Source organism: Kistimonas asteriae, from assembly GCF_018263925.1.
GTDB lineage: Bacteria > Pseudomonadota > Gammaproteobacteria > Pseudomonadales > Endozoicomonadaceae > Kistimonas > Kistimonas asteriae.
The window spans coordinates 170,484-285,826 of record NZ_JAEVHF010000003.1 but is presented as its reverse complement, the minus strand read 5'-3'; the positions used below and the strand labels follow the sequence as shown (position 1 = coordinate 285,826).

The window sequence follows — 115,343 nt, the reverse complement described above, 5'->3', positions numbered from 1 at the left end:
ATCACGGGGATGGATCATGTTACTGGCGGGGCTGGATCACCATTTCGACCCGCTTGCCCTGATTCGCGCTATCAGCCTTGGCGTTGACTATCTGGGCCTGCTTGTCGTACTCGATCATGTCGCCGGTAAAGGTGTCGCCTTTCTGTTCCAGGCGGGCTTGCTTGATCAGCTCGACCTTCTCATTATCCAGGTAATACTTGATGGTCTTGCCCCAGGCTTTAAGGAGACCTTTCTCGCTGCTCTGCTCTTCCTCAAAATAGGCCTGTTTCTTCTTGCCTTGAGAAACAATCTTCTGAATCTGACGATCTTTGGAGTAGATGGTCACAATATCCCCAGTCAGCTTGGTGGTGCCCTGGTTCATAATGACATTACCACGGTAGATGGAAATGCCATTTTTGTCGTCGATGTCGGCAGAATCTGAAGAAATATGGATCGGTTTTTCCCGATCACTGGGTAATGCCAGTGCAGATGTTGCACTGAACAGTGCCATGGCGGCAACAAATGTAAGTGTGAATTTAGCGTGATTCATGTACGCCCCTGACCCTGGACTTCAGCTGGATAAAATCCCGTTTATAAAACGCTTTCATGCCGTTGGCTTTCATCACCCCGCTGGGGCTGATGATGGTGACCGGCCGGTTGGTATCGGCAAAATCCTGACCAGAGTATATGGTCAGAAAGTCTGTGTCCATGCGCAGCTTCTGGGTGTCGCCTTCGACCTGGGTCATGACCACATTCTGTTTCAGCTCCACGGTTTCCCCGTCAGGCAGAATGCGGCCTGTGTCGGCAACAGTGTGCCAGGGAGTGGCGTTTTCGCTGTAACTCCAAAGGTCAGGGCTGGCCAGTAGTGTGATGTCATTGTGTGGAAAGTGACTGATGCTGTCTGCAGTCAGGTCGGATTTCAGCTGTCCATGCTCATTGAATTCGCGGATATGTGCATTGTAGGAAAAGAAATCCGGCACCTTGATCTCGGTGGTTGTCCCGGCAGGCTGGCGGGAGACCTTGAGGTCGGTTTCGTAGGCCCAGTAGCCCATGCCGACCGCAAGGACGACAATGGCGGCTATCAATAAAATCTGGCGTAATGGCATAAAATGTCCTTAACCCGCTCGGCGTATCCCTGAGTCTCAGAGATATGCCGCCTGTGCAGCTTCGAGGGTGCCCTGGGCCGTCATGATCAGTTCACAGAATTCCCGTGCAGCGCCGCGACCGCCTTTCAATTGAGTGACACCGTCAGCGTGCTGTTTGACGAAGTCATGCGCATTGGCAACCGCCATGCCCAGGCCGGCGCGGCGGATCGCAGCCAGGTCTGGTAGGTCGTCGCCCAGGTAGGCGACCTGCTCAAAGGTCAGCCCGAGTTCTTCGAGCATGCCGGTGAGGACGGTCAATTTGTCTTCCCGGCCCTGTACCAGGTGAGCAATGCCGAGGTCGCGAGCGCGCTTTTCAACCAGTGGTGAGTTGCGGCCAGTAATGATAGCAGTCTCGACACCGCTGTTTTGCAGCAGTTTGATGCCCAAGCCATCCAGTATGTTGAATGCCTTGATTTCCTTACCGTCAGACGTGAAATAGAGGCGTCCATCGGACAAAACACCGTCCACATCAAAAACGGCCAGTTTCACATTACGTGCTTTTTCGTGCAGTGCAGCATTCATTCAGACAACTCCAGCCTTAAGCAGGTCATGCATATTGATGGCGCCGATGGCGTGATTGTCTTCGTTTACACAGATCAGGGCGTTGATCTTGTATTCATCCATGATATGCAGGGCTTCAGCGGCCAGAATGTTGTCCCGGACGGTTTTGCAGTGACGGGTCATCACGTCATCGATCAGGCTGTTGCGCGGGTCGATGTTCTGGTCCAGTGTCCGGCGCAGGTCGCCATCGGTGAAGACACCCAGGACGTGTTGTTTGTCATCGCAGATGGCAGTGATGCCCAGTCCCTTACCGGTGATCTCCAGCAGTGCCTGGCCGAGGGGTGTGCCTTCCCTGACCATGGGGATGCGGTTGCCGGTATGCATGATGTCAGAGACTTTCAGTAGCAGGCGCCGTCCGAGACTGCCACCGGGGTGGGAGAAGGCAAAGTCTTCCGCAGTAAAGCCGCGTGCTTCCAGCAGGGAAATCGCCAGTGCATCGCCCATGACCAGTGTTACGGTCGTACTTGATGTGGGTGCAAGGTCCAGAGGGCAAGCCTCTTTTTCGACACTGACATTCAAGTGGACGTCAGAAGCGCGCGCCAGTGTGGAATCGTTGTTGCCTGTCATGCTGATCAGGGGAATGCCCAGTCGTTTCAACAGCGGAATCAGGGTAACCACTTCGCTGGTATTGCCGGAATTGGACAGGGCCAGCACCATATCATTGCTGGTGATCATGCCCATGTCGCCGTGGCTGGCTTCTGCCGGGTGTACAAAGAATGAGGGGGTTCCGGTGCTGGCCAGGGTGGCGGCAATCTTGCGGCCAATATGGCCTGACTTGCCCATGCCAACCACGATGACGCGGCCGGTACAGGCCAGTGTCAGCTGGCAGGCATCCGCAAAGTGGTTGTCGATACGATTATGCAGGGCATCAACGGCCTTGCGTTCAAGGTCTACAGTGCGTCGGCCTGACGCGATAAAAGCTTCCGGATTGGTCATTGCAGCTCGGTCAGATAGTGATTCAGTGGTCGCAGTGATGTCTGGGTGCGTGTCCATAAAGTATCAGCTTTGCAGGTATAGCAGCAGGGTATAGCCCAAATAGCTGGCTGCCAGTAGTACGCCGGCGCCCCGTCCTATTATCTGGCGTTTGCGACCGGCCAGCGCCAGGATCAATAGCAGCGCCGTGATGGCGGTCATGGCCGGAACGTCACGCTGGAATGCGGCCGGATCGATGGAGGCCGGTGCGACGATGCCGGGCACTGCCATAACGGCCAGCAGGTTAAAGATGTTGGAGCCTACAATATTTCCCAGCGCAATGTCATGGTGTTTTTTCAGGGCGCTGACCACGGAGGCGGCCAGTTCCGGCAGGCTGGTGCCGATGGCGACAATGGTCAGGCCGATGACCAGTTCACTGATGCCCAGTGACCTGGCTATTTCCGTCGCACCCCAGACCAGCAGGCGTGAGCTGGCCACCATCACCAGAAGTCCAATGATCAGAAGAACAGTGGCTTTTGCCTGGCTGATGTCCGGCAGTTCTTCTTCGGTTTCCTCACCAGCGCTGGTTTGTTGTTTGCTGCTGGGCTGGCTTTGCCAGCGGTAGATCAGGTACAGGGTGAAGATCAGGCCGCTGATCAGCAGAATACCGTCCAGCTGCCCCAATTGGTTGTCTATTAATAGCAGGCCGGCCAGCACGGTGATAATCATCAGCAGCGGAATTTCCCGGCGAACGATCTCGCTTTTTACCGGCAGTGGCGCAACGATAGCGGTAATGCCCAGTACCAGGCCTATATTGGCAATGTTGGAGCCGACGGCGTTTCCGACAGCGAGGTTGCCGTAGCCGGAAAGTGCGGCCATCAGGGAAACAAGAATTTCAGGGGCAGACGTGCCGATGGAGACAATCGTCAGTCCGATCAGCATGGGTGACATGCCGAAGTTTCGAGCGGTAGCGGCTGCGCCGTTGACAAATTTGTCGGCGCTCCACATCAGGGCGATAAATCCGGCAAGGATGGCGCCAGTAGCGAGAAGCATGGTGATTACGTAAACCTGTCTGCTTAAAGCGAGGATTGTATCTGTAAAGTGGCAGTCTGGCACTCTGAAGTGACGAAAAAACCGTAACCTTGCTACTTGTTCAGGTTCTGTTAAGGGTCTGTTGATTACAGTAGGCCGCTGGAAATATTCAGATAATCAGCATCGTTCACGGTGAGGCTTATGTCATAATGTGAACGGTGTTACACTTTTATCGGCAGGATAATGGTGTCAGTGTGCTATTGCCTTGGTAGCGCGTCGCTATTGCCTGTTGTGTAATCTTGTAGCCTTACTGGCTGAATCCCTGGTTGTATTGAATCACCGTGAGCGCCTGTATCGCCTGCGGTTGGGTATGGATTGTTTCGCGTTAACCGATTCCTGGATGGAAGGCGCTTTTACTCAATGAGTGCACTATCGGACAATTTTGTTGAAATCCGGGGGCTAACCTTTCTACGTGGCGAACGAGTGATCTTCGACAACGTGGATATGGATATTCCCCGGGGTAAGGTCACCGCTGTGATGGGGCCAAGTGGTACCGGTAAAACGACGCTGCTGCGTCTTATCGGTGCCCAGTTGAAGCCTGATGCCGGTACGATCCGGGTCGATGGCCATGATCTGTTTGCGCAGGATCGGGAGCACCTGTTCCAGCTGCGTCGTCGCATGGGGATGTTGTTCCAGAGCGGTGCGCTGTTCACAGATCTGAGCGTCTTTGAAAATGTCGCCTTTCCGCTTCGGGTGCATACCAACCTGCCAGACCGCATGATTCGGGATATTGTCCTGATGAAATTGCAGGCAGTCGGTTTGCGTGGCGCGTCCCAGCTGATGCCCAGCGAACTCTCCGGTGGCATGGCGCGTCGTGTGGCGCTGGCCCGTGCCATTTCGCTGGATCCCGGCATGATGATGTACGACGAACCTTTCGTCGGGCAGGATCCTATTGCCATGGGGGTACTGGTCAAGTTGGTCAGGATGCTCAATGATTCCCTGAATATGACGACAATCGTCGTGTCTCATGATCTGACGGAAACCGCCAGTATTGCAGATTTTCTCTATCTGTTTGCCGATGGCCATGTGATTGGCAAGGGCACACCGGAAGAAATGATGAATTCGAATGACCCGGATATCCGGCAGTTTATGAATGGCCTGCCGGATGGTCCGGTACCGTTCCATTATTCTGGTGAGGATTACCTCACAGAATTGCTGGAGGAGGGGTAATGACAGGGCTTGTCGATAATCTGGTAAGACTCGGGCGTATAGGCCTTGAGCGCATCCAGGCGATTGGCCGCGCCGGGATGATCCTGTTTCATGCCATCCTGGGGCGCTCCCACCACGGTTCCATGTTCCCGTTGCTGATCAAACAGCTGTATTCAGTGGGTGTGCTGTCACTGGTCATTATCATCGTATCCGGCTTTTTCATCGGTATGGTGCTGGGGCTGCAGGGGTACAACATCCTGGTCCGTTATGGTTCAGAGCAGGCGGTCGGTCAGCTGGTGGCGCTGAGCCTGGTGCGTGAGCTGGGGCCGGTGGTGACTGGACTGCTGTTTGCTGGCCGGGCGGGTTCCGCACTGACGGCGGAAATCGGACTGATGAAAGCCACGGAACAGTTGTCGAGCATGGAGATGATCGGTGTTGATCCGCTTAAGCGGATCATCGCGCCGCGATTCTGGGCCGGTTTTATCAGCATGCCGCTGCTGGCCGCCATCTTTTCCATGGTGGGCATCCTGGGGGGCGCCATGGTGGGGGTTGACTGGCTCGGTATTGATGCAGGCTCATTCTGGGCCAACATGCACCAAGCCGTTGATTTTCGCAATGATGTGATTGACGGAATGATAAAAAGTCTGGTGTTTGGTGTGGTTGTGACCTGGATTGCCGTATTCCAGGGCTATGACACTGTGCCGACATCAGAAGGTATCAGTCGGGCAACGACCCGCACGGTGGTCTACGCCTCCCTGGCTGTTCTGGGGCTTGACTTTATATTGACTGCCGTAATGTTTGGAGACCTGTAAGCGATGCGAATGCGAACGATAGAAATTGGTGTCGGCGCCTTTATTCTGGCGGGCGTGTTTGCGCTTGTCCTGCTGGCGCTGAAAGTCAGCGGCCTGTCACTGAGTGGTAACTCACAGACGTATGAGCTGTATGCGGAATTCGATAATGTCGGTTCCCTTACGCATCGGGCCAAGGTGGCCATGGCCGGGGTGACGATTGGCCGAGTGGTGGGTATCGAGCTGAACAAGAAAACTTATATGGCGCGGGTTACTATGGCGATCGACAGTGATGTCGACAATATTCCCATTGATAGTACGGCGGCTATCGAGACGGCAGGTCTTTTGGGTGAGAAGTATGTAGGGATCAGTATTGGCGGTGCGGCAGAGTTCCTGCGGCCGGGTGAGCTGTTTGATGATACCCAGTCCGCAATTGTACTCGAGGACCTGATCGGTAAATTCATGCTGGGTGCTGTCGGCAAGGACGACACGGCCAGTGATGATGCGTTTTGACCCAACGGCGATAGACTTTAATTAACGTGTGATCTCGGCGGTTGCCAACCATGAAAATGACACAGAAACTGACTCGTATGCTGGCACTGCTGGCGGTTGTTGCACAGGTTTCCCTGCCCGTCGCGGCGGCTGAACAGAAGCCGGAAACCGTGGCCAGCGAGGCCACCAACCGGGTGCTGACGGTGTTGCGTGAAAACCGAACGGTTTTCGAAAAAGAACCGCAGAAATACTACGTGGCCGTTGAAGAGGTGCTGGATCCGGTCATTGCCTTTGACCAGGTGGCCCGTGGTGTGATGGGTAAGTATGCGCACCGGGCGACACCTGAACAGCTGCAGGCGTTTACCCAGACGTTTCGGGACAGCCTGATTGAGTTTTATGGTAAGGCGGTCATGACGCTGGATCCTTCCCGTCTGAAATTGTCTCGGGTTGATCCTGTGGCTGAAGAGCAGTTGACTGATTACCGTAACCGGAAGATTCGTTCGATTCCGGTCAATCTGAAAGTCAGCTCTGACAACCAGGAATACAGCTTGTCTTATTCTATGATACAGGATGGCGGCCAGTGGAAAGCGCGGAATATCATCGTTGAAGGGATCAACATCGGCGTGCAGTTCCGCAACCAGTTCACTTCTGCCATGCAGCAGTACAAGGATGTGGGCAAGGTGATTGCTAACTGGTCGGCCATCATGAAGAACCAGGCGGAGGCAGCCCAGGGGTCCTGATGAATACAGTTGAGGTGACGGCACCGGGTAAGATGGCATTGAAGGGCGCTGTTGATGTCGACACGGCGGCTGAGCTGGAGGTCGCCAGTATGGCGCTGATTGATTGTCAGGTTGCGCCAGGGTGGGAAGTTGACTTGTCTGCTGTGACCCGTGCGGATAGTGCAGCACTGGCGTTGCTGCTCTCCCTGATGCGGGATGCGGCGAATAAACAGGTCAGCCTGACGTTTACCGGGTTACCGGATGAATTAATGGCCCTGGCAGGGGTCTGCGGCGTGGATAGTTTGTTGCCAATGGCCTGAAATTCCAGAAAAACTGAAAAAAACGTGTAAGAAACGGGCGGAACACTGGTGTTCCGCCCGTTTCTTTTATTATTATTGCTCGTTTTGTATCCGGGTTGGGATGAGCGCTATGCAAGCTGTTGAAATCAAGACGCTACTGGAAGAACGACTGGATGACGCCGAGGTCATCGTTTCTGGTGAGGGCTGTGATTTCCAATTGACCGTGATTTCTGATCAGTTTAGCGGCGCCTTGCCTGTAAAACGCCAGCAAATGGTGTATGCCCACCTGAATGACCTGATTGCTGACGGCACGATTCACGCGGTGACTATGCGTACCTTCACCCGTGACGAATGGGCTGCCCAGCAGTAACTCTTTTGCCGGTCAGTCCCTGAGTGGTGCCGCGTTGTTGTGGGTCAGTCAGGGCTGATAATGGTTCCGTATTACCTGTGTTATTTCCAGGAGGGTGAACGCGATGTTGCTTCCCGGAAATAATGCTTATCCTCTCAACAGGGGTTTCAATGGATAAGCTGATAATTACTGGCGGTGTGCAACTCAATGGCGAGATCCGGATCTCCGGCGCCAAGAATTCCGCCCTGCCGATCCTGGCTGCCACGCTGCTGGCCGACGAGCCGGTGACAGTCTGTAACCTGCCGCACCTCAATGACATCACGACCATGATCGAGCTGTTTGGCTGCATGGGGGTTGATCTGCTCATTGATGAGAAGATGAATGTCGAAGTGCATGCCAGCACCATCAAGCATCTCAGCGCACCCTATGAACTGGTCAAGACCATGCGTGCGTCCATTCTCGTGCTGGGGCCGCTGCTGAGTCGCTTTGGTGAAGCTGAAGTGGCGCTGCCGGGTGGGTGTGCCATTGGCAGCCGGCCGGTTGACCTGCATATCCGTGGTCTCGAGGCCATGGGGGCAGAGGTCAAGGTTGAGGAAGGGTATATCCGCGCCAAGGCCAAGCGTTTGAAAGGTGCCCGTATTTTCATGGACACCGTCACGGTGACAGGCACCGAAAACCTGCTGATGGCCGCCGTGCTTGCAGAAGGTGAAACCCTGATTGAAAACGCAGCCCGTGAACCGGAAGTGGTTGATCTGGCCGAGTGCCTGTTGCGTATGGGGGCCAAAATTGAAGGCCACGGCACTGATACCATCCGTATTCAGGGTGTTGATCGCTTGCACGGTTGTGTTTATTCCGTGTTGCCGGACCGGATTGAAACCAGTACCTACCTGATCGCTGCGGCGGCTACCGGTGGGCGCATCAAGGTCAAGGATACGGAGCCCAAGATTCTGGATTCCGTCCTGACAAAGTTGCAGGAAGCCGGCGCCAATGTGCAATGGGGGGATGATTGGATTTCCCTGGACATGGAAGGCCGTCGTCCGAAAGCGATCAATCTGAAAACCGCCCCTTACCCTGCATTGCCCACCGATGTTCAGGCCCAGTTCACGGCGTTGAACGCTGTTGCGGAAGGCACCGGTTCCATTACAGAAACCGTGTTTGAGAACCGCTTCATGCATGTTCAGGAAATGAAGCGCATGGGTGCGACGATCGACGTGGAAGGCAATACTGCCATTGTGACAGGGGTTTCAGAGTTAAAGGGAGCTCCGGTAATGGCAACCGATCTTCGTGCTTCTGCCAGTCTTGTGATTGCGGGGCTGGTCGCGGATGGCGATACCATGGTTGACCGTATTTACCACATTGACCGTGGTTATGAATGTATTGAAGAAAAACTTCAGCAGCTGGGCGCGAAGATAAAACGTATCCCGGGTTAATCAAACGTCGCTATACTATCCAGACGCCTTTATTAGTAAGGTGTCTGGGATTAAGTCGAATGTCTATTTATTGGTTGAGGAGATGCAAAAAATTAAAACGAAAATTGTAAAAAAGGATTGCAATACGAAGAATTATATTTGCATGGATAATGACTATGAGCCAATAAGCGGCATGAAATTTTAGCGTGTAAATACTGCCTTCATGAATGGAGGAAATGTTTATGTCTTTAGCTTTTAATTATCAGGTTCCCTATATTCAACAGCAAAGACAGATGAGTTGTTGGCTAACAGCTATGCAAATGGTTGATCACTGGCTATTTATACAAGAAATGGGTAAAGCATCCATAGATCCTGATTGGCTGAATGTTTCGGTTCGAACTTGCGAAGATTTCCAGAGGCGAGGGCGCGCTGCGAAATCCATGCGGATGCAGCTTCTCAATAGTGCTCCTTTATCTGAACCTGATGCAAATAATTACCCTAATCGTGGGGTAACTAGGCAGGAAATGATTGATATTGGTATAGCTGCAGGGTTGCAAATGATTGATTGGGAGAATACGGAGCAAACACTGAATGCCTTATATGATCTTCTGAAGCGTTATGGCCCGCTTTTGTCTGCAGGGCTTTTCATGAATGGACAACCTCATGCAATCGTTATCACCGGTGTGCTGGAATCCAGTTTGCCCTATCCTGATTACGATCTTGAAGTGGCAGATGAATGGGTGATATATAGTGATCCTATCCGTGGGCCGGGATCAAGGATTAGTATGGTTGATTTTACATGTTGTTATAATTTGTTAGGTGAGTCGGGTGTATTGATGGGGAAAGTGTAGTTTGTTGGATAAGTAATGTTGTGGTAATTGAATATAGATATTATTTTTTGAAATAGTGTCGATCTGATTTTATCTGGTAGACGGTTTTTATTTGCTCTATATGTGTTTGCAAGTTCTGTAAATTTTTTATTTGCTAAGTAGTAGATATAGATTGATGCAATCAGTTGTTAATGGATGGAGGACGAATGTTAGTATTTGGATAGGTTATCCTGCTACTACTTTTATATTGATTTTCTAAGAAGGTGTTTGTATGTGATGTCAATAAATTAACAATTATCCTGAGTGATCGAGTGCATGTATTTATCTGTCCTTAATGTATGCTGATATTGTCGTGTTTTTATAATTAGCTTGGCAGAGTTATTTTCTTGTTTATCTATAATTTTTATTCAATAGAGTTGTTTCTTTTGCGCTTTTTGGCTGATGATACTAACCATTAAGATGGTAATTGTAGCCGCATGATCTAGATGACTAATCTTGGGTATGACTGTTTGTTACAGTTACATCAATTGATCCAAATTGAACAGCAGGATTTTCATGGTCATCTCTGATTTTGTAACCTATATTGATTTTCAAAGTTATTTCCTTTCCATACGTTTTGTAAACGCAGGCTCACAAATGTGAATCACGCAGCAGTCGCATGGCTTGAGGGGGCGCATGTTGCTCCTCAGCATTTTCAGCAACAGGAGCGTTATTTTGCTGATCTCGCAATGCAGTACTTTCGTACGCTGGGAGGTGATGATTTTGGCTTCATCGAACTTCAACTGGCCAGGGAGTTAATGCCCGCAGGTAAAGTGGGGCTGAGATTCGCAAAAGGCGTCTTTCCTGATGCAACGCCGTTTCATATCTCCCGTGAAATGGTGATTGATATCCCCGATGGAAGTACGGATCTTATCGTCTATTTGACGATTCCGTTACGAAGTTTCGGAGATCAGGAGGTCGGTAGCAAAGAGGAGATCAATTTTCGTTACCTGCTGTCCAGTGATGAAATCACTGACAATACGAACAAGGACAATCCGGCAGTCAATATCTCACTAGCGGAATATAACTTTCAGCTTCAGCTGGGTGGAAGGGATTTAAGTAACTATTCGACCCTGGCACTGGCAAAGGTCAAGGAGCTGGACAGTGGCGGCGGGGTGGTATTGGATCCCTCGTTTATTCCGCCCGTGCTGTGTGCCAAGGCCAGTACTGTTTTGAGCAGCCGCTTGAAAGAGTTCTATGCTCAGCTGAGTCACCGTGCCAAGCTCATTGAAAATCGTATCCACAGCGGTAAAAGCTATAAAAGTCTGCAGGCGCTTTACCATGACCAACTCTGGCAAATTCTCCTCAGACAATGGGAAGCCCGTCTCGGGAGTCTCAGGATGCATCGGCGTATTGATACGGCACAGCTTTACGATGAACTGATCACGTTGTGTGGTGCGCTGAGTACAATCAGCCAGCGTCCTTTTCCTGAACCTAAGGGGTTGACGTTCAACTGCCTTGAGCAGGCTTTTACGCCATTGTTTGGTTGTCTGGAGGAATTTATCCAGGCAGCCAGTTATGAATATGTGTGGGAATTACTGCCAAAAGAAGCGAAGCCGGCCGACCGACGCTGGGAGTATGCGTTGACCGGTGATATTGATGACAAAAGCCGTTTCATTATGGCAATCCCAGAAAAAAGGGTTCGAGAAAATCCCGGTGACATCCTTAACCTGATTACCCTGGGGCCTAAAAATCGGATCGATCAACTGGTTTCGACAGCGATCAAGGGCATTACGCTTTCCCGGTTATCGATTCCGCCGTTTGAACTCAATCTTCCAGATCATTGCTTCTATGAAATTGATACCGCGTCAGACCTGATCAAGGAGGCTATTAACAACAGTATGCCTCTGGTCATTCATGCGTTTCAGCAACTGGGTAGCTTCAATATACGTTTGTTCATTGTACGGCGCTGAAGGGTATTCATATGCCTGATATCAAAGCACACGGGAATCCTGAACTGGGCCATACGGCAACGGATAAGGAACACCGTCAGGATGTGCCGTTGATTCTGGACTGGGTAGACCTGAAAGATCCGCTGGTTAACCGGTTATACCCATTTCTCGCTGTTCTCAGTCACATCAATCGTCTCGGTGATCAGGACGCTGTTCCTGACAGTCTTTTTGGGCAGCTAATCGAAACAGCGATAAAGTTGCAGAAGTCTTACCCTGATGATGTGACGTCGATAGGCTGTATGTGGGTCTCTGCTGCCATTGATGAAAAAATTATGATGAGTCGCTGGGGGGCGGCCTGGAGACAGGAAACACTCTGCAGTCGATTGTTCTTTCGGGGCGATGCCGGCGTACACTGTTTTGAGTTGCTGGAGCAGTGGCTGCAGCACCCAACGCCCAATCCTTCGTTGTTACTGATTGCCTACCTCTGTATGAAGATGGGATTCAGGGGGCAATTCAGGCACGGTGGCAAGGAACGTATCAGTGAACTCTATTCGCAACTCAAAAAGCAATTGGGCCGAAATCGCTATTTACGCGAGCAACCGTTTGTTTTTATCGATATCAATGACCGGAGTACCCGGTTTAAAACCCGCTGGCACATAAAAAAATGGCCGATGACCATTGTGGCCTGCGCCTGTGTTGTCACCATGGTTATTGGTGCAAGTTTATGGTCTGTTTCGATGCAATACCGTTTGCGTGCAGAAATACAGGATGAGACACAGCGTATTAACCAGCTGTTTGATGATTATAAGGCGGTAAGCCCCACGGACATTCGTCATGCTCTTTTCCCTAAGAAATAAAGTGCTTGTCTTTATCATACTGGCGTTTCTGATACTCGGAATCATCGCTACGGCATTAGGCATGGCTGTGATGATGTCGGGGTATTCCGTTTATGGAGCATGGATAACCGGTGCCGGTGTCATTGTTTTCCTGGTGGCCTTTCTCTGTCTGTTGTTCCTGGTTATCACCCGGTACCGACAACTGTCAGAACCGGCAAAGCTGGTCTCAGAATACATGAGCCAGTTGATGGCCTATCAGGCCAGTATTCGTGAAAAAACGACTTTCTTTCCATGGTTCTACGTGATTCATGCAGAGCCTAAAGAATCGAATGCGATGATGGCGGCGCTGCGTTTTCGATTGCTACCCCCTGATAATGACCAGGTACTCAACTGGATTGAGATATGGACAGAAGGTCGTACAGTCTTCATATGCCCGTCCAATAAATTACTGTCCCTGGACAAGAGGGATCCGTTATTGAGTGAGCTGCTGGGCAGGATTCACCATTATCGAAAAAGCAGGACGTTCAGTGGTGTTCTGATTGATACATCGCCATCGGTGTTACAGGAGAATGCGGTTTTTGGTAAAGAGCTACCGCAGCATATTATTCGATTGTGCGAGCGGATTGGTCAGTCACTCCCCATACTTTTCATGACAGCGGGCATTGATACGATCTTTTCCAAGACGGTCCTGAATCGTAATTTCAGTCGTGAGGAACGGTCTAAGGCGTGGGGGGCGTGGCGTGATGAATTACAGAAGCCTGCCAGTGAATGGTTTACAGAAAGCTGGCAATCACAAATGCAGCAGCTCTTTTGTAAGCAGATTCATGCCATCAGCAATGATTATGATGATGCCCTGTGTAATGACAGCATTGCGCTGGTTTTTGAGTTCATACAACTGGGTGCCTGGCTTGGAAAACTTGTTAAATATTTTGACCATGCGTTTGAGAAACAGCGGCCGCAACTGCGGGGTTACCTGCTCGTTGCATCCGGAGAGACAGATACGGTAACCAGCCTTCTGGCGAAGTGGTGCCACCAGTATTTTGGGTTGTCTACAGCGTTAGCGCATCCATGTGCGGCAGACACTGCTTTTGCCAGTGGTTTGTTCCACCAGGTGTTTTTGCCCATGTCCCAATATGCCGGGGCTAATCGTACGGCACAGTTTTTTCATCGCATGTGGGGAGGTGCCTTTGTGGCAGGTGCGTTCCTGTTGGTAGGCGGAGTGGCTTGGTGGTGTTATCTCAATCTTGATCGATTAGAACAGTTGAACACGGAAACCAGTCGCGTCGTGGATACGTATGTCACGGAGAGGATCAGGGCGCGTGGCAGTAGCGAGGAGACGCTTGAATCTACCCTCGAACAGCTGCAAATATTGCAGACATTGAATAAAACGTATGAACAGCTGCCGATGCGGTTTCTCATTGCGCATTGGGCTGTCAGGAGTTCTTCCAATACATTTCATCACTTCTATGACGAGCAGTTGAAAAACCGGTTATACCCATACCTCGTCAAGAGTGCTGCACAAGTGTTGGAGGCGCAGCTTGTAAACGCTGAAATCCAATCTGTTTTTGATCGACTTCGCTTGTATCAGATGTTGTATGATCCTGGTCTACTCCATAAAAGAGAATTGATTCAGGGGCTCTTGCCGGTAGTCAGTGAAGAATACGGCTTATCCGTTATCAATGAATACCGACTTTCAGATCAGGTCGGTGATCTGCTTTCTCTGTCAGACTATGCGGTACAGTTACCGGATGTCTCCCTGCTGAATCAGGCGAGGGACAGTCTTTCCGGATTGAGTGATAGTCAATTGGCTTACCGTCGGTTGAAATCAGATCCGGAATTAATGCGCCCAGTGCCATTGGCGAAGTTGTTAGGCAGTAATTTTAGTAAAGTTTTCCAGTTGGGGGGCGCGAAACAAAAGGACTGCCCAAGTGAAATTCCAGTACTCTTCACGCTGGAATCCTGGCATGAAAACCTGATGTCCCCTGATTCCAGGCTATTTAAGAAGATTTACAGTGATATTGATAATATCAAGGGGATTGAGACCCGGGCGGCCTCTGACTATATGGTTGGATCGGGTGGAGAACTCCATCACAGGTATGTGCTTGAGTATATTTCGCAGTGGAATCACATCATGAGCTGCATCCATGTAAAACCCTTGCGTAATTTTTCGACTATTCGCGAAGCGTCATCCAATCTGGCGCAGTGGGAATTTTCGTCCCTGGCAGGGATACTTGAGATGCTTGACCGGAATACGCGATTGTTGGCAGAGCCCTTGCCTACCGCTGATGCGTCGAAGACCAGTGTTGATATGACGCTGGATATGTCTGGGCGGCAAGAGGTGGTAAAAGCGTTTGAACCTTATCATCGTCTGATCCAGGGGGATTCAGTTATTGAATTCTCGGGAAGATGTCAGGGCATCATTAATGATTTGTATCAGAAAATAATGCAGATCGAGCAGTGCGACGATAAGCAGAAATGTGCGTATAACCAATTAGTGGATATTGTAGAGTCCCGACACCCTTTAAATGCGCTTGTGAGTTTTGCTGATCCGCAGCCTGAGCAAATTAAACGATGGCTGGTGGAGCTCAGTCATGAACTGGTGAGGTACTACGTTGAAACTGGCGGTCAGTATCTACAGAGGCAATGGGATGAAAGTGTTGTTTTACCCTATACCCGTTATTTGAAAAATCACTACCCATTGGTTCGATCGTCATCCAAAGACGCTAACTTTAAACAGTTTTCAGCATTTTTTCAGACGGGCGGACAACTGGATGGGTTTGTTAAAACCTATCTGGCGCCTTTTATTGATGATCAGACGCTCAAAGTCTTGATACCCGGAAAGGTATTGCCCGTTAGGCGACAACTTCTTGAAACGATCCGGGTAGGGAAACAGATCAACCAAAGCTTTTTCTTAAGTGACGGCTCGTCCCTGGATACGTTTCAGGTCAGGATTATATCCATGTCACCAACCGCGACACATTTCGCTGTGCAGGATAAGAATAATTTGATCCGTTACGATCATGGCCCGAATATCTGGCAAGATATTGTTTTTTCAAACGAGGGAGGTTTTGTTGAGGCAACATTCTTTTCTCAGGAAGCGCCATTGTCTCATGCCAGTTTTACAGGGGATTGGAGCTGGTTTAGATTTTTCAGTGAGAATTTCCGTTATTCGGATAGGGGGGCATCGATAGGGAGTACCTATTTCTCTCTAGGAGATCAGACGATTTCTTTTGAAATCATGGATAGGAATAGTAGAAAGCGACTGCCTTTTGATCCGACACTGATGACGCAGTTTAATTTTATAGAGCGTATATTTTAAGTGGTGACAATTTTATGAATTGTTTTTTGTATCGGTGTCAAAATCAATGAAAATCTCAAGTCATCTTTATTGCAAAATAAAATCCAGTGGCTGTCAGCTGGAGCATTGTCCTTATGATGGACAGTTTGTGGCTAGAATTACGTATACATTGGCGATGCTGGACTGTCCCTTTGTTGATGCAATTAATCTTGTTCTAAGTCAAATTTATGATATGCAAAAATGTTTTAACGCTCTACCAAGTGATGATAAGAGTGGAATTCTTCTCATGACATCATTGGAAAATAGAAAGTTGGAAGGGATGGTGTATTTTGGGGCTCACATAGAGAATAAAAAAAACCAATTCTATCCTACGCCGACAGGACCCGGAAGCATACTAGAAGTGAAGCTTTTAGCTGTTGATCCGCAAGCGAAAGGTAAAGGGCTTGGGACTAAATTATTAGCCTGTGTTGTTGATGTAGCAAGGATTAATAATATCCATAGTGTGATTCTGAATAGTGCCGGCGAATCAAAGAGTTTTTATGAGAGGAATAATTTAATGATGATGGGGGATAGTGATTTTTATTATCCAGGAAGAACGTTGTTTGTTGATAGACCGTATTCTCGATTATTAGAACTTATAGGGGTAGGTGGTGATTTTATTGATGTACCTGTGTTTGGGAGTGGAAGTGCGTATATTTAATGTTTTATTACGGCTAGTCAATGCTTAAGTGAAGTGAGGCGTTCCCAATGAGCTATAAGAGGTTTGCATCAATCATTAATGGATACGGTGGTAGTGTATCTTGTCAATTCTGCCAAAATGATTATTTGGCAGAATTTTCTGGAATCAGAGCCAAAAGATTAAGCTCACTTAGGTCGACAGTCGTTAATAGTAATTTTACAGGCATGGATGGTATGTGTCTGGGGTTTTCATTATTTATGATAGAGAAACACTTTAATTTCCCATCTTTTGTGTCGGCACTTTCTACAGGAGAGGGGAAAGGGAAGGTGAGGGGGTATATGTTCGTGCAGCATCTTACATCTATAACAACGACAGGAAAAGCTACTGATGACGAGTCGATCTATGCGAATCTTGATGGGGAGGATATGAGTCTGGCCAAAAATATTGCCGAAGCGGCTGCAATGGCGCTTGCCAATAAGTTTGATAAAACGGGTGAGCAGAGTTCTAGCAAGTGGGGGGTTTATGGGTCTGCGCTTTTTATTCGTGATAAACCGAATCATTATTTTCACGTTGGCATATACGGTCATGATGGTGGTCATGCTATAGCATTGGTTCATACAGAAAATCGCTATGGTATATTTGATCCTAATTATGGTCTTGGAATGCTTCCTAAAGAGGGGAGAGGTAGTACAAGGAATTTTTGTAGATGTATGGATGATTATATAAAAACATTATACTACGGAGGTCTTTCAGGTTCGCATCATATTACATCATACAAATCAAAGTTACGGCCAATAACAACTATGCGGTTTTGATCAATATTTATTTCCATGAAATGCGCATGTATTGTTTTTTGTTTTTATAATACGTCGTATGGTAAGCAAGGCGATAAACTTTTCTTTTGGCAGATAAAATCATGGCAGTGGATTCTGTAGCAGGTATTTCAATAAAGTAGCGTATAAAATGAAAGGGGAGTATAGAACGAGAGATGTTAACGACTTTTTCTGTGAATCGAGGTGTATAACGCAGTTGTTTTTGCCATTGAATATTGTTTTTATAGTGCAGGATAATATTTACTGTTTCACCAAGTAGCCAGGCATGGCGACCGATGACGGTATTCCGTCCAAGTTTGAATTCGTTTGATCGACTAGAACTGCTTATTTTCCAACAGGCATCGTGGTCAATTGGCCAGCGTTTACCCTTGTCACGCTCGATGGTGACAGTCGATTTCAAATAATTGGACAGTAGTTTTTCAGCCCCAGCCAATGAATTGGTGTTCATGCACAGGCTGATCGCATAAGGATGATACTCGAGGTTGTCTATGTTATTAAAAACATTGCCTGAAAAGTTAAAGCCTGGTGTTTCTTCAAAGGAAGACTGTCGAACCTTGCTTTCAAGGTAGAGTGCTAAATAACGTGCAGCATCGGTATGGTATTGGGACCACAGTAATCGGTTATTAAATACGTTGATGAAATCTTCAAGGCTATAGCTGCTATTTTCATAAATGACTTTTCTAACGAGATCCCTCAAACTGTGGGGTAGTACACCATGAGTTCCCGTGAGTGCAGGTTTTGATACTGTCAGCTTGTAAGCATTATGTGCGTGACTCAAATCACCGATTTCGGCGTGTGTGTATTCGCCTGAACAATAGGGTGCTAGCGATAGCTTATCTTGGAACACGGGTGAGTCAGACAGTATGCGTATAGCCTGAATAAACTCAAAATCCTTGGGTGAATTTCGCAGGCGGAATAACCAGAAGTCATTCAGTGGTGGTTTGCTGTTGGCTGAGCTCATGTTTTATGCATCCACTCGTCGCCCAAAATCCCAACGCCAACCGCGTTCATTGTGTAAGCCAGCGATAAAATGGCTATGATTGCCAAACGGTCGCCAGTATGCCAGTAACTGTTCAATAAAGCGCAGGAACAGCAAGGTCGGCAGGTTGTTAAAGGTTGCGGTTTTCAACCTGATTTCAAAGCGGCATCCCAAGCTCACCATATGGCGCTGGGTATTATGACTGATAGGACAGACTTCCTGCTCGCAGACAATGGATTTGATCGCATTGATAATCGCTGATTCCAGACCGCTGTCTTGGCGAAAAAAGAGTGCCATGATATTGCTCAGGCGTTCTTCAATGTTATCACCGCAAAATAAATTACGTGGATTCAGTAATAGCGAACCCAGCAAAAGCCACCCGGGCCGACGGTCTTCCAGCCCACGCACAGACCAGCTACGCACAAGCACCTGTGCTGTTGACCCGGGAAGGCAGTCAAACAGCGGTTTTATCGGTGTGTAGGGCGGCAGTTCGTGCGTCGACATGTCATAACACAGGCAGCGCGATGAAATGATGCGCCCGTGTTGTGATGCTCTGAATGATCGGGTATCCATGAATATCAAAGAATCATCCGATGACTTTCGCAAAAAATTCCAATATAGCTCCGGACTTTGATCACCTCGGGCACAATCTGATATCGGCGTTAAAGCACGTATATTGGACGGATCGGTAACATCCTCAACGGTCTGCACCTGATACACACGGCTGTTAGGGTAACGAGGGTTATTTTTCAATGGATACTGTACGTGCTCATCGTTCAAATTGATCGGTTCCATGAGCTGCTCATAAAGGTTGATGATCGGCAGGCATCGCAGCTTGATATGATCTTCTGTTACGCGTTTGAGTAGTGGCTCAGGACAGTCTTCAAAGAGTAACCAGATTACCAGGTGACTGGAGGCCAATCGCTCACTCACACTGTGCAGTGGAAGCCGAAGAAACCGGAAAAAGTCAGGGTAGGCAAAGAATTCACGGAGCAGTTGTAAGGCAGGAAATAGCCGCTCATCCCTGGTGAGCAGTCTTCGTTGATCTGAAAATGCTGGCAGTAGGAGTTGTTTGCAGTCAACAACGCTATAGGTGTCGCCATCCCCTATCAGTATTTGCTCTACAGGGCCTGCCATGAGATCAAAGAGCAAGTTGGATAAGGGTGCTTGTGGATTAATATAGAAATCCAGCTGTTGCTGTTCGATGGCGGGAATGGCCAGACCGCTCAGTTCAGTTGAGCACACGATCTGGAGGCCGACGCGGGCGCCTTCTGTCATGGTGGTTGGCAGCGGAAAGGGGCCGCGACTCAGGTTGGCAGACTCTACCTGCCACGGCGGGATGCTGATAGTGTATGGGGTTCTGAAATCCTGTTGGCCTTCATGCTCGGAATTAACGATGAATTGACTGTCTGCATCCAAATTGACATGGGTTCGGTTTTTCAGTTGCAGAAGCTCTATGATTGCAGCGGCTGGCAAGGGGGCAGTGACCTCTTGCGCCATGATATTTAATAATTGTTCGGCAATAGCGTCGTAATTGCTGTCCAGACGTTGCTGAAGTCTTGCCATGAGTAGTGCAATCCCTTCAAGCATTAGCGTCATATCAGGGTCTTTTGGGCGTCCTCCCAGTAACTGTAATTTTTTAGCGATGTCAGGATGACGTTGCTCGAATTGAGCAAGTTCACGATGTAAGGCGTTAACTTCCTGCTCAATGTAATTCCTGAGCTTGTGGTCATCTGCCTGCGCCTGCCAGAAATTGTGATTAGCCATTATTTGAGGACGTACCTGATTGGTGTTGCTTGTTGATCAATCGTCAGCCAGCCTTCAATCGAGATAGACAATGCTTTGTCAGGCTGCCTGTCAACAGTGATACTGACTTTTTCAAGGCGTGGTTCGAAGTACAGAATTGCGGCTTTGAGATCACTGCAGACACTGTCAATATCACAGATCGGAGTGAAGAGGCTGGGCATGCCATAGCGAAACAAGGGCAGGCATTCCGCCAGACCTGGCGGTGTAAGAGGCGCTCGGCTCGATAGCAGATTGGATAATGATGTCATAACACCATACTGCGTTTGGTCACGGTTGGCGCTGGTATCCGTAAATTGTTCAAACACGTTCAACTCCTATCTGCCGCCCTTTTTATGCATCACCTTCAGGGCTAACGGTTCTGCGATCATGCCGGGCGGCAGATTCGGTGATAGATCCAGACTGACCGTCATGTGTGAATCATCAACGGGAGAGTAGGCCACGCGAACCTTGGCTTTATTGAAAGGGAATTTGGCAAATGACTCATGGGTCATGGTTTTAGAGGTCAGGCAGTACTTCTGAATCCACTTGTCCAATATCTGACGACAGTCTTCAGGTAAAAGAACCTGACCAATATTTTCACGCAAAATAACTTTCAGGTAATGTGCAGCCCTGCATGCAATCAGGAGCCACGGCAGCGGCTCTTCCGATTTTGTCGCTTGCTGCCCGGGTTTTTCATAGTCTGGGAAACGGTGAAGCAGGGTCTGTGTGAATAGTCCGGGTAAACCTTCGAGCCAGGTTGAGGATAACAGCATGATACCCAGCCTGGAGTAAAGCTGGTCGAGAGATTCGGAGAACTGCAGTGTCGCCTGCACTGTTGTGCCTTCGGGGGCTGGGAGGATGGCCCCGCCTTCCTCTTCAGCCCCCCAACACTGCAAGCCTGAGAACCAACTGTATAGATCAAACTCTTTGATGACACAGGCTGCCAGACAGATGGCGCCAGAGATTTTATATCGTCGCGATGGGGAATCTTTATGAATCAGGTAGGCGCCAGGCCATACAAGACCCAAGTAGAGGCTATGTGGCTGTTTGCGTAGTGCACGGTAATCTGCCAGAGGCAGGCTGTTGTAGATGCGAAGTATACGTTCTTCCAGAAAGGCGATTCGATCAGTCTCCGGGGCAAGCCACTGTTCATCCAGCGGAAATATGACAGGGCATAATGCATCTTGCCCAATGTGTGCCATAGCGGATAACAGGTACAGGTGTGTTTTTGTCCGTTTTCCCAGTAGATTGATTGGAAAGTCAATGACCAGCAGCCCAAAGGGGGTACCACCCTGGGTATCAAACTCTCTGTGATAGACCAGGTTATAAATAACCGTATATTGTAAGGCTGCTGACTGTTTAATATCGTCTACCAGCTCTTGCATTGTCAGATCCAGCAGCCGGATAAAGCAGTTTCTTCCAGGGCTGATGATCGACGTGAGGTAATAGAGATTGCACCAGGCCGTGTGCAGTTCTGAGAAGGCTTGATCCTGGCGAACGCGCACTATTTGTCTATCTATTGCCTGACCGGCCGCTACGACCAGCTGATGTATCTGGGCTCTCAAATAGTGGATGTTTTTCATGATGCGATGCTTAACTTGGAATACTGGCGACGAGCCTGAGTGAGGCAGTCAGCTCTTCCAGTTGCAGCCAGGGGCGGAGATAGGCGACGGCAGAGTAGCAACCCGGACGGCCGCGCTGCTCGACAACCCTGACGGATGACTCTTTCAGTGGGAACTTTGCGCGGGCATCATTACTCACTGCAGCCGCATTGGTATACTTTCCAATCCACGTGCTGAGCTCTTGCTGGAGTTCAGCGCCTTCAATGTTGGAACCAATTCGATCGCGGCCGATGACTTTGAGATAATGCGCGATCCGTCCTGCTGCCATCATGTAGGGAAGTCGTGCAGATATGGCTGCGTTGGCTGTTGCATCCGGATTTTCATAGACTTTCGGCTTCTGTGTGGTCTGTGCGCCGATGAAGGTTGCATGACAGGTGGTCTTGTAATGAATCAACGGCAGAAAACCCAGGTCGCTGAGTTCTTTCTCACGTTCATCCGTGATGTTGACCTCAGTGGGGCATTGCTGAATAAGATCGCCAGTAGGGGCTTTATAGACGTAGTTGGGAAGATCTTCGACCTTGCCACCATTCTCCATACCGCGTATTGCGGTGCACCAGCCAAAGCGGGAAAATGACTCAGAGATTTTGAGCCCGAGCGCGAAGCAGGCGTTGCACCAGACGAAATCCGTATTGGGTTCGAAAATGGGCGTTCCATTCGCGTCAACCTCAAACTCCTCGAAATCAAACGTGTCAACGGGTTTTGCGTCTTTCCCGTAAGGTTCACGAGCCATCACTCGCGGCAGCGTGAGCACAAGATAGCGGGAGTCTTCAGTCGCTCTAAAATTATTCCATTTGTTATAGGTGGGTGAATTGAAACCGGGAGCCACCGGCCGACCTTCGGAAAACGCTGGAAAATCGGGTATACCGAACATAGCCGGTGAGGCTGCGGCGATGACAGGCATATGACTCGCGGCCCCAACTTCGGCGAGAGCCCGCATCAGTGCTGCGTCCTGCCCTTTGTATCCGAAGGTATAATCTGTAAGCAGAACGCCATAGGGTTCGCCTCCGGCGGTTCCGTATTCATGGTGGTAAATAATATTGAAAAGAGGGCTTCTATCAATGGTGGGTGATTCCTGAAACTGCTTAAAACAATCGTTTTTATTGATGTTGAAGACTTTAATCTTTAAATCGGAGCCTAGCTCAGAATTTTTAACAAGAGACTGCAAACCACGCCAGCGACCCTCCACGTCATGAAGCTCGGGGGCTTTCATGACTTTTCGCATTTGCTGGCTGATGCTTTTATCGATTTGGGCAACGGCGGTATTGATGGTTTTCAACAGACTTTCGGTCCATTGGATTTGCCCATCCGCGTATTGTTTGCACATACGAACCAGTAAGCCTTTCAATTCTTCGACTGAACATTGTCCACGAGCCAGTACCAGCTGTTTCAGTACGCTTTCCTCACTGGCTTCCAGTATTTCGTCCAGCAGTGAAGCCTCTCGCCTTGCTTCTGCTTCTTCAGAGGCTGATTCGGTGGATTCGTCTATCACTGTGTATTGATCTCAACGTTATACAAGAAACTTTTCTTAGTGCCTCGCGCCCAGAGGGGCATTAAGACTCAATGCCTAGTTCAGTACTGAGTTTTTCCATCAAATCGCTGTTTTGCAGTACATCCTTGAGACCCCGCTCAAGATCGCGTGAACGATCAGCCTTGCTGAGTAAGACTAACAGTTGATTACGCGCGTCTATCATTTCCTTGATATCGGGTATCTGCTTTGCCAGTTCGTCAGGTTCAAAATCTTTCATTCTTCTAAATGAGAGATCACAGGATAGCGTTTCATCTTCAGGATCACTGGATAATGTGTTGTCAACCTTGATCGATATTTGTGGTTTCAGGCGTGCCATTACGGTGTCAAAATTGTCCTGGTCAATCTGGATGAATTGCCGTTCATGAAGGGGGATTTGCTGATCAGCTGGAAGCATGCCCGAAAAGTTACCCATCACTCCGATGATAAAAGGTAGTTCCCGTGCTTCGATAGAGCCATAGGTTTCAACATCGTAAGTGATGGATACCCGGTTTTTACGTATACGCTTATGTTGTGAATCAAGGGGCATTGAGATCTGACCTCAAACGGTAAACGTTACTTGCTAGATGGCAGTGCTTTTAAGAAGAGCAAGACCGTTGCCTTAAGCTCGAAGAACTATAGTCGGTGATCGTGTATTTAGCAGGGTATATGAATATATGTTGTATGAACTTGTTATGATTATTACCGGACTGGTTTTGACTTAAGGGTAGAACGTGTACTGTCACTGAATTTCAATATGTGGACTGCTTTCAGCGTACAGTGCATAAAGTAACAGACCATCAAGGAAAAAGTGTTAGCTTTACAGCAGAAACACTAATCTTCCGGGGTGCTATTTTCAGTCTCATCATCCACATCCTCTTCGTCTTCATTATCAATGCGTCTGTCAGTTTCGGTGATCTCACTGAGTCCCAGTTGAGAGCATAATCGCTCCAGTGTTTCCTGATCGTCCTCAAGCTCAGTATTTAATAACTCTGGCAGGGTGTAATCAGACCAGCGAAGTGCTTTTTCAAGTAGGTAAGGTAAAGGACTTAAGGGTTCACAGGTAATAAAGTAGCGATAAGCGAGCGTGAGATTCCTTATGGCATCCTTGCGACTGGCGAGCATCAAATGATTATCAGTGCTGATGGCATTAGTCGGGGCAGGATGTGTATTGTCTGCCCTCTCTTTTGTGCTTGGCGTGCTGTTGTCAATACTCGTTTCCTGAGGTGCTTGTCCGATGTATTCATTGATGATTGAAATGCTTCGGCTCATCCATTTTTGCAATGTCGATGTTTCAAGGTTGACTGGCTCAGAACTGGTTTGGGCAATCTGTTGTAACAGTGTTGTTGATTCAGTCAGGTGTTGTCGTATTTGTGATGCTTCTGCGCTGCTCTGAGGGGATAGGTTGCGTTTTAATACCGCCTTTTCTTCGACGGTTAATGTTTCAATATGAGGGCGATTTTTCCCTGCCAGCAAAGGTAACAGGTTAAGGGTTTCATGCAGTAAAGGCGTACCACCAAAATCGCCTATTATCGTATTCAGTTTAGTCATCGCTTTTTGGAAGTCATCGTCTGTGTCATTATTCGAGTGGTGTGTTTGTTCATCCAGCCAGCATGCAGCGAGTTTTAGGACCTGATTCAGGTTTTCCCACGGGGATGGAGAGAATTGAGAGCAATAGATTAACCAGCCAAGCCATTCAGGATTCCAGTCATCATCCAGTATGCGGCTGGCGAGCCAATCAAACAAGGTGACCCAGTTGTCTTGGTTAGCCTGTTCCAGGCTTTCGAGCATTTCATCATCGGGTTCATTTCTCCAGTTCTTTAATGCACCTTGAGCATTGAGCAGAAGTTCATTAAATGTTATGTAATCATCGTCGCTTATATTCTTTATTAATAAAACGTCATGGCCCGTTAAAGAAGAAAGCAGTGATGCCAGCTGTGACTTCATAATCATCGTTACCCGTTGGTGTTTCAGCTTATGCTATATTAGTCGGATAATATCTTGCGCAGTAACGAAATATGGCAGAATTGGTCGCATCCTCGAGGTCGCTAAGGTTTCTGGATTCATCAGGGGTGCAATATATTGCAGTAGAGCTGAGTGTTTCAGAATCTATCAATCAGCCGTTTATTGCAAAGGCAATCATTCTTTCTTATGAAGCCATAGGTGAAGATGTCATTGGAAAGACGGGATGTTTTCTTTTTTCTTGTGATGAAGATCAGGAGAGGCAGGTCTATACGGTCTGTCATGGCTATGTGCGCTCTCTGCATGCTCGGCCCTCCAAGCCTAATACCGACATGCATAGCTGGGAAATTACCGTTGTTCCGTGGCTTGACCTGCTTAAGGAAACCATTAGCTCTCGTATTTTTCAAGAAGCCCCTTTGGGGGATATTATAGAGGAAGTGATTAGTGGATATATGTTTGAACATGAACTAACGCTTCTCTCACAGCCCGATACCATAAAACCTTTATGTATACAGTATCAGGAAAGCGATTATGATTTTGTAACGCGTTTGCTTTTTGAGGAAGGTTACCACTTTTATTTTGTCTGTGATGAAAATGGCCACGAAATGGTCGTAGGTAATGCTAATCAGAGTTTCCGTCCTGCAACGCAAAAAAAAATCAGTGTGCGAAGATCCGATAAGATGCTCGAAGGTCCCTCGCTGGAAAGCTGGTTGATCCGGAATAATATTGTTGGTGGGAGCTGGGAATATACAGGTTATGATCCTACCAGGGGTGAAACCATGGTAAGCCGCTGTGTTACACCACCGGATGGCATGGGTATTGGACCAAGTATGCGTTGGGAGAGTCGCCAGGTTAGCCAGGATACCTTGAATCAGGCGGTATCGCGCTGCCTGGAGAATCACGGTTTTGACCGGTACTCTGCCGTTTGTACCAGTCGCCTACCCTATTTACACGCAGGGTTGCGGTTTACTTTGCAGGGCCACCCAGATCAGGCACAAAACGGTGTACATATTCTATTTGCAATGGAACATCGTTTGACGTCGTCCTCTGAGTCTTTGCTAATCAATGATATTCATTATGAAAACAGTTTCTGTTGCTTTCCCGTCTCGACGGTATTCAGAAGTGATCCCCTACCGAGAAAAGTGATGGATGGTGTACAGAAGGGAACGGTCACGGGGCCGGAAGGCGAGGAAATTCATTCCGATGATACCGGACGTGTGCAGGTCTTGTTTCACTGGGATAAGAACGGGGAGTTTCCGTGTTGGTTGCCTGTCAGGCAAGCTTTGGCTGGAGACGGTTATGGTAGTAGCGTGTTACCCCGGGTGGGGCATCAGGTCGTGATAGACTTCTTTGATGGCGATCCGGATCAGCCGTTTGTCACGGGTTCTTTGTATACTGCCGTTAATAAACCTGTCGAGGTGGCGGTTGATACCCTGATACTGAAAACCCGTTCTACACCACAGGGCCAGGAAGACGACTGCCATATTTTTCGCGTCTGTGATACGAAGGACAGTGAGGAACTCTTCATACAGGCTCAAAAAGATATGTTGTGCCAAGTGAAAAATAATACACACATGACGGTGACTGGAGAATCACTGACGGAAATTGAAAAGACACTCACGGTCAAGTCAAAAGAAGATATGACCCATGAAACTGAGGCGTCGGCACTGATGAAAACGGGCAGCGATTACACGTGTGATTCAAAGGCCGCCGTTTCTATAAAGTCTGCTGGAGAAACGGCGTTGAACGCACAGGGTAAAACAACGATAGAGTCACCGCAGGGAGTCGTTATCCAATCTGGAAACAGCACGATTGAAATCACACCAGCCGGAATCACGATTAATGGCACTTTAGTTGATATTGATTCAAAAAAGATGACGGCGAAGGCGGCAACCATGACGCTGGATGCATCATTCAAAGCGTCCGTTTCCGGTTTGCTGGTTGATGTTAACGGGAAAATACAAACCCAGATCAAAGCTGGGGTCAACCTGGTCAATCAGGGTGGAGTCGTAAGGATAAACTAGTGTCATTATCCATGGTTGTATGTGATGAGTGATAGTGGGCTCAGGATCAAAGACTTAACGTCAGTCATTAATGATATCGGTATAACAGATGAGTCTATTAATCTCCTAACTGGCCATAGAGATGTTTTATCCAGTTTGAGATTGCTGAGCCAGAGGCAGCTTTATAATGACTGTATACAGATTGTTGCCCATGCTCTGGATAGTCAGGGTGCTATTTTGTGGGGGCTGGGCTGCATGGAGAAAATAGCATTTGAGTGTAATCAGGAAGAAAAGGGCGTAGTGGATAATGTGAACCGCTGGCTAAACGATGGGCTGGAAGAGAGTCGTTGCCTCAATCGTGAGGGTTTGGCTATTGCCGGTTCGTATTCGCCCGTTGGATGGTTGTCTCAGGCGGTTTTCTATAGTGGTGGTAGTATTGTTGAGGGAGGGGCTGTGGTGGAGCCCTCTGTGCAGTTGTTTGGTAATACTGTTGCAGCAGCGGTGCTGATTGCTGCCTGTTATGGCGATGAGGGTCTTTCACAGGCGAAACGCTTGCCACTCTTCATCGACTTGGGAAGTCAGATGATTACACACCGTATAGAGGCTGCTTACTGCTAGAGGTATCTCATCATGGTTGGTCAATAAGCGATGAAGTCGTTAACGAATCTTGAAAAATACTATCTGATAGCCATACTCTGCTGCTATCTGCTTCTTCAAGGGTGCAGTTTTAACTCCGGACATGCACGTTATGTAGATATTGTTATAAAAGCCAGTCACTATATAAATCCTTCTGATAACCAAGAGGCAAGCCCTGTTTTTGTAAAAATCTACCAGTTGTCAGATTATGGTAATTTTCAGATGGCTAACTTTCTTGACCTGTATCAGAACAAAGCAGATGTTGCACTGGGTAACCAGTTAGTGCACTTACAACCCCCCGTTTCTATCCGTCCAGGTGATGTGTGGCGTAAAAGAATCGAGCTGGAGCCACAGGCTCGGTATATCGGTTTCCTTGTTCAATTCAGGCATTATGAGGACAGGGTGCACCGCCAATGGCTTGAAATTAAGGAACGAGGTAGTCAATGCATTCAGTTGGGGATCTCCGGACTCAACCTGTCACTGAATAACCGTTGTAAGTAAGCCGTCATTAATGACGGAAGGTTTGTAATATGTGTTGTATTTCGCATGGTTCTTCAGGGTTTCGGCGCGGGATACTGAATGTGTAAATTTGCTTTCACCCAGATGGTTTTTACATTTTTAATACATTGAAATTGTAATGGCTATTGCCTTTCTTTTGGTCAATTTCTATTAAGGTGGGCGCTGTGAGTACGGGTATTTACGTTGCTATTCGTGAGTTTTCTGACTATTTCAAGGGTGATACCACGGTAATAGATACTGCCCAGGGGCTGGATCTTGATAGTAATGCCAAATGGTTTGAGGTTAGTCAGGCCGCCGTTCAGGTTAATAGGTTTGCGCCTATGTCTGTGGGGGCGGGAGAGGAAACAGGTTCTGACAAGCCGAGCCTGATGCCGTTTTATATTGGCAAGGAGCCCGATTTAACAACCGGACTTTTTCTGGAAAATATCATCTCACTGGCAGAGCCCAGTCTTACGGTTGATGTGATTGCAACCCGGCAAGAGGCGGGCAAGAAAGGTATGAATATCATGCTTCAGTACACGCTTGGTGGTGTCAGGATATGTAATTGGGAAGAAGACCTCGGAAAGCTTGAACGGTATTGGCTTGCCTACAGGACAATCCTGCGTATCGATTATTTATTCAAAAGGGACAATAAAGGGAAGTTATTGGCTCGTGAGCCGGCTGTAACCTTTCAATATAATCTGGATACACCGGAAGTCGAGATGAGTACCATTGCTGAAACATAAAGGCTGTACATCTTCTGCGTTAAGCATAATGACTTGTTGGCGTCAGTAGTGTGTGCATTGTATTCAACGATGATGATGTACTAAGTGAGACAGGCTGGTCAGTCGTTTTTTTTTTGCATATAGAAATATTGCATTAGAAATAGGGCGTGCAGAGCAAGAGTAGGATCTACATGAGTGATGATATTGTTTTTAAGTTTCAACTAGGGTTGATTCTTCCAAAGTTGAGAGACAATGTGGGCGAAGCACTTGGCAATATTGTGTCGGAACTCGTCGATAGTGTAAATGCCGGGCGTGTGGGTGATGATGCGCCTGTCGGTATGGATGAGGTCAAGCAGTTGATAATGCAAGACATTGAAATCTTTCTGGATAATGAAATATTACCGTCGATACAGCAGAAGTCCGCAAGTACAGACGGTGAATCAGAGACTGTCCCTGCTGACGATGGGGCACCTAATGAGGAAGGTGAATCGTAATTGGTTGAATAATTGCGAGTATTCCTTTGCGTTAAATTATGCAATCGCTGGAACTAAAGACCCTGATCAGCAAACTTGACCCAAGTTTGCGAAAGTCACTTGAATCTGCAGCGGGCCTGTGTGTGCGGCATCAGCATCGATACATTGAAATTGAGCATTGGTTGTTAATGCTGTTTTCTGAACCGACAGCTGATATCGAAACGGTTATCAACACCCAGAAACTGTCCCGGCAAATCATCTTAACGGATCTGGAAGCACGACTGGCCAAGCTGGAAAAGGGCGATACAGGGACACCGTCGCTTTCCATGTCAATTCTGGCGCTGATTCAGGATGCCTGGCTGGTCGCCTCGGTAAACTGCCAACATGATGTTATTACGGCATTTGACCTTCTGCTGGCGTTATTGCAGAAGGCGCAGTACACCATTCTTGATTCTCCGATGGCAAGAGAATTACAGAGAATATCACTGGAAAGCCTGCAGTCTCTGGCAGAAGGGCAGGGGTCGGGCGATAGTGTTGCTGATAGTTCGTTGTCTCAACCTCAAAGCGCAGGTAACGGAGCATCTACAAAGGGTGCATTGTATAAATATACGGTGAACCTTACCGATGCGGCCAGGAATGGCGAGCTACGTCCGATCATCGGTCGTCAAAAAGAGATTCGTCAGGTTATCGATATCTTGTCACGCCAACGCCAAAACAATCCGATACTGGTCGGTGATCCGGGCGTGGGCAAAACCGCCATTGTTGAAGGATTAGCCCAACGTATTATTGCGGGTGAAGTCCCTGAAAGCATGAAGGGGGTCGCACTGCATACATTGGATTTGGGCTTGTTGCAGGCGGGCGCCAGTATCAGGGGTGAGTTAGAAAGTCGTCTTAAAGATCTGATGAATGAAGTCAGGAGTGCACCAACCCCTGTTTTGTTATTCATTGATGAAGCGCACACCCTTATTGGCGCAGGTGGTGCGGCTGGACAAAATGATGCGGCTAATTTGTTGAAGCCGGCGTTGGCCCGAGGTGAGCTGCGGACTATCGGTGCAACCACATGGGCGGAGTATAAAAAATATTTTGAAAAAGACGCGGCATTGGCGCGTCGATTCCAGTTGGTAAAGGTGCTGGAGCCGGATGAAAAAGAGTCCTGCCATATTGTGCGGGGGGTTGCCCGATCACTGGAAGCGCACCATGGTGTGCGTATTCATGATGATGCAGTGATGTCGTCGGTGAAGCTTGCTGTTCGTTATTTACCGGAACAACAGCTGCCTGACAAAGCCATCAGCCTGCTGGATACGGCCTGTTCTCGTGTTGGCCTTTCCCGGCATGCGCTTCCTGAAGTTATAGAAGAACTTGAGCACCAATATGCCTATATAGAGCGTGAGCTCAATGAGCAGCGTAGAGATCAGGCCGCCGGACATGCTGACCTTGAAGAGAGTCTTGATACGCTAGACCAGGCAAGGGTTACCACGCGGCAATCGCTGGATGATTTATACGCACGATGGAAAAAGGAACGGGGGCTGGTTGAGGATCTCGCGGATTTGGAAGCACAGGCGGATAATGCGTTTTTGCAGCAGGAAAGCGAGACAGAAATGCCCATGGAGCCGTCGTCTCAGGCTCAGTGTTCAAAAATACTGCAGCAGCGTAAGGAGCTGGAGCAGCTCCAGCAAGAACAGCCCATGGTGTTTCCCCGGGTCGATAGTGCGATTATTGCCTCCATATTGTCCAGTTGGACAGGGATTCCCATCAATAACATGCTGTCAGATGAAATTCAGCGTTTACTGACGCTGGAATCACATCTGACAGCGCGGGTGATTGGCCAGGATGATGCGCTGAAAGAACTTTGCCAGTGCATTCGAACCAGTCGGGCAGGCCTGTCGGATCGTCGTAAACCCGCCGGTGTTTTCCTGATGTGTGGCCCTTCTGGTGTGGGTAAAACGGAAACCGCACTGGCGCTGGCTGAAGAGCTATTTGGTGGTGAGCAAAATCTCACGACGTTGAATATGACTGAATTCAAGGAGGAACATAAAATTTCTCAATTGCTGGGGTCACCAGCGGGGTATGTTGGATACGGAGAGGGGGGACTGTTGACAGAAGCTGTCAGGCGTAAACCTTATTCGGTCTTGTTGCTCGATGAAATGGAGAAGTCTCACCCAGGCGTACACGATATTTTTTATCAGATATTCGATCGGGGCTGTATTAGTGACAGTGAAGGCCGGGAAGTCAATTTCTGTAATAGCATTATCATTATGACATCCAATGCGGCGGATTATGCAATTATGGATGTCGTCGAACGATACCTGCAAAGTGATCAGCGTAAACCAACGCGCGATGAGATTCTTGAGGCTATCCAAAATGAGTTGCTGAATTATTTCAAACCCGCATTTCTGGGACGTGTGGTTATCGTTCCCTATTTACCCCTGGGTGCAGACGATATGCGGAAAATCTGCAGACTGGTGTTGGAGCGTATTCGCAAGAATGTCGCTGACCAGTACAAGGCAACACTGACGGTCAGTGACGCGGTGGTTGAGCAACTGGTTGCATGGAACAATAATCCACTGGTTGGTGCACGCGCTATTGAGCAGTTAGTCAATCGTAATCTGCTACCTCGTTTGTCGGTTGAGTGTTTAAATCGTTTGACGGAGAGATTACCAATCAATCATATTGATGTAAGCCTTAAAACTAACCAAATCGTTTTTGAGATTACTTGAATTTATTGTTTTTTATAACCAGATTTTCTTTAAAGTGTTAGCCTTTTGTAGTCGATCTTGCTCACTTTGGCATTTAGGCATATAAGATTATGAAGGTATACGGTGCTCTCCGTCATTTTGGAGAGCTGCAATCTGGCGATGTACTTATTGATCATAAGCGTTCCGGCAGGCCCGAGGATCTCATTACACATGCAGCTGTCGTTGCTGGAACGGAGTCTGTACTGCCTTGGATTATTCACCTTACAGGCTGGGGAGGGTTGGCACTGGATCAAATATATGTAACAAGCTGTAATTGCTGGTCGTGTTATCGGCTTAATGTTGAAGACGTTGGCCAGAAAGTAGTAGATATAGCCATGTACTGGATTCATAATAATGGCAGACTTGATAACTTGAATTTTACTTCAGAAGCCGGTATCACTGTTCAGAATGTGTATGATATACCCTCAATATTAACGGCGTTTTTTGGTAAATCATCGTTTGGACATAAAGCACGGCAGCATGCAGATTACTTACATAGGAACTGCCACCAATCACCTCCAGATGCTTTGCGCCCAGGTAATGGTGCTTTTTCTGGTGCTATATGCTCATATCTACCCATTGCTCTTTATCAAACAGCACTTGGTACGGATGGCTGCGAGGAATATATGGCGATAGATGCAAGAAGATCATTACCTCAGGATTTAGTAAAGTATTTTGACAGTAATATCTGCTGGAAAAATTATGATCTTCCTTATTAATTGTAGACGTGCTTGTTGCTTGCCTAGAATGCTTTTTCCTGATTTAGAATGCTTAAATAGACCTGTTTTTGTAGGTTTGATAAAAAGTGTTTAAGACATGGCCATACTTTTTCGTTTTAATCTTGGTGAGGATACATTGATTCCACGTAATGGTACTTGAAAAAAAGCAATGAACTGCATTTCCGTATTCCAGATGTAGTTTTTTCGCTCCGAAGTAAGAACTCGTGACAGATTTTCCATGTTGATGTATTCGCAATAATTTTTCGATACGTTAAAAACATTGTAATAAACGGAGCCTGAATTACCTGATTTCCAACTCCATCTGTTCAGAAAATGATCATAACGCATCCAGTGGAATCCATTGTTGTCGGCTAAAAGGAGGACGAGGTAATGTCCATCTATAATATTTGGTAAATGGGTTAAATCATTTTCACTGCAATATCTCATTCCGTCAGCAATAGCTCCTGTGATCAATCGGTTATGGTAATCGGGACCGGGAAACGCAGGTGTTCCCTTTGTGGAGCCAGGTATTGCTCCTCCGAAATACCCATTCGAGGGGTGTTTATCATTACAGGCGTAGGAGTAGCAATTGGCTATATTGCTCCAATCGGGATCGCTTTCAGGTTGAACATTTAGCGGCATAATCATCAACTCTGTTACAAGTTGTTCAATACTGGCATTGGTATCGAACACAATTATAGCTATTTTTGAACAGAGGTTGTGTGTTGCTCAGTCTGTGAATGACGTAGGTACACACGTTTTTGTGAAAGTGCGTCATTAGACTCTACAGAGTTCCCCCTGTTCAACCCATTGAATTGGTTGACTGTTGGAAATGACTCAAGTTTGATCAGCGCTTTAGTCACTATGCGGTCTGTGGCAGAATCCGCTCATAAAGGCTGAAACCATCGTATAAAAACTGACGCCGGACACAATAATGACAGATGAAGTACTCACTATCGCGCTATCAAAAGGGCGTATCCTGAGGGATACCTGTCCCTTGCTGGAAGCGGCGGATATCCGTCCTGCCGAAGATGTGGAAAAGACCCGCAAACTGATCATTCCGACCAACCAGCCCAACGTCAGGTTGTTGATCGTTCGCGCCAGTGATGTGCCGACTTACGTTGAATACGGGGCCGCCGATCTTGGTGTTGCCGGTAAGGATGTCCTCATGGAGCATGGCTCCCAGGAACTCTATGAACCCCTGGATCTGAATATTGCCCGTTGCCGGCTGATGACAGCGGCACCGGTTGATCAGCAGGATATACAGGGCAAGCGGCTGCGTGTGGCGACCAAATTTGTCAATGTGGCCAAGCGTTACTATGCCGGTCTTGGGCAGCAGGTCGACATTATCAAGCTCTATGGCTCCATGGAGCTCGCGCCGCTGATTGGCCTGGCGGATCGTATCATTGATGTGGTGGATACCGGGAATACGCTCAGGGCCAATGGACTGGAGCCTCGCGAGCTTATCGCTGATATCAGCTCGCGGTTGGTGGTGAACAAGGCGGCAATGAAGGTGAAGCACCGATCGTTGTCCGTATTGATCAACACCCTGTCTGACGCGGTCGACAGGGCGCGCCGCGAAAAGGGAGAGTTGTTATGAGTGCTACACCGTCACTGTTAAGGCCCGCTCGTCTGGTGGCAGGTGCTGAGGACTTTGATGATCGCCTGGATCAGTTGCTCGCCTGGGAATCCGTTTCTGACAAGGTTGTACAGCAAACGGTTGCTGAGATTGTCGACAGGGTTCGCCATGAAGGTGATGTTGCAGTAGTCGATTTCACCCGACGCTTCGATCGCGTTACCGCCGAAACGATGGCTGAGCTGGAACTCAGTGAACAGCGGATAGCAGAAGCGCTGAAAGCCATCTCTGATGCCGAGTTCGATGCCTTGCAATGTGCCGCAGACCGTATCCGCAGGTACCATGAAAAGCAACAGCAATCATCCTGGCAGTATGAGGAGAATGATGGCACGGTGCTGGGGCAAAAGGTGACGCCCCTGGAACGGGTGGGCATTTATGTCCCCGGCGGGCGTGCCGCCTATCCGTCGTCGGTTTTGATGAATGCGATTCCTGCGAAAGTGGCAGGTGTGTCCGAGATTGTCATGGTGGTGCCCACGCCTGATGGTGTTGTTAATGAGATGGTATTGGCTGCCGCGGCGATTGCCGGGGTTGATCGGATCTTTACCATCGGTGGAGCCCAGGCCGTGGCGGCGCTGGCCTGGGGTACAGAGTCCATCCCGAAAGTCGACAAGGTTGTGGGCCCTGGCAATATCTATGTCGCGACAGCGAAACGGATGGTCTATGGCCAGGTTGGCATTGATATGATTGCCGGGCCGTCTGAAATTCTTGTGATATCCGACGGTGGTACCGAGCCGGACTGGATTGCCATGGATCTGTTCTCCCAGGCAGAACATGATGAAGACGCCCAGGCCATTTTGATTGCAACGGATAGTGGCTGGCTGGATCAGGTCGAGGATGCCATGAACCGGTTGCTGCCTGAGATGGAGCGCCGGGATATTATTGCTGCTTCTATCAATAATCGGGGCGCGTTGATTCAGGTGGCTGACCTGGAAGAGGCCGTGGCCCTGTGTAACCGGATTGCGCCTGAGCACCTGGAGCTATCTGTGGCTGACCCGGATGCGCTGGTGCCGTCTATTCACCATGCCGGTGCGATATTCATGGGGCGATATACCGCAGAAGCGCTGGGGGATTACTGTGCAGGGCCAAACCATGTGCTTCCCACCTCGGGAACCGCCCGGTTTTCATCGCCACTGGGGGTGTATGATTTCCAGAAGCGTTCATCGCTGATTCGCTTTTCCGCAGAGGGTGCTTCAGAGATGGGGAAGGTAGCATCTGTGCTGGCACGGGGAGAGAGCTTAACGGCTCATGCCCGATCTGCTGAATACCGTATAAATGATTAGGTCGTCATTCTCAGGCAGCAGTGAACAACCTGCTGCCTTTGACTTAATGGCGACTACCCAGCAAGGGGGGGCGTTCTCCGACCATTGATACCAGGCTGACGGTTTCACCGCCACGTAACACCGTAATGGGGACTTCGCTGCCTGGGTGCAGGTTCGCCACCTGGTTCATGATCTGCTTGCCGTCGTTGGCTTCCATGTTATTGATGCTGATGATGACATCGCCCCGTTGCAGACCGGCTTCAGACGCCGGGCTGTTGTCATAAATACCCGAAATCAAGATGCCATTGCCGGGCCCAAGCCCGAAGGCCGAAGCCAGCTCTGGTGTCAATGCCTGGGACTCAATGCCCAGCCAGCCACGGACTACCCGGCCCTCTTCGATGATGGAGGTCAATACCTGGTTGGCCAGATTGGAGGGAATGGCGAAGCCCAGCCCCTCGCTACCACCGTCGCTGGTCAACAGGGCGGTTGAGATACCCACCAGTTCTCCCCGGGCGTTAACCAGTGCACCGCCAGAATTGCCAATGTTGATGGCGGCATCCGTCTGAATGAAATTCTCATAGGTGCTTAGCCGGAGATTGCGCTGGGTTGCACTGATGATGCCCATGCTGACGGTCTGCCCCAAGCCAAAAGGGTTACCGATAGCCAACACGACATCGCCGGTGCGGATAGTCTGTGAGTCAGTCAAGGTAATGCCGGGTAGGTTATCCAGCTGAATTTTTAATACGGCAAGATCGGTTTCCGGGTCGGAGCCGATAATGGTCGCGTGGGTTTCACGGCCATCCTGCAGGGCAATAATAATGTCATCAGCACCGGCGATGACGTGGTTGTTGGTCAGGATATACCCTTCAGGCCGCACAATGACGCCGGATCCGAGACTCGATTGGATGCGCTGGCGGCGGGGCACCCGGTCATAACTGTAGGCATCATGCAGGAGTGGGTTATCAAGCTCTGCCGGAGGACGGCGTATGGCCCGTGTGGTAAAGATATTGACTACAGAGGGGGCTGCACGTTCAACCGCATCATTGTAAGAATATGGCCCTGAGAAAGCGCTGGAAAGATTCCCCGTCTTGTTCTCGGCGGAAAAATGAACGCCACGCAGCTGGGGAAAGAGTTGCAAGAGCACGATGGCAAGAAGCAGCCCACATAAGCCAGGCCAGCCGAAATAACGCAGTGAATGCTTCATCCGTTTGCTGATAACACTCCGGTGTATAAATTTATATCAAGAATAGATAAATGATGATTATCGATTGTAAGTAATTGTCTGGTTGATGGCAAAAACGAAGTCCTAATTTCAAGCGTTGCAGAAAAAGCTTCAGGGTGCTTTTGTCCGAGGTTGTTGGACTCACAGGTATAAGTAAATGCGAAGCCGTGTATCCAATGTTATCTCGCAATAGGTACACGGTTCACTGTTTATGGCGATCAGGGCGAAGAAATAGTGGCAGTATTGCGACAGTTGGATGGTAAGTAAGCTGTTTTCATACCGGACCCTGATACAGCAGCACATTGCCATTGAATAGCGCCATTGGTTGCCGTCGGTTTCAGTAATAGCTTGGCATCATCGATCACTTTACTGTTGTATGTCATCAAGATTGAACCATCAGCCTGTACGGCTACACTCTTAACGGCATTCCCTGAGAGCGTATTATCAAGGCCAGCCATGGCATTGGAAGTCGGCCAGCTACCTTCAGAAGCATAGTATTCAGACACCGCCGCTTTGACGCCAGAAGCCATATTCAAGCCTTCTGAGATATGTGCACGCTTAGTGTAATCCTGGTAAGCAGGAATCGCTACAGCTGACAAAATACCGATGATCGCAACCACAATCATCAGCTCAATCAAGGTAAAGCCGTGTTGATGAATGCGAATAGATGAGGGCATGACTCCGCTCCTTGGAAGATACGCTTTGTTTTTTTGGTTACAAAATAGTTTGGGTGGCGTCTTTCATTTTGTCTAGAAACTGAAGCAGTCCATGTTTGGCGGCCTGTAGAAACATCAGTTAGCAAAGAAGGGATGGAAAGAGTCACAGGGTCTTTTTTCATAGGCTTTTGATAGAGTTATGGATATAGAGATAGCTAGAATGGAAACCATTTATGTCAGTTTTGCTGAATGACCTGATTGATGCGACCGAGCAGAAGCTCAAGCCTTGGCTGTTTAAGGACTATGCGCCCAATGGATTACAGGTTGAAGGCCGCCGTGAGGTCAGGCGTGTTGTCTCGGGCGTCACGGCCTGTGAAGCCCTGCTGGATGCCGCCATTGCCGCTGATGCCGATGCGATTCTGGTGCATCACGGTTACTTCTGGCGGGGAGAAAATGCCTGCCTGACGGGCATGAAACGCCGCCGTATTGGCAAACTGATTGAACATGACATCAGTTTAATCGCTTATCACCTGCCGTTGGATGCCCATCCTGAACTGGGCAATAATGCCTGTCTGGGTAAAATGCTGGGTTTTGAAACCACCGGCGGTATGGATGCCGATGAGCAGAGGTCAATAGGTTTGACTGGGCGATTGGGAACGCCACAATCTCTGGACGCATTGGGGAAGCAGGTTGAGCAGGCACTTGGGCGCACGCCCTTGCTGGTGAGTGGAGGTAATCATACGATTAAAAAGGTTGCCTGGTGCACCGGCGGCGCACAGGGATATATAGAAAAGGCGTTGGATTTGGGAGCTGATGCTTACATCAGTGGTGAGATCTCGGAACAGACCACCCATTTTGCCCGAGAAAACGGTATTCATTATATTGCTGCCGGCCACCACGCGACAGAGCGTTATGGTGTTCAGGCGCTGGGTGAATGGCTGTCAGAAACGCTGGGTATCACTCACCAGTTTGTGGATATTGATAACCCTGTTTAAGGTAGCCCTCTTTACTGCTTGCTAGTCACAATGAGCAGCCAATCTATTTGGCTGCTCATGTCTCAACTACATAATGAATCAGAGATAAGCGGTAATCAGCAGTAATACAGCCGCCAGCCCTGTCAGCATGCCCAGCAGCGGCAGCACGAACTTCAGCCACTTATCAAAGGTCACATTGACCATGGCCAGTGAGGCCAGCACCAGCCCGGTCGGGGTAATGAACGCCATCAGGCCCATACCATACTGATAGGCGCTGACAATATTATCCCGGGGCAATCCCACCACATCGGCAAGCGGCGCCATGATCGGCATGGAGAGTACGGCCAGGCCGGAAGAGGACGGCACGAAGAAGGAAATACCGGCAAACAGCACCATCATCACTACGATGAAGAAGCCTTTATCCATGCCGTCGACCAGTCCGGCGCTGGCATGCAGGATGCTGTCGCTGATCATACCCTGATCCATCAGGATGGTGACGCCGCGGGCAATGGCGATGATCATGGCGACGCCCAGCAGATCACTGGCGCCCTGCAGGAATTCACGGACAAAGGCCTTTTCATCACTGCGAGATAGCACGCCGACGATCAGGGCAGCCACGAAGAACAGGGTGGTCATTTCCATGAACCACCAACCCAGCTGGGAGACACCATACACCATTATGATGAAAGTAGCGGTAAAGACGCTCAGGATCATCTTGGTCTGAGAGCTCATCTGGGCATTGTCAGCGGAGTGGTTACCGAGGAAACGGGCTTCCAGTTCGGCTTTCTGGCTGAATATCAGCGATTTCTCCGGGTTTGCCTTCACTTTTTCCGCATAACGGATCAGGTACCAGATGCACAGGGCGGTACCCAGTACCAGCATGATCAGGCGGGGTGTCAGGCCATCAGTCCAGTTAATGCCGGCGGCGTTGGAGGCAATAATGGTGCTGAACGGGTTCACGGTAGAGCACATGGTGCCCACGGAAGAGCCCAGGTAGATGGCCGCCAGGGCGACAATGGCGTCATACCCGGCCGCCAGGAATATCGGGACGAGGATCGGGTAGAAGGCGATGGTTTCCTCAGCCATACCAAAGGTGGTGCCGCCAACGGCGATCAGGGCCGTCACGATGATGATCAGCCATTTTTCGCGTCCTTCCAGTGCCGTCGAAAGGCTCTGAATCCCGGAATTAAAGGCGCCGGTGTGGTTGACCACCCCGATAAAGCCGCCAATCACCAGCACAAAGAAGACGACACCAATGGAGTCGTACATGCCGGCGATTGGCGCCTGGAAGAATGCCGTTACTCCCTGCGGGCTGGGTTCGACGGTGGTATAGGTGCCAGGAATACCGATGGGCTTGCGGATGTCTCCGCCGGTGAATTTGTCGAGCTGGGCCTTGATGTCAAACTGGTTCAGTGTCTCCTGGGTGGCCGGGAATTCTTTCATGTCTCCCGATGCATAGGTAACCGTGAACGTATTGCTGGCGTCGTCGTACGACAATTTGTCATAGATGCCCGGTGTCACCATCCAGGTCAATAGCGCGACCAGTGCGGCCACAATGAGCAGCACGGTGTAGGCAGATGGAAATGACAGTTTTTTCTTCTGTTCAGGATGCGTAGCGGTAGCAGTACTACTCACGATGGAGTCCCCCCTAATGGCAACAGGATCTGCAAGGTTTTTGGTATGACTGACCGCTGGTTATGGTCCCCATCACCAGCGGCTGGAAGACGGTGTTTTTATTTGGTGTCCCAGGACTTCTCTGCCGTCAGGCGACAGATGCTGATAATGGTTTCAATGGCTTTTAAGGTTGACTCAACACAGAGGTATTCATAGGGGCCGTGGAAGTTATGGCCACCGGTGAAAATATTGGGCGTAGGTAGTCCCATGAAGGACAGACGGGAGCCGTCAGTACCGCCCCGTATCGGTTTGATGTCCGGTTGAATGCCGCAGGCTTCCATCGCCTCACGGGCAATCGATACCACGTGGGGGAATTTTTCCAGTTCCTCGCGCATGTTGGCGTATTCTTCGGTCAGCGTGACGATGACCCGTTCTTCGCCGAGTTGCTGATTCATGCTATCAGCAATGGACAACAGCAGTTGTTTGCGGTGTTCGAAATTGTCGCGGTCAAAATCACGGATGATGTATTCCAGCTTGGCTTCTGATTCACTGCCGGCCATGCTGCAGAGGTGAAAGAAGCCTTCATAGCCCTCGGTTTTTTCCGGCACTTCATTGGCCGGCAGTTCGTTGGCAAACTGTCGCGCCAGATGCATGGCGTTGATCATCATTCCCTTGGCGGTGCCGGGGTGAATATTGCGACCACGGAATAGAATATCAGCGCCGGCGGCATTGAAGTTTTCACATTCCAGCCCGCCCAGTGCGCCGCCGTCGATGGTATAGGCCCAGCGGGCGCCAAAGCCGGCAACATCAAAGTGATCGGCGCCACGGCCTATCTCTTCGTCCGGGGTGAAACCGATGCAGATGTCGCCATGGGGAATGTCAGTGTGTTCAACCAGATAAGTGATGGCGGTCATAATCGCGGCAATGCCGGCCTTGTCATCCGCGCCCAGCAGGGTGGTGCCGTCAGTGGTAATCAGGGTCTTGCCGACATATTGTTTCAGCGTGGGAAAATCGACTGGTGACAGGTGCAGTGCCTGCTCGTGGTTGAGCAGGATGTCCTTGCCGTCATAGTGTTCGATAATCTGTGGTTTGACGTTTTCGCCCGAGGCATCCGGCGCGGTATCCATATGCGCGATAAAACCGATCGAGGGCACAGGATGGGGTGTATTCGCGGGCAGTCGTGCGGTTACATAACTGTTGCCGTCCAGTTTGACATCCGCCAACCCCATGGCTGCCAGCTCATCACGCAGCTGTTGTGCAAGCACCTGCTGACCAAGCGTACTGGGCACCGTGTCACTGGCGTCATCGGAACGGGTGTTGAAGGAAACGTAACGGAGAAATCGATCTGTAAATGCCTTTTGCATACCTGCGTACTTCTTCTGGGCGAGACAAAACGTTGCGGCATAATCTAGCGCGACCGATCATGCGTTATATTGATTTGGATTAGTCCGTTTTTGAAAACCGGTTTTCCGAGAATATTTGAGGTTTATTGTTGGAAATCGGGTGGGTCAGCGTTTGAAATCGCGCCTATGGCAATAAAACGACAATTATTTCCAGAGTTGTGTCGTTTGCTGATGCTTCAGAGCAATGTTATTCGTTTTATTTCCCGTGATGTTGCTATGGAATCACCTGGTTTGTTCAAAAGAGAAGCGTATCGAGTGAAGTAATTAAAGCAGAGAGTGAAACACCTTCCTGGTTATTCACAACTGCCAGTGGGAAAAGGCAACACCAAATCCAAAGGTATTATTGTAATGGTTGTAATCAGAGATGGACTCTCCGTAACCACTGGTTAATTTGATCATTCCCTGCAGGTTACGATGAAGGGGAAACAACCAGGTGAATTCTTCATATCCCCGGGAAAAGAGGCTGCCGAGATTGTTACGGCTTTTGAGTATCAGCTGGTGGTTGTCCAGCGTGTAATACAGCTGCAGCTCACCGTCGCCACGGTAATGTGAGATATCCTTGTTATAGTCATGGTTTGTGACTTTCAGTCTGACCCAGGGTTTCAGGCTGATGGCGACGTTACCGTTCTCAAGCAGAAAGTCCAGATAGACCCGGTTCCAGCTGTGCTCGTTATCGCCCCCCTTGCCATTGGATTCATGCAGAAACCCCGCAGAGGCTGAGCGCCATACCCACTCTCCCCAAGTATGGTTTATGGGCAGTGTATAAAACAATTCCGGCTGGTAGTCCGTATCACGAAAGTAGGCAGACTTGTCATAAGCCTGCCAGAACGAATTCTGGGTATAGGCAAATTGAAATGTATCGTCTGGCCGGAAAAGGCTGCCTGCAAAGGCAAAGCGAAGACTCAGCTGGAATTCAATTTCGGTGCGTTTGACATGCCTGTCGTTGGGATTCAATGGCGCAAAGAAGTCCTGGTTGGGCTTCTGGCTGTGATGCACGGGCAAAAGATAGTTGGTTCGATAGGGCTTCAGTATGAACAGGTCTGACTCATTGTCTGCCGGTTGATGGAGTGACGCCCTTTCATCCGCAGATACGAACACGCTTAAGAAACATAGAAAGGCGCAGACGGAGGGCAGGACATAGGCATTGTTCCAGTTCATCACATTATCCGGTCTGTTTGGCTGCCAGAGGTTATCGAGAAGCTTGTATGACAGTCTTCCACGTGTAATGGCTAACTAGCATAGTCGGCAGGCTGTAACGTGTGATGGATAGGGGCTATCTATTGCCTATGATCCAGGAGAGCAGGCCTGGGTGAGGCAGGCTTATGACGATGTCCAGCTTTGAAGTCTGTTGTATGGTGGTTAATGGTACAGGCATTTTTTGCGATGACGCACTAAGCTAGAAAAAGACAATGCACCGTAGAGAAAAACGCCGAAATCCCTGCCGCAGGGATGCTTTATGGAGGAAGGCATCACATGGAAAAATGGCTTGAGAATCTGCTGTACGCATCCCGCTGGCTACTGGCGCCTGTTTATCTTGGCCTGAGTCTGGTGTTGATCATTCTGGTGGTGAAGTTCTTCGAGAGTGTTTTTTATCTTTTTTTTCACCTTTTTGACCTCACGGAAATGGCCGTCACCCTCAAGATATTGTCGCTGGTGGATGTGGTGCTGGTTGGTGGGTTGTTGGTCATGGTGATGTATTCGGGTTATGAGAACTTTGTCTCCAAGCTGGATATCAAGGAAGGGGCAGAGAAGCTCAGCTGGTTGGGGAAAATGGATTCCGGTTCCCTGAAGGCCAAGGTGGCTGCCTCCATCGTTGCGATTTCCTCGATTCATCTGTTGAAAATTTTCATGGATGCCGAACATGTGGATAACGATAAGTTAATGTGGTTTGTGTTTATTCACCTGACCTTTGTAGTCTCGGCCATTGGTATGGGGCTGTTGGATTACCTGATGAAAAACAAAAAACAGGTCTAGTCGCCCGGATCAACGGGAAGTGTCTGTGCCCCTCCCTTCCCGTCATATGTATATAAGATAATCATCTAATTATCCTCTTATTTATGCCTTAGCCTTATTGGTATAGTGGCATTTCCTGACAGTACCCGAATAATCATAAGCCCGCACTGCAGACGAATGGGGAGAACATATCGATTCCCCCGACGATGGACGACTGCAGTGTCAGAAGACGAGTGACCGCATGAGCACGGATTATCACCAGAACCACCTCAAGCAGCTGGAAGCCGAAAGCATTCATATCATTCGCGAAGTGGCGGCCGAGTTCGATAACCCGGTGATGCTGTATTCTATCGGCAAGGATTCCGCGGTGATGCTGCACCTGGCCCGCAAGGCGTTCTTCCCTGGTCGTCTACCGTTTCCCCTGCTGCATGTGGATACCACCTGGAAGTTCCGCGATATGATCACCTTCCGGGATGAACAGGCCAGGAAGCTGGATCTTGATCTGCTGGTGCACAGTAACCCCCGTGGTCTGGAAATGGGGATCAGCCCATTTGTTCACGGCAGCAGTCGTCATACCGACATCATGAAGACCGAAGCCCTGAAGCAGGCGCTGGACAAGTATGGGTTTGATGCAGCATTTGGCGGTGCTCGCCGGGACGAAGAAAAATCCCGGGCCAAGGAGCGGGTCTACTCGTTCCGTGATAAAAATCATCGCTGGGATCCGAAAAACCAGCGTCCGGAACTCTGGAACAACTACAACGGACGGCATGAGAAAGGCGAGAGTATTCGTGTTTTCCCGCTGTCTAACTGGACCGAGCTGGATATCTGGCAGTACATCTATCTGGAAAATATCGAGATCGTCCCACTCTACTTTGCGGCGGAACGCCCTGTCGTTGAGCGAGATGGCACCTTGATCATGGTGGATGATGACCGGATGCCGCTGGAACAGGGTGAGACACCGGTGATGAAGAAGGTCCGGTTCCGTACCTTGGGCTGCTACCCCTTGACCGGTGCGATTGAGTCCGAGGCGGATACCTTGCCATCCATCATCCAGGAAATGCTGCTGACACGCACATCGGAGCGACAGGGGCGGGTGATCGACCATGACCAGTCCGGCTCCATGGAAAAGAAAAAGCAGGAAGGCTATTTCTAGCGTTTCCAGTCCAACCATAAAACTGAATTTGTCGTTTACCAGCTGCTTCCGGGGACGCTTGCCATGAGTCACCAGTCTGAATTGATTGAAAAGGATATCCTTGGTTATCTCAAGGAACACGAAGAAAAAGCACTGCTGAGGCTGTTGACCTGCGGCAGCGTCGATGATGGGAAAAGCACCCTGATCGGGCGTCTGCTGCATGACTCCAAAATGATTTACGAAGATCAGCTGGCGGCGATCAATGCAGACAGCCGGCAGTCCGGCACTCAGGGCGACCGGCCGGACCTGGCCTTGCTGGTGGATGGCCTGCAGGCGGAGCGCGAACAGGGCATCACCATTGATGTCGCGTATCGTTATTTTTCCACAGCGAAACGAAAGTTCATTATTGCGGATACGCCGGGTCATGAGCAGTACACCCGCAACATGGCGACCGGCGCATCGACCTGTGATCTGGCCATCATCCTGATCGATGCTCGATATGGGGTGCAGACCCAGACCCGGCGGCATACCTATATTGCCAATCTGCTGGGTATCAAGCATCTGGTTGTTGCCATCAACAAAATGGATCTGGTGGATTTCTCTCGAGACCGGTTCGAACAGATCCGCAATGACTATCTTGATTTTGCCGAGAAACTGAACCTCGGTGATGTTCGGTTTGTGCCCATGTCAGCGCTGGAAGGCGACAATGTGGTGAATCGAAGTGATCGAACCCCTTGGTATACCGAAGGTTCGATTATGGAGATTCTGGAAACCGTTGAAATTGACGGTGATAGGAACCTGACTGATTTCCGCTTTCCCGTCCAGTATGTCAACCGGCCGGATCTGAATTTCCGGGGATACACTGGCACAGTGGCTTCCGGTGTCGTTAAACCGGGAGATGCTGTCACCGTACTTCCCTCCCGAAAAGAGTCCACCGTGAAATCCATCGTTACCTGGAATGGGGAACAGGATGAGGCCTTTGCCGGTCAAGCAGTGACCTTGACTCTGAGTGATGAAATCGACATCAGCCGCGGTGATACGCTGGCCCTTTCCGATAACCTGGCGGATGTGCACTATGCGCTGGACGCAATGGTGGTCTGGATGGCGGAGCAGCCGCTGCAGCCGGGTCGTCGTTATGCCATCAAACTAGCCTCCACGGTGGTGGATGGCACCGTGCGTGATATTGAGCATCGGGTTGATGTGAACACCCTGGCAAAAGGCAATGCTGATCAGCTTGGGTTGAATGAAATTGGGCTGTGTCGTCTCATTCTGGAAAAAGACGTAGCCTTTGACCGGTACCAGAATAACCGGACCATGGGCGCGTTCATTATTATTGACCGGATGAGCCATGTCACGGTTGGCGCCGGTATGATCCGTGGAAAAACCGAAGTGGGCGAAGAGGCACTGTTGCCTGTTTCAATGCATGACCGGCAGGTGCGCCTTGGGCATAAACCGGCATGGGTGGTGCTCCCAGAAGATGCGGATGTGAAGCGGTTAGAGCGTAACCTCTTTGATCGGGGTTATTTACCGGTGGTTGTTGAGTACTCTGAGGCAGGGCATTGGCTGGAAAGTGCGAAATCGCTCTATAATGCGGGTCTTCTTGTATTGGTTGCCGCCATGCCGCAGCAGAGTATACAGCTGTGCTCATATCCTGATAATGCAGTAGTTGTTAGTCAGAGCGATCTTGGACAAGAGAATCTGAACGCCTTTATATTGCGCAAGCTTTATGTTGAATAGCATTTTATGAAGAGTAACGAAGAGATGCCATTATACGCGTAACAGGGATAGTAGTGCGTATCATTGGCTTTTTATCTTAAGTAAATTTTCACCTTTGAGGGGCGATTCCTCGTCACTCGCGGCGCTAACTTCCCAGGCGAACGAAATGAAGGTTGAGTAGATGGTTGGGACTGTTTTGGTACTCCGCCCCTTGGGCGAGATTGTTTATTCGAGGAAGTATGATATCAGTTGTTAGATTATTTTGGTAAATCTTCTAGATTAGGTGTGCCATTTGCCTGAAAATCTATTTTTCCATCGTTGTCGATGGTGCTTTTCACATTATAGATTTTTTTCAGTTTTGATATTGATTCTGTTAGTGATCGGATTTCGTCTAGTTCAACTACTTCATGGGTAGAGTGCTTTTTAGGGGCACCTTTTAAATCTTTATCGCCAATTTCCTTGCACGTCTCTTTGCTTAAGGTACTGCTGTTATCAGAGCTGAAAGCGTCATCTATAATGGCCCGTAAGTTATCTAGTTCAGACTGTTTTTTTTTGCAGACTTCTATTGCTTGGCGTTGTAATGTATTTGCCTGTTCTTGCGTTGTTGGTGCTAACATCTGCTGTGCATGTTGAAGGCATCCGTCAGATCTGATTATTGAAAAAAATATTCCTTCCCCAAGAAAAAGAATGAGAGTGCATACTATTATTGCCGCCGCTGCTGCTAATATTATAGGTGGGAAAGTTAGTATTATTCCAATAGCGATTACAGGTACGCAAACAAAATAGGATATAGAAAAAAATATGCAGTTTATTATATCCACTGGCTCTATATCTCTATTGTCTAGTTTAGTCCCTTCTTCTAAGTCATATTTATAAAAGTTGTCAGTGAAGCGGTGAGTGACTTTAGGGAGGGCGGATGTTTTTGTGACAGCTGGAATATGGCTTTTAGATTCGCTTTTCCCACAGGTCATATTAGGTTTTTCAATGGTGTGTTGGTGCAGTTGGGTTTTTGTTTCAAGTTGCATAGGTCAGCCTCGTAAATATGATTTTGTTAAAGTCACAATAACTTTCTGCTCGAGTGATTAGATGGGCTGATAATTGTAAAATTCAGTTGTTCGATAGGAGAATAACTGTTTCGTATAGGATTTCTAACATGACTTCTATTGTGATTAGTTTTAGTTAGTATCCAGTTTTTGATAGTTAAAGGCAGAGTTGTTTGATTTAGTATAAGTTAAGGCGTTGTTTTTGAAAGTTCGCCATTATTGGTGTTTATATAACCTGCAGTTAAATATCCCCTATCGCTTTGGTTTTTCCACGGCTGAAATGCTACAAATAGCATCCAGAAAGGATTGGTTACACCCTTTCTGGCTGGATAGATTCCACATTGTGATTTCTATAAAGTATTCGCGTTAGTACCTTTCGGTATATGGTGAAGCCGTATCTTGAGGTGAATCGAGCAGGTTCCTCCTGTCTGAAAATGGTGCTACTTCTGAACACTTGGCACCTCCATCAACTGTAAAAATAGGTTGGTGCAAAGAGTCCGATACCTCATCAGTTTTTCCCTTTTTGTTGAAAACCTTGAGGAGGTCTTGATACTGTTCATCTTTGACAACAAAAGCAGCTTCAAAAAATATGGCTCCGGCGCCAAGGCCTAGAATCATGAAAGGAATGAGTATTGGCATAAAGGTAAAGCCAAAGGCTATACCGATTGCACAACCTGCAATAGTCAAGATAACACCTAATGCAAAAAGGACTTCAGGGGTTTTTCTTTTGTTGATGTTTTCTACCTTGCGCGTATCAATACCTGTCGGATCTATTTCAGGGAATGTCGCATCAGGCTCAGACATTTTGGTGGGACTAGTGGGTGAAAGACTGACGCCCGCTTTGGTCTGGAACTCGGGAAGAAGGGGCTCCGCTGGATTGTAACTAACGTAGGGATTCGCCTGACTAGAATTAGAGGTTTGTGTTTTAAACATTTATTTATCTCCTTGATAAACTATTTATCTACATTGAATGTCCAATTTTGTTACGTATTATTAGATATTTTGTTAGAGGAATAGTTTCGAAAAAAATGGTTTTTAATACTTTTGTCTATATTGTTCAATGTCAGACCTCCATGTTGACTTAGCGTGTTGGAACTAGCGTTTATCCCTGTCCAGCCAAATAGTAACTAACGTTTAATGAATGTTGTCGTTTTTCAGTTTAAGAAGGGTAGGTTATATGAGTAATGTTTTTTATGAACAATTATCGGGACAGTTGGATGAGTTAAAGCAAAGGGGGCTTTATAAGGATGAACGGATTATCACCTCCCAGCAGCAGGCCGACATTCAGGTCGCCGGCGGCGCGGAGGTTATTAATTTCTGTGCCAACAACTATCTTGGTCTCGCGAATGCTCCGGAGCTGATTGAAGAAGGTAAGTTGGCTCTGGAAAAGTATGGCTATGGCATGGCCTCCGTCCGTTTTATCTGTGGTACCCACTCGATCCATAAAACGCTCGAACAGCGCCTATCGGATTTCCTGGGTATGGAGGATACGATTCTTTACTCCTCCTGTTTTGATGCCAATGGCGGCCTGTTTGAAACGCTGCTGGGGCCGGAAGATGCCATAATCAGCGACGCCCTGAATCACGCCAGCATTATTGATGGCATCCGTCTCTGCAAGGCACAACGTTACCGCTATGCCAATAATGACATGGCAGAGTTGGAAGCCCGCCTGAAGGAGGCTGATGCCAATGGTGCGCGGCACAAGTTGATTGCCACAGATGGTGTCTTTTCTATGGATGGCATTATTGCCAATCTTAAGGGGATTTGTGATCTGGCGGATCAGTATGGCGCCATGGTAATGGTGGATGACTGCCATGCGACCGGCTTTATTGGTGAGCATGGGCGCGGTACACATGAATACAACGATGTCATGGGACGTGTGGATATCTTGACCGGCACCTTGGGCAAGGCGTTGGGTGGCGCCTCCGGAGGCTACGTCAGTGCGCGTAAACCGGTGGTTGAGTGGTTGCGTAACCGCTCCCGACCTTATCTGTTTTCCAATACCCTTTGCCCGGTGATTGCAGCGGCCTCCATTCGCGTACTTGATATGTTGGAGGCGGGTGGTGAACTGCGTCAGAAGGTGAATGACAACAGCTGCTATTTTCGCAGTGAGATGGAAAAACTGGGCTTCACGCTGGCAGGCATGGACCACCCGATTATTCCTGTCATGATCGGCGATGCATCACTGGCGAAACAGTTCGCAGATTGTATGCTGAAAGAAGGCATTTATGTGATCGGTTTCTCCTTTCCGGTGGTGCCGGACGGTAAGGCCAGAATCCGCACCCAGATGTCAGCAGCTCATGATCGCGAGCATATGAACAAAGCCATCGTGGCATTTGCCAAAGTCGGACGTGAACTGGGTCTTATTCAATAATCAATACAGTCGCAGCAGGTGGCCGTCATGAAAACGCTGGCAAAGCTGAAACCGGAAAAAGGCATCTGGATGGATGACAAACCCGTCCCAGAGGTCGGTTATAACGATGTATTGATCAAGATCCGTAAGACCGCAATCTGTGGCACCGATATCCATATCTACAACTGGGATGACTGGTCCCAGAAAACCGTACCGCTAGGCATGACCACCGGTCATGAGTTTATCGGTGAAATTGTGGCGATGGGCGAGGGGGTTCGAGGTTTCAGTCAAGGTGATCGTGTCTCGGGTGAGGGCCATCTGGTCTGCGGTTACTGCAGGAACTGCCGGGCGGGCAGGCGCCACCTGTGTCGTAATACCATTGGTGTCGGCGTCAATCGCCAGGGTGCCTTTGCTGAATACCTGTGTATCCCGGCGGTTAATGCCTTTCCGATTCCCGATGATATCAGTGATGATCTGGCCTCGATTTTTGATCCTTATGGCAATGCTGTGCATACGGCGCTGTCGTTTGACATGGTGGGAGAGGATGTTCTGGTGACTGGTGCGGGTCCCATTGGCATTATGGGTGCTGCCATTGCCCGTCATGTCGGTGCGCGGCACGTGGTGATCACGGATGTGAATGACTATCGGCTCGGTCTTGCAGAAAAGATTGGTGTGACCCGCGCCGTCAACGTCATGAAAGAATCGCTGGATGATGTCATGAACGAACTGGGCATGGTGGAAGGGTTTGATGTCGGATTGGAAATGTCGGGCAATGGTGCGGCATTTGAGCAAATGCTAGAAAAAATGAACCATGGCGGCAAGGTGGCGCTGTTGGGTATTCCGTCTGCCGATACCACGATCGACTGGAATCAGGTGATTTTCAAGGGGCTGGTGATCAAGGGGATCTATGGCCGGGAAATGTTCGAGACCTGGTACAAAATGGCGACCATGTTGCAGTCTGGATTGGCGATTGAACCGGTCATTACTCATCACTTTCCTGTGGATGATTACGCTAAAGCCTTTGAAGTGATGGCCAGCGGCCAGTCCGGTAAGGTCATTCTTGATTGGCAGTAGTTACCATTTAGATCTTTACTTCCCTTCATAAAACGACACAGGTCAAACAGGTGTTCTCAATACCTGTTTGACCTGTGTCGTTTATTGCGTGAATACGTGTGATATCCGTTGAAACCCCTTTATTCCGGATAGTATGACGATGAAGTGGTGGGCAAACAGGTTTGCGTTGTCGGTCTGGCTGTTTTTGCTGGTGATTCTGCTTACGGCGTTACTGGTGAGTTTCTATGTGCGTTACTTCCCCGTCATCACCGGACAGGGATGGACTTCCCGTACTTGGATTGACGATGTGCCCCGCGTGTCTGCACTGGCACTGCATCCTGATGGCGGCTTATATGCGACACAGGAATTTTATCCTCCCCGTGGAACACTGCTACATATCCTGAAAAACGGTGAACGTCAGTTATTACTGGGAAACCTTGGTAAGCCTGATGGTCTGGTGGCTTTTGGTGATGGTGTAGCTGTAGGGCAGGAAAGTGGTATTTCGCCTGTCCTGTGGTATCGACAGGGCAAGATTGAAGAACTGTTTACGGGAAACGCGGTAGAAGCGCTTGCGGCTTGGCAGAATCGCTATCTTTATACCGTTGAAGACCGCAAGGGGGGACGTTTGCTGCGTTATGACCATACAACGAAACGACTCGATGTTCTCTATGCCGAAGGTGAGGGTATGGAGGGGATTACCCGTTGTCCTGATGGGACGCTTTATTTTTCTGAAAAAAAGCAGGGTAAGGTCTATCGGTTTAATGACGTCAACCCACCGGAAGTGGTTATTGAAGGACTCAAAAAACCCAACTATCTGCTGTGTACCCCCGAAGGACTCTGGATTACTGAAGATGCCACAGCCCATGCCCGGGTGCTGTTGTTTGCTGATGGCGAAATGTCCGTTATTGCCAGTCATCTGCGCAGTGCACAGACTATTATTGAAGCCGGTGAACGACGCATGTTAGTGGCAGAGCAGGGCAGAAACCGGATTCTGGAGCTGATCAGAGAAGAATAGGACTGTCTGCCAACCTTGATTCCTGATCTGGAACCCTTCCCCATGACAAGTTGGCACTCGTCGTATCAACGACATTTATCCCTGTCTGCGCATATGCTGTTTCTAGTTTGTAGCCTGCTGATTTTGATGGTGTTGTTTGCGTTGTTACGTCTGCTGTTGCTGCTTTATAACATGGACCTTGCCGCAGGTATGGGGCTATCTGACTGGCAGCATGCTTTTATCACAGGGCTGCGTTTTGATCTGCGGGTGATAGCGATCATCTGTCTGCCGCTCGTGTTGGGCACGTTATTGCCGGTGACGAACAATGCGAGACGATTTTACTGTGTGTGGCTGACGCTGTGGTCAAGTCTCAGTGTTTTCCTGGGACTACTGGAGCTGGATTTTTACCGGGAGTTTCATCAACGTCTGAACAACCTGGTATTCCAGTATCTGAAGGAAGATCCTGCCACCGTCATGAGCATGTTATGGCATGGCTTTCCTGTATTGCGTTATCTGGTGGGCTGGCTGGTGCTGACGCTGCTAGTGTTTTCCCTGTTTCGGTGGATTGATAGGCGAACCCGGTTTTATTGTGAAAAACCGACACCACAAAGAGCCCGCGGGCTGGCTACGCGCCTGATGGCCTTTGCCTGTGTCTTCTTAGTAGACTTGGCGCTGGCAAGGGGAACGTTCCGCAGTGGGCCGCCATTGCGATGGGGCGATGCGTTCCAGGGAGAGTCTCTATTTGCCAATCAGCTGGCGTTGAATGGGGTCTTCACGCTGAGCCAGGCGGCCATCCAGCATTTCAGCCACTCTGGTGAGCATGCTTGGGTGGGGCTTATGCCGGACGCTGAGGCGATAACGTTGGCGCGGGATATGTTGTTGACACGTGATGATCAACTCATTGATGCAGAAACTGCTGTCATCCGGCGCATCACTCAGCCACCGGCTGCCGGTATGATGCCCGGTGTCCGTAACGTGGTCATAATCCTCATGGAGAGTTTTGCCGGCCGGTTTGTCGGGGCGCTGGGTGGGCCAGAGGATATTACGCCCAATTTTGATACGTTGGTGGGAGAGGGCGTGTTATTTACACGGTTCTTTTCGAATGGCACACATACCCATCAGGGCATGTTTGCCACCATGGCCTGCTTCCCCAATCTTCCGGGGTATGAATACCTGATGCAGCAACCGGAAGGGGCTCACCAGTTTTCAGGGTTGCCCAGGCTTCTCTCGGCTCGTGGGTATCGTGATGTTTATGTGTATAACGGCGACTTTGCCTGGGATAACCAGTTCGGCTTCTTCCGTAACCAGGGCATGACGACGTTTATTGGTCGAGATGATTTTATCGACCCTGTGTTTATTGATACTACCTGGGGGGTTTCAGACCAGGATGTGTTTGATCGCGCCCTCGAAGAGTTGGCAAGCATGCCTGAGGACAGGCCGTTCTACGCCCTTGTTCAGACGCTGTCGAACCATACGCCTTATGCGTTGCCCGACCCCCTGCCGGTATCATCGGTGACCGGCCATGATGAACAGAATGAGCATTTGACTGCGATGCGTTATTCAGACTGGGCGTTGGGTCGGTTCTTCCGCTCTGCACGTACCTACCCCTGGTTTAACCAGACCCTCTTCGTGATTGTTGGCGACCATGGGTTTTCATCACCGTTACAGCTGACCGATATCGATTTGTTGCGATTCTATGTGCCCATGCTGATGATCGCGCCGGGTATACAGGTGCAGTTTGGTCGAGAACGGGCAACGGTCGGTACCCAGGTGGATGTTGTGCCGACTATCATGGGGCGCTTTGGAGAGCCACAGCAGCATCAGTGCTGGGGGCGTGATTTGTTAAGCCTGCCTTCGTCAGCGCCGGGTGTTGGGGTGATAAAACCTTCAGGTGGCAGTCAGATGGCAGCGATTGTTGAAGGCGATCTGGCGCTGGTATTGACACCGGGATTTGGCAGTCGGTTATACCGCTATCATTTGGGTAGCCATCCACAGGCGGTGGCGATACAGAATCAGACGGTTGAGGAAACCATGCAGGTGCAGCTGGAGGCGTATATTCAGAGTGCCACCCAGGCACTTCAGAACAATACAGCGGGTTCAGGGGTGTTGAATCCGTGAGACACAATGCGCTAAAGGTTACTGGCTAAGGTCGCCAGTAACCTGTCGATGCAATCAGCTGATGTGGCGGAGAAACTCTTCCCGGGTGGGGAGGTTGGTTCGGAAATCGCCCAGCATCACGGAAGACGTCATGGATGAATTCTGTTTTTCAACACCACGCATCATCATGCACATGTGCTTGGCTTCAATGACAACAGCCACGCCACGCGCACTGGTCACTTCCATCACCGCTTCAGCAATTTGCTGGGACATGTTTTCCTGGATCTGTAACCGACGGGCAAACATGTCCACAATGCGTGCAAACTTTGACAGGCCCAGCACCTTGCCGTTCGGCAGGTAGGCGACATGGCACTTGCCGATAAACGGCAACAGGTGATGCTCGCACAGGGAATACAGTTCAATATCCTTCACGACCACCATTTCATCATTGCGGGATTCAAAGACCGCACCATTGACGATTTCATGAAGATCCTGGTGATAACCCCGGGTCAGGAACGCCATGGCTTTGGCCGCACGCTGTGGGGTGTTACGCAGACCATCGCGCTCCAGGTCTTCGCCCAGGGAGTGAAGGATGTTGCGGTAGTGTTCGGTCAGGTTATCAATCATTCTGAATCCATGTGGTTGTAGGTTGTCGGAAGCGGGAGCTGGGTGAGACTCATGCCACCGTCAACAGGAATGGTCGCGCCGGTGATGTATGGATTATCCAACAGAAAACGAACGGTCTGGTAAATGACCTGTTCCCCGGGTGCGAGCCCCATGGGCGGTGTCTGCAGACGCCCGGCCTTTTCGGCTTCCCGATCCTGCTCATTCATGATGATCAGGTAGGGGGCGATGGCATTGACCTTGATAGTCGGGGCAAACAGGCGCGCCATTGACGCTGTCATATTCTCCAGGCCGGCTTTGGTGGCTGAATAGGCGGCGTGTGTCGCACTTCCATGACGGGTGTTGTGGTCTGTCATGTGGATGATGTCCGCCGTCCCACTGTCACAATTCTCAAGCAAAGGTCGCAAACCCCGGTTGATCAGCCATGGCGCCATCATATGGACTTGGAACAGTGAAGCCAGGGTGTCGGTATCCAGCGGCGAATCAACGTCAGGTGTGAACTCGGACGCATTGTGGATGATGGCTCGCAGGCTGTCAGTTTCCTGTTGGATCCTGCCAATAAAGGCCAGGATATTCTCGTTACTGGAAAAATCCGCCTTTATAGTGTGTATGCCTTCCCGTTGCAATGCCTCCAGTTCATCGTTCTCCGTCCGGTACGTGATGATGACGGGATGATCGTCCCGTTTCAGTGCCCGTGCGTTGTACAGGCCCAACCGCCGGCCGCCGCCGGTAATCAGGATCGGGGAACAGGAGGTTTCTGCCATAGGGTGTCATACCGTTATTGTTCAATGTGCGGCGGTATGGGAGTGTATCACAGCTTTTCGGGATTATATCCCGGCAGTTCCCGTGGGAAATCAGGGCTGACAGCCGCAACGTTGATTGCTTCATGGCGTAAAAAAACGCTAAGGTTGGCAGCTGCGCAGATAATTGAAAAATAAAAAAGACAACACACCATGATTTCGTTCTGGTATCGCATTGCAGCCTTGATGTTTGTGATCCTGACACCGCTCACCGCATGGTCGGACACATTGGCGACGGTCAAGGAGCGCGGTTTCCTGCGCTGCGGTGTTCATCCGGGTTTGCCGGGGTTTGCCTCACAGAATGACCAGGGGTTGTGGCAGGGGTTTGATGTAGACTTCTGTCGTGCCGTCGCTGCGGCTGTTTTACGGGATGCAGATGCCGTGCGCTTTATCCCACTGGACGCGCAGGAGCGTTTTACGGCGCTACAGTCTGGCGCGATAGACCTGCTCTCCCGAAATACCACCTGGACACTTTCCCGTGATACCGCCCTGGGGTTGGATTTTGCCGGTATCAGTTACCATGATGGCCAAGGATTCCTGGTTTGGAAAAAACAACGAATCCGGCGTGCAACCGAACTGGATGATGCCTCAATTTGTGTGATTGCAGGGACAACCACAGAACTGAATCTGGCAGACTGGTTTCAGCAGCAGGGACAATCCTATCGTCCGGTTGTCATGAAAAACTATGATGCGGTTGCCAGTGCGTTCAGGGATGGGCGGTGTGATGTCGTCACATCCGATCAGTCGCAGCTGTATGCCCTTCGTTTACGCCTGAAAAAGCCCACAAACGCGGTTGTGTTACCCGATATGATTTCCAAGGAACCGTTGGGGCCGGTTGTCCGGCAGGGCGATGACCAGTGGTTCAATATTGTGCGCTGGATACTGGCAGCGCTAATCAATGGTGAAGAGCTGGGGCTGGCGCAGAAAACAATCGCCCAGCGCTCGCGCGGCCCAGCCGTTGAACGATTCCTTGAAATGTCGATACCGGCTGACAGTATGGGGCTGCCAAAGGACTGGACCGCCCAGGTTATCAGTCAGGTCGGCAACTATGGCGAAATATTTGAGCGAAACTTGGGGATTCTTTCACCGCTGTTGATGGATCGAAGTCTCAATGCGCTATGGCGGGACGGGGGGATTTTATACGCGCCGCCGTTCCGGTAAGGTAGCGACAAGGTAACTATGAAAAGAATAATTGTCTGGCCTGTAACTTGCTTTACGGACATTCTGAAAAAGAACATAACAAGAAAAACACAAGAAAAAACCACAGGAATGGGACATGAAAACAAACATTGATCACACCCCTGTCAAAAACCGACGTCATTCATGGCTGGCCGGCGCTGCCCTTGCTTTGGGAACGCTATCGACCATGGCGATGGGAGCCTCAACACTGGAGTCTGTAAAAGAGAGGGGCTATCTGCAGTGTGGTGTGAATACCGGACTGCCTGGTTTTTCTGCACCGGATGAGAAAGGCAACTGGTCAGGTTTAGATGTCGAGGTCTGTCAGTCAATAGCCGCAGCCGTACTCGGCGACAAGAGCAAGGTCCGTTATACCCCGTTGACCTCAAAGGAGCGTTTCACCGCCCTGCAGTCCGGTGAAATAGATGTGTTGTCCCGTAACACCACCTGGACACAGACTCGTGACAATACTCTCGGTCTGCATTTCGCCGGTGTCGCCTATTATGACGGCCAGGGGTTTATGGTCAGTAAAAGCCTGGGGGTTAAAAGCGTTCGTGAGCTCGATGGCGCGGCCGTTTGTGTCCTTTCAGGCAGTACGACCGAATTGAACCTTGCGGATTATTTCCGTCAGCACGGAATGGAGTACGAGGCAGTTAACTACGATACCGCTGACCAGACCGTTAAGGGCTTCGAATCGGGGCGTTGCGACGTACTGACCGCTGACCAGTCGGGTCTCTATGGTCAGCGCTTGCGTCTGGCCAAGCCTGCCAGTGCCGTTGTTCTGCCAGAAGTGATTTCCAAGGAGCCACTGGGGCCGGTCGTACGACAGGGGGATGATCAGTGGCTCAATATCGTGAAATGGACGCTCTTCGCACTGGTCAATGCCGAGGAACTCGGTATCAATACCATGAATGTCGACAAAATGCAGAAATCCACCAACCCGGCGGTTGCCCGGTTTATGGGCTCCGATGGCCCCGGCGGCAAAGGACTGGGACTGTCTGATGATTGGGCTTATCAGATCGTGAAGCAGGTGGGTAACTACGGTGAAATTTTTGAGCGTAATGTGGGTGATAAGTCTTCCCTGAAAGTGTCCCGGGGCATCAATGCGCTCTGGAACCATGGCGGGATTCTTTATGCACCGCCTTTCCGGTAAGCAGAGATACCCGGTATTTTTTGTTTAGTCGAACTGCCGGGAAGCCGCCAGCGGAGGTGTCACGCTTTCGCCGCTCCGAAGGGTCTTCCTGACCCTGTGGAGCTACCGCGGCAGTCCTTGCCGCTGCTGCAGCGTGACACCTCCGCTGGCAGCAGTACGTCATTGCTGTCGTCAGGTTATGCTGAGTCAGCGGTAGTGAATAACAATAATAATGCGACAGCTGATGGTTTTTTTGCCCAGTGTCGCTCGTTGTTTTCGGATAGAACCAACATTGCATAGCAGCTATTTCAAGAGGGAGCAGGAATGGGTGTAAAAGCTTCCCATAATCAGATGAAAACCCGTTTCTGGAATGATCCCGATAAACGCGCCTTGTTGTTTCAGGTGATTGTTGCGGCAGTCGTCGCTTTTCTGGTGATTGTGATTGTTGATAATACGGTTACTAATCTTGAAAAACGTGGGATTACAACCGGGTTTGATTTTCTGGATCAATCAGCAGGTTTTGGAATTACGCAAACCCTGATTGATTTTGATGAATCCCATAGCTTTGGTCGTACGTTTATTGTTGGTCTGCTCAATACCATTCTGGTCTCTATTTTAGGCATTATGCTTTCGACAGTTGTTGGTTTTCTTGTCGGTGTTGGGCGATTGTCGGGCAACTGGTTGGTTTCTCGCCTCTGTGGCACGTATATCGAGATTTTTCGCAATATTCCTGTCCTGCTACAAATTATGTTCTGGTATTTCGCGGTACTGCGAATTTTGCCGTCTCCACGACAAAGCCTGTCACTGGGGGAAAGTGTATTTCTCAATGTTCGAGGCTTATATGTCCCTGAACCCCTGTTTCAATCCGGAGCCGTTTGGCTGGCCGCCGCCCTGTTTCTGGCGATAGCTGCCAGCTTTCTGCTGGTATTCTGCAACAGGCGCCGCCAACGTCAGACAGGACAGACGTTGCCTGTTGCATGGATGTCCATTGCCATGCTGTTGGGATTGCCAGCGCTTGTCATGCTATTCGGACAAAACCTTGTGGTGTGGGAGGCTCCGCAACTGAAAGGATTTAACTTTCGGGGTGGAATCACCGTCTTGCCGGAATTAATGGCATTACTGCTGGGGCTTGTTTTCTATACGGCGTCGTATATCGCTGAGAATGTCCGATCCGGTATTGAATCCGTCAACAAGGGGCAGACCGAAGCGGCACATGCGCTGGGGCTTTCGCGGGGGCGTACGTTACGGCTGGTGATTATTCCCCAAGCCATGCGGGTAGTTATTCCACCACTGTCTACCCACTACATGAATCTGATCAAAAACTCTTCCCTGGCAACAGCTATTGGGTATCCGGATATGGTCAGCGTGTTTATGGGGACGACGCTGAACCAAACCGGACAGGCTATAGAAATCATCGGCATGACCATGGCCGTTTATCTCATGATGAGCCTGCTGGTTTCGCTATTGATGAACCTCTACAACCGTAAAATGGCACTGGTGGAGAAGTCTGCATGATGGTGAATGACAAATCATTGCCGGATCGGCCTGCGCCCGTTGCCCGCAGAGGGATTGTGGGTTGGTTGAGAGACAATCTGTTTGATGGGCCGGCCAATACAGTGCTGACGCTGGCAGGGCTGGCGTTTCTCTGGTTTGCCCTGGCGCCTTTCGTTCAATGGGCGCTGATTGATGCAGACTGGATAGGTGATAGCCGAATGGACTGTGACAGTGGTGGCGCCTGTTGGGTGTTCATTGGCTCACGGCTACAGCAGTTTATCTATGGTTTTTATCCTGACAGTGAGCTTTGGCGGGTCAACCTGTTTTTTGTACAGCTGGCTGTTGTGATCGTCTGGGTGTTATGGGATCGCATGCCGGCACGGCAGTGGGGTGCGCTTTGGTTTCTTACCGGGTTTCCGCTGAGTTCCTGGTGGCTGCTCTATGGTGGCCCTGGCTTTTCGGTTGTTGAAACCCATTACTGGGGTGGCCTGATGCTGACCCTGGTGCTGGCGTTGGTCGGTATGGTCTTTGCGCTGCCCGCTGGCATTGTGCTGGCGCTCGGACGGCGTAGTGACATGCCGTTGATTCGTGCGCTATCTGTCGTGTTTATTGAAGTCTGGCGTGGTGTGCCCTTGATCACCATCCTGTTCATGGCGTCGGTGATGTTGCCGTTATTTGTGCCCGAGGAGATTGATCTCAACAAGCTGGTCAGAGCCATGATTGGGATTATTTTGTTTGAGGCGGCATTGTTGGCGGAAGTTATCCGTGGTGGTATGCAGGCGATTCCCAAGGGGCAGCATGAAGCGGCGGCTGCCATCGGTCTGGGTTACTGGCGAGGCATGGGGCTAGTGGTTATGCCGCAGGTGTTGAAGATTTGTATCCCAGGTATCGTGAATACGTTTGTAGCACTGTTTAAAGACACAAGCCTGGTATTGATAATTGGACTGTTTGATTTACTGGCGATTGTTCAGGCAGGGTTAAATGACCCCAAATGGCTCGGATTTTCCTCAGAGGGATATCTGTTTGCGGGCTTTGTCTTCTGGGCTTTCTGCTTTGGGATGTCCCGCTACAGCCTCGCACTGGAGCGCAAACTGGATACCGGTCATAAGAGCAGCTGAATTTTTGAAAATAAAAATGAAGAAAGGACCAAAAGTATGAAGAAAAGTTTTTTAATACCTCTAACGATAGCAATTGTATCAACAACAGCTTGCTCTGCATTCAGGCCAAGTACTCAAGCAGTCAACGTAACATGTACACCGGATTCTTCAGTTTTGACTGTCAATGGACAACGCTATAAAAGCCCCACACAGATAGAAGTTCCACGAAATAGAGATTTAAGCATTCAATGCAATAAGAAGGGATATCATCCTGCACAACGTACAATTGGTCATCACTTTAATGGAACTGGGGCTCTTGATGCTGCAGGGACGCTATTGCTTTTGCTTCCTGGGATAGGTTTGTTTACTCCTGGTGCGTGGTCATTGGATCAAACTGATGTTCATGTCCAGTTGTTTGAAGAGCAATAATGCCAAACTAGCGTTTGGGTGGGTATAAATTACTCACCTACTTAAAAAACAGTAGCTATTGAAGTTGGATGATTCGATGAGTGCAACGGATTCGCGTGCTGAAATACTAAAAGAACCGGTTATCGAACTGGTCAACGTCAACAAATGGTACGGTGATTTCCATGTGCTGAAGGATATCAATCTGACCGTACGACGGGGAGAACGTATTGTCATCTGTGGTCCATCCGGTTCAGGAAAATCTACCATGATTCGCTGTATTAACCGGCTGGAGGCGCATCAGGAAGGTGACATCACGGTAGCCGGTGTACCGCTGACCAATGATCTCAAGCATATTGAGCATATCCGGAAGGATGTGGGCATGGTCTTCCAGCACTTCAATTTGTTTCCTCACCTGACCGTTCGTGAGAACTGCACGCTTGGTCTGATCTGGGTGCACAAGATGCCCAGGAATGAAGCGGATGCAATCGCGATGAAATACCTTGAACGGGTACGGATTCCTGATCAGGCAGATAAATACCCCGGTCAGTTATCCGGGGGGCAGCAGCAGCGCGTGGCCATTGCGCGGAGCCTCTGTATGAATCCCAGCGTCATGCTGTTTGATGAACCAACCTCTGCCCTGGATCCTGAAATGATCAAGGAAGTACTGGATGTCATGGTGGAGCTGGCAGAGGAGGGCATGACCATGCTGTGTGTCACCCATGAGATGGGATTTGCCAAGACGGTGGCTGATCGGGTGATCTTCATGGATGGTGGGCAGATCATTGAAGAGAATGATCCTGGGAACTTTTTTAATCACCCACAATCAGAACGAACCAAGCTGTTCCTGGGGCAGATATTGAGCCACTGAGTACATTGGAGCGATGTTTTGTCTGAACCGGGGCTGAATCGCTGTCCGGTTTTTCTGTTTTTTACACGTTTCATCAGGTATTTTATCCCCCGCCAGTTTAGGCTTTCTGGTGGGGGACCATGATAGAAAAATTTTTTGATACCTGTATTTACGCGTCGCGCTGGCTTCTGGCGCCACTTTACCTTGGGCTGTCGCTGATTCTGCTGGCTGTCCTGGTCAAGTTCTTTCAGGATGTGTGGCTTCTGTACTCACATCTGCTGGAAATGCCTGAACGTGATCTCATTCTGCATATCCTGGGCATGGTCGATCTGGTGCTGATCAGTGGACTGGCATTGATGGTGATGTTCAGCGGTTATGAGAATTTCGTTTCCCGGCTGGAAGTTGGGGAGTCAGAGCGTGAAAAACTCTCCTGGCTGGGCAAGATGGATGCAGACTCGCTGAAGGCGAAACTGGCGACGTCCATCGTAGCGATCTCTTCGATTCACCTACTACGAGTGTTTATGAATGCCAGTAATACGCCAGATGACAAAATTATGTGGTATGTCATCGTTCATCTGACGTTTGTACTTTCTGCGGTGGGTATGGCGCTTCAGGATCGTTTGCTGGGGCGGTCAAAGAAGTCGGATAGTGTGATTATTCAGTAGATCTGAGGCTCTTTGTGCCTCTGTAGTGACGGGTATGCCGGCATCGTCCATACCCGTTTTACGCCCGTGTCGACGGTCTATCCTGACCCGCGACACTACCGCAGCATCCCTGCCGCTGCTGCAAACGAGTATGGCTGATACCCGCTTGCAGGATTTCTCTTTATCCTCAATTGACCTGTCAGGTGGCTATGCGCGCCTGTGCCTTTTGCGCCTTGCGGTGCTTGCGCTTGAACCGGTAGAGCTTTTCTTTGCCTTCAGGGCGGGTTTTGAAACGCGCGTAATTCCATTGGTACATTGCCGGACATTCGTTGATGCACTCTTCAATGGATGCATTCATCGCGGTAGCGGCAATGACGGGGTCTTTATCCCTGATCGTCTCGGGCGCTGGTTTTATGATGACCTCATAACCGCCGTTATCACTCCGTCTGGCGTACATGCTAAGTAATGCCGCAGGGTGAGTACTGGCAAGGTTGTTGACCAGTTTGCCAGTCCATGCCTGTTCGCCAAAGAAAGGGGCAAAGACGCCGCTTTTGGGGCCTGGCTCCTGATCAGGAAGAACAGCAACAACTGCCTTTTCCCGCAGTACACGGTGCAGCGTTTTGACACCGGAAACGTTGGCGGGAATCAAACCGACCTTGACCCGGCTCCTGGAGCGGTAGATCCACCGGTCCAGCACCTTGATTTTGGCGGGTTTGTACATGGCGTACATGTACAGGTGATGACGCAGGAAGTGATTGAGAATCTCCCAGGTGCCATGATGCGGTAAAATCAGAATGATGCCCTTGTCGTCGTCGAGCGCTTTCTGAAGGTGCTCCATCCCGGTTACCCGGGTGATCAGGTGATCTACTTTCTCCAGAGGGCAGAACCAGGTCATGCCTGCTTCGAATACGGTTTTACCGGATTCGATCATGCTTTGTTTCACTAGTGACTCGCGGTCATTGTCGCTGAGTTGTGGATAGCATAACTGGATATTGGTTCGGCTGATCTTCGTTCGACGGTTGTTCAACCGCCAGTTCAGGTACCCGAAACCGGTGCCAAGGGCATGAGCCACAGACAGCGGCATCCATGCAATCAGGCGGGCAATGCCCATGGCAAGGTAAACAAGAAGGGTCTTCAAACAGGTGTTCCTCAAGTGTTATGCGTAAGAATCATTGTTGTGCCAAATCCAACATGGCTTGCAGTAACACGTTACAGCCAGCTTCCAGGTCTTCCGGCGTCGCGTGTTCTGCTTCATTGTGAGACAGCCCTTTCTCACAGGGTACGAAGATCATGCCTGTCGGTGCAACCCCGGCGAGATAGCCCGCGTCGTGGCCTGCACCGGATACCATCTCCATGGTGGGATAGCCCAGTTGATCAACCGCGTTACGAACGGCGTTAATGCACAGCGTATCAAAGGGTACTGGCGGTAACCGCCATTCTTCGTGGATGTTGTGTGTCAGCCCCAATCGTTTGCATTCATTCTCAGCAATCTGGCGAAAAGCCTTCTCCATGGCATCTAGCACGGATTTGTCTGGATGGCGAAGGTCAACCGCCAGAATCAGTCGCTCAGGCACCGTATTGCGAGCTCCGGGCACAGCCCGAATATCACCGAAGGTGACCCGTGCCCATGGGGCATGCACTTCCGCCAGCTCATAAAGCTTCTGGGTGATAGATGATAGCCCCATAAACGGATCGCGGCGCTGGTTCATGGGGGTTGGGCCGGCGTGGCACGGTTGCCCCTCAATGGTCAGGTCAAACCAGTACATACCCTGAATGCCGGTCAGTACCCCAATCTGTCGCTGCTCTTGTTCCAGAATGGGACCCTGCTCAATATGCAGTTCCAGCGCAGCTTTTACGGGGCGCGCTTTGGCTGGTGTTTCACCACAATAGCCAATGCTATCCAGCGCTTGCTTAAGTGTGATGCCGGCTTTATCGGTTCGTTGCCAAGCGTAATTCAGGTCAAAAACACCGGACCATACGCCGGAGCCCATCATGGCGGGGGAGAACCGGGCGCCTTCTTCATTGGTCCATACAACCACTTCCAATGGAGTATCGGTACGAATGTCCTGTTCCTGCAAGGTGCGGATGACCTCCAGACCGGCCAGCACACCATAGACGCCATCAAATTTGCCGCCGGTTGGCTGGGTATCGAGGTGTGAACCGGTGATGACCGGCGGTAACTCAGGATTACGGCCTTCCCGTCGGGCGAAGATATTGCCCATTTCATCCACGGTTACCTTGCAGCCGATATCCTCACACCAGCGTATAAACAGGTCACGACCCATTTGATCTTCCTGGGTCAGCGCCTGTCGGTTACAACCACCACCGGCAGTGGCGCCAATCCTGGCCATATCCATCAAGGATTGCCAAAGACGTTGACCATTGATGCGGAGTCCGGAATCATACGACGATGTCATAGTTACCTCATTATTGTTATACCAATCACTGATGACATGGTGATGTGTAATGGGGAGTGGCAGGAAAAGTCAGGGTCACTGTCTAATACCCATAAAAAACAATATTCCGTAAAACCGGACGTTTTACAATCCCGGCGAACCGCAGGGGGGAGCAAAATGACACTCTATGCGCTGGACTTGTTCGGCACCGCAGTATTTGCCATTTCCGGCGTATTGCTGGCCTGCCGGAATCACATGGACTTTTTTGGTGCCCTGGTGCTGGCGTTTGTCACTGCTGTGGGGGGAGGGACGATCCGTGACGCGCTGCTGGGTAGTACGCCGGTATTCTGGATTCAGAATACCCATTACCTCTGGGTGATTTTGGGTGCCGTTATCCTGGGGCTGGCAACGTTGAACTGGATGGTGCGTATACGACGCATCCTGCAGATTTTTGATGCGATGGGGCTGGCTGTTTTCAGTATTGCCGGTGCACAAAAAGCTTTGGCCTTTGGTGCTGAGCCGGTGGTTGCGATCATCATGGGAGTGCTAACCGGCGCTGGCGGTGGTGCAATCCGCGATATGCTGGCGGGACAGGTGCCCATGGTCTTGAAGCAGGAAGAGCTCTATGCAACGCCTGCGATTATCGGCTGTCTCTTTTATCTTCTGTTACTGTCCTGGTCCGTTAACCCGACATCGGCGACGGTGCTGGCCGGTGTGTTGATATTTTCAACGCGTATGATTTCCGTCATACGTAAAATTGCCTTGCCTCGGATCGCTTTACCCGGTTGACCAGCGATTTCAGAGTGGTTCCTTTTCACTCAACGTTCACTGCAGTGAGGGAGAGGAACCGCACATAACACCGCTTTTTGTGCGCACTCCCACTGCTAGGTAGTACTTCGGTTTTGCTTTGTGTCTTTTTGTTGCTGAAATCTTTTTGGAACGTATGTAAGGGTTACGCAAACACCACAAAGACCCCGGTGACAGCCCGCATTGGCAGACAGTAGACTGCCGCCGTCAAAATGCAGAAAACGCCGCAATCACGCTCGTATCCGCATTAAAAAAACAGGCATCTCTCGCAAACAGGCCAATGGGCTGCGAGAAGTTCGCCGAACACAATCCGTACATCACACAAAACAAATTCTGGTGGATGACCAGGGGGTAGCATGAACTTCAGGCCGTATCCGGGCAAACTGTCTTTGGTGTCGCTGGCTGTCAGCGCGTGTATTGCTAGCGGGGTCGCGCAGGGCGCGGGTTTTGCACTCAATGAACTCTCTGCCAGTGCGGCAGGTACCGCCAATGCGGGACGTGCAGCGAATCCGGAAGATGCTTCTATTATGTCATCCAACCCTGCGGGTATTGCGCATCTGGATAAGGCGCAGTGGACGTTTGGTGGTGCAGTAGTGTCTCCAACGGGTGAAGTCAAAAATGCCAGTGGTACCAAGGGAAATACACTAGGTGGTAATCCAGTTTCATCAGGTACTGGCGATGGCGGTGATTTTCTAAGCACAGCGTTTGTTCCTTCCGCTTATTTTGCTGCCCCTATCGATGATAAATGGTCGGTAGGCTTTGGTATGTATGTGCCTTTTGCCGCTAAGACAGAATATGACGATGAGTTTGCCGGTCGGTATCTGGCGACCAAAACTGAACTGACAAATATCAATCTGCAATCAACTCTGTCATATAAATTCAATGATGACCTGTCTGTTGGTTTAGGGTTGTTTGCTTCCCATATGGAAGGAACCCTGGGAAATAAGAAGTACCAACATATAGGTATCGGCGCGCTGGAAATGGACTCCGTCATGGAAGGTGATGACTGGGGCTGGGGCTGGAATATCGGTATGCTGTGGAATGCCACCGATAAGACAACCATTGGTATGTCATATACCTCCAAAGTTGATTTCACTGTTGAAGGTGATTTAACACTAACCGGTGATTTGGCAGACAAGGCTAAAGGTCACCTTGATTTGACGTTACCTGATAAGTTTGAAATTGGTATCACGCATCAACTGGATGACCGGTGGACATTGTTGGCAGGAGCGCTATGGACCGGATGGAGCAGTTTTGACGAAATCAACGCCGTAGCTGATGAAAGTATGGTGGGTGGTATCAATCCTGGTGACGTTGTAACGCATGTGCCTGAGAACTGGAAAGATACATGGGCATGGTCTGTAGGTGCTGAGTACAAGTACAATGCTCAGTGGACGTTGAAAGGTGGTTATGCGTACGATAATTCACCTGTTCGAAATGAATACCGCACAGCCCGTATTCCTGATGTTGACCGTGAATGGTTGACCATTGGTGCCAAATATCAGCCCAATGAGGATTACACCATTGATATGGCCTACGGGTACATGCTGAAAAAAGATACCACTATTAATGAAGTCGGCCATGCGACAGATGGTAGTGGTGATCCAGATGGTGTGTCGTACCAGGCCGAATACAAAGACATGGGCGCACACGTCCTGATGCTCTCCTTGACTCGCCGTTTCTGATATTTCTCATATCTACAAAAGCCCATGGCAATGCCATGGGCTTTTACATTCTGCTTTTCCCTTCTTTCCACGCCAAAACGTGACAGAACCTCATTCCCCGACTAAATAAACACACAGTTCCAATACTGGTCGAAGCGGTGATGTGGGGATAATGATGAAGTCCGGATGGTTTGATGATGCAGTGAAATGCAGTGCATTGCTCGTCGGCAGTTGTGTGGCAGGCAATGCAATAGGCGCAGGGTTTTCGTTGAATGAGATTTCTGCAGGAGCTGCAGGTACTGCTTATGCAGGGCGGGCGGCGAATCCGGAAGATGCATCCGTTATGGCAGCCAATCCTGCCGGTATTGCATTTCTTGATCAGATGCAATTCACGGTGGGTGGTGGTTTGATACTACCCCATGAAAAATACACCCATGGTGAAGGTTCGGACTCTATTGGCGGAGATGTCCAGAATAGTTCTGTAAAAGGCGACTTCGTCAGTGCACAAGGTGTCCCATTTGGCTTTTTTTCGATGCCATTGGATGAGCCACTCTATTTTGGGTTGGGCTTTTATGTGCCTTATGCGGCGATGACGGAATACGGCGATGATTTTGTAGGTCGCTACCTGGCGTTAAATACGGAGTTGGTCACACTGAACCTGCAGCCAACATTATCCTGGAAGTTCAATGACTCCTTTGCCGTCGGGTTTGGGCTGGTTGTGTCGTATCTGGATGGAGAGCTGACCCAGCGCAAGGGATCTGCGACGATCAAGGACTCGAAGTCCAAAATGACGGGACATGACTGGGGGTATGGCTGGAATGCTGGATTGCTTTGGCATGTCAATGAGGCAACCTCGATAGGGCTGGCCTACACCTCCAAAATTAATTACACAGTGGATGGTGATCTCAAGTTGCGTGGGTCTTTACTGAATGAAGAAAGTGATGGTCATCTTAAGCTGATCCTGCCTGAAAAATGGGAGTTTAGTGCAACCCATAAGCTGGATACGCGCTGGACCCTGTTGGCTGGTGCTGTCTGGACACGGTGGAGCCGTTTTGATGAAATCAAGGCCATTGCCGATGACGGTTTGACCGGCGGCGGAGTAATTCCACCGATTCCGCCCGGGGGGGTTGCTTCCTATACGCCAGAAAACTGGAAAGATGTCTGGGCATGGTCTGTAGGAGCTTCTTATCGGTATAGCAATGAATGGCTGCTGAGAGCGGGCTATGGTTATGATACATCTCCGGTAAAAAGTGCTTGGCGAACAGCTAGGATTCCTGATATTGACCGGCAGTGGCTGACATTGGGGGCGAGTTACCAGCCAGTGCCAGATTACACCATTGATCTTGCCTATGGGCATATGTTCAGTAAGAACGTCAAAGTGGATGAGCGCGAATATGTCTGGGATAACGCAACGGGCGAAGTAGCGAGGGGTGGGGGGCACTATAAGGCGAATTATAAGATCAGTGCGAATGTGCTGGTCATGTCGCTGACGCACCGTCTTTAAAGCAAAACTGACATCACTGTTATTCAGTGTCGAATGACTCTGTTATACACTGCCTTGCGGGAGTGAGGGAGCTGTAATGGCTCCCGGTCAGAATAGGCGGACGACAGGGTAAGCATGGCAATAATCAAGCTACTGACAGGCAGTGTCTATGGCACGGCGGAGGCCGTCGCCACAGAAGTCAAGGCAGCGTTGGAGCAGTCTGGGCATACAGTGATAAAGGCTGAAGGGTTGGACGCAGTACTACGTGATGGCGCCGATGCGGTACTGGTTTGTACTTCTACCACCGGTCAGGGTGATTTGCCGGAAAATCTACTGCTGTTATATCAGGAATTAAAAGAGCGTTTTCCTCTCCTGGGGCATCTGGCTTACGGCATCATTGCGTTGGGGGATAGTTCGTATGGGGATACTTATTGCGGTGGTGGTCGGCTGATGGATGAGTTGCTGACTGAGTTGACTGCGAAACGGGTTGCAGAACCGTTGATGATTGATGCCTCTGAAACCGCCTCACCGGAAACCATTGCGGTTCCCTGGGCGGTTGAGTGGGCCAGCCAACTGTAATAACGCTGTTGTCATATGCGTGCAGGTGCTGGAAGCGCCTGCACGATAGCCTTTCCATTCAGGCTTCATCACGGGTAAACACCCACTCGTTACCTTCCGTCATCTCAGCATTGAATGAGTAGCCTTCGTAATCAAACCCTTTCAGATCTTCTACCTGGGTGATCTTGTTGTCGATAATGTAGCGAACCATGAGTCCTCGCGCTTTCTTGGCGTAGAAACTAATGATTTTGTACTGACCGTTTTTAAGATCCTTGAATACCGGCGTGAAAATCTCACCATCGAAGTCTGCGGGTTTGACAGACTTGAAGTATTCGTTGGACGCGAGATTGACCAGTACATTATCGGTTTGCTGTTGCATCTCCTGGTTAAGCTTTTCCGTGATCCGCTTGCCCCAGAATGCGTAAAGATCCTTGCCACGGCTATTGGCAAACCGGGTGCCCATTTCCAGCCGGTAGGCCTGCATCAGGTCCAGAGGTCGTAACAGACCATAAAGTCCGGACAGTATCCGCAGATGGGCTTGGGCGAAGGCAAAGTCTTCGGCTGAGAGCGTTCCGGCATCCAGCCCGGTATAGACATCGCCCTTGAAAGCCAATACGGCCTGTTTGGCGTTTTCTGGCGTGAACGGGGTCTGCCAGGCCTCAAACCGCGCGGCATTCAGACCGGCCAGTTTGTCACTGATACTCATCAGGCTGGCGATATCGGCCGGGCTCAAGGTCCGCAGCTGGTCAATCAGTTCCGCCGAATCGTTCAGGAAATCCGGCATTGTGTAATCGGTGATGACCGGTGGGGTTTCATAATCCAGGGTTTTGGCGGGTGAGATGACGATCAGCATAAGCAGTATCCGGAAGTTGTGGGGCGTTAGTACGGCATTGTAAACCAGCGCCAGATTTCCAGCTATCCAACCCCGGATTGGATTTCTTTATCAGGTTGATAGTTTGACCAACCAAATGCACATCATTCGATCAGCGGATGACGCCGCACAGCATTCTGGCGCCGCCACCACCCAGTGGTGCCGGTGAGTCCGCGTAGTTGTCGCCACCCACATGCACCATCAGCGCATGACCGGTAATCTCTTTGACGCGTTTCAAGCGTGGAGCCAGCACGGGGTAATCGGCAACACCCTGAGCATTGACGACCAGTGCGGGAAGGTCGCCGCGATGCCCTTCACCATAAGGTCCTTTATGGACCCCGCTGTTGTCGGGGTCGAAATGTCCGCCTGCCGCGCCCGCTGGAATCATGTTGCCCTCTTTCTCGCTCGGACCACAATTCGGTTTTTCATGGATATGAAAACCATGGTAGCCATTGGGTAAACCCGTGAGTGATGGCTGAAACAAGAGCCCATACGGTGTTTCAACAATACTGACAGTGCCGACCTGAGTGTCTGTGCCCTGCGCATTCACGTTATAGAGTGTAACGAGGGTTTCAGCTGCGATCAGAGGCTGGATGAACAGCAAGCCGGCCAGGCTGAGTGTCTGAATAATAGGGCGATTGTTCATGTAGGCCTCAGTCAATGTTTAACAACTGGTAATTATAGACAGAGCTTTGTGAGGAAAAGTTTCAAAAAACACGAGCGGTTAACGTTAAAAGAACGCAATGCAACCAAAAAAACCATTTGACCTGTAAGGTTTTGATGGCTGTCAACACAGTTTCCGTGTGATCAGCGCACAATATCGACCTTCGCAAGCCGGTTCGCAACGAGCATCTGGGATGCTCCTTTCGGATCGGCTTTTTGTTTTTCAAGGGATATTGGGGGTTCGTGTGCTTGTTCTGCAGTTTCTTTTTCTGTTGCTGATGCTGTATCTGGGCAGCAGGAAAGGAGGTATCGGGCTGGGAGTGGTATCGGGTATTGGACTGGTGATTGAAGTCTTTGTGTTCAGGATGCCGCCAACCTCGCCACCGGTCAGCGTGATGTTGATCATTATGGCCGTGGTCACCTGCGCAGCGATTCTGGAAGCTGCCGGTGGGCTCAAGTATATGCTGCAGGTGGCAGAACGGATTCTGAGGAATAATCCCAAGCAGATCACTTTATTGGGGCCGCTGGTGACCTACACCATGACCTTGATGCTGGGCACCGGTCATGCGGTCTACTCGGTCATGCCGATTATCGGCGATGTAGCCCTGAAAAACGGTATTCGCCCGGAGCGTCCCATGGCGGCATCCTCCATTGCGTCACAGATGGGGATTACGGCCAGCCCGATTTCTGCAGCAGTGGTGTATTACCTGGCACAGATGTCAGGTGTTGATCACTCGATCACGCTGTTGACCATCCTGGGCGTGCTGATGCCCGCAACCTTGTGCGGTGTCCTGGTACTTTCCCTCTACAGCATGCGCCGTGGAGTGGAGCTGGAGGATGACCCGGAATACCAGCGTCGTATGCAGGATCCGCTGTGGCGTGACAAGATTCTCTCCACGACCTCAACGACACTGGATGAAACATTACCCGCATCAGCCCGTAATGCTGTCCTGCTCTTTCTGACCGCATTGGGCAGCATTGTCCTTATTGCGATGTTTCCAGAGGTTCGAACCCTTAATGGGCATGCCATCAGCATGTCGGTCATCATTCAGATGATGATGCTGGCGTTTGGTGGTTTGATTCTTCTGGGGACAGACACACCGATAGCACGTGTACCGGAAGGTGTTGTGTTCAAGTCTGGCATGGTCGCGGCCATTGCTATCTACGGTATTGCCTGGATGAGCGATACCTATTTCCAGTATGCCATGCCGTCTTTCAAGGCGGGTATTACCGAGATGGTGCATGCGTATCCCTGGACCATTGCATTGGCGATGTTCACCGTCTCGGTTGTGATTAACAGCCAAGCTGCGACGGCACGGATGATGCTGCCCGTGGCTATGGGCATGGGACTGCCGCCACAGTTGTTGATCGGCATTATGCCGTCAGTTTATGGTTATTTTTTCATTCCTAATTACCCGTCCGATATCGCGACCTGTAATTTTGATGTCACCGGAACGACACGTATTGGGAAGTATTATTTTAACCACAGCTTTATGGTGCCCGGGCTGATTGGCGTTGTCGTGGCATGTACGGTGGGTTACCTGCTGGCGGGTCTGATGATTTGATGGTGAACCTCTGGCCTGTTCCCTTCATGTGAGGGGACAGGTTAATGCCCGTGATGTTCTTGTTGATGGATTCCCAAGTCGTTATCCTTGTGCTGATATGATTTTGCAATGAATGTATAACGCATAAAAATGCAGAAGGAATCAGCATGTCGTCTATTTATGAAGCGCCGGAATCCGATGTCTCAAGACAACCTGAGAAGGATGGATACGGGTCTCTGGAAAAAGGGGTAGCGGGCGAATATACCTTTTCCATCGGTGAAACCCTGAGTGAAGCCTGGGAGAAAACCCGTGGCGCCAAGTGGACCCTTCATCTTGCGATGGCGATTTATTTCATCATCTACCTTATCGCGATGCTGGTTATTATGGCGGTTTCCTCCGTCTTTCCGTCGTCAGTCGTCGTGGCATTGGCAACCCAGCTGGTTTTGATGGCTGTCAGTACCCCTCTGTGGGCTGGACTCTTTATTATTGGATTGCGTCGTGCTGTGGATGCGCCGATAGAGGCCGGACAAGTCCTGTCCTGTTTCCGCTATACCTTGCCATTGTTTGTACTGAGTGTTGTGATGACGGTCCTGATGATGCTTGGTTTTTTTCTGCTGATTCTTCCCGGTATTTATCTGGCGACAGCGTATATCCTGGCGGTACCCCTGATGGTGGATAAAAACCTGGGCTTTTGGCAGGCGCTGGAAGCATCCAGGAAAGCGGTCACCAAACGCTGGTTTTCGATTTTTGGCCTGATGTTGGTGCTGATGCTTATTAATTTCGTTGCGATGATTCCCCTGGGGCTGGGACTGATCTGGTCAGCGCCCATGTCGATTATCGCGTTTGGCGTTTTATACCGGAATATTTTTGGTTGTAGCAGTCAGACAGTAGCCTGATATGCGCCAGCTGTTGGATACCACCTGCCGGGTGGAGACGCCGGAGTCCATTGATCTGCAGGCTGAAGTGGCGGGGGTTGTCCCCCGTATGCTGGCGTTTGCTCTGGATCTGCTGATTCGCTTTATCATTTTCCTGATTGTTCTGATCGCTGTTTCCCTGGCCGGCAGGGCCGGGGAAGGCTTGTTTCTGGTGGTGCTGTTTCTGCTGGAATGGTTCTATCCGGTTGTGTTTGAAGTTTATCGTGGTGGTCAGACGCCCGGTAAAAAAGCACTTGGACTGGTTGTCGTCAATGAGGATCTGACCCCGGTTGGGTTGGGTGCGTCAGTGATTCGTAACCTGCTGCGCAGTGTTGATTTTATGCCGTTCCTGTATGGAACCGGGCTGGTCAGTCTGTTATTAACCCGTCGGTTTCAGCGGTTGGGCGATCTGGCGGCAGGAACCTTGGTTGTATATCGATCTGAAGACAAGGTTCAGGGTGAACTACCTGAGGGGCGCCCTTTAGCGCCATCAATAGCCCTGAGTCTGGATGATCAAATGGCAATGATGAGTTTTACAAGGCGTCATACTTCGCTGAGCGATGCCCGACAGCAGGAATTGGCTGATATTCTGCTGGGGGTTACACATGACAATAAAGAAGACAGTGTTACCAGGCTCCAGGGAATAGGGTTGTGGTTATCGGGTAAACGGCAGTGAAGCAGCAGGATTTTGAAACACGGAATAACCCCGACTGGGTGATTCTGGAGCGTTGGCTGAGCAAGGTGGACAGTAAAAAGTCGTCGACTATCAATGATAATACGATTGCAGCAGAGCAGGTCGTGCCGATGTACCGGCAGCTTTGTCACCATTGTGCATTAGCCCGTTCAAGAGGATACAGTCCTGAGCTGGTTGGGCGCCTGAATCGACTGGCGTTGGAACTGCATCATGTGCTGTATCAACATAATCATCGTCTATTGCCTCAGATACTGCACTTCCTGTTTCTTGGTTTTCCCGAAGCTTTACGTGCCAATGCCCGTTTAGTTGGCTTATCAGCAGTTTTTTTTCTCCTTCCCGGACTGGCCATGTTTATTGGTTGCCTGGTGAATAATGAATTGATTTATACCTTGATGTCGCCGGAAGATGTTTGGCATTTTGAGGCAATCTATGACCCTGCCAACGCGGTTTTGGGGCGTGAGCGAGCATCGGATACTGATCTCCAGATGTTTGGTTTTTATATCAAGAACAATATTGGTATCAGTTTCCAGGTCTTTGCGGGGGGATTGCTGTTCGGCCTCGGCAGTGTGTTTTATCTGGTGTATAACGGGCTGGCGATTGGGGGAGTGGCTGGTCATATCGTGCATTTGGGGTTCGATGAAACCTTCTTTCCCTTTGTCGTCGGCCATGGCGCTTTCGAGCTGACGGCCATTGTCTTCAGTGGGGCTGCCGGGCTACGCCTCGGCCTGGCACTGATTGATCCGGGCCCCTACCACCGACTGACGGCGTTACGTCTTGCCGCTAAAGAAGCGGTCAAGCTCATCTACGGAACAACGTTAATGTTGTTGCTTGCCGCCTTTCTTGAAGCCTTCTGGTCTTCCAGTTCCACAGTTCCATCCTCGATTAAGTATACGGTGGGCGCCATCTTTTGGTTGATGGTACTCGTTTATTCTTTGTCAGCAGCATGGAGACGGCGTGGATCTCAGTCAGCTTAGTATTCGTCCGCGACTGCGTAGTCGCTATGAAGCCATGGACCTTGGCTTTGTGCTGGCAAGACAGTGGTGGCGGTCACTGTTTCTGGCCTGGTTGATCCCGAGCGGTGTCGTGTTTCTGGTTGCCAGCCTGCTGGTGGGTGAACGTCAATGGCTCGCGCTGCTGCTGATCTGGTGGTTCAAACCCCTGTGGGATTGTGCGCCGTTGTATATTGCCAGTCGCCAGCTATTTGGTGAGTCAGTATCGGTGGGGAGTGCGATACGGGCCATGCCGGGTATGTTGCGCGCTGACGGGTTTGCCTGGTTAACATGGCGACGATTCAGCCCGGGACGTTCCTTTGTGATGCCAGTGACAGCGCTTGAGAGGCTGACAGGAAAACGTCGGCGACAGCGTATTGGCGTGCTGGATCAAAGGGAAGGGGGCGGTTCAGCCTGGTTGACCATCGCTTGTGCCCATATCGAAGCCATTTTCTCCATGGGGGCCGCTTTCTTTCTGATGTTGTTTTTACCCGACAGTATCGGCGTTGAGTGGTACAACACGGATGGACCACTGTGGTGGCTGGTCGTGACGAATGTGTTGGGTTGGCTCGCGATGTCCGTGATGGCGCCTTTTTACACCATGGCGGGTTTTGCTCTGTATATTAATCGTCGCATTGAGCTGGAGGGCTGGGATATTGAAATTCGCTTCCGTGCGATGGCCCAGCGCTTTAGCGAGACAAAGCGTGCGAAAGGCACCGTCACACTGCGCAGCTGGGTTGTCCTGGCGGCTTCATTCATCACAGCTCTGTGCCTGGTTACGCTTGAACCAGCATGGGCTCGTTCTTCAGCCAATGATGCTTCCGATCCGTTACATGACATTGGTCAGGTCGAGTCCCGGGAGGTGATTCAATCTGTCCTGGCAGGTGATGCGTTTCATCAGCAGGAAACGCAGCGGGGATGGCGCCTGAAAGCATTTGCTGATGAGGCATCAGAAGAACCCAGTAATTCGTGGATTGTTGATTTTATACAATGGTTGCAGGCGTGGAGTGCCCATCAAGGTCAGATGCAACAGGGTATGGCTTTACTGTTGGAAGTTTTGCTGTGGACACTATTGGCCATAGTGATTGCTTACCTGCTGTATTTTTACCGGAAACACCTTGGTCGTCTATTGGCGGGGATTGCGTCGGGAGCAGAAACTAAGCGCGCCACACCGACTTTATTGGCTGGCATGGATGTACGCCCGGAAAGCCTGCCCGATGATGTACCGGCATCTGCACAATCGTTATGGCAAAGCGGTGATCACAGGGCGGCGATGGGGCTGCTTTATCGCGCCAGCCTCTCTCGGTTGATTCATGCCTTTTCTGTGCCGCTGGTTGCCGGTCACACGGAACAGGAGTGTGTGGACTTAGTGGCTGCGCATCCCGACATCACTTTGCATGAATATATGCGTTGCTTGACGTCGGACTGGCAGCGTCTGGCCTATGGTCATCAGGTGATAGAACCGCAACAGTTTGAGGCTTTATGCCTGCAGTGGCGGGAGGTGTTCTGCCGTGGCTAAGCGACTGGGTATTATCAGCGTTATTGTGTTGCTGACGGGTTTGGTCATCTACGGTTTCAAAACGTTCTTTGAACCCTGGGAAAAAACCATTGATCGTGGTTTCAGCCGTGAGGCCAGGATTAACCCCTTTCTGGCAGCAGAGCATTACCTGGCAAAGTTAGGCTACGACGTGCAAAGTGACGACAGCGCAGCCAGTCTGAATAACCTGTCATCAGTTTCGACACTCTTGATTAGTCAGGCGGAATTAGTGCGCTCTGAGTCGCGCAGCAGGCTATTGGAAGCCTGGTTGTTACAGGGCGGACATCTCATCATTGAAGCACCATCTGCACGTCAATTGTCTCGACATGTGTTGTTAGCGCCATTGGCCGTTAGTCGTGTGAAACACGAAAGCAATGCATCAACAACTGATGATCAACATCAACATGCGTTGAACGAGATAGCAGGCATTCCCGGAAAGGACGAAGACCGCTCCGCGTTGATCCCCCAAGAGCAATTGACTCAGATTCGGTTTGAGAATGTATCTGATCCCGTTACTGCCTATTTCTCACCTGATTTTATTCTAGAGCATTCGATAGAGCAGCAAGAAGGTGATGGGGTTAGCGAGGAGCCCTTGCCGTTATATCAGGCAGGTAATGAGACTGGATTGCACTTCATCCAGTTTCAGGTCGGAGAAGGCCTCTTGACAGTCGTGTCGGATAGTAGCCTCTGGCACTCCAGCCGGATTGACCAGTTTGATCATGCGTATCTATTGCACACGCTATCCAGTCGTATGGAGCGTGGTGAACAGACGGTTCGCATTATCCGTGGTACTCAGATGCCACCTTTAACGACCATTGTCTGGCAGGCGGCACCTGAGTTGGTGGTTGCATTCGGTCTTTTGTTGGCAACCTGGCTTGTGTATCGGTCACGTCGCTTTGGTGCAGTGCAGGAACCTGACTTCAGTCGCCGACGTGCGATTTCAGAACATGTTCGTGCTTCAGCCGATTTTCTTTGGCGCCATAAACGCTATAAAGCATTACTGGAACCGCTTCAGCAAGAGGTTATAAAAAAGACAAATCAGCGGTATCCGGGCAGTCGTTCAGACAAAAACGAACTGCACCGCTATCTGGCAGATAGGGCAGGGTTAGAGGCGATAGATGTACGGTTGGCATTGTCTATGCCCGATAAGGTGAATGAAACAGGTTTTGTCCGTCAGGTTGCACTATTACAAAAAATCAGGGAGTCGTTATGACCGAGCAAATGGATACAGGGTCAGGGGATAACACGTCTCATCCCCTGCTGGAGAAGCTTGGTGCGTTACGCGAGCGGATTAATCAGGCGATCATTGGACAGCCTGAAGTGGTTGATCAGGTACTGGTCGTATTGCTGGCGAAAGGTCATGTCCTGGTTGAGGGGGTGCCGGGTCTTGGTAAGACGCTGCTGGTTCGCACCCTTGCCCAATGCTTCGATGGCGAATTCCGTCGTATTCAGTTTACCCCTGACCTGATGCCTGCGGATGTAACCGGACATGTGTTGTACAACATGAAAGAAGGTGAGTTCCGGATTCGGCGGGGGCCAGTCTTTACTAACCTGTTGCTGACGGATGAAATTAACCGTTCGCCGGCGAAAACACAGGCCGCATTGCTGGAAGTGATGGAAGAGCATCAGGTCACGATTGAGGGGCGCGCGCAAGCGGTGCCGGAACCTTTCATGGTCATGGCCACCCAGAACCCGATTGAGCAGGAGGGGACTTATCCCTTGCCGGAAGCGGAGCTGGATCGATTCCTGCTGAAAGTGTTTATTGGCTATCCGGGGATGGAGGATGAACTGGCGCTGACCCGTCAGGTAACGGGAATAGAACCGGGCAATCAAGCGACTCATCCATCCGGACCGTTATTAACCGCCCACGAGATGCAAAAGTTGCAGCAGGCGGCAGCGAGCGTGACCGTTGATGAGCAGGTGGCAGCCTATGCTGTGAGGCTGGTCAGGGCAACGCGGGAACGTCCTGTCTTCTCCCGTGGCGCCGGTACACGGGCCTGTATAGCGCTGGTGAAATGCGCGCGCGCGTATGCATTGCTTCAGAAGCGTCGTTATGTCCTGCCGGATGATGTTAAGGCGATGGCGATACCGGTGATGCGACACCGGGTGGCCTTGTCTGTCGATATGGCGATTGAAGGGCTGAGTACGGATTATCTGTTGGCCGAGATGATGGATGATATAGAAGCACCCCGCTTATGAGACCCTCAAGGACGCTAATAACACTATTGTTCAGCTGGTTGTGCTTGTCTGTTCTACCGATACTGGCCAGGTATGCACTAACCGCCGGGAGTGCTGAATTCGTCAGCATGGCTTGGTGGGGTACGGGTATTGTGATATTACTGGTATTGATCGTTGACCTGGGGTTCAGTCGCACGGTCAGCCAGTTGGTTATCAAACGTCAGTTGCCAGGGAATTTATCGGTCGGCGTTGCGAATGCAGCCGCAGTGATTATTGAGAACCCATATAAACGGCAAGTTCTGTGTACGGTCGCAGATCAGCTGGCGGAAGGCTTTGCTACTGATAACCTGCCGGTGACGGTATCACTGAAGCCTGGCCACAAACGAATTATTCATTATCATCTTTTTCCTAATCTTCGAGGTCTGTTCCCGCTGGGTAGTATCGATATCCGCATAACCAGCGTGCTGAAGTTATGGGAATTCCGCCAGCAAGCCTGTGATGACCAGACTGTCAGGGTCTACCCGAATTTCAAACCGGTTCTGGACAATAAAATACTCTCGATGGAACAGCAGCTGACCCAAATGGGCGCACATGTGGTTCAGCGCCGAGGGCAGGGGTTAGATTTTCATCAGTTGCGTGAATTTCAGCAGGGCGATGTATTGCGACAGGTTGACTGGCGGGCCAGTGCCAGACAGGCAAAACTGATATCCCGTGAATACCAGTCTGAAAAAGATCAGGATGTGATATTCCTGCTGGACTGTGGCCGTCGTATGAGAATTAAGGAAGATGATCTCAGTCATTTTGATCATGCGCTCAATGCCATGCTGGTGACGGCCTGGATGGCACTTCGCCAGGGGGATGCTGTCGGTATGATGAGCGTGGCAGGGGCTGATCGCTGGGTATCACCGGTCAAGGGGCGTGCCGCCATGAAACTGCTGCTGAATCAGGTCTACGACCTACACAGCACCACAGAGAACAGTGATTATTTGCGGGCGGCTGAACAGTTGATGACGCGTCATCGTAAACATGCCCTGGTTATTCTCATTACCAACGTGAGGGATGAGGGGGCTGAAGACTTACAGGCCGCTATCCGGTTGCTGTCTGGTAGTCATCAGGTCATGGTGGCCAGTTTGCGCGAAGTGCAGCTCGATCAGCTGTTATCTCAGTCTGTGCAGTCCTTTGACCAGGCGTTGGCCGTGTGTGGTATTGCCCGTTACCTGCAGGAGCGTCAACAGGCTTTGCGACAGCTGGGTTCTACCGGTACGACCCTGGCGGATGTCTTGCCCGCAGCGTTGCCTGTTGCGCTGGTCAATGGTTATCTCAGCATCAAGGCCAGTGGTGCGCTTTAGTTCAGCCTCATGCCTCGTCCCGCCATTGCAGAGGAATACTGTTTTCCCACTGGAAGCGTTTAAAGAGGTGGACCATTACTGGGTCCAGCGGAGCTTGTAAACAAAGCGGTTCCCCGGTGACAGGATGCATCAATTGCATTTCTGTGCAGGCCAGTAACAGCCGTCCGGCATCCAGCGATTCAGCAAAATAGCGATTATGTTTACCCTTGCCATGCTTGGCGTCGCCAATAATGGGGTGGGCGATATGCTTCATATGCCGTCTGATCTGGTGCTTTCGCCCCGTCTCCGGATAAGCGGCAACGAGTGAATACCGGGAGGTCGGATAACGGTCGATACTGACAGGTAATTCGACAGTGTTCAGACGACGATAATGGGTGATTGCTTCCTGGGCCGGTTTATCCTGATCAGCCCGTTTATCCGTCATTTTATCCAGCTGTTCTTTGAGGGGACGATTGATAGTGCCTTCATCAGGCGTAATGCCACGCACAACTGCCAGATAGGTTTTCTTTACGGCATTAATCTGGAACTGCTCACCCGCCAGTTTCGCTATTTCAGGCGACAGAGCAAACAGCAGAACACCTGAAGTCGGTTTATCGAGCCGATGCAGTGGATAAACCCGCTGGCCAATCTGGTCTCGTACCATCTGCAGGGCGAAGCGGGTTTCATGGCGATCTATCATGGAGCGGTGGACAAGCAAACCAGAGGGCTTGTGGATTGCAATCAGATAGTCATCGAAAAAGATGATTGGCAGTGCTTGGTAAGGGTGTGTCATGTGGATGCTTAAAAAGCAGGAAGGTAAACGTTTTTCAGAAGTATTACAAAAAAATTAAGTAAAATAATGAAGGATATTTATTGGCGGCATGCAGCGTGGGTATTATGAGTTTTTCAAGGTGCTATATTTGACTTTTCTTTACGTATATCGTTATTAATTTGTTTGGTAGCACTTTTAAATTACCAAAATCTGATGTCTTTCAGTAAGTTATGCATTGTGGTTTTTTAGTGGATTTAAATAATACGTTTGAGTCTAACTGTGGGAGCTTTACAATGAATCCGCTCTCACAGTTAGACGATTGCTCTTATGGTGCGTAGCCAGGAGGCAGGGTATGCAGCATCCCTCTATTGGTTAGATCGGCTACAGTGCGCTGGTGCTCGGCAATAGCAGCCGGATTGAATTGTCCCCAGTCTAGAAATTGTGAAACGGTATGCATATGATTGTTTACGCAATAATGAATTATTCCACCATACCAGTATGCAGACATATCCCTACAGCCTCCTCGCCCGGTCATATCAATACCACCACTCGGTCCACTAGATGAAGGTGCTGGTGCTGGTGCTGGTGCTGGTGATGGTGATGGTGATGGTGATGGTGATGGTGATGGTGATGGTGATGGTGATGGTGATGGTGGGGGGGTGGGATTAGGATTTTTGGCAATCTCGTCAGTCAAATCTTTTTGTTTTTTCCACGTATCAACAGTCTCATTGAGATCTTTTGTGCATGCTCCAGGGAAGTAGTTAAATGTTTTTTCCTGATCCTCTACGCTAGGCATAGCGTATTCCATATTGAGCTTGGTCCAAACTTCCTTAGTGTCAGGATGTGCAGGAATGCATCTCCACCTTATCACACTGCTATTGGAGCTGATTGCATCGGCAAATAACAGCATACTGGCATTGCTGAGAGTTTCGTCGAATCTAACGTAGACGTGGCCCCCGCCCAGAAATACATGATCGACATGCATATTTTTGGGGTAATGAATAAATCCTTTTCCATCATCATTAATACCGAGATCACCAAAGGTTGTTGGCCAGCCACCAGCAGAGCTAAAGTATTCCATGGATTGCTGTTTGAAACCGCCTGCCAGCGCCAATCCTTCAGTGATTTTTGCTCGCGCTACGTAATTTTGATAGGCGGGAATAGCAATTGCTGACAGGATTCCGATGATGGCAACAACAATCATCAGTTCAATGAGTGTGAACCCTTTCTGAACTTTACGTTTCATGCCCATGTCTCACTAATAATGGTTTTATTAATTAATGCTAGTGGTTTTTTAATGGGGAATGTTTCATGGCTTTGGGCATTATTATGTCAATTAACAATCAAACTGTGTTTTTTTATTGTGAAATATTTTATTGGATGTTGAAATTAAATTTAATGGAAAAATATGAGTTGTCTGCGCTCACACCGTATTGACCGTATATTCCCTACACGACAGACTTGCATCCGCTCAATACGAGCGGATATTCCGGAATATTTCATGCAAAGCGTGACAGACTGGCACCTGGTTCGACTGTTTCATGAACGCGTCAGCCAATATCGTGACAGAATTGCCATCAGATACCAGCAAGGACGGTCCTGGAAAACCATTAACTGGCAGCAATTTGGCCATCGAGTCGATGCGTTAGCCTGCGCCTTGTTGCGCGAAGGGGTTGATGTACAGGATAAGGTGGGGATCTTCGCCCGTAATATGCCCGAGTGGACGATTGCTGATCTGGCGATCCTGTCCTGCCGGGCGGTGACAGTACCGCTTTATCCGACCAGCACGACCGGGCAGGCTCAATATATTATTAATGATGCTGAGGCCAGAATCCTGTTTGTGGGTGAGCAGGAGCAGTTTGACAAAGCCGTATCGCTTCTCTCTGATGCGTCGGTATTAGAAAAAATTGTCGTACTGGATCCTGGTGTGAATATTCGCGGCTGTCCGCATGCCGTCTATCTGACGGACTTTATCGGGTGTGCAACGACGACCGCTTTTCGTGATCTGCTGACCGAGCGGTTTGAAAGCAGTGATATGGATGATCTGGTCACCCTGATCTACACCTCAGGCACGACGGGTGAACCCAAGGGGGTGATGCTGGATTACCGGAATTTTGGCACTACCCTGCGCCTTCATGATCAGCGGTTGTTGTTGACGGATGCTGATGTTTCACTCTGCTTCCTGCCCCTCTGTCATGTATTTGAAAGAGCCTGGACGTTTTATGTCATGTATCGTGGCGCCACCAATGCCTACATTCGTGACCCTGCAGCGGTCAGGGACGCGCTGACAGTGGTGCGACCAACCGTCATGTGTGCCGTACCGCGTTTCTACGAGAAGATACATTCTGCGATTCTGGCCCGTGTTGAGCATGCGACACCTTTCAGAAAGCGCCTGTTCAGCTGGGCTCTGGCAACCGGTGAACGTTATTTTCACCGCCGACAGTCTGGCCGGTGGATAACTCCAGGGCTTCGGCTGGCACAGATGGTTGCTGACAAGTTGGTATTCCAGAAGTTACGTGCTCTGGTAGGCGGCAGAATGCGATTTTTCCCCTGTGCGGGTGCCAGGCTGGAAGACGACATCAACCTGTTTTTCCAGGTCATTGGACTGAATATCAAATACGGCTATGGCTTGACAGAAACAACGGCAACCGTCAGTTGTTATGATGACGCCATTACGCTGGGTTCGATTGGCAAGCCATTGCCGGAAGTGGATATCAGGATCGGTGCAGATAATGAAATCCAGGTGCGCGGTGGTACTGTGATGAGAGGCTATTACCGTAAACCTGAAGCAACCCGTGAAGCGTTCATCGACGGCTGGTTCCGAACGGGGGATGCTGGATATATTGATGACCAGGGTAACCTGGTCATGACGGAGCGCATCAAGGAATTGATGAAAACGTCTGGCGGCAAGTATGTTGCGCCACAGGTAGTCGAAGGTACCATTGTTCGTGATCATTTTGTTGAGCAGGTCGCGATTATTGCGGATGCCCGGAAATTTGTATCCGCCTTGATTGTGCCGGCTTATGAAGCACTGGAAGAGTATGCACGATCCATGGGCGTGAAGTTTGAATCGCGGATGGACCTGATTCGTGACCAGTCGATTCAGGCGTTGTTTCAGCAGCGTCTGGAAAGCCTGCAGAAGGAACTGCCCCGTTTTGAGAAAGTAAAAAAATTTACATTGCTGCCACGGGAGTTCTCGCTGGATCTGGGTGAAATGACACCTACTCTCAAGCTGAGAAGAAAAGTGATCATGGAACGGTTCGGCAAGGAAATTGAGGCAATGTATACCTGATCAGGTTTCATTGTGCTTATAAAAAGGCCTGATGAGTTCATCATCAGGCCTTGTTTGTTTATACAACGTATAACTTACAGATTTTCTTCCGCGAAGGCTGCCAGTGCAGAGCGGGGAACCCCTTCGAGTTGCACCATTCCGCCGAATTCAAACCCTCTGAACCGTCCAGTCAGGTAAGTCAGTCCAGAACTTGTCGGGCTGAGGTACGGCGTATCAATCTGAGCCAGGTTGCCCAGACAAATCACCTTGGTGCCCATCCCCGCGCGCGTGATGATGGTTTTCATCTGGTGCGGTGTCAGGTTCTGGCATTCATCAATGATGATCAGGCTTTCCTGAAAACTTCTGCCCCGTATGTAATTCAGTGATTTGAAGTGAATGGGCACCTGATTGAGGATGTAGTCCACACTACCATTGGTGTTTTCGTCATCCCGATGCAGTGCCTCCATGTTATCCGTGATCGCACCTAGCCAGGGTTCCATTTTTTCCTGTTCTGTACCTGGCAGATAGCCGATATCTTCATCCAGACCACGCGTACTGCGGGTCGCGATAATACGACGGTATTGCTTGGAGGCGACCGTCATTTCAATCGCTGCAGCGAGTGCCAGAATCGTCTTGCCGGAACCGGCCGGGCCATTCAGGTTGACCAGCTGTATATCCGGGTCGAGTAACAGATGCAGGGCAATCGCCTGGTGGATGTCCAGTGGCTGCAGCCCCCAGGCTTTTTGATGCATCAGGCTTTCTTCGGATAAATGTAATAGCCTGATTTTGTCGTCTGTTGCCTGTATGACGCGTCCCACAAAGCCTTGCTCATCAATGATGAACTCATTGACGGTGATCTCTTCGAGGATACCGGTCCGGGGAAGCGTATGGTACGTGTGACCGTTAGTCTGCTCCGTATTCACCTGGTCTACGTTATCCCAGAAGCTGCCTTCGACCTCCAGAAAGCCCTTGCTGAGCAGGTTGACGTCTGAGATCTGCTGGTCGTTATGGTAGTCCTCTGCAGGAATGCCACAGCCACGCGCCTTGAGGCGCATGTTGATATCTTTGGTGACCAGAACAAACTCGCCCTCAGGACGTGCTTTCTGCAGTTGACAGATGTCGTTGATTATCTGGTTGTCGTTGAGGTTGTTGGAGAGGTGCGTGAGGTTATCTTTGGCGTGTTCCATCATGATGGAGAGTGAACCCTGCGGCGGATCCTGCTCGCCTCGCGTGATGGGAACGCCACGGCCAATCTCTTCCGGGCTGGCATTGCCGACGATATTGTCAATCAATCGGATGGCTTGCCGGCAGTCTGCCGCGATAGTCTGTTTGCTGTTCTTGAGGTGGTCCAGTTCCTCCAGGACGGTCATCGGGATGATAACGCGGTGTTCGTCGAAATTGAGTAGAGCGTTTGGATCGTGTATGAGAACGTTGCTGTCCAGTATGTAGGTGGTTGTTTGAGGGGACGTGATCGATTCAAGCTTCACTGCTCGAGGCATATTAGCAGCTCCTTTCGATAGTAGGATCACCGGCCTGGGAACAGTCCATATTGCCCAGACCTGATTTCATTATGAGATAAAGATTCGTGAGCATGCAAGTGATGCTTATAATCTCTAGCAATAAGAAATCGCCAAGTCTGGTCTGGATTTGTCAGAACGTTCTGGAGGGCTTGCTGGGTCTGGGTTTGTGTATTTTGAAGATGGCACGCAGCCACCAAAAAGGATGGGCGTGCCTTGATAAGAGATGCTGGAAAACTGGCGCTTGCCCGCCTCAGCGGCTGAGCAGTTCGTCAGGAGGTGATGTCATTTTGAGCTTGTCGCCCAGCAATTCTTCCAGTGTGGGGATCAGGAATGCGTCATCTTCACAGGCAAAACTAACCGAGATGCCGCTAGCACCTGCCCGTCCGGTTCTGCCGATACGGTGGACATAGTCTTCCGGGTCTTCCGGCAGGTTGTAGTTGATGACATGGGATATGCCGTCAACGTGGATACCGCGGCCCGCAACATCCGTCGCTACCAGTACCCGGATCTTGCCATTCTTGAAATTCTCCAGTGTGCGAATGCGTCTGTTCTGGGGGATTTCGCCGGACAACATGTCAGAGTTGATCCCGTCTTTTTTCAGCTTTTCTGTCAGGCGACGCGTCTGATCCCGTCGATTGGTGAACACGATCACCCGATCCAGCTTCTGCCGGGTAATCATATTATGGAGAATCCGGTACTTTTCCTCGGTGGATACAATGTAGACCTTCTGTTCAACATTGTCCGTGGCTACGTGATCCGGCTCAATTTCAACCCTGACAGGATGCCAGGTCCACTGTTCTGTCAGGCGCATAACGTCGTCGTTAAACGTAGCCGAGAACAATAATGTCTGCCGGTCACCGGGGCGAGGGGTCGCACGAACAATGCGGCGTACCTGGGGAATGAACCCCATATCCAGCATACGGTCAGCTTCATCCAGCACCAGTGTTTCCACCAGGTCCAGGTAGACGTCACGCTTCTCGTTATAGTCCAGCAGGCGTCCTGGAGTGGCGATCAGGATATCAACAAAGTTTTCCTGCAGGTGCTTGCGTTGTTTTTCGTAGTCCATACCGCCAACCACCATGACGACATGCAGGTCTGTATAACGGGTCAACGCCTTGGCATCTTCACAGATCTGGATGGCCAGTTCCCGGGTTGGTGCAACGATGACTGCACGGGGTTCGCCCAGATAACGTTCTGCGGGCGGAGGGGTGTCCAGCAGTTGTTTGATGGTGGCAATCAGAAAAGCAGCGGTTTTACCGGTACCGGTCTGAGCCTTGCCGATGGCATCCTGACCTTCCATGGTTGAGCCCAGGACCTCTGCCTGAATGGGCGTACAGTAACGGAAACCCTGCTCCTGGATCGCTCTCATGAGTGGTGCGGGCAGATCAAAGTCGTGAAAACGGGTTTTGCCTTTTTCGGGGGGAACTTCAAACTGGCTGATATCCCAAGGGGACATGGCCGGTTTCTGGCTGTTGCGCGGCCGGTTATGCCGGGACTGCGGCTTTTTACCGGGCTTGCCGCCACGGTTGCCCTGGCGTCCTGGCTTCTTGGCTTGCCGGGGCGCAGTGTTGGCAGGCTGTTCTTTCGGCGCCGGCGACTTTTTGCGAAAAATGTTCAGGAAACCACTCAAAATTACTGTCTTTCCTTGCACGGCCTGCTGGTATCAGAGAGCAGGAGACCAATAAAAATAAATAGCTGGATAACTAACCCGCTAAGGGAGCAGTGTCAGCCTTGATAACATAATGGATGAAATACTACAGCCTTGTCGCGATATTGCCTAGTTGAACAGACAGTTATGTCATGGACTTTAGTACCTCGCACTCTAGACTTGGTCAAGGTGACAACAGCCCGAAATCTGTTACATGGGGTAAAGGCATGGTTAACAGTCTTTTATGGGTGGCGCAGGCTGAACAGAAGTTATTGGCTGAATTGCCTGGGCAGACACCATTACTGAAACTTGATGTCCTCCGTCCTGGAGGGCAGAAACTTTATCTCAAGGATGAGTCCTGGAATCCAGTGGGTAGCTGGCGCCAGCGGGTAGCGCGTGTGCTCTTTCTGCAGGCGCTGAGCCAGCGTCAGCTGGAGGCAGACAAGCCAGTTATCAGTAATTCACCACCTGCGATGGCCATCGCGGAAGCGTGGTATGCGCAAATGTTAGGCCTGCCGTATGTTGCTGTTATTCCTGATCATTGCCCCTTGAAGGAGTCCATGCAAATTGAGTTCTGTAGTGGTATTTGTCACAGGGTGGCACTGGATACGTTGCAGGATGCGACGAAAGAGGTCGCATCCGAGTTAACCGGCGTGCAGTTTAATAACTTGACCACCGATGCCAGTCTTCTAAGAACAGCGGCAGAGCCGTTGGTACGTGAAACACAGGAGCAGCTGATTCAGAGCTCATCAGAGAGCTCGGGAATGACCTTTCTGATCGGTGCATCGGAACAGGAGCTTAATAAGGCTTTGGACGTATTGCATGATGAATCACGTTGTAACCAGGCACAGTATGTCATGGTTGCAGGGATGGATTATCAGCAGCGGGATATCAATGCGCAGCATTTAGAGGGAGCGCTGTCTGAAATCTCACCGGCAGCCTCTCAAGCGGGTGTTGAGTGGCTGAACGATTTGACCGGTCGCCGCTTTTCACTTGAAACCGGCGCTGCCTATGTTGCCATCATGGAAGGAGGAACCCTGCTGGATTCTGCTAACTACCTGGTGATCGTTGCCGAAAGCGCTGGGTGCCATGAGTCAGACCAACTGATGACACGAACCAAGCGTGAATGGCTGCGCTACCGTGAGTCATTCCAGCTTGAGCGGTGGACGGAAAAACTCGCCCATCCACCGGGTGAGCCAGAAACGGACTGATCAGAAATGCTGTTTCATGAAGGTGAAGTTTGCACGGCTCTTGCGGTTCACTTTTTCGACCTTATGGCGCCGATCCATCTCCTCTTCTTCAGTGTCTCCAAGGCAGGGATCCAGCTGCCGTTCAACAACCGGCGTAACAACCACATACATATTACAGAAAATATGCCGACTCGCTGAGAGATTGCCCATGGCCGGGCACAGCCCCAATGACGGGGGCTGACTCATCGTAACAGGGGATATTGTCAAATCACTCATGATAGTACCTCGTATTTCAGAACTGCCATCAAGCGCCATGAATACCCTTGAATAAGCCTGGAATTCCGGTTTCTCATGAATTTTGACTGTCTAGCGCCCTCAGGGTTCCCAGTTTAGCAGCAATTGCCGGTTTGTCAGAAAATAGCCAGCCCGGTTTTCTGGCAGAACAGCTCCAGAGCCCGCATGCCTGCCAGGGAGTTCCCCTTGGGGCCCAGGGCTGGGCTCCAGACGCAGATACTCATCTGCTTGGGCACAATGGCCACAATGCCCCCGCCAACACCACTTTTGCAGGGTAGGCCAACATGAAAGGCAAATTCGCCCGCTTCATCATAGGTGCCACAGGTCATCATCAGCGAGTTGATCCGGCGGGTCTGGTGGCTGGACAGAATCGGGCTGACGCTCCCCGGCATCCGGCCGGCATTGGCCAGAAAACGGAAGGAACGCGCCAGATCCATGCAGCTCATAGCCAGGGAACACTGGTAGAAGTATGTACTCAGGATCTGTTCGGTATCGTTGGCGATATTATCAAAACTGCACAGGTAGTTGATCAGTGCCCGATTTCGGTGGCCATGGGCCAGCTCGGAGCGGCAAACCTCTTCATCGCAGGTGATGTCCGGGTTGCCGGCACAGCTTCGGGCGAACTCAAGGATGACGTCGACCGGATCGCTGGAGCGGCTGATAATGCTATCAGTGATCACTAATGCGCCAGCATTGATAAATGGGTTTCGGGGAATACCATGCTCATATTCCAGCTGGGACAGGGAATTAAAGGCATTGCCAGAGGGCTCGACCCCAACCCGGTTCCACAGGTCGTCATCGCACAGACGCATGGCCAGCGCCAGATTAAAGACCTTGGAGATACTCTGGATAGAGAAGGGTTTAAAGGCGTCACCGGCGGCAAAATCCTCGCCATCCATGGTGCTGATGGCGATGCCAAACTGGCAGGGATCGACTGCCGCCAGCGCAGGAATGTAGTCCGCGACAGCGCCTTCCCCCAGCGTCGAGCGGATCTCTTCAATGATTTCTTCAAGTATTTTCTGATAGTACATGGATGACAACGCAGCTATCCGCAACCAGCTCTGATTAAAAGGCTGTTCTTATACCACTTTGGTAAAATTGGTGCAAAAATCCCGCTTGCAGAGCATATCTTTTCACTCAAGTTCATAAATCATAATAACACTCCTCTGGAAGTGTGTGGTGAATTTGATTAATTAAAAGTAGGTGTTTTCCGTATGGGATTCTTTGTTGTATTTATCGGATTTTAAATGTTGCTCAACTGCTAGTGTTACCATGCAGGGTTAAAAACAGTTTCAGTATTAATAACGTAAAATGAACTAGTGAAAGATTTAGGTGTCTAAATACATTAATAATATAATTACTATGGTGATTATGGTGGATAGAAAATTACCATCATCTTCAGATGGTCAAAATTACTTTTGTGTAAGAAACTACGAAAGAAATGGTTATTGTGGCAATTCCGACAATGGAGGGGAAGTTCTCGATTGTTCGTATAAATCTGATTCGTATGGTATCCCTTATTCACCTGGAATTAGTTTATCGCAAAGAAAAATAAGTGTTCTCAAGAAAATATGGTTATATATAAAGATACTGTGGTATAAGTTCCTTACGTGCTGTTGCTGTTGTTGTTTGTCTGCAGGAAAAAAAGAACAGTGGGAAAATAAAGTTTTTGCTTTAAAGTCTGAATGTGATTCTAACAACCAAGTCTCTCCTGTAAGTTCAAAGGCTTCGTTTTCTTATAGTAATGGTTTCAACGCAAGTCCGGTTGTAAGTCAACAACGTATTTCTCAGTATCAGGTATCTGGTCAAAGTAGGCAACGTGTGTGGTCAATGTCATCTTCCGTAAGCAATGATACTCCTTACGTGGAGTATCATTCTGGCAGTGAGTCATCGGTTTCGCCTGAGTCTTTAGATTACCGTTGGCAATCTGGAAAATACCACGATTCACTAAGAGACCCTCTTCAGGGACGGCATGATTATGCTGATAGAACATTCGCGGATCCTTTTGATCCGGAGAAAGTTGTCTTTTCTGAAACAAAGGCGCTTTGCTCTGTAGAGGTTAATGAGCAATCTAAATACTATCCCTGTGAGCTTCATAAGGATGAATCGCAGGGTGAGGATTCCGTACTGTTTTCTCGTGTTGAGAATCAGGATGGGGCAATTGGGGGGGAGCCATTTGATAAGAAGTTCGATTTTGAGCGGCCTGAAGATGATGGTGGGGAATGGCATCGGGTGGAATCACCGGATAGTAATTCCTTCATGTTTCCTCATGATGTTCGACCGGAGGACGGAGTCAGTGATACCCAACCGCATTGGATGGGGGGATATTTAGAGCAATATTCTCAAGCCGACATGTGCTCGTTAGATGTAGAGTCTATGTTGATGCCTGATGAGAGGAGCATGTCACCACATGATGCGAAAAGCAGTTTTAATCATCCGGTATTTTTTTCTGAAATAGTTAAGGTGGAGGATGAACCCATCATCGCAGAAATTGGCTTAGAGAGTGATCAGTCTGAGTCTCTGCAGAAGCCTGGAGCAATAGATCCAAGCTTGGAGTTCGGTGCGTTTGAAGAAGAGACCCCGATTAAAAAAGAGCAAGATATTTCTGGAGAGGATTTATATGAGGTCAAAAGTACCAGTGATGACTCTGTGCCAATGAGTTTGCAAGCATCAGGTGATGAAGCAATGACTTCATTAATGGCGACGTTTGAGCATGGCTCTATAGCGCAGGTAACGGGCGCTTCTTCAAGTGAGGTTGTAGAAAGTGAGCAAGGTATCCCTGCTATATCTGGCCATGGCCCCGCTTTTGCGAAAGACAATTATACCAGAGAGCAGTTGATTCAAATGGTCAAGGCTAATAATCCGATTTTGCCTAGAGTACATGAGAAGATCGGAAAGCAGTGGGGAGAATTTTTTGATATCAAAAGTATCTTTGGGCTTTGCCAGCCTGAAACGCTACCTTATGAAAAGAAAATTGAAACAGGTCATGGCATTTGGGTGATTAGAGATGAGGTGTCGAAAGACGACTTTTCTCAATGCATGGCAATTGTGGATAAACATATAAAAGTTGTTAGAACATCGGAAAAAAGTATCCATGAGATTAAAGAAGACGTAGAAAAAAGTCTGATATTTATGAGAGAAAGCTTAAGCAAAGTTGGTGTACAGAAAATAACATTTATACCCGCAGCGTTGGCTGAAATCTTTTTTGTTAATCTGGTGGTTAGAGAAGATGTTGCCAGACTTCATTGTTTAACACCTGAGAAGCCAGTGATAGAGTATGGGCTTAACAGCTGGACTGCGTTGACTATTGAAGGTGAGCAAAAAGCTGAAGTGTTATCACATAAGAAGCCTGAAATGGATGGTCAGGAGGGGGTGTTAAGACAGAAATATCGATTTAACCAAGCGTTAGCGGAATGGCTGTGTCACGAGGGCGCGGTGTTGACATTTGGAAGAATTCAAGAGTTAGCCAGAGAAAATTGTCTTGAGTTGCAACAATTTGCTACGGAGCAGGGAAAAGAACTGTTTGCTGGTTATTCACCACCAGGTAGTATTTATAAAGCTATTCCTTACATGCCATCAATATTGTTTGTGGATGATAAACGTTTTGATTTTGTTTCATGTCGTATATGTAGTAAAGTTGACTTTCAAATGATTGATAATGCAATAAAGATTCAGTGTCATGAAAAGGCATACGGTTATATTCCTTTATATCGTGGCGGACACTTGCATAGGGATGACGTAGTGAATGATGGAGGTGGGGCGTATGCGCTTTCTTATGGTGCAAGCTTATTTGCAGGTTTTATTCATGATCAAAAAGCATGTTCGTTCAATTACATGAAGCTTGAATATAACGATGCCTATGCGGTTCTGCATGATAATGCCTTTAGAAAAAGTCCATTCCGCATTGATCCGGAATTTGATTTGATGGCTCAACTATTTTCTGCTGGCGAAAAATTTCATGGGAAGACTCGCGTGCCCCAAGGCATGACAGCTGATGCGGGCTATTATGACCCTGTTTCCATGACGCCTAGTATGTTTGTAGATACGGATATGTCATTTTTGAGGTATGTTTTTTTTGATGCTATGAGTCGCGCACTGTTGCTGAAAGAGTAGTTTGTTTGGCTTGGTTTTTAGAATGTCACTTTGTTCCTCTAATGAATAAATGTGTCCAGTTTTCTTGATAGATGACTGATTCTTTTAACTATTTTTCTATAACACTTACAATAAGCAGCTTCCTAAAATGGAAACTGCTTATTTTTAGTTTTTCTTGTGCTTTTGAAAGCGTATTAGTAGGTTAAATTCCCGCCACAATATCCTTACTGAAACTTTTTTCGCAATATTTGCACTTCATCTGCAGAGACTCTTTGGTCTGACGCAGGGAAAAGTAGGTTTGCACTGGCTCATTGTGGGTGATGCAGTTGGAGTTCGGGCATTCGAACACCCCTTCGATGGACTCAGGAATGCTCATTTCGAACTTGTTCTGTACTTGATATTCATCAATGACGTTGATGGTCGCCCCTGGCGCGAAGATCGCCAGTTCGCTAGCTTCCTTTTCGTTGAACAGGCGGTTTTCGACCTTGATGATATCCTTCAGCCCCAGGTCCTTGCTGGGCAGGTTGAAACCGACGGTAATGCGGACATTGGTACCCAGCAGCTGCAGCTGCTTGAGGATCTTGATGCCCTGGCCGGCCGGGATATGGTCGATCACGGTGCCCTTGCGGATCGCTTCTACCTGGAGTTTATGCTTCTCAACCATGATGTCCTGCTCCTCAGATCGTTTCGTTCAGTACCAGCGCCAGCAGCGCTTCCCGGGCGTAGACACCGTTTTCCGCCTGCTGGAAGTAGTAGGCGTAAGGGGTGTTGTCCACATCCACGTTGATCTCATCCACCCGGGGTAGGGGGTGCAGGATGCGCAGGTTTGGCTTGGCTTCTTTCAGGGTTTCCGCACTGAGGATGTACTGGGAGGCGATCAGCTTGTACTCGGTCTCGTCGAAACGCTCTTTCTGTACCCGGGTCATGTAGATGATATCTACATCGTGGGCGATCTCTTCAATGCTCTGGGCGGTGCGCCAGGTGATGCCTTTCTCGTCCAGTTCTTCCAACAGGTAGTCCGGCATGGCCAGGGCGTCAGGCGAGATGAAGGTGAATTCGGCGTTGAAGTGGCTCATCGCCTGAGTCAGGGAGTGGACGGTGCGGCCGTATTTCAGGTCACCGACAAAGGCGACTTTGAGATTGTCCAGTTGCCCCTGGCATTCGTGGATGCTGAACAGGTCCAGCAGCGTCTGGGTCGGGTGCTGGTTGGAGCCGTCGCCACCGTTGATCACGGGAACACTGGCGAACTCGGAGGCGACGCGGGCCGCGCCTTCCTGGGGGTGACGCATGACGAAGGCATCGGTGTAGGAAGAGATCACCTGAACCGAGTCCGCCAGGGTTTCACCCTTCTTGGCCAGTGAGGTGTTGCTGCCATTATCAAAACCGATGAAGGTGCCGCCCAGTCGCTGCACGGCAGTTTCGAAGGAGAGCCGGGTCCGTGTGGACGCTTCGAAGAAACAGCTGGCAATGACCTTGCCTTTTAGCAGATCCGGCCGGGGTTCCTTTTTGAGGGTTTCGGCGGTGGACACAATCAGCTCCAGCTCCTCACGGGTAAGCTCGGGGATGGAAACAATGTGTTTCTGGTAGAGAGGATTAGCCATGTTTCAGCGCACCTGTCCTTTTCCTGGGTGAAGTCTGAAAGCCAGCTGCCGATCAGGCAGGCGGTTTCCCTGTTGTGGGTCGAGCGTATTGCGGTCAAAAAAAAGCCCCTGAAATAAGGGGCTTTTTAAAATGAATAGTGATAAATGGTGAATAACAGCGCAGGGTTCAACACTGTGTGCCATTCGGTGTGCGTTTGTGCGTGCGGCGCAAATCATCACTGGCGGTTAACCCCTGTTGCAAAACGATTCAGAAAACACGTCCGGCCAGACGGCTTCGGACAAATTGTGCGGCATTATACGGATGGCCGGTGCCGGGTCAAGCCGATTTTCATATGTTTGGGTCTGACGCTGGCCGAAGCGTTCTGACCATATTCTCTCAATGTATCCCGTAGGCCGGCGGCTGGCAAGGGCATTGCGTGGTTGCAGAGTCAGTTACGCTTGCTTGGTGGTCAGTACACCGGACAGTATCAGGGCTGTCCGGTGTAAGGTGGCATGTTTACGGGTTGCTGGCGGTTTGATGGTCTGAGTCAGCGGCAAAGAGCGCCTTGATGTCTTCCAGAATGCCATACAGGCAGGGCAGCAGAACCAAGGTGATCAGTGTTGCAAACAGGATGCCGAAACCGAGCGAGATCGCCATCGGTATCATGAAGCGCGCCTGGCGTGAGGTTTCGAAGATCATGGGGGCAAGACCGCCAAACGTGGTGATGGTGGTTAGCATGATCGGCCGGAATCGCCGGACACCGGCCTGCTTGATGGCTTCATAACCATCCAGCCCTTTCTGTCGCTGCTGGTTGGCATAATCAACCATGATCAGGCTGTCATTCACAACCACGCCGCACAGGGCGACAATGCCGAACAAACTTACCATGCTCAGGGTATAGCCCATCAGTACATGGCCAATCACCGCCCCGACAACACCAAATGGTATCACCGCCATCACGACAAATGGCTGCGAATAGCTGCGGAACGGAATAGCCAGTAACAGATAAAGCATCATCAGTGCCAGAGCACCACCCGTTACCATGCTGGAGAGGCTTTCCCGTTCATCGGCCTGGCGTCCCTGCAGGCTGATATCCAATGCCGGGTAAGCTGCCTGAAGGTCGGGGAATACCGATTTTTCCAGGGCGGCAATGACCTGTGGGGTCTTGCCCAACGGTGTGACATCCGCTCTGATATCCACGGTTCGGCGGCCGTTGCGGCGATTGATCGTAGAGGCGGACTCATCACGAATCACGTCGGCTACCTGGAACAGTGGCACGTCGTTACCCGTGGGGGTGCGGATCATCAGCTGCTCAAGATCATACTCGCTGATGCGCTGCTCTTCCGGCAGCCGGACCATGACTTTGACTTCATTACTGCCCCGCTGCTGGCGGAAGGCCTGGGCGCCATAAAAGGAGGAGCGAACCTGGCTGGCCAGATCTCGGGCAGTCAGCCCCAGGCTACGACCTTCCGGGCGAATCTTGAAGCTGAGCTGGGGCTTGCCGCTGGCAAAGGTGTTCTCAATGTCGGAAACACCCTGGAACTGGGCCAGATCCTCGGCCAGTTGTTCACTGGCGGCTTTCAGCAATGCGGTATTGCGATGGCTCAATTCAACGGTCAGGGCAGAGCCGCCGCCAGGTCCTCGTCCTGTGGCGGAGAAGGCCAGTCCCTGAATACCGGGTATCTGTCCGACAGCTTCTCGCCAGAGTTGGGTGACGTCGGTGGTGCTGATTGGCCGGATACCATTTTCCTGCAGGTGCATGAACACCTTGACTTCATTGCTGTTGATCCGGGCTTCGATGCTGTTCAGTAGACGGTCGCCGCCATTGTTTTCAGCGACCTGATGGGCCGCCGTTTCCAGCTGTTCGCGTATGGCTTCAGCCTGGCTGAGAGGGTTGCCGTAGGGCAGGGTGGCGGTCGCCGTGGCGCGGTCGGATTCGGTGCGGGGCATGAGGGTAAAGCCCAGCCGTCCGCTACCCATGAAGGCAATGGCAATCATCAGCAGTGCAATGCCAATAGCCATGGTCAGATAGCGATGGTGCATGATCTGTGCGATGGCTGGCTGGTAACGCTGCTGGATAAACCCCTGCAGGCGACGATCCACGCTTTCCTGAAACTGATCCAGTCGGCGACCGAGCTGGCTGGCCGGGCGCTTCTTCATCCAGGCCAGGTGTGCTGGCAGGATGAACAGGGATTCAATCCAGGAAATCAGGAACACACTGATCACCACGATGGGAATCACCATGAAGATCTTGCCCAGGAAACCGGGCAGGAACAGGATCGGCAGGAAAGCGACCACATTGGTGAGAATGCTGAAAGTCAGAGGGACGGCCACTTGTCTAGTACCGACAATGGCAGCTTTGTGGAAATCCATGCCCTGCTGCATGTTTTCATAGATGTTTTCGCCGGCGATGATGGCGTCATCCACCACGATACCCAGGGCAATGATAAAGGCGAACATCGACACCATGTTGATGGAGACACCCAGCCCGGGCAGTATCAGCAGCGCGCCCAGGAATGAGATGGGAATGCCCATGGTGACCCAGAAGGCCAGCCGGAATTCCAAAAACAGGCCCAGTACGACCAGTACCAGCAGCAACCCCATAAAGGCGTTTTTCAGCAACAGGTCCATCCGTGCACGGTAGATGTCTGAATCATCATCCGCAACGACCAGGGTGATGCCTGGTGGCAGTTCTGCGGTAATGCCCGGCAGTGCGTCATGGACCGCATCGGAAATCCCAATAGGCGTCTGGTCACCGACCCTGTACACCGTGATGGCGATGGACGGGTTGCCATTCCAGGTGTTGTAGACATCGCTGTCTTCAAAACCATCGTTGACAGAGGCGACATCGCCCAAGGTCAAGAGGCCGCCTTCAGGCGTAGTGAGCAATGGAATGCCGGCAAACTCCTGGGCCCAGTCGCGACGCTCCTGAACCTGCAGGCTGATTTCGCCCCCTTCCGTCTTCAGGGTGCCGCCGGACAGGTCCAGTGCACTGTTACGGATCGTATTGGCGACGTCCGTCAGGGTCAGCTGGTAACGGCGCAGGGTGTCGCGATTGACTTCCACCTGGATTTCGTAATTGCGCGCACCATCCAGTTCGGCCTGGGTAATACCCGGTGACTGCAGTAATCGATCACGGATAGCCTCTGCCTGTTCCCTCAGGGTGACTTCATTCACATTGCCGTGCAGTACCAGGTCTAATACCGCATGTTTTCTCCCGCCCAGACTGACGACCGGTTTTTCGGCTTCTTCCGGAAAGGTACTGATTCGGCCGACGGCCTGTTCAATCTCCTGCAGGGTACGGTCGGGATTGGCGCCGTTCATCAGTTCCGCAGACACCATGGCGCTGCCTTCGCTGGCACGGGCGGTGATCTCCTCAATGCCTTCAATACCGCGGATTTCATTTTCGATCGCCAGGACAATCCCCTGTTCCACCTCTTCCGGTGTCGCGCCGGAGTAGGCGACGCTGACATTGACCATGTCCAGGGTGAATTCCGGGAAGACTTCCTTGCGGATTTGCATCGACAGCATCAGGCCGCCGATCAGCAGAAACAACATCAACAGATTGGGTGTGACCCGGTTGTTGACCATCCAGGCAATGGGGCCGCGGTTCAGGGAGGCTCGGCTCATAGGGGCTGCTTCCTGCCAGAGCGGGCCGCACCGGCCAACTCATGATTGTCAGTGGTGTCCTCTCGTGTCCGCAGGGGAAGTCCCGACACTGGGGCTGGCAGGGCGGAGGTAATGATGCTTTCACCGGAGGCAATGTCATTGGCAATCAGCACGGTGTCCTGGCCGGTAAACAGCGGAGTAACCGTGCGTACTTCCAAGGTGTTGTTATCACTCATCAGCCAGACGGTATTACCGTTGTGGAGGTGCTCCCTGGGTAGGGCGACCACATTGGCGATGGTTGGGCCCTGAATGTCTGCACGCAGGTAGTCATTGACGCGTATGGCAGGTTTCTGGCGATTCTCCGGTTTCTGCGCCAGCGGATCCGGAATGGTAATCAGAACACGGGCCATACGGGTGCCGGTTTCCAGACTGGGCGAGACTGACAAGACATACCCTTGCCTGAACTGGTTGTCAGGCCAGGACGGGCTGTAAACCCTGACGGGAGAGCCGCTGACCGAGTCTCCGCCGGTTAGCCATTGCAATTGCTCGACGGGCACGCTGGCTTCCAGGCGGAATTCTGAAATATCGACCATGTCCAGCAGTGCTGTGGAGGTGTTGACGAAACTGCCCAGCTCGACATTCAGGCTGACAACCTGGCCATCAAACGGCGGTTGAATCGTTGTACGCTCCAGCGACAGGTTGGCTTGCGCCAGATCTGCTTCTGCCAATGCCAGCGCGGCTTCGGCCGCCTGCAATTGAGGTTGACGCAAGACCAGGCTTTCATCCGCAGGCGACAGCTTGCGCCCTGTCAGTTCATACTCGCGGCGGGCGATGGCTTGCTGGCCCTGCTCCAGCAACAGGTCGGCATTGGCTTTGGCGACATTGCTGGCCATACGCTTCCGGGCGATGCGGTAATCACGGTCATCCAGGCGGATGACGGTTTCATCGACGCTGATGGTATAACCGGGCACCAGTGCCGAACTGACCTGGGTAATTTCCCCACTGACCTGCGGATACAGTGTCACCTGCCGTTTTGCGACCACTTGTCCCATGACTTCAACGACAGGGCGATGTTCAGTTTTTTCAAGCTGGAGTGTGTCAACCAGTCGCGTGTTGTCAGGCAGTGCTGCGGTGCCCGCTCGGGGCGGACTTTTCAGCAACAGGGCCGAAATGGCCAGCCCGACCAGGAGGATAACCACCGGAAGAGCCCGTTTGATCAGGCGGGTTTTGGTTGTGGATTGCATGGTCATAGTCTTCATACCTCCTGGCCTGCAGGGGGGGCGTTGGGTTCCGTGTGATCCGATTGCCAGCCGCCAGCCAATGCGCGATAGAGGGCGATTCGGTATTCAATCAGCTGGCGTTGAGCTGTCAGACGCTGGCGTTGCAGATCCTGCAGGCTCTTCTGTGCCTGCAGGACATTGAGGTAGTCCGTGGCACCTTTCGCATAGCGCAGTTGGGTCTGGTCAAGAATTTGTGCGGCCAGGGTCACTTGCTGTGTCAGCTGTGTCAGATACGCCTGCTGGTGGTCTTCACGGACCAGGGCGTCTTCGACTTCGCCGAGGGCGTCCAGAACGGTCTGGGTATAGGTCTGGACAGATTCCTGTAAGGCATAAAGCGCCCGGTCGGCTTCCGCCTTTCGCTGCCCGCCATCAAACAGGGGGGCCGTGATGCCACCCAGCAGGCTGGCCGCCCAAGTGTCAAACAGGTTATGCCAGTGGTCACTGGCCGTGGTTAATGAGGCCGTGAGGGTCAGGCGCGGCAGGCGATCCGCACGGGCCACTACGACGCCCTGGCGTTGGGATTCGACCTCAAACCAGGCTTGACGCAGGTCTGGCCGACGTTCGGTGAGCGTTGCGGGCAGGCCGGTATCTGGCAGATCCGGCAGCGCTGGGAGAGCGGCTGGATGCCAGGTCAGGGGGGCTGATGGCGCCTGACCGGTCAGGATATTGAGCTGGTGGATCAGCAACTGCTGTTGAGCTCTGGCCTGGATAATATCCGCTTCAATGGCTTCCAACTGAAGCTGTTGCTGCATGACATCCGTGGCGGGTGCGCGACCTGATTGATAGCGAAAATCTATCAATTTTAGTGTTCTGGTCAGATTGTTCCGTTGTTCTGCCAGCAATGTGAGTTGGTTGGCCTGTTCCTGCAGGGCATACCAGGTATTGGCCAGGGTCGCTGCCAGAGTCATGGTGGCGGCATCCAGCGATTCCCGACTGGCCAGCCAGTCGAAACGGGCGCTCTCACGGATGGCCTGGTTTCTGCCCCAGAAGTCCAGCTCATAGGCGGCTTCCAGGCCAAGGCTGTAGTCGGTGCTGTTACCGAGGGTGATGCCGTTGTCTGCCCGGGTTCTTTTCCCGCTGCCTGAAGCGCTGATATCTGGAAACAGGGAGGCACCGGCTTTTTTTGCCTGAGCTTCCGCCTGGTTCAGACGCTCGCGGGCAGCCTGCAGGGAGTAATTTTGGGTAAATGTCTGCTGCATCAGTGCCTGGAGTTGTGGGTCTTCGAAGTCCAGCCACCAGTCATTGCCCAGCTCGGCGGTGCCTTGGGCGGTGAACTGCTCGGGCAGTGGCAGATCGGGTGCGGTATCTGGCGGCGTAAGCGCGCACGCTGTCATAAGCAGACAGAGCGCCGCAGTGCCCAGCGTTGGCAGGATGGTTCGTGGTCGTTGATGCATAGGGTGTTGTGGTGTGTCCCGGATACAGCTTTTTGGAATATGGACAGAGTGTCTCAGAAGAAGTTCTAAAAAGATTGCCGTTATTTTTACTTTTTGTAACGAAGTTTCACAAGGATTTTGTGCAAATGATTCTCAATAACGGTTGATATGTTGATCTTTCTCAATACCGTTCAGCGTGGCTTCTAGACTTTAGTAGAAGGGTTTCACCAAGGTCTGATTGAGCAAAGAGGCATAGGTGTCACAATAATGGAGTCATAAAAGGAAAATAACTTATAAAAGAAGGAGATAACCATGCCTGAATTTCCTAGGTCACCGACTCGAACTGACAATCATATAACCAGGACTCCACCCGCAACTAAAAAAAATACGGATCCTGTATCTACAGGTGATGCGTTTGGCTTGCCTAGAACGGTGTCAGCTGTTGATGATTTAAAACAGCTGAGGGCTAGCCTTAAAAAAAGTACTGTTCAGATACCTCCAAATTTACTGACGCTGGCTGATCGGACAATTACATTGCTGGAGACTGGTCAGGATCATAAAGGCATGGCTCAGCGAGTGATTGGTGTACTTCAAAAGGCGTTGGGTGTCAGTCGGCCAGCTGAGTCACCAGTTGTTACTCAATCCAATGTCAGTGTGAAGAAGCAGCAGGCTAAGTCTAACCCAGCGGGTACGGGGCCTAAACAAACCGTAGCCATGACCAAACCGACAGAAAGGCAAACCGCTGACACGAAGAAAGCAAAGACCGCTGGCGACATTAAAACAGGCACAGCGATGCCCAAGTGGAAACAGGATCTGATCAACAGCAAGAACGCTAAACCGGCTGGGGGCGATGCTATCACCGAACCCAAAACAGAACCTGTACCGAATAAGCAGACAGTGCAGAGTCAATCATCAGCGTTGAAGCCGGCGGTGATGACAAAACCGCCAGTAAAGAAAAACACTACGACGAGTGTAGAGACGACAGATAAGCCTAAATCCAACACTACGATGCCTCAATGGAAACAGGATCTGATCGATAATAAGCAAGCAAAAGCGAGAGGCGGTAATTCTGCAGGTCAACACGAAAAACAGTCTGTTGCTGAAGTAAAGACATCGCCGAGCCTGGCGCCAGTTCAGAATGCACAAGCTTCTTTGGCTAATGAGGCGCCACCACCACCTCCTCCACCTCCACCACCGCCTCCACCACCGCCACAGACGCCGCCGGTATCTGATAAGGCATCGGAGCAGGCAGGGAAAAGTGATGATAAGCCTGAATTTTTGGATCAAATAAAAAAACTTGGTATTGGTGATAACGGTACGGCAGGTTTTTTTGCAAAGAAAAAGCCGGTGGTAAGTACAGATAATCCAAGAGCTACAGATGCTTCAAAAACGAATAAGAGCAATATGAGTGCGGATCAATATCTGAGTGGAGCCTCTTGGGAAACTTACAAAAAGCACTTGGGTGACGCCATTATTGATGCTAAAGGTCGAGATACTGATGATCCTCACTTGAATGCTCTTATGGCCAAGCATGCAGAGTATAGTGGTCATACGGGTTATACTGAAACGGTTGGCCAAGTGTTGGACGAAAAGTCAGAGAGATACGTGGATGTAACATCAAAAACCAGCAACTATTCCGCCTATGTGGCAGGGCGTAATCGACGTATGAAGATTGATGGCTCTCCAACTAATGACGGACTTCGCGAAACGCAGACTGACCCTAGTAATGATTTTAATCAATCTATATGGGCGTATTTGGATATCTATCTCAATGAATTGATTGAAGAAGCAAAAACGCTTGAAGAAGCAAGAAAGGCTGAGAAAGCACATAAACCTGGAGAAACAACTCAGGAGCCTATTTCGTTGGATGTTTTAATGAAGCAACGATTTAAAATAGGAGCTGCGATCCAAAGTCCTGCTCAGTTCTTTTCATCATGGCCTGAGCTATCTGATCTGCTTAAGACTATGGATCTTTCAGTGGCGGATCTTAAGGTAGAGGATATCAAGACAGCATTTATTGAGATTCTGATTTCTGGTGATGCTAAACAGAAAGATCGTCAATGGGCATCTATTACGTTAAGAAATGAAAAGGCACATCGTGGATTTGAAAAGAAATGCGATGATGAGAGTTACCGGAATTATATCTCTGGACTAGAGAAAAGAGCCGGAAAATCTGAGTAAACACACAGCAGAGTGCGGGCTTTAGGCCGTGCTCTGTTTATTCTGTAACATATGCAATGGCTGAGGTAGCTCAATCGTTATATCAGACAAAGGGTGGCAGCAGCAGGGGAGTATTTTGCCTTCCGGAACATAGGCAATAGGTTCTTCCCGATATTCAATCTCACCTTCCACCAATTGAATTTGGCAACAACCGCAAAATCCTTGACGACATTGGTATTCCAATTCAATGTCCTGGTGTTCTAAGGCTTCCAACAGTGTATGTTCCGAGCGGGGTAGGAAGCTGTAACCATCGACGATCTTAACGATGTTTGCCATCGTACCTCTTCCTTGCTGTCGCCCGGTGCCGGGGCGGGTGAAAAAAAAGCGCCCGGATGGGCGCTGTCAGCAGGTTACAACGAGAAATCACTAAAGTCTTCAGACTGCAGGTCGCTGTCGATCTGACCCACCAGGTAGGAGCTGACTTCAACTTCCTGAGGAGCCACCTGAACGTTATCGCTGTTCAGCCAGCTGTTCATCCAGGGCAGTGGATTCTGTCGGATGTTGAAGGGCGCATCAAAACCGATGGCCAGCATCCGCTGGTTCGTAATGTATTCAACATACTGGCTGAGAATATCCTTGTTCAGGCCGATCATGGAACCGTCCTTGAACAGGTATTCCGCCCATTCTTTTTCCTGCTCGGCGCCGGCGATGAAGATTTCGCGGGCTTCTTCGCGCAGTTCTTTGGCAATCTCAGCCATTTCAGGATCATCCTTGCCTTCGGCCATCAGCTGCAGGATATGCTGGGTGCCGGTGAGGTGCAGGGCTTCGTCCCGGGCAATCAGCTTAATGATCTTGGCGTTGCCTTCCATGGTGGCGCGTTCGGCAAAGGCGAAGCTGCAGGCAAAACTGACGTAGAAGCGGATCGCTTCCAGTACATTGACGGACATCAGCGTCAGGTACAGTTTGCATTTGATGTCGCGGACAGAGACGTTGATGGTCTTGCCATCCACCTCATGAGAACCTTCGCCCAGGGTGTGATACCAGTGGCAGGCTTCAATTAGGTCGTCATAGTAACAGGTGATCGCCGTGGCCCGTTTGGTGATGGCGTCGTTGGACACGATGTCATCAAAGACTTCTGCCGGGTTGGGCACCACGTTACGCATGATGTGGGTGTAGGAGCGGGAGTGGATCGTCTCGCTGAAGGCCCAGGTTTCAATCCAGGTTTCCAGTTCAGGCAGGGAGACCAGTGGCAGCAGCGCCACGTTGGGTGAGCGCCCCTGGACGGAATCCAGCAGGGTCTGGTATTTCAGGTTGCTGAGGAAAATGTGTTTTTCGTGTTCAGGCAGACCGTTGAAATCACTGCGGTCATTGGAGAGATCCACTTCCTCCGGACGCCAGAAGAACGACAGCTGCTTTTCGATCAGTTTCTCGAAAATGCTGTAACGCTGGACGTCGTAGCGCGACACGTTCACGTTGCGGCCGAAAAACATGGGCTCGCGGGTGGCGTCGAACTGTTCCTGGTTGAAGGTTGTATAAGCCATAGTCGGTCAGGTTGTCCTCAGCGGCAGGCCGCCGGAAGTCAGTTGTCTTGTCGGTCAGTGGCTGTCGCCCTGTGGACGACAGCCATTGTTTTTATCGGTCTTAGATCTTGCAGGCGCCGCCAGCGCAGTCGTCGTCTTCTTTATGGTTTTCGTCCGCCGCGCCATCACGGGTGTTGTGATAGTACAGGGTCTTGACGCCGAGCTTGTAGGCGGTCAGCAGATCTTTCAACAGCAGTTTCATCGGGACTTTGCCCCCTTCGAAACGGCTGGGATCGTAATTTGTGTTGGCAGAGATGGTCTGGTCGATGAACTTCTGCATGATGGCGACCAGCTGCAGATAACCGTCGTTGCCGTTGATATCCCAGAGCAGCTCGTAGTTATTGCGCAGACGCTCGTATTCCGGCACCACCTGCTTGAGGATACCGTCCTTACTGGCCTTGACGCTGACATAGCCACGGGGCGGCTCAATGCCGTTGGTGGCATTGGAAATCTGCGAAGAGGTTTCGGATGGCATCAGTGCTGTCAGCGTGGAGTTGCGCAGGCCGTGGGCCTTGATCGCTTCCCGCAGTGCTTCCCAGTCGTAGTGCAGGGGTTCATCGCAAATGCCGTTGACATCGTCCTTATAGGTGTCGATCGGCAGAATGCCCTGGCTGTAGGTGGTTTCGTTGAATTTCGGGCAGGCGCCCTGTTCCTGTGCCAGGCGATTGGACGCTTTCAGCAGGTAGTACTGAATGGCTTCAAAGGTCTTATGGGTCAGGCCGTTGGCGGAACCATCGGAGTAACGGACACCGTGCTTGGCCAGGTAATAGGCATAGTTGATGACACCAACACCCAGCGGTCTGCGCCCCATGGTAGAGGTGAGGGCGGCTTCAACCGGGTAATCCTGGTAATCCAGCAGGCTGTCCAGGGCGCGGACAATCAGGTCGGCCAGGTCTTCCAGCTCATCCAGATTGTCCACTTTGCCCAGGTTGAAGGCGGCTAGAGTGCAGAGGGCGATTTCCCCTTCCGGATCGTTGATATCCTTCAATGGCTTGGTAGGCAGAGCGATCTCAAGGCAGAGGTTGCTCTGGCGTACGGGCGCCACGGCCGGATTGAATGGGCTGTGCGTATTGCAGTGATCCACGTTCTGCAGGTAGATACGGCCGGTACCCGCGCGTTCCTGGGCAAACAGGGAGAACAACTCCATCGCCTTCAGGGTCTTTTTGCGGATCGATGGATCCTGTTCGTACTGGGCGTACAGAGCTTCGAACTTTTCCTGATCGGCAAAGAAAGCATCATATAGCCCAGGCACATCGCTGGGTGAGAACAGGGTGATGTTGCCGCCCTGGATCAGGCGCTGATACATCAGGCGGTTCATCTGGACGCCGTAGTCAATATGGCGCACCCGGTTTTCTTCGACGCCGCGGTTGTTTTTCAGGACCAGCAGGTTCTCAACTTCATAGTGCCAGAGTGGGTAGAACAGGGTTGCAGCCCCACCACGCACGCCGCCCTGGGAGCAGGACTTCACTGCAGTCTGGAAATACTTGTAGAACGGAATACAGCCCGTATGGAACGCTTCACCGCCGCGGATGGGACTGCCAATGGCGCGGATGTTACCGGCATTGATGCCGATCCCGGCACGCTGGCTGACATATTTTACAATGGCGCTGGCCGTGGCGTTGATGGAATCCAGTGAGTCGCCGCATTCAATCAGGACACAGGAACTGAACTGGCGGGTTGGGGTACGCACGCCAGACATGATCGGGGTCGGCAGCGACAGCTTGAAGGTGGACACGGCGTCATAAAAACGCTGGATGTAATCCATCCGGGTGTCTTTTGGGTAGCCGGAGAACAGACAGGCGCCGATCAGCATATAAAGGAACTGCGGGCTCTCAAAGTATTCGCCGGTGACCCGGTTCTGCACCAGGTACTTGCCTTCCAGTTGCTTCACGGCAGCATAGCTGAAGTCCATGTCGCGGCTGTGATCCAGGAACTGGTCCATGGCATCAAACTCTTCCCGGGTATAGTCCAGCAGCAACTGATTGTCGTATTTCTTCAGTTCCACCAGGCGGACGACGTGATCGTAGAGCGCCGGCGGCTCAAATTGACCGAAGGCTTTCTTGCGGAGGTGGAAAATGGCCAGGCGGGCGGCCAGATACTGGTAGTCAGGGGTTTCCCGGGAGATCAGGTCGGCAGCGGATTTGATCAGGGTCTCGTGGATATCGACCGTCTGGATGCCATCGTAGAACTGAATATGGGATTTCAGCTCGACCTGGGAGACAGACACATTGTCCAGCCCGTCGGCGGCCCAGGCGATAACGCGATGGATCTTGTCGAGGTCCAGCCGGTCCTTTTGTCCGTTACGCTTGGTGACCTGAAGATTTTTGTTCATGAAGCCCTGTACCTGTGATCACTATATGTTGTGGTGCCTGAAAAAGGTGGTAAGCAAACTTAATGCCTGTTGGCAGTCTGTATGCGGGCACCGGCGACCTATTGTGTGCTGTTTCGATGGCGCAAGAATGCCGCACTGACTGCCGGGTAAGCTGCCGGCGGATCAGTGATTATTGGTTCATTCATGGAACCCCTCCCTGGTTTTTGACACACTGCGCAAGACCCTGTTGCTCTACTTATTCGTGGTCCGGTGTCATCCTTGCCGACCTGAGGCCGATTTGCAGGATCTACAACATATTGGGTAATTAAAACGTATAAACACAAGATAAAGCGGTATGGTCAGATTTTCAAGTTGGGGCATACCCGGGAGGACTGTGTATAAGGTGTGAGTAATTGCAAAAGGGTTAGTGGTCGCACACGCAAGAATTTCGATTCCAGCGACGCTCGTTGAGGATTAGGTCAGTGTACAACCCTGATCTTTGGGAGCACTATATTTTTTTTCAATCAACTTTTGCCCAGGGATAGATTTTTTCTTTAATTCAGGTTCTAGGCGGCTCCACTATATCTTGTGGTGGGTGTCAATGGCTTTTTGAGGGCGGTGGGGTATTTCGCTGTCAGATAGGGGCGTTATTTTATCTCATGAAGCGCGTTGGGAGCGAATTGTTACGAAGAGTGACGAAGGCTGTTCTGGTTACAGATTGCAACAGTCATTATCATAAGGCATCGGTAAGCTATGCCTATCGTAATGCTGCAGGGGCAAGACTGACGTCAGGCGTCAGTATTCTGTCATTGGACAGGCGCCTGTATCGCCGGTTTAGACCAACTGCTTGTGGAAACGATTGTGGAAAATGCCGACTCCGGACGCATTCTCATTGTTGAGGATGATGAGCGTCTTGCCGCTTTAACCAAGGAATACCTGGAAAACAACGGGATGTCTGCCGCTATCGAGGGCGATGGCGCCAAGGCGGTTGCCCGCATCCTGGAGGAACAGCCTGACCTGGTAGTGCTGGATCTGATGCTGCCGGGCGAGGATGGTGTCTCTATCTGCCGTCGGGTACGGCCAGAATACAGCGGCCCGATCTTGATGCTGACCGCCAGGACCGACGATCTTGACGAAGTCCTCGGGCTGGAAATGGGTGCGGATGACTATGTCGCCAAGCCGGTGCGTCCACGGGTGCTACTGGCCCGGATTCGCGCCCTGATGCGTCGCCGGTTACCGGTGGTTGAGAAAACCGAGGAGACCGGCGTCATTCGCCTGACCTTCGGCAACCTGGTGGTGGACAGTGCCATGCGTGAAGCCTGGCTTGAGAACCAGAGTGTTGATCTCACCAGTGCTGAATTCGACCTGCTCTGGCTGCTCTGTTCCAATGCCGGGCGTGTGCTGAGCCGGGAAGAGATTTTTGAAAAACTCCGTGGTATCGAATACGACGGCCAGGATCGCTCTATTGATGTGCGCGTCTCCCGTATCCGTCCCAAGATCGGTGATGACCCGATGCATCCCCGGTTGATTAAAACCGTCCGCTCCAAAGGTTATCTTTTTGTCAAAACCGGTACGGACTGAGTGGCGTTGTGAGCAGTATATTTCTTCGCATATACGGCGGCCTGCTGTTTACATTGGTGTTGGTCGCCGTCCTCTCGGGTATGGCGCTGACGATTATTAATGGCGTCAGGCTGCAGGATTACCGGGAAAGCACCGCCCAGGGCACATTCGGAATGATGGCCTGGCAGCTGGATCGGCTGGAACCGTCACAGTGGAACGCCAGGATGCTGGATTGGGGCCAGCGGCTGGGGATTCCCCTGGAGGTGATGTCAGATGAGCAGTCAGGTCTCAGTCAGCGGATGTTGGATCGATTGTCCGGTGGTCGCGCCATTGTTGAATCCAGCAGTGATGACAGCTTCCTGGTGTTCTCCCGCATTAACCCGCAGACATTGCTCGTCGGTACGGTGACGGATCTGACCGAACAGCTGGCTTCGGGGAACGCCACACTGACCCGCAACTGGCTGCAGTCATTCCCTGCGATTGAGCGTGAACAGGTGCTGTCAGAACTGGGGCAGCGCCTGTTCAAGTATCCACTGACACTATTGGATCCGCCGGTTTTGGGTCTTGGGCCTCGCCAGCTGGCGTTGCTGCGCACCGGTTATCCGCTGGTCATGTTTAATCCCAATGGGCGAACCATGACCATGTATGTCGGTATGGAAGGCGACTCGCGTATTCTGCGCATGGGGCCGGTGGAGCTACTGGATCTGTATCCCTTCCGCTTGTTGGCCACCATTGGTCTGTTCATGCTGGCGTCGATGAGTATTGCCATATATGTCCTGGTGCGCGGGCTGGAGCGACGATTGCGCAAGATGGAAGAGGCCGCCACCCAGATATCCCGGGGCAACCTGGATGTCCGGGTCAACATGCATGGCTCTGATTCCATTGGTCAGCTGGCACGGGCGTTTAATGGCATGGCCAGTCATATCCAGCGGTTACTGAGTATTCAGAAGGAAATGATCCGTGGCGTGTCCCATGAATTGCGCACGCCAGTGGCGCGTCTTCGATTTGCCCTGGAGATGGTTGCGGATGCAGAAACACCGTCTGAACGGGAGCAGTACATCAATGGCATGGATCATGATATCGAAGAGTTGGACAAGCTCGTTGATGAGATTCTGACCTACGCCAACCTGGAGCAGGGAACGCCGGTCATCCGCTATGAGCGGGCTGATGTTGATAATATCGTGGCGCAGGTGGTTGAAGAGCACCGTCGTCAGCAAAGCCGGGTCACTATCGAACATGTGCCCTGCAAGGCGCTGGAACATCGTCGTCGGATTGATGTGGACAAACGCTATATTCACCGGGCAATCCAGAACCTGGTCGGGAATGCCTGTCGTTATGCGGAATCGTCAGTCAGGGTGAGTTTCAGTGTCAGCCACGACAGTTGTCGGGTGGATGTTGAAGACGATGGCCCCGGTATTCCTGAGGAGCAGCGTGACCGGGTGTTTACCGCGTTTGCACGATTGGATGATAGCCGAACCCGCGCTTCAGGCGGCTATGGGTTGGGGCTGTCGATTGTGCGTCGCATTATGAACTGGCATAACGGCCAGGCCATGGTTGGAAAAAGTGAGTCATTGGCCGGAGCACGATTCAGCCTGGTCTGGCCCAGACGGCAGGCCTGATGAGCAGAAAAGCACGACTGTCTTCTGATTGTCAATTGTAAAGATACATTTGTTTACGCTGCTGCTCTGGCATAACAAATGCGTATTTGACATGATTGACATCGCAGCTTTGTCAGATTAGTCAAAGATGCAGTGAGGTTGTAGTTGGAATTTTATTCCTGATTATTGTTCTTGTCTTGGGCCCACCGTTTGGTGGGCCTTTTTTTTATCCGGTCACTGGCGCCATTTCAGGCTGTGCAGTGCGAATCTGTGGCAGTGTCTTGAAGCAGGTCGCTTTGGCTGTTTTCAGAAAATCCGCCATGAACGGCATGTCTTGCTGTTCCTCACGTATGGCCGCGTAAAGGGTTGACCACAGCCCCTTCTCTCCCAGTTTCAGTGCCCGGATATACCCTTGCTCCAGATATTCGTGCATGGCCCAGTTGGGTAGTGCGCAAACACCCCGGTTGCTGACCACGAGCTGGATCATCATGACGGTTAACTCCGTGAGACGAATGCTGGCAGGTTCGGCATTTGCAGGATCCAGGAATTGCCGGAATATATCCAAACGTTGTCGTTCGACGGGGTAGGTGATCAGGACTTCCTGCGCCAGCTGTTTTGGGTGGACACAGGTTTGTCTGGCCAGCGGATGCCGATGGCTTATCGCCAGCAGGATCTCGTAGCGAAACAGGGGTTCATAGTGAATACCGGGCAAGTCATCAGGGTCTGATGTCACCACGAGGTCCAGGTCGCCGCGCGTCAATGCAGGGAGCGGCGTGAAATTAAATCCGCTCGCGAGATCCAGCTCGACTTCCGGCCAGTGATCACGAAACGTATCCAGCGTCGGCATTAACCATTGGTAGCAGCTGTGACATTCAATCGCCATATGCAGCCGTCCTGACTGTCCGCCTGCCAACCGGGCAAGGTCCCGTTCTGTATTGCGAACGGTGGGCAGGATGTCATCTGCCAGTTGTAACAGTCGAAGGCCTGCCGTGGTGAAGCGCAATGGTCGGGTTTTGCGGATAAATAATGCCTGTCCGAGCCGCGCTTCCAGATCCTTGATCTGGTGGGAGAGGGCGGATTGAGTCAGGTGTACCCGTTCGGCGGCTTCGACCAGGCTGCCGCATTCGCGCAGGGCATCGAGGGTTTTCAGGTGGCGGATTTCAAGCATGACTATTAGAAATTCTCATTGTTATGTTTAGAAATATGAGATTGATTCAATTTTAACCGGGTTTCAGAATACGACTCAACCGGTCAGGAGTGACCAGGTACACATAACAACCAGAAACAGACAGACGAGCGTGGGAGTTACAGGAATGGCGATTGCACATGTGCCCGGTTTTCCCCGGATAGGTGCACAACGAGAATTGAAGCGCGCGGTAGAAGCCTATTGGGCTGGCAAGATGGATCAGGCGGCACTGATGGCAGCCGGTCAGGCCATGCGTGCCACAAACTGGCAGAAGCAACAGGCCGCAGGTCTTGATGTTGTGACCGTGGGTGACTTTGCCTGGTATGACCATGTGCTGAACCATTCAATGATGTTTGGCGTGATACCGGCGCGTTTTGGTGAGAGTGAGGCAACGTTATCTTCCTCCCTGGATACGATGTTTCGTATGGCGCGGGGGCGGGCGCCGAGTGGTGAGTCGGCAGCAGCCTGTGAAATGACCAAATGGTTCGATACCAATTATCACTACATCGTGCCTGAATTTACCGTCAACCAGACCTTTTCGCTGGATACGGATGCCTTGTTTGCGGAAATCGCTGAAGCACAGGCTGCGGGTTATCAGGTCAAGCCTGTCCTGATAGGCCCCATCACTTACCTTTGGCTGGGTAAAGTGAAAGGTGACGCTTTCGACCGCCTGGCCCTGCTGCCGGATTTGCTGACGGTGTATGCTGAATTGCTGCATCGCCTGCAGGGCTTGGGCATTGAGTGGGTTCAGATGGATGAGCCGGCGCTGGTGCTGGATCTCCCATCAGATTGGCAACAGGCCTATGAGTCTGCCTATAACCGGCTGCAGGGGGCAGGCTGCAAGACTCTGCTGACAACCTATTTCGGCCATCTGGATGACAACCTGGGGCTGGCAGTCAATCTTCCCGTTGATGGTCTGCATATTGATGCCGTTCGGGCGCCTGAGCAGCTGAATGCCATCCTTGACCGCCTGCCTGCCTATAAGGTGTTGTCGCTGGGCGTGGTGAATGGTCGTAATGTCTGGCGCAATGATCTGCAGGCTTCCCTGACGTTGTTGGATCGTGCTTACCAGCGCATAGGCGAACGACTTTGGGTGTCTGCCAGTTGTTCGTTACTGCACAGTCCTGTTGACCTGACATTTGAAACAGAACTGGATGCTGAAGTAAAAAACTGGTTGGCCTTCAGTGTGCAGAAGCTGCATGAGATTGCTGCCCTGGGACGATTGGTGGATGGCAATGGGCATGAGGATGATCAGTTGTTGCTTGCTGCCAGCGATGCTGCAAAGGCCGAGCGCGCTAACGCTCATCGCATCCATGACCAGCAGGTGCAGCAGCGGGTCAGCCAGATAACGTCAGCAATGTGTGAGCGTCGTTCGCCTTACGATGCGCGAGCCAGGGCGCAGCGCGGTCGATTGGGGTTGCCGTTGTATCCGACAACGACCATCGGTTCTTTTCCGCAGACGGCAGACATTCGTACCAACCGTAACCGCTTCCGTAAGGGTGAGCTGGACGAAAGCACGTATATCCGCCTGATGGAGGAGGAAATCGCCTCTGTCATTGCACGACAGGAGGCGTTGGGGCTGGATGTATTGGTCCATGGGGAAGCTGAACGGAATGACATGGTCGAATACTTTGGTGAGCAACTGGAAGGCTTTACCTTTACCCGCAACGGCTGGGTGCAGAGCTATGGCTCACGTTGTGTCAAGCCGCCCATTATCGTCGGGGATATACACCGCAACGGGCCGATGACCGTGGAATGGACGACCTTTGCCCAATCCTGTACCGAAAAACCGGTCAAGGGCATGCTGACAGGGCCGGTTACTATCCTGTGCTGGTCATTCCCCCGGGAAGATGTATCCCGAGAGACTTCCTGCCGACAGCTGGCGCTGGCGTTGCGTGATGAGGTGCTGGATCTGGAGCGCGCGGGCATCGGGATTATCCAGATTGATGAACCTGCCATCCGGGAAGGTTTGCCATTACGACGTACTGAGTGGCAGGCTTATCTGAACTGGGCGGTGGATTGCTTCCGGATTGCAGCCTCCGGTGTGGATGATGACACCCAGATTCATACCCACATGTGCTACAGCGAATTCAACGACATTATCGAAGCGATTGCGGCCATGGATGCGGATGTCATTACCATTGAGACCTCGCGTTCTGACATGGAATTGCTGGATGTGTTCAAGGACTTTGACTACCCCAATGAAATCGGGCCGGGTGTCTATGACATCCATTCTCCTAATGTCCCCGATGCCGAGTGGATGAGGGCGTTGTTGCACAAGGCGGAGGAACGCATACCCGCTGAGCGGCTATGGGTGAACCCGGATTGCGGTCTGAAAACACGGCAGTGGCCTGAAGTCGAGCAGGCCTTGGCGCAGATGGTATTAGTGGCACAAACCCTGCGGGAAGAGCGCAGGGAGGTAGAGATAGAAGCCGTTTAATCGTGGTGACTGAAACCGGTCTCAGGAGGCCGGTTTCAGTCTTTCATAATGCGGTATTTGATGGCCTGCCAGGTATTGGCACAACCGATTCACCTGACTGGCTGGCATTTCCATACCGGTTTTGGTGCGGCGCCAGAGAATATCGTCAGTCGTCACCGCCCATTCCTGCTCAACCAGGTAGTCGACTTCTCGGGCGTATAAACCATTACCGAAGTGTTCACCCAGATCTTCCAGGCATTGGCACTGCTGAAGCAGGTCTTTGCTGCGTGCACCATAGGTGCCGAGGTAGCGTTGACGCACCGTTTCGGGTAACCAGGGATAGGCCTCAGTGAGTTCGTTGGCACAGGTGTTGATATCGCTGCATTCGCCGCCAGGCAGTGGTGCGTTAGCAGTCCATGTGGGGCCTGATTCCGGGAGCCAGGGGGACAGTTTCTTCAGTGCTGCCTCGGCTAATTTCCGATAGGTGGTCAGTTTGCCGCCAAACACGTTCAGCAGCGGCACGTGGCCGCTTTGATCGCTGACGGTCAGTGTATAGTCCCGGGTGATAGCGGATGGGTCGCTGGACTCATCGTTGCACAGTGGGCGAACCCCTGAGAAGGTGTGAACAATATCGGCTTTCGTCAGTTGTTTGCGGAAGCTGCTGTTAACCAGCTCCAGGAGGTACTCAATTTCCTCCTCTGAAATGGCGGCTTTCGCGGGGTCGCCTTCATATTCCATATCGGTTGTACCAATGATGGAATATTTATCCAACCACGGGATAACAAACACAATACGGCTATCGCTGTTCTGGACAATATAGGCATGCGGCTGGTCATGAAGCCTGGGAACCACAATATGGCTGCCCTTGATCATGCGGATTCCGTATTCCGGATGGAGCTGTAACTGGTTTTCTATAAAGCTCGCCACCCAGGGACCGGCGGCATTGACCAGGCTTCTGGCGTAGTAAAGGATGGTTTCCCCGGTCTCTTGGGTCAGTTGTATTTCCCAGCAGGGGTTGGCGCCGCCAAGACGTTTGGCTCCGGTGCAGCGGGTTCGGGTCAGGATTTTTGCCCCTTTCTCCCGGGCGGCAATCGCATTGCAGATCACCAGGCGGGCGTCATCAACCCAGCAGTCGGAGTATTCAAAGGTAGTCTTGAACGTCGGTTTTAGTGGTGAGTGTTCGTCCAGCTTGACTGTGCGGCAGCCGGGTAATACTTCCCGGCGAGCCAGGGTGTCATAAAGAAAAAGGCCGCAGCGGATCATCCAGGCAGGACGCAGGTGAGGGGCATGGGGGAGCTGAAAACGCATGGGCTGCACCAGGTGAGGCGCGCTTTTCAAGACCACTTCCCGCTCTCTCAGTGCTTCGCGAACCAGTCTGAATTCATAATGCTCCAGGTAACGCAGACCGCCATGAATCAGCTTGCTGCTGGCGGATGACGTGGCGGATGCCAGGTCGGCCTGTTCGCAAAGCAAAACACTCAGACCGCGCCCGGCGGCATCGCGGGCAATGCCGACGCCATTGATACCACCGCCAATGATGAGCATATCCAGAGGATTTTTAGCCGTTATTCCCGGTTGTGCGACAGCCTGCATGGTTGGATTCCATTTTCGAATTAGAAAATTTAGTGTTCATAAGTGAAAACAATATGTTCATTTTAGAATTTGTGAGTGAAAACTCAATCGTTTCTGAACAATAAATAACGAAATGGAAACGGAATCTCAGGTCGTCAGTCTGCCAAGGTCAGTTGGACACTATGTTCATCCAGTAGCTGACAGATACTGGGCGAGGGTTTGCTGTCAGTAAACACGTGGTGAAAACGGGTGATGGTATCCAGGCGCACAACGGCGTTGCGGCCAAACTTGGAATGATCCGCCGCCAGGAATAGCTGTCGAGAGTTATTCATAATGGCGCGGGAAACGTGGACTTCCTGGTAATCAAAATCCAGCAGGGAGCCATCCTCATCAATACCACTGATGCCGAGGATGCCAAAATCCACCTTGAAC

99 protein-coding genes (1 of these 99 only partly in view) are annotated in these 115,343 nt (G+C 50.7%); 56 read left to right on the top strand and 43 right to left on the bottom strand.

Annotated elements, in window-relative coordinates; genetic code table 11:
- Nucleotides 1-19 precede the first annotated feature (19 nt).
- From lptA to KHS78_RS05665, 5 genes are all read right to left on the bottom strand, one after another.
- Nucleotides 20-529: a lipopolysaccharide transport periplasmic protein LptA gene (gene lptA / locus KHS78_RS05685; protein WP_211825991.1), complete on the bottom strand. Its 510-nt coding sequence runs from the start codon at nucleotides 527-529 to the stop codon at nucleotides 20-22.
- Complete coding sequence (gene lptC, locus KHS78_RS05680; protein ID WP_211825990.1) at nucleotides 516-1,085, bottom strand: LPS export ABC transporter periplasmic protein LptC; 570 nt, start codon at nucleotides 1,083-1,085, stop codon at nucleotides 516-518. Before lptC ends, lptA begins: the two co-directional genes overlap by 14 nt.
- 36 nt (nucleotides 1,086-1,121) lie before the next feature.
- Nucleotides 1,122-1,646, bottom strand: coding sequence for a KdsC family phosphatase (locus KHS78_RS05675; RefSeq protein ID WP_211825988.1), 525 nt, complete (start codon nucleotides 1,644-1,646; stop codon nucleotides 1,122-1,124).
- Nucleotides 1,647-2,621: a KpsF/GutQ family sugar-phosphate isomerase gene (locus KHS78_RS05670; RefSeq protein ID WP_211826089.1), complete on the bottom strand. Its 975-nt coding sequence runs from the start codon at nucleotides 2,619-2,621 to the stop codon at nucleotides 1,647-1,649.
- A 63-nt stretch (nucleotides 2,622-2,684) separates the two neighbouring features.
- Nucleotides 2,685-3,650: a calcium/sodium antiporter gene (locus tag KHS78_RS05665; protein WP_211825986.1), complete on the bottom strand. Its 966-nt coding sequence runs from the start codon at nucleotides 3,648-3,650 to the stop codon at nucleotides 2,685-2,687.
- Nucleotides 3,651-4,049: 399 nt separating this feature from the next.
- On the opposite strand from KHS78_RS05665, the gene KHS78_RS05660 reads away from it, so the two are divergent.
- From KHS78_RS05660 to KHS78_RS05600, 13 genes are all read left to right on the top strand, one after another.
- Nucleotides 4,050-4,859, top strand: coding sequence for an ATP-binding cassette domain-containing protein (locus KHS78_RS05660; protein ID WP_211825984.1), 810 nt, complete (start codon nucleotides 4,050-4,052; stop codon nucleotides 4,857-4,859).
- Nucleotides 4,859-5,650 (top strand): lipid asymmetry maintenance ABC transporter permease subunit MlaE, encoded by a 792-nt coding sequence (gene mlaE / locus KHS78_RS05655; RefSeq protein ID WP_211825982.1) that lies wholly within the window; start codon nucleotides 4,859-4,861, stop codon nucleotides 5,648-5,650. Before KHS78_RS05660 ends, mlaE begins: the two co-directional genes overlap by 1 nt.
- Nucleotides 5,651-5,659: 9 nt before the next feature.
- Nucleotides 5,660-6,139 carry an outer membrane lipid asymmetry maintenance protein MlaD gene (gene mlaD / locus KHS78_RS05650; protein ID WP_425513958.1) on the top strand — a complete coding sequence of 160 codons (480 nt, stop codon included), beginning with the start codon at nucleotides 5,660-5,662 and terminating at the stop codon, nucleotides 6,137-6,139.
- A gap of 50 nt (nucleotides 6,140-6,189) precedes the next feature.
- Nucleotides 6,190-6,858 carry an MlaC/ttg2D family ABC transporter substrate-binding protein gene (locus tag KHS78_RS05645; protein ID WP_211825977.1) on the top strand — a complete coding sequence of 223 codons (669 nt, stop codon included), beginning with the start codon at nucleotides 6,190-6,192 and terminating at the stop codon, nucleotides 6,856-6,858.
- Nucleotides 6,858-7,157, top strand: a complete 300-nt coding sequence (locus KHS78_RS05640) for an STAS domain-containing protein (RefSeq protein ID WP_211825975.1) — start codon at nucleotides 6,858-6,860, stop codon at nucleotides 7,155-7,157. Before KHS78_RS05645 ends, KHS78_RS05640 begins: the two co-directional genes overlap by 1 nt.
- A 109-nt stretch (nucleotides 7,158-7,266) precedes the next feature.
- Nucleotides 7,267-7,506, top strand: coding sequence for a BolA family protein (locus KHS78_RS05635; protein WP_211825973.1), 240 nt, complete (start codon nucleotides 7,267-7,269; stop codon nucleotides 7,504-7,506).
- Between the two features lie 149 nt (nucleotides 7,507-7,655).
- Nucleotides 7,656-8,915, top strand: coding sequence for a UDP-N-acetylglucosamine 1-carboxyvinyltransferase (gene murA / locus KHS78_RS05630; protein ID WP_211825971.1), 1,260 nt, complete (start codon nucleotides 7,656-7,658; stop codon nucleotides 8,913-8,915).
- Nucleotides 8,916-9,136: 221 nt separating this feature from the next.
- Nucleotides 9,137-9,745 carry a papain-like cysteine protease family protein gene (locus KHS78_RS05625; RefSeq protein ID WP_211825969.1) on the top strand — a complete coding sequence of 203 codons (609 nt, stop codon included), beginning with the start codon at nucleotides 9,137-9,139 and terminating at the stop codon, nucleotides 9,743-9,745.
- 617 nt (nucleotides 9,746-10,362) lie between these two features.
- Entirely contained in the window at nucleotides 10,363-11,676 is a 1,314-nt protein-coding gene (tssK, locus tag KHS78_RS05620) for a type VI secretion system baseplate subunit TssK (RefSeq protein ID WP_211825968.1), read from the top strand.
- Between the two features lie 11 nt (nucleotides 11,677-11,687).
- Entirely contained in the window at nucleotides 11,688-12,512 is an 825-nt protein-coding gene (locus KHS78_RS05615) for a DotU family type IV/VI secretion system protein (RefSeq protein ID WP_211825963.1), read from the top strand.
- Nucleotides 12,513-12,726: 214 nt separating this feature from the next.
- The gene (locus tag KHS78_RS05610) at nucleotides 12,727-15,810 is read left to right on the top strand and encodes an ImcF-related family protein (RefSeq protein WP_211825962.1); all 3,084 of its coding nucleotides are present in this window, start codon (nucleotides 12,727-12,729) and stop codon (nucleotides 15,808-15,810) included.
- A 46-nt stretch (nucleotides 15,811-15,856) separates the two neighbouring features.
- Complete coding sequence (locus KHS78_RS05605; protein WP_211825961.1) at nucleotides 15,857-16,489, top strand: GNAT family N-acetyltransferase; 633 nt, start codon at nucleotides 15,857-15,859, stop codon at nucleotides 16,487-16,489.
- 47 nt (nucleotides 16,490-16,536) lie between these two features.
- The gene (locus tag KHS78_RS05600) at nucleotides 16,537-17,283 is read left to right on the top strand and encodes a YopT-type cysteine protease domain-containing protein (RefSeq protein WP_211825960.1); all 747 of its coding nucleotides are present in this window, start codon (nucleotides 16,537-16,539) and stop codon (nucleotides 17,281-17,283) included.
- 7 nt (nucleotides 17,284-17,290) lie between these two features.
- On the opposite strand, the gene KHS78_RS05595 is transcribed toward KHS78_RS05600, so the two are convergent.
- The 7 genes from KHS78_RS05595 to KHS78_RS05565 all read right to left on the bottom strand — a co-directional run bounded on the left by KHS78_RS05595 (nucleotide 17,291) and on the right by KHS78_RS05565 (nucleotide 25,138).
- Complete coding sequence (locus KHS78_RS05595) at nucleotides 17,291-18,262, bottom strand: type VI secretion system baseplate subunit TssG (RefSeq protein ID WP_211825959.1); 972 nt, start codon at nucleotides 18,260-18,262, stop codon at nucleotides 17,291-17,293.
- 3 nt (nucleotides 18,263-18,265) lie between these two features.
- A complete protein-coding gene (locus KHS78_RS05590) occupies nucleotides 18,266-20,047 on the bottom strand; it encodes a type VI secretion system baseplate subunit TssF (RefSeq protein WP_211825953.1) in 1,782 nt (593 codons plus the stop codon).
- Nucleotides 20,047-20,391 carry a GPW/gp25 family protein gene (locus KHS78_RS05585; protein ID WP_211825951.1) on the bottom strand — a complete coding sequence of 115 codons (345 nt, stop codon included), beginning with the start codon at nucleotides 20,389-20,391 and terminating at the stop codon, nucleotides 20,047-20,049. The genes KHS78_RS05590 and KHS78_RS05585 overlap by 1 nt, the downstream gene beginning before the upstream one ends.
- A 9-nt stretch (nucleotides 20,392-20,400) precedes the next feature.
- Nucleotides 20,401-21,648, bottom strand: a complete 1,248-nt coding sequence (locus KHS78_RS05580; RefSeq protein WP_211825950.1) for a type VI secretion system contractile sheath domain-containing protein — start codon at nucleotides 21,646-21,648, stop codon at nucleotides 20,401-20,403.
- Between the two features lie 10 nt (nucleotides 21,649-21,658).
- Nucleotides 21,659-23,176 carry a type VI secretion system contractile sheath large subunit gene (tssC, locus tag KHS78_RS05575; RefSeq protein ID WP_343216875.1) on the bottom strand — a complete coding sequence of 506 codons (1,518 nt, stop codon included), beginning with the start codon at nucleotides 23,174-23,176 and terminating at the stop codon, nucleotides 21,659-21,661.
- A 61-nt stretch (nucleotides 23,177-23,237) separates the two neighbouring features.
- Nucleotides 23,238-23,741: a type VI secretion system contractile sheath small subunit gene (gene tssB, locus KHS78_RS05570; protein WP_211825949.1), complete on the bottom strand. Its 504-nt coding sequence runs from the start codon at nucleotides 23,739-23,741 to the stop codon at nucleotides 23,238-23,240.
- A 284-nt stretch (nucleotides 23,742-24,025) separates the two neighbouring features.
- Nucleotides 24,026-25,138 (bottom strand): hypothetical protein, encoded by a 1,113-nt coding sequence (locus KHS78_RS05565; RefSeq protein ID WP_211825945.1) that lies wholly within the window; start codon nucleotides 25,136-25,138, stop codon nucleotides 24,026-24,028.
- 125 nt (nucleotides 25,139-25,263) lie between these two features.
- Between KHS78_RS05565 and KHS78_RS05560 the strand changes: the two genes are divergently transcribed.
- The 7 genes from KHS78_RS05560 to KHS78_RS05530 all read left to right on the top strand — a co-directional run bounded on the left by KHS78_RS05560 (nucleotide 25,264) and on the right by KHS78_RS05530 (nucleotide 32,942).
- On the top strand, nucleotides 25,264-27,177 hold the full coding sequence (locus KHS78_RS05560; protein WP_211825943.1) for a type VI secretion system Vgr family protein: 1,914 nt from the start codon (nucleotides 25,264-25,266) through the stop codon (nucleotides 27,175-27,177).
- A gap of 24 nt (nucleotides 27,178-27,201) precedes the next feature.
- Nucleotides 27,202-27,774, top strand: coding sequence for a DUF6931 family protein (locus tag KHS78_RS22635; protein WP_425513960.1), 573 nt, complete (start codon nucleotides 27,202-27,204; stop codon nucleotides 27,772-27,774).
- Nucleotides 27,775-27,804: 30 nt separating this feature from the next.
- The gene (tssJ, locus tag KHS78_RS05550) at nucleotides 27,805-28,293 is read left to right on the top strand and encodes a type VI secretion system lipoprotein TssJ (protein ID WP_211825939.1); all 489 of its coding nucleotides are present in this window, start codon (nucleotides 27,805-27,807) and stop codon (nucleotides 28,291-28,293) included.
- A gap of 182 nt (nucleotides 28,294-28,475) precedes the next feature.
- Nucleotides 28,476-29,036, top strand: a complete 561-nt coding sequence (locus KHS78_RS05545) for a type VI secretion system tube protein Hcp (RefSeq protein ID WP_211825938.1) — start codon at nucleotides 28,476-28,478, stop codon at nucleotides 29,034-29,036.
- Between the two features lie 170 nt (nucleotides 29,037-29,206).
- Nucleotides 29,207-29,509 carry a hypothetical protein gene (locus tag KHS78_RS05540; RefSeq protein WP_211825937.1) on the top strand — a complete coding sequence of 101 codons (303 nt, stop codon included), beginning with the start codon at nucleotides 29,207-29,209 and terminating at the stop codon, nucleotides 29,507-29,509.
- A 38-nt stretch (nucleotides 29,510-29,547) separates the two neighbouring features.
- Nucleotides 29,548-32,205, top strand: a complete 2,658-nt coding sequence (tssH, locus tag KHS78_RS05535; protein WP_211825936.1) for a type VI secretion system ATPase TssH — start codon at nucleotides 29,548-29,550, stop codon at nucleotides 32,203-32,205.
- Nucleotides 32,206-32,294: 89 nt separating this feature from the next.
- A complete protein-coding gene (locus KHS78_RS05530) occupies nucleotides 32,295-32,942 on the top strand; it encodes a hypothetical protein (protein WP_211825935.1) in 648 nt (215 codons plus the stop codon).
- Nucleotides 32,943-33,032: 90 nt separating this feature from the next.
- Here KHS78_RS05530 and KHS78_RS05525 read toward each other — a convergent pair whose 3' ends face one another.
- The gene (locus KHS78_RS05525) at nucleotides 33,033-33,635 is read right to left on the bottom strand and encodes a hypothetical protein (RefSeq protein ID WP_211825934.1); all 603 of its coding nucleotides are present in this window, start codon (nucleotides 33,633-33,635) and stop codon (nucleotides 33,033-33,035) included.
- 241 nt (nucleotides 33,636-33,876) lie between these two features.
- On the opposite strand from KHS78_RS05525, the gene hisG reads away from it, so the two are divergent.
- Together hisG and hisD are read left to right on the top strand one after the other, a co-directional pair.
- Nucleotides 33,877-34,542: an ATP phosphoribosyltransferase gene (hisG, locus tag KHS78_RS05520; protein WP_211825933.1), complete on the top strand. Its 666-nt coding sequence runs from the start codon at nucleotides 33,877-33,879 to the stop codon at nucleotides 34,540-34,542.
- The gene (hisD, locus tag KHS78_RS05515; protein WP_211825931.1) at nucleotides 34,539-35,858 is read left to right on the top strand and encodes a histidinol dehydrogenase; all 1,320 of its coding nucleotides are present in this window, start codon (nucleotides 34,539-34,541) and stop codon (nucleotides 35,856-35,858) included. The genes hisG and hisD overlap by 4 nt, the downstream gene beginning before the upstream one ends.
- A gap of 43 nt (nucleotides 35,859-35,901) precedes the next feature.
- Here hisD and KHS78_RS05510 read toward each other — a convergent pair whose 3' ends face one another.
- Both KHS78_RS05510 and KHS78_RS05505 read right to left on the bottom strand, forming a co-directional pair.
- The gene (locus KHS78_RS05510) at nucleotides 35,902-37,041 is read right to left on the bottom strand and encodes a S1C family serine protease (protein ID WP_211825929.1); all 1,140 of its coding nucleotides are present in this window, start codon (nucleotides 37,039-37,041) and stop codon (nucleotides 35,902-35,904) included.
- Nucleotides 37,042-37,277: 236 nt separating this feature from the next.
- Nucleotides 37,278-37,736, bottom strand: coding sequence for a pilin (locus KHS78_RS05505; RefSeq protein ID WP_211825927.1), 459 nt, complete (start codon nucleotides 37,734-37,736; stop codon nucleotides 37,278-37,280).
- A gap of 212 nt (nucleotides 37,737-37,948) precedes the next feature.
- Between KHS78_RS05505 and KHS78_RS05500 the strand changes: the two genes are divergently transcribed.
- Entirely contained in the window at nucleotides 37,949-38,710 is a 762-nt protein-coding gene (locus KHS78_RS05500; RefSeq protein WP_211825925.1) for a Nif3-like dinuclear metal center hexameric protein, read from the top strand.
- 78 nt (nucleotides 38,711-38,788) lie between these two features.
- Here KHS78_RS05500 and KHS78_RS05495 read toward each other — a convergent pair whose 3' ends face one another.
- The 3 genes from KHS78_RS05495 to KHS78_RS05485 all read right to left on the bottom strand — a co-directional run bounded on the left by KHS78_RS05495 (nucleotide 38,789) and on the right by KHS78_RS05485 (nucleotide 42,864).
- Entirely contained in the window at nucleotides 38,789-40,324 is a 1,536-nt protein-coding gene (locus KHS78_RS05495) for a YfcC family protein (protein ID WP_211825917.1), read from the bottom strand.
- A gap of 98 nt (nucleotides 40,325-40,422) precedes the next feature.
- On the bottom strand, nucleotides 40,423-41,667 hold the full coding sequence (gene pepT, locus KHS78_RS05490) for a peptidase T (RefSeq protein WP_211825915.1): 1,245 nt from the start codon (nucleotides 41,665-41,667) through the stop codon (nucleotides 40,423-40,425).
- Nucleotides 41,668-42,003: 336 nt separating this feature from the next.
- On the bottom strand, nucleotides 42,004-42,864 hold the full coding sequence (locus KHS78_RS05485; protein WP_211825914.1) for a phospholipase A: 861 nt from the start codon (nucleotides 42,862-42,864) through the stop codon (nucleotides 42,004-42,006).
- A 315-nt stretch (nucleotides 42,865-43,179) separates the two neighbouring features.
- Between KHS78_RS05485 and KHS78_RS05480 the strand changes: the two genes are divergently transcribed.
- The 3 genes from KHS78_RS05480 (at nucleotide 43,180) to cysN (ending at nucleotide 46,528) form a co-directional block, all read left to right on the top strand.
- Nucleotides 43,180-43,680, top strand: a complete 501-nt coding sequence (locus KHS78_RS05480; protein WP_211825912.1) for a TIGR00645 family protein — start codon at nucleotides 43,180-43,182, stop codon at nucleotides 43,678-43,680.
- 220 nt (nucleotides 43,681-43,900) lie between these two features.
- Nucleotides 43,901-44,812 (top strand): sulfate adenylyltransferase subunit CysD, encoded by a 912-nt coding sequence (cysD, locus tag KHS78_RS05475; protein WP_211825910.1) that lies wholly within the window; start codon nucleotides 43,901-43,903, stop codon nucleotides 44,810-44,812.
- Nucleotides 44,813-44,875: 63 nt separating this feature from the next.
- The gene (cysN, locus tag KHS78_RS05470) at nucleotides 44,876-46,528 is read left to right on the top strand and encodes a sulfate adenylyltransferase subunit CysN (protein WP_211825908.1); all 1,653 of its coding nucleotides are present in this window, start codon (nucleotides 44,876-44,878) and stop codon (nucleotides 46,526-46,528) included.
- Between the two features lie 236 nt (nucleotides 46,529-46,764).
- On the opposite strand, the gene KHS78_RS05465 is transcribed toward cysN, so the two are convergent.
- The gene (locus KHS78_RS05465) at nucleotides 46,765-47,532 is read right to left on the bottom strand and encodes a hypothetical protein (protein ID WP_211825905.1); all 768 of its coding nucleotides are present in this window, start codon (nucleotides 47,530-47,532) and stop codon (nucleotides 46,765-46,767) included.
- A gap of 384 nt (nucleotides 47,533-47,916) precedes the next feature.
- Nucleotides 47,917-48,483 (bottom strand): hypothetical protein, encoded by a 567-nt coding sequence (locus KHS78_RS05460; protein WP_211825903.1) that lies wholly within the window; start codon nucleotides 48,481-48,483, stop codon nucleotides 47,917-47,919.
- A 244-nt stretch (nucleotides 48,484-48,727) separates the two neighbouring features.
- Between KHS78_RS05460 and KHS78_RS05455 the strand changes: the two genes are divergently transcribed.
- The 4 genes from KHS78_RS05455 to KHS78_RS05440 all read left to right on the top strand — a co-directional run bounded on the left by KHS78_RS05455 (nucleotide 48,728) and on the right by KHS78_RS05440 (nucleotide 54,068).
- On the top strand, nucleotides 48,728-49,924 hold the full coding sequence (locus tag KHS78_RS05455) for a glycine C-acetyltransferase (protein WP_211825901.1): 1,197 nt from the start codon (nucleotides 48,728-48,730) through the stop codon (nucleotides 49,922-49,924).
- A gap of 27 nt (nucleotides 49,925-49,951) precedes the next feature.
- Nucleotides 49,952-50,977: an L-threonine 3-dehydrogenase gene (tdh, locus tag KHS78_RS05450; protein WP_211825899.1), complete on the top strand. Its 1,026-nt coding sequence runs from the start codon at nucleotides 49,952-49,954 to the stop codon at nucleotides 50,975-50,977.
- 139 nt (nucleotides 50,978-51,116) lie between these two features.
- Entirely contained in the window at nucleotides 51,117-51,971 is an 855-nt protein-coding gene (locus KHS78_RS05445) for an SMP-30/gluconolactonase/LRE family protein (protein WP_211825897.1), read from the top strand.
- A gap of 42 nt (nucleotides 51,972-52,013) precedes the next feature.
- Nucleotides 52,014-54,068, top strand: a complete 2,055-nt coding sequence (locus KHS78_RS05440; RefSeq protein ID WP_211825895.1) for an LTA synthase family protein — start codon at nucleotides 52,014-52,016, stop codon at nucleotides 54,066-54,068.
- 54 nt (nucleotides 54,069-54,122) lie between these two features.
- Here KHS78_RS05440 and folE read toward each other — a convergent pair whose 3' ends face one another.
- Both folE and folM read right to left on the bottom strand, forming a co-directional pair.
- The gene (gene folE / locus KHS78_RS05435; RefSeq protein WP_211825892.1) at nucleotides 54,123-54,674 is read right to left on the bottom strand and encodes a GTP cyclohydrolase I FolE; all 552 of its coding nucleotides are present in this window, start codon (nucleotides 54,672-54,674) and stop codon (nucleotides 54,123-54,125) included.
- Complete coding sequence (folM, locus tag KHS78_RS05430; RefSeq protein ID WP_211825890.1) at nucleotides 54,671-55,435, bottom strand: dihydromonapterin reductase; 765 nt, start codon at nucleotides 55,433-55,435, stop codon at nucleotides 54,671-54,673. The genes folE and folM overlap by 4 nt, the downstream gene beginning before the upstream one ends.
- Before the next feature lie 189 nt (nucleotides 55,436-55,624).
- Between folM and KHS78_RS05425 the strand changes: the two genes are divergently transcribed.
- From KHS78_RS05425 to KHS78_RS05395, 7 genes are all read left to right on the top strand, one after another.
- The gene (locus KHS78_RS05425) at nucleotides 55,625-56,632 is read left to right on the top strand and encodes an amino acid ABC transporter substrate-binding protein (protein WP_211825888.1); all 1,008 of its coding nucleotides are present in this window, start codon (nucleotides 55,625-55,627) and stop codon (nucleotides 56,630-56,632) included.
- Between the two features lie 115 nt (nucleotides 56,633-56,747).
- Nucleotides 56,748-57,800 carry an amino acid ABC transporter substrate-binding protein gene (locus KHS78_RS05420; RefSeq protein WP_211825886.1) on the top strand — a complete coding sequence of 351 codons (1,053 nt, stop codon included), beginning with the start codon at nucleotides 56,748-56,750 and terminating at the stop codon, nucleotides 57,798-57,800.
- A 303-nt stretch (nucleotides 57,801-58,103) separates the two neighbouring features.
- Nucleotides 58,104-59,294 (top strand): amino acid ABC transporter permease, encoded by a 1,191-nt coding sequence (locus KHS78_RS05415; protein WP_211825884.1) that lies wholly within the window; start codon nucleotides 58,104-58,106, stop codon nucleotides 59,292-59,294.
- A complete protein-coding gene (locus tag KHS78_RS05410) occupies nucleotides 59,291-60,391 on the top strand; it encodes an amino acid ABC transporter permease (RefSeq protein ID WP_211825882.1) in 1,101 nt (366 codons plus the stop codon). The genes KHS78_RS05415 and KHS78_RS05410 overlap by 4 nt, the downstream gene beginning before the upstream one ends.
- 36 nt (nucleotides 60,392-60,427) lie before the next feature.
- Nucleotides 60,428-60,799 (top strand): hypothetical protein, encoded by a 372-nt coding sequence (locus KHS78_RS05405; protein WP_211825880.1) that lies wholly within the window; start codon nucleotides 60,428-60,430, stop codon nucleotides 60,797-60,799.
- 76 nt (nucleotides 60,800-60,875) lie between these two features.
- Entirely contained in the window at nucleotides 60,876-61,646 is a 771-nt protein-coding gene (locus tag KHS78_RS05400; RefSeq protein ID WP_211825879.1) for an amino acid ABC transporter ATP-binding protein, read from the top strand.
- A gap of 119 nt (nucleotides 61,647-61,765) precedes the next feature.
- Nucleotides 61,766-62,290 (top strand): TIGR00645 family protein, encoded by a 525-nt coding sequence (locus KHS78_RS05395; RefSeq protein ID WP_246506127.1) that lies wholly within the window; start codon nucleotides 61,766-61,768, stop codon nucleotides 62,288-62,290.
- 178 nt (nucleotides 62,291-62,468) lie between these two features.
- Here the strand turns inward: KHS78_RS05395 and KHS78_RS05390 are convergent, their stop codons facing one another.
- Nucleotides 62,469-63,407: a lysophospholipid acyltransferase family protein gene (locus tag KHS78_RS05390; RefSeq protein WP_211825877.1), complete on the bottom strand. Its 939-nt coding sequence runs from the start codon at nucleotides 63,405-63,407 to the stop codon at nucleotides 62,469-62,471.
- Nucleotides 63,408-63,438: 31 nt separating this feature from the next.
- Complete coding sequence (locus tag KHS78_RS05385; protein WP_211825875.1) at nucleotides 63,439-64,686, bottom strand: Zn-dependent hydrolase; 1,248 nt, start codon at nucleotides 64,684-64,686, stop codon at nucleotides 63,439-63,441.
- 156 nt (nucleotides 64,687-64,842) lie between these two features.
- On the opposite strand from KHS78_RS05385, the gene KHS78_RS05380 reads away from it, so the two are divergent.
- The 4 genes from KHS78_RS05380 (at nucleotide 64,843) to KHS78_RS05365 (ending at nucleotide 69,198) form a co-directional block, all read left to right on the top strand.
- A complete protein-coding gene (locus KHS78_RS05380) occupies nucleotides 64,843-65,454 on the top strand; it encodes a trimeric intracellular cation channel family protein (RefSeq protein WP_211825873.1) in 612 nt (203 codons plus the stop codon).
- Between the two features lie 374 nt (nucleotides 65,455-65,828).
- Nucleotides 65,829-67,157 carry an OmpP1/FadL family transporter gene (locus KHS78_RS05375; RefSeq protein WP_211825871.1) on the top strand — a complete coding sequence of 443 codons (1,329 nt, stop codon included), beginning with the start codon at nucleotides 65,829-65,831 and terminating at the stop codon, nucleotides 67,155-67,157.
- A 151-nt stretch (nucleotides 67,158-67,308) separates the two neighbouring features.
- A complete protein-coding gene (locus tag KHS78_RS05370) occupies nucleotides 67,309-68,640 on the top strand; it encodes an OmpP1/FadL family transporter (protein ID WP_211825869.1) in 1,332 nt (443 codons plus the stop codon).
- 114 nt (nucleotides 68,641-68,754) lie between these two features.
- Nucleotides 68,755-69,198 (top strand): flavodoxin, encoded by a 444-nt coding sequence (locus KHS78_RS05365; RefSeq protein ID WP_211825867.1) that lies wholly within the window; start codon nucleotides 68,755-68,757, stop codon nucleotides 69,196-69,198.
- Between the two features lie 58 nt (nucleotides 69,199-69,256).
- On the opposite strand, the gene yaaA is transcribed toward KHS78_RS05365, so the two are convergent.
- Complete coding sequence (yaaA, locus tag KHS78_RS05360; RefSeq protein ID WP_211825865.1) at nucleotides 69,257-70,030, bottom strand: peroxide stress protein YaaA; 774 nt, start codon at nucleotides 70,028-70,030, stop codon at nucleotides 69,257-69,259.
- Nucleotides 70,031-70,160: 130 nt separating this feature from the next.
- Nucleotides 70,161-70,694 (bottom strand): superoxide dismutase family protein, encoded by a 534-nt coding sequence (gene sodC / locus KHS78_RS05355; protein WP_211825863.1) that lies wholly within the window; start codon nucleotides 70,692-70,694, stop codon nucleotides 70,161-70,163.
- A gap of 262 nt (nucleotides 70,695-70,956) precedes the next feature.
- Between sodC and KHS78_RS05350 the strand changes: the two genes are divergently transcribed.
- The 8 genes from KHS78_RS05350 to KHS78_RS05315 all read left to right on the top strand — a co-directional run bounded on the left by KHS78_RS05350 (nucleotide 70,957) and on the right by KHS78_RS05315 (nucleotide 79,916).
- A complete protein-coding gene (locus KHS78_RS05350) occupies nucleotides 70,957-72,276 on the top strand; it encodes an anaerobic C4-dicarboxylate transporter (RefSeq protein ID WP_211825861.1) in 1,320 nt (439 codons plus the stop codon).
- Between the two features lie 146 nt (nucleotides 72,277-72,422).
- The gene (locus tag KHS78_RS05345; protein WP_211825859.1) at nucleotides 72,423-73,151 is read left to right on the top strand and encodes a hypothetical protein; all 729 of its coding nucleotides are present in this window, start codon (nucleotides 72,423-72,425) and stop codon (nucleotides 73,149-73,151) included.
- A 1-nt stretch (nucleotide 73,152) separates the two neighbouring features.
- Nucleotides 73,153-73,845, top strand: coding sequence for an RDD family protein (locus tag KHS78_RS05340; RefSeq protein ID WP_211825857.1), 693 nt, complete (start codon nucleotides 73,153-73,155; stop codon nucleotides 73,843-73,845).
- A complete protein-coding gene (locus tag KHS78_RS22245) occupies nucleotides 73,842-74,837 on the top strand; it encodes a stage II sporulation protein M (protein WP_211825856.1) in 996 nt (331 codons plus the stop codon). Before KHS78_RS05340 ends, KHS78_RS22245 begins: the two co-directional genes overlap by 4 nt.
- A complete protein-coding gene (locus KHS78_RS05330; protein ID WP_211825855.1) occupies nucleotides 74,818-76,371 on the top strand; it encodes a DUF4129 domain-containing protein in 1,554 nt (517 codons plus the stop codon). The genes KHS78_RS22245 and KHS78_RS05330 overlap by 20 nt, the downstream gene beginning before the upstream one ends.
- Entirely contained in the window at nucleotides 76,364-77,602 is a 1,239-nt protein-coding gene (locus KHS78_RS05325) for a DUF4350 domain-containing protein (protein WP_211825854.1), read from the top strand. The genes KHS78_RS05330 and KHS78_RS05325 overlap by 8 nt, the downstream gene beginning before the upstream one ends.
- Nucleotides 77,599-78,588, top strand: coding sequence for an AAA family ATPase (locus KHS78_RS05320; protein WP_246506125.1), 990 nt, complete (start codon nucleotides 77,599-77,601; stop codon nucleotides 78,586-78,588). Before KHS78_RS05325 ends, KHS78_RS05320 begins: the two co-directional genes overlap by 4 nt.
- A 44-nt stretch (nucleotides 78,589-78,632) precedes the next feature.
- Nucleotides 78,633-79,916, top strand: a complete 1,284-nt coding sequence (locus tag KHS78_RS05315; RefSeq protein WP_211825853.1) for a DUF58 domain-containing protein — start codon at nucleotides 78,633-78,635, stop codon at nucleotides 79,914-79,916.
- A gap of 7 nt (nucleotides 79,917-79,923) precedes the next feature.
- Here KHS78_RS05315 and truC read toward each other — a convergent pair whose 3' ends face one another.
- Both truC and KHS78_RS22240 read right to left on the bottom strand, forming a co-directional pair.
- Nucleotides 79,924-80,688, bottom strand: a complete 765-nt coding sequence (gene truC / locus KHS78_RS05310) for a tRNA pseudouridine(65) synthase TruC (RefSeq protein WP_211825852.1) — start codon at nucleotides 80,686-80,688, stop codon at nucleotides 79,924-79,926.
- Nucleotides 80,689-80,992: 304 nt separating this feature from the next.
- Complete coding sequence (locus tag KHS78_RS22240) at nucleotides 80,993-81,913, bottom strand: pilin (protein ID WP_246506123.1); 921 nt, start codon at nucleotides 81,911-81,913, stop codon at nucleotides 80,993-80,995.
- 255 nt (nucleotides 81,914-82,168) lie between these two features.
- Between KHS78_RS22240 and KHS78_RS05300 the strand changes: the two genes are divergently transcribed.
- Nucleotides 82,169-83,959 carry an AMP-dependent synthetase/ligase gene (locus KHS78_RS05300; RefSeq protein WP_211825851.1) on the top strand — a complete coding sequence of 597 codons (1,791 nt, stop codon included), beginning with the start codon at nucleotides 82,169-82,171 and terminating at the stop codon, nucleotides 83,957-83,959.
- Nucleotides 83,960-84,033: 74 nt separating this feature from the next.
- Here the strand turns inward: KHS78_RS05300 and KHS78_RS05295 are convergent, their stop codons facing one another.
- Together KHS78_RS05295 and rhlB are read right to left on the bottom strand one after the other, a co-directional pair.
- Nucleotides 84,034-85,437 carry a PhoH family protein gene (locus tag KHS78_RS05295; protein ID WP_211825849.1) on the bottom strand — a complete coding sequence of 468 codons (1,404 nt, stop codon included), beginning with the start codon at nucleotides 85,435-85,437 and terminating at the stop codon, nucleotides 84,034-84,036.
- A 271-nt stretch (nucleotides 85,438-85,708) separates the two neighbouring features.
- Nucleotides 85,709-86,914: an ATP-dependent RNA helicase RhlB gene (gene rhlB / locus KHS78_RS05290; protein ID WP_425513959.1), complete on the bottom strand. Its 1,206-nt coding sequence runs from the start codon at nucleotides 86,912-86,914 to the stop codon at nucleotides 85,709-85,711.
- Between the two features lie 419 nt (nucleotides 86,915-87,333).
- Between rhlB and KHS78_RS05285 the strand changes: the two genes are divergently transcribed.
- Nucleotides 87,334-88,317, top strand: coding sequence for a pyridoxal-phosphate dependent enzyme (locus KHS78_RS05285; protein WP_211825846.1), 984 nt, complete (start codon nucleotides 87,334-87,336; stop codon nucleotides 88,315-88,317).
- Here the strand turns inward: KHS78_RS05285 and KHS78_RS05280 are convergent, their stop codons facing one another.
- On the bottom strand, nucleotides 88,318-88,572 hold the full coding sequence (locus KHS78_RS05280; protein WP_211825845.1) for a hypothetical protein: 255 nt from the start codon (nucleotides 88,570-88,572) through the stop codon (nucleotides 88,318-88,320).
- Nucleotides 88,573-88,706: 134 nt separating this feature from the next.
- Nucleotides 88,707-89,621 carry a glutaminase gene (locus KHS78_RS05275; protein ID WP_211825844.1) on the bottom strand — a complete coding sequence of 305 codons (915 nt, stop codon included), beginning with the start codon at nucleotides 89,619-89,621 and terminating at the stop codon, nucleotides 88,707-88,709.
- A 301-nt stretch (nucleotides 89,622-89,922) separates the two neighbouring features.
- On the opposite strand from KHS78_RS05275, the gene KHS78_RS05270 reads away from it, so the two are divergent.
- Entirely contained in the window at nucleotides 89,923-92,703 is a 2,781-nt protein-coding gene (locus KHS78_RS05270) for a hypothetical protein (protein ID WP_211825843.1), read from the top strand.
- A 181-nt stretch (nucleotides 92,704-92,884) separates the two neighbouring features.
- Here the strand turns inward: KHS78_RS05270 and pyrI are convergent, their stop codons facing one another.
- The 5 genes from pyrI to KHS78_RS05245 all read right to left on the bottom strand — a co-directional run bounded on the left by pyrI (nucleotide 92,885) and on the right by KHS78_RS05245 (nucleotide 100,546).
- On the bottom strand, nucleotides 92,885-93,346 hold the full coding sequence (pyrI, locus tag KHS78_RS05265) for an aspartate carbamoyltransferase regulatory subunit (protein WP_211825842.1): 462 nt from the start codon (nucleotides 93,344-93,346) through the stop codon (nucleotides 92,885-92,887).
- Between the two features lie 13 nt (nucleotides 93,347-93,359).
- Nucleotides 93,360-94,283, bottom strand: coding sequence for an aspartate carbamoyltransferase (pyrB, locus tag KHS78_RS05260; protein ID WP_211825841.1), 924 nt, complete (start codon nucleotides 94,281-94,283; stop codon nucleotides 93,360-93,362).
- Nucleotides 94,284-94,779: 496 nt separating this feature from the next.
- Nucleotides 94,780-97,893 (bottom strand): efflux RND transporter permease subunit, encoded by a 3,114-nt coding sequence (locus KHS78_RS05255; protein ID WP_211825839.1) that lies wholly within the window; start codon nucleotides 97,891-97,893, stop codon nucleotides 94,780-94,782.
- Nucleotides 97,890-99,122, bottom strand: a complete 1,233-nt coding sequence (locus tag KHS78_RS05250; protein ID WP_211825837.1) for an efflux RND transporter periplasmic adaptor subunit — start codon at nucleotides 99,120-99,122, stop codon at nucleotides 97,890-97,892. The genes KHS78_RS05255 and KHS78_RS05250 overlap by 4 nt, the downstream gene beginning before the upstream one ends.
- 5 nt (nucleotides 99,123-99,127) lie before the next feature.
- A complete protein-coding gene (locus tag KHS78_RS05245; protein WP_211825834.1) occupies nucleotides 99,128-100,546 on the bottom strand; it encodes an efflux transporter outer membrane subunit in 1,419 nt (472 codons plus the stop codon).
- Nucleotides 100,547-100,837: 291 nt separating this feature from the next.
- Between KHS78_RS05245 and KHS78_RS05240 the strand changes: the two genes are divergently transcribed.
- Nucleotides 100,838-102,706, top strand: a complete 1,869-nt coding sequence (locus KHS78_RS05240) for a hypothetical protein (protein ID WP_211825833.1) — start codon at nucleotides 100,838-100,840, stop codon at nucleotides 102,704-102,706.
- 21 nt (nucleotides 102,707-102,727) lie between these two features.
- Here the strand turns inward: KHS78_RS05240 and yfaE are convergent, their stop codons facing one another.
- The 3 genes from yfaE to nrdA all read right to left on the bottom strand — a co-directional run bounded on the left by yfaE (nucleotide 102,728) and on the right by nrdA (nucleotide 106,597).
- Nucleotides 102,728-103,021, bottom strand: a complete 294-nt coding sequence (gene yfaE, locus KHS78_RS05235) for a class I ribonucleotide reductase maintenance protein YfaE (protein ID WP_211825830.1) — start codon at nucleotides 103,019-103,021, stop codon at nucleotides 102,728-102,730.
- A 74-nt stretch (nucleotides 103,022-103,095) separates the two neighbouring features.
- Nucleotides 103,096-104,226: a class Ia ribonucleoside-diphosphate reductase subunit beta gene (nrdB, locus tag KHS78_RS05230; protein ID WP_211825828.1), complete on the bottom strand. Its 1,131-nt coding sequence runs from the start codon at nucleotides 104,224-104,226 to the stop codon at nucleotides 103,096-103,098.
- 100 nt (nucleotides 104,227-104,326) lie between these two features.
- A complete protein-coding gene (gene nrdA, locus KHS78_RS05225; RefSeq protein ID WP_211825826.1) occupies nucleotides 104,327-106,597 on the bottom strand; it encodes a class 1a ribonucleoside-diphosphate reductase subunit alpha in 2,271 nt (756 codons plus the stop codon).
- An 840-nt stretch (nucleotides 106,598-107,437) separates the two neighbouring features.
- Here nrdA and KHS78_RS05220 point away from each other — a divergent pair.
- Both KHS78_RS05220 and KHS78_RS22550 read left to right on the top strand, forming a co-directional pair.
- Nucleotides 107,438-108,157 carry a winged helix-turn-helix domain-containing protein gene (locus tag KHS78_RS05220; RefSeq protein ID WP_211825824.1) on the top strand — a complete coding sequence of 240 codons (720 nt, stop codon included), beginning with the start codon at nucleotides 107,438-107,440 and terminating at the stop codon, nucleotides 108,155-108,157.
- An 8-nt stretch (nucleotides 108,158-108,165) separates the two neighbouring features.
- The gene (locus KHS78_RS22550) at nucleotides 108,166-109,755 is read left to right on the top strand and encodes an ATP-binding protein (RefSeq protein WP_211825816.1); all 1,590 of its coding nucleotides are present in this window, start codon (nucleotides 108,166-108,168) and stop codon (nucleotides 109,753-109,755) included.
- Nucleotides 109,756-109,960: 205 nt separating this feature from the next.
- Here KHS78_RS22550 and KHS78_RS05210 read toward each other — a convergent pair whose 3' ends face one another.
- Nucleotides 109,961-110,902 carry a LysR family transcriptional regulator gene (locus KHS78_RS05210; protein WP_211825814.1) on the bottom strand — a complete coding sequence of 314 codons (942 nt, stop codon included), beginning with the start codon at nucleotides 110,900-110,902 and terminating at the stop codon, nucleotides 109,961-109,963.
- A gap of 145 nt (nucleotides 110,903-111,047) precedes the next feature.
- On the opposite strand from KHS78_RS05210, the gene metE reads away from it, so the two are divergent.
- The gene (metE, locus tag KHS78_RS05205) at nucleotides 111,048-113,360 is read left to right on the top strand and encodes a 5-methyltetrahydropteroyltriglutamate--homocysteine S-methyltransferase (protein ID WP_211825812.1); all 2,313 of its coding nucleotides are present in this window, start codon (nucleotides 111,048-111,050) and stop codon (nucleotides 113,358-113,360) included.
- A gap of 21 nt (nucleotides 113,361-113,381) precedes the next feature.
- On the opposite strand, the gene glpD is transcribed toward metE, so the two are convergent.
- Both glpD and KHS78_RS05195 read right to left on the bottom strand, forming a co-directional pair.
- Entirely contained in the window at nucleotides 113,382-114,932 is a 1,551-nt protein-coding gene (glpD, locus tag KHS78_RS05200) for a glycerol-3-phosphate dehydrogenase (protein WP_211825811.1), read from the bottom strand.
- 134 nt (nucleotides 114,933-115,066) lie between these two features.
- Nucleotides 115,067-115,343: the 3' end of a DeoR family transcriptional regulator gene (locus KHS78_RS05195; protein ID WP_211825810.1), read on the bottom strand. 482 nt of this gene lie beyond the right edge of the window; only the last 277 of its 759 coding nucleotides appear in the window; its start codon lies off the right edge, out of view; it ends in the stop codon at nucleotides 115,067-115,069.

Bases quoted from the DNA above. Each gene is read 5' to 3' on its own strand.
- KHS78_RS05465 (WP_211825905.1), bottom strand. From the start codon at position 47,532: ATGCAACTTGAAACAAAAACCCAACTGCACCAACACACCATTGAAAAA.
- folE (WP_211825892.1), bottom strand. From the start codon at position 54,674: ATGATTGATAACCTGACCGAACACTACCGCAACATCCTTCACTCCCTG.
- KHS78_RS05675 (WP_211825988.1), bottom strand. From the start codon at position 1,646: ATGAATGCTGCACTGCACGAAAAAGCACGTAATGTGAAACTGGCCGTT.
- KHS78_RS05415 (WP_211825884.1), top strand. From the start codon at position 58,104: ATGGGTGTAAAAGCTTCCCATAATCAGATGAAAACCCGTTTCTGGAAT.
- lptA (WP_211825991.1), bottom strand. From the start codon at position 529: ATGAATCACGCTAAATTCACACTTACATTTGTTGCCGCCATGGCACTG.
- pepT (WP_211825915.1), bottom strand. From the start codon at position 41,667: ATGCAAAAGGCATTTACAGATCGATTTCTCCGTTACGTTTCCTTCAAC.
- tdh (WP_211825899.1), top strand. From the start codon at position 49,952: ATGAAAACGCTGGCAAAGCTGAAACCGGAAAAAGGCATCTGGATGGAT.
- nrdB (WP_211825828.1), bottom strand. From the start codon at position 104,226: ATGGCTTATACAACCTTCAACCAGGAACAGTTCGACGCCACCCGCGAG.
- KHS78_RS05400 (WP_211825879.1), top strand. From the start codon at position 60,876: ATGAGTGCAACGGATTCGCGTGCTGAAATACTAAAAGAACCGGTTATC.
- cysN (WP_211825908.1), top strand. From the start codon at position 44,876: ATGAGTCACCAGTCTGAATTGATTGAAAAGGATATCCTTGGTTATCTC.
- KHS78_RS05250 (WP_211825837.1), bottom strand. From the start codon at position 99,122: ATGACCATGCAATCCACAACCAAAACCCGCCTGATCAAACGGGCTCTT.
- KHS78_RS05240 (WP_211825833.1), top strand. From the start codon at position 100,838: ATGCCTGAATTTCCTAGGTCACCGACTCGAACTGACAATCATATAACC.
- murA (WP_211825971.1), top strand. From the start codon at position 7,656: ATGGATAAGCTGATAATTACTGGCGGTGTGCAACTCAATGGCGAGATC.
- KHS78_RS22635 (WP_425513960.1), top strand. From the start codon at position 27,202: ATGAGTGATAGTGGGCTCAGGATCAAAGACTTAACGTCAGTCATTAAT.
- KHS78_RS05375 (WP_211825871.1), top strand. From the start codon at position 65,829: ATGAACTTCAGGCCGTATCCGGGCAAACTGTCTTTGGTGTCGCTGGCT.
- truC (WP_211825852.1), bottom strand. From the start codon at position 80,688: ATGACACACCCTTACCAAGCACTGCCAATCATCTTTTTCGATGACTAT.
- pyrB (WP_211825841.1), bottom strand. From the start codon at position 94,283: ATGGCTAATCCTCTCTACCAGAAACACATTGTTTCCATCCCCGAGCTT.
- KHS78_RS05210 (WP_211825814.1), bottom strand. From the start codon at position 110,902: ATGCTTGAAATCCGCCACCTGAAAACCCTCGATGCCCTGCGCGAATGC.
- KHS78_RS05625 (WP_211825969.1), top strand. From the start codon at position 9,137: ATGTCTTTAGCTTTTAATTATCAGGTTCCCTATATTCAACAGCAAAGA.
- nrdA (WP_211825826.1), bottom strand. From the start codon at position 106,597: ATGAACAAAAATCTTCAGGTCACCAAGCGTAACGGACAAAAGGACCGG.
- KHS78_RS05395 (WP_246506127.1), top strand. From the start codon at position 61,766: ATGATAGAAAAATTTTTTGATACCTGTATTTACGCGTCGCGCTGGCTT.
- KHS78_RS05540 (WP_211825937.1), top strand. From the start codon at position 29,207: ATGAGTGATGATATTGTTTTTAAGTTTCAACTAGGGTTGATTCTTCCA.
- yaaA (WP_211825865.1), bottom strand. From the start codon at position 70,030: ATGCTGATCGTCATCTCACCCGCCAAAACCCTGGATTATGAAACCCCA.
- KHS78_RS05640 (WP_211825975.1), top strand. From the start codon at position 6,858: ATGAATACAGTTGAGGTGACGGCACCGGGTAAGATGGCATTGAAGGGC.
- KHS78_RS05500 (WP_211825925.1), top strand. From the start codon at position 37,949: ATGTCAGTTTTGCTGAATGACCTGATTGATGCGACCGAGCAGAAGCTC.
- KHS78_RS05510 (WP_211825929.1), bottom strand. From the start codon at position 37,041: ATGAAGCATTCACTGCGTTATTTCGGCTGGCCTGGCTTATGTGGGCTG.
- KHS78_RS05460 (WP_211825903.1), bottom strand. From the start codon at position 48,483: ATGTTTAAAACACAAACCTCTAATTCTAGTCAGGCGAATCCCTACGTT.
- KHS78_RS05365 (WP_211825867.1), top strand. From the start codon at position 68,755: ATGGCAATAATCAAGCTACTGACAGGCAGTGTCTATGGCACGGCGGAG.
- pyrI (WP_211825842.1), bottom strand. From the start codon at position 93,346: ATGGTTGAGAAGCATAAACTCCAGGTAGAAGCGATCCGCAAGGGCACC.
- KHS78_RS05670 (WP_211826089.1), bottom strand. From the start codon at position 2,621: ATGACCAATCCGGAAGCTTTTATCGCGTCAGGCCGACGCACTGTAGAC.
- hisD (WP_211825931.1), top strand. From the start codon at position 34,539: ATGAGTGCTACACCGTCACTGTTAAGGCCCGCTCGTCTGGTGGCAGGT.
- KHS78_RS05345 (WP_211825859.1), top strand. From the start codon at position 72,423: ATGTCGTCTATTTATGAAGCGCCGGAATCCGATGTCTCAAGACAACCT.
- KHS78_RS05530 (WP_211825935.1), top strand. From the start codon at position 32,295: ATGAAGGTATACGGTGCTCTCCGTCATTTTGGAGAGCTGCAATCTGGC.
- KHS78_RS05600 (WP_211825960.1), top strand. From the start codon at position 16,537: ATGAGCTATAAGAGGTTTGCATCAATCATTAATGGATACGGTGGTAGT.
- KHS78_RS05595 (WP_211825959.1), bottom strand. From the start codon at position 18,262: ATGAGCTCAGCCAACAGCAAACCACCACTGAATGACTTCTGGTTATTC.
- hisG (WP_211825933.1), top strand. From the start codon at position 33,877: ATGACAGATGAAGTACTCACTATCGCGCTATCAAAAGGGCGTATCCTG.
- KHS78_RS05610 (WP_211825962.1), top strand. From the start codon at position 12,727: ATGAGCCAGTTGATGGCCTATCAGGCCAGTATTCGTGAAAAAACGACT.
- KHS78_RS05645 (WP_211825977.1), top strand. From the start codon at position 6,190: ATGAAAATGACACAGAAACTGACTCGTATGCTGGCACTGCTGGCGGTT.
- KHS78_RS05665 (WP_211825986.1), bottom strand. From the start codon at position 3,650: ATGCTTCTCGCTACTGGCGCCATCCTTGCCGGATTTATCGCCCTGATG.
- tssH (WP_211825936.1), top strand. From the start codon at position 29,548: ATGCAATCGCTGGAACTAAAGACCCTGATCAGCAAACTTGACCCAAGT.
- tssB (WP_211825949.1), bottom strand. From the start codon at position 23,741: ATGCCCCTTGATTCACAACATAAGCGTATACGTAAAAACCGGGTATCC.
- lptC (WP_211825990.1), bottom strand. From the start codon at position 1,085: ATGCCATTACGCCAGATTTTATTGATAGCCGCCATTGTCGTCCTTGCG.
- KHS78_RS05255 (WP_211825839.1), bottom strand. From the start codon at position 97,893: ATGAGCCGAGCCTCCCTGAACCGCGGCCCCATTGCCTGGATGGTCAAC.
- KHS78_RS05485 (WP_211825914.1), bottom strand. From the start codon at position 42,864: ATGAACTGGAACAATGCCTATGTCCTGCCCTCCGTCTGCGCCTTTCTA.
- yfaE (WP_211825830.1), bottom strand. From the start codon at position 103,021: ATGGCAAACATCGTTAAGATCGTCGATGGTTACAGCTTCCTACCCCGC.
- KHS78_RS05580 (WP_211825950.1), bottom strand. From the start codon at position 21,648: ATGAAAAACATCCACTATTTGAGAGCCCAGATACATCAGCTGGTCGTA.
- cysD (WP_211825910.1), top strand. From the start codon at position 43,901: ATGAGCACGGATTATCACCAGAACCACCTCAAGCAGCTGGAAGCCGAA.
- KHS78_RS05480 (WP_211825912.1), top strand. From the start codon at position 43,180: ATGGAAAAATGGCTTGAGAATCTGCTGTACGCATCCCGCTGGCTACTG.
- KHS78_RS05280 (WP_211825845.1), bottom strand. From the start codon at position 88,572: ATGAGTGATTTGACAATATCCCCTGTTACGATGAGTCAGCCCCCGTCA.
- KHS78_RS05660 (WP_211825984.1), top strand. From the start codon at position 4,050: ATGAGTGCACTATCGGACAATTTTGTTGAAATCCGGGGGCTAACCTTT.
- metE (WP_211825812.1), top strand. From the start codon at position 111,048: ATGGCGATTGCACATGTGCCCGGTTTTCCCCGGATAGGTGCACAACGA.
- glpD (WP_211825811.1), bottom strand. From the start codon at position 114,932: ATGCAGGCTGTCGCACAACCGGGAATAACGGCTAAAAATCCTCTGGAT.
- KHS78_RS05380 (WP_211825873.1), top strand. From the start codon at position 64,843: ATGACACTCTATGCGCTGGACTTGTTCGGCACCGCAGTATTTGCCATT.
- KHS78_RS05295 (WP_211825849.1), bottom strand. From the start codon at position 85,437: ATGCCTCGAGCAGTGAAGCTTGAATCGATCACGTCCCCTCAAACAACC.
- mlaD (WP_425513958.1), top strand. From the start codon at position 5,660: ATGCGAACGATAGAAATTGGTGTCGGCGCCTTTATTCTGGCGGGCGTG.
- KHS78_RS05275 (WP_211825844.1), bottom strand. From the start codon at position 89,621: ATGTACTATCAGAAAATACTTGAAGAAATCATTGAAGAGATCCGCTCG.
- KHS78_RS05425 (WP_211825888.1), top strand. From the start codon at position 55,625: ATGATTTCGTTCTGGTATCGCATTGCAGCCTTGATGTTTGTGATCCTG.
- KHS78_RS05285 (WP_211825846.1), top strand. From the start codon at position 87,334: ATGGTTAACAGTCTTTTATGGGTGGCGCAGGCTGAACAGAAGTTATTG.
- KHS78_RS22240 (WP_246506123.1), bottom strand. From the start codon at position 81,913: ATGAAACGTAAAGTTCAGAAAGGGTTCACACTCATTGAACTGATGATT.
- KHS78_RS05590 (WP_211825953.1), bottom strand. From the start codon at position 20,047: ATGGCTAATCACAATTTCTGGCAGGCGCAGGCAGATGACCACAAGCTC.
- rhlB (WP_425513959.1), bottom strand. From the start codon at position 86,914: ATGTCCCCTTGGGATATCAGCCAGTTTGAAGTTCCCCCCGAAAAAGGC.
- mlaE (WP_211825982.1), top strand. From the start codon at position 4,859: ATGACAGGGCTTGTCGATAATCTGGTAAGACTCGGGCGTATAGGCCTT.
- KHS78_RS05440 (WP_211825895.1), top strand. From the start codon at position 52,014: ATGACAAGTTGGCACTCGTCGTATCAACGACATTTATCCCTGTCTGCG.
- KHS78_RS05445 (WP_211825897.1), top strand. From the start codon at position 51,117: ATGAAGTGGTGGGCAAACAGGTTTGCGTTGTCGGTCTGGCTGTTTTTG.
- KHS78_RS05340 (WP_211825857.1), top strand. From the start codon at position 73,153: ATGCGCCAGCTGTTGGATACCACCTGCCGGGTGGAGACGCCGGAGTCC.
- tssJ (WP_211825939.1), top strand. From the start codon at position 27,805: ATGAAGTCGTTAACGAATCTTGAAAAATACTATCTGATAGCCATACTC.
- KHS78_RS05615 (WP_211825963.1), top strand. From the start codon at position 11,688: ATGCCTGATATCAAAGCACACGGGAATCCTGAACTGGGCCATACGGCA.
- KHS78_RS05385 (WP_211825875.1), bottom strand. From the start codon at position 64,686: ATGACATCGTCGTATGATTCCGGACTCCGCATCAATGGTCAACGTCTT.
- KHS78_RS05370 (WP_211825869.1), top strand. From the start codon at position 67,309: ATGATGAAGTCCGGATGGTTTGATGATGCAGTGAAATGCAGTGCATTG.
- KHS78_RS05300 (WP_211825851.1), top strand. From the start codon at position 82,169: ATGCAAAGCGTGACAGACTGGCACCTGGTTCGACTGTTTCATGAACGC.
- KHS78_RS05455 (WP_211825901.1), top strand. From the start codon at position 48,728: ATGAGTAATGTTTTTTATGAACAATTATCGGGACAGTTGGATGAGTTA.
- KHS78_RS05605 (WP_211825961.1), top strand. From the start codon at position 15,857: ATGAAAATCTCAAGTCATCTTTATTGCAAAATAAAATCCAGTGGCTGT.
- KHS78_RS05420 (WP_211825886.1), top strand. From the start codon at position 56,748: ATGAAAACAAACATTGATCACACCCCTGTCAAAAACCGACGTCATTCA.
- KHS78_RS05405 (WP_211825880.1), top strand. From the start codon at position 60,428: ATGAAGAAAAGTTTTTTAATACCTCTAACGATAGCAATTGTATCAACA.
- KHS78_RS05245 (WP_211825834.1), bottom strand. From the start codon at position 100,546: ATGCATCAACGACCACGAACCATCCTGCCAACGCTGGGCACTGCGGCG.
- KHS78_RS05505 (WP_211825927.1), bottom strand. From the start codon at position 37,736: ATGCCCTCATCTATTCGCATTCATCAACACGGCTTTACCTTGATTGAG.
- sodC (WP_211825863.1), bottom strand. From the start codon at position 70,694: ATGAACAATCGCCCTATTATTCAGACACTCAGCCTGGCCGGCTTGCTG.
- folM (WP_211825890.1), bottom strand. From the start codon at position 55,435: ATGGCAGAAACCTCCTGTTCCCCGATCCTGATTACCGGCGGCGGCCGG.
- KHS78_RS05565 (WP_211825945.1), bottom strand. From the start codon at position 25,138: ATGAAGTCACAGCTGGCATCACTGCTTTCTTCTTTAACGGGCCATGAC.
- KHS78_RS05635 (WP_211825973.1), top strand. From the start codon at position 7,267: ATGCAAGCTGTTGAAATCAAGACGCTACTGGAAGAACGACTGGATGAC.
- KHS78_RS05410 (WP_211825882.1), top strand. From the start codon at position 59,291: ATGATGGTGAATGACAAATCATTGCCGGATCGGCCTGCGCCCGTTGCC.
- KHS78_RS05320 (WP_246506125.1), top strand. From the start codon at position 77,599: ATGACCGAGCAAATGGATACAGGGTCAGGGGATAACACGTCTCATCCC.